General features: G+C 36.0%; 106 protein-coding genes and 1 tRNA gene (1 of these 107 running past the window's edge). 40 read left to right on the plus strand and 67 right to left on the minus strand.

Annotated features, from left to right (window positions below; all coding sequences use genetic code 11):
* Positions 1–305 precede the first annotated feature (305 nt).
* The 7 genes from DEU39_RS23605 to DEU39_RS23635 form a co-directional block, all read right to left on the minus strand.
* Positions 306–683 carry a VanZ family protein gene (locus DEU39_RS23605; protein WP_120233584.1) on the minus strand — a complete coding sequence of 126 codons (378 nt, stop codon included), beginning with the start codon at positions 681–683 and terminating at the stop codon, positions 306–308.
* The gene (gene gcvH / locus DEU39_RS23610; RefSeq protein ID WP_047098621.1) at positions 658–1,035 is read right to left on the minus strand and encodes a glycine cleavage system protein GcvH; all 378 of its coding nucleotides are present in this window, start codon (positions 1,033–1,035) and stop codon (positions 658–660) included. Before gcvH ends, DEU39_RS23605 begins: the two co-directional genes overlap by 26 nt.
* A 105-nt stretch (positions 1,036–1,140) precedes the next feature.
* A complete protein-coding gene (gene sprA, locus DEU39_RS23615; protein WP_120233585.1) occupies positions 1,141–8,172 on the minus strand; it encodes a cell surface protein SprA in 7,032 nt (2,343 codons plus the stop codon).
* A gap of 57 nt (positions 8,173–8,229) precedes the next feature.
* Positions 8,230–8,814: a Holliday junction branch migration protein RuvA gene (ruvA, locus tag DEU39_RS23620; RefSeq protein WP_120233586.1), complete on the minus strand. Its 585-nt coding sequence runs from the start codon at positions 8,812–8,814 to the stop codon at positions 8,230–8,232.
* A gap of 226 nt (positions 8,815–9,040) precedes the next feature.
* Positions 9,041–11,329 carry an NADP-dependent malic enzyme gene (locus DEU39_RS23625; protein WP_062672487.1) on the minus strand — a complete coding sequence of 763 codons (2,289 nt, stop codon included), beginning with the start codon at positions 11,327–11,329 and terminating at the stop codon, positions 9,041–9,043.
* 16 nt (positions 11,330–11,345) lie between these two features.
* The gene (locus DEU39_RS23630; protein WP_062672485.1) at positions 11,346–12,197 is read right to left on the minus strand and encodes an ATPase; all 852 of its coding nucleotides are present in this window, start codon (positions 12,195–12,197) and stop codon (positions 11,346–11,348) included.
* Between the two features lie 85 nt (positions 12,198–12,282).
* Positions 12,283–12,546, minus strand: a complete 264-nt coding sequence (locus DEU39_RS23635) for a hypothetical protein (protein ID WP_062672483.1) — start codon at positions 12,544–12,546, stop codon at positions 12,283–12,285.
* Positions 12,547–12,911: 365 nt separating this feature from the next.
* On the opposite strand from DEU39_RS23635, the gene DEU39_RS23640 reads away from it, so the two are divergent.
* Genes DEU39_RS23640 through DEU39_RS23655 form a run of 4 tightly spaced genes read left to right on the plus strand, consistent with a single transcriptional unit; the run spans position 12,912 to position 16,638 of the window.
* Positions 12,912–13,370 (plus strand): GtrA family protein, encoded by a 459-nt coding sequence (locus tag DEU39_RS23640; RefSeq protein ID WP_062672481.1) that lies wholly within the window; start codon positions 12,912–12,914, stop codon positions 13,368–13,370.
* Between the two features lie 3 nt (positions 13,371–13,373).
* Positions 13,374–14,111, plus strand: coding sequence for a lysophospholipid acyltransferase family protein (locus tag DEU39_RS23645; RefSeq protein WP_082798740.1), 738 nt, complete (start codon positions 13,374–13,376; stop codon positions 14,109–14,111).
* A 30-nt stretch (positions 14,112–14,141) separates the two neighbouring features.
* Positions 14,142–15,587, plus strand: coding sequence for an MFS transporter (locus DEU39_RS23650; protein ID WP_062672479.1), 1,446 nt, complete (start codon positions 14,142–14,144; stop codon positions 15,585–15,587).
* On the plus strand, positions 15,556–16,638 hold the full coding sequence (locus tag DEU39_RS23655) for a DUF3810 domain-containing protein (RefSeq protein ID WP_120233587.1): 1,083 nt from the start codon (positions 15,556–15,558) through the stop codon (positions 16,636–16,638). Before DEU39_RS23650 ends, DEU39_RS23655 begins: the two co-directional genes overlap by 32 nt.
* 443 nt (positions 16,639–17,081) lie before the next feature.
* On the opposite strand, the gene DEU39_RS23660 is transcribed toward DEU39_RS23655, so the two are convergent.
* A complete protein-coding gene (locus DEU39_RS23660; protein ID WP_120233588.1) occupies positions 17,082–19,343 on the minus strand; it encodes a CocE/NonD family hydrolase in 2,262 nt (753 codons plus the stop codon).
* A gap of 117 nt (positions 19,344–19,460) precedes the next feature.
* Positions 19,461–21,188: a helix-turn-helix domain-containing protein gene (locus tag DEU39_RS23665; RefSeq protein WP_120233589.1), complete on the minus strand. Its 1,728-nt coding sequence runs from the start codon at positions 21,186–21,188 to the stop codon at positions 19,461–19,463.
* Between the two features lie 527 nt (positions 21,189–21,715).
* Between DEU39_RS23665 and DEU39_RS23670 the strand changes: the two genes are divergently transcribed.
* The 3 genes from DEU39_RS23670 to DEU39_RS23680 all read left to right on the plus strand — a co-directional run bounded on the left by DEU39_RS23670 (position 21,716) and on the right by DEU39_RS23680 (position 27,219).
* Positions 21,716–23,230 carry a vitamin K epoxide reductase family protein gene (locus tag DEU39_RS23670; RefSeq protein ID WP_120233590.1) on the plus strand — a complete coding sequence of 505 codons (1,515 nt, stop codon included), beginning with the start codon at positions 21,716–21,718 and terminating at the stop codon, positions 23,228–23,230.
* Between the two features lie 190 nt (positions 23,231–23,420).
* On the plus strand, positions 23,421–25,616 hold the full coding sequence (locus DEU39_RS23675; protein WP_120233591.1) for a peptidase domain-containing ABC transporter: 2,196 nt from the start codon (positions 23,421–23,423) through the stop codon (positions 25,614–25,616).
* Between the two features lie 304 nt (positions 25,617–25,920).
* The gene (locus DEU39_RS23680) at positions 25,921–27,219 is read left to right on the plus strand and encodes an HlyD family secretion protein (protein ID WP_120233592.1); all 1,299 of its coding nucleotides are present in this window, start codon (positions 25,921–25,923) and stop codon (positions 27,217–27,219) included.
* A 419-nt stretch (positions 27,220–27,638) separates the two neighbouring features.
* On the opposite strand, the gene DEU39_RS23685 is transcribed toward DEU39_RS23680, so the two are convergent.
* The 7 genes from DEU39_RS23685 to greA form a co-directional block, all read right to left on the minus strand.
* A tRNA-Met gene (locus DEU39_RS23685) sits at positions 27,639–27,712 on the minus strand.
* A gap of 44 nt (positions 27,713–27,756) precedes the next feature.
* Entirely contained in the window at positions 27,757–29,049 is a 1,293-nt protein-coding gene (locus tag DEU39_RS23690) for a TlpA family protein disulfide reductase (protein WP_120233593.1), read from the minus strand.
* A gap of 61 nt (positions 29,050–29,110) precedes the next feature.
* Positions 29,111–29,323 (minus strand): hypothetical protein, encoded by a 213-nt coding sequence (locus tag DEU39_RS23695; RefSeq protein ID WP_062672466.1) that lies wholly within the window; start codon positions 29,321–29,323, stop codon positions 29,111–29,113.
* 5 nt (positions 29,324–29,328) lie between these two features.
* The gene (locus DEU39_RS23700) at positions 29,329–31,317 is read right to left on the minus strand and encodes a T9SS type A sorting domain-containing protein (protein ID WP_120233594.1); all 1,989 of its coding nucleotides are present in this window, start codon (positions 31,315–31,317) and stop codon (positions 29,329–29,331) included.
* A gap of 74 nt (positions 31,318–31,391) precedes the next feature.
* Positions 31,392–32,579 carry an ATP-dependent Clp protease ATP-binding subunit ClpX gene (clpX, locus tag DEU39_RS23705; protein ID WP_062672462.1) on the minus strand — a complete coding sequence of 396 codons (1,188 nt, stop codon included), beginning with the start codon at positions 32,577–32,579 and terminating at the stop codon, positions 31,392–31,394.
* A 66-nt stretch (positions 32,580–32,645) separates the two neighbouring features.
* Positions 32,646–33,035 (minus strand): HIT family protein, encoded by a 390-nt coding sequence (locus DEU39_RS23710; RefSeq protein ID WP_047429226.1) that lies wholly within the window; start codon positions 33,033–33,035, stop codon positions 32,646–32,648.
* 57 nt (positions 33,036–33,092) lie between these two features.
* Complete coding sequence (gene greA, locus DEU39_RS23715) at positions 33,093–33,563, minus strand: transcription elongation factor GreA (protein ID WP_034695856.1); 471 nt, start codon at positions 33,561–33,563, stop codon at positions 33,093–33,095.
* Positions 33,564–33,672: 109 nt separating this feature from the next.
* On the opposite strand from greA, the gene DEU39_RS23720 reads away from it, so the two are divergent.
* From DEU39_RS23720 to DEU39_RS23730, 3 genes are all read left to right on the plus strand, one after another.
* On the plus strand, positions 33,673–34,128 hold the full coding sequence (locus DEU39_RS23720) for a hypothetical protein (protein ID WP_062672459.1): 456 nt from the start codon (positions 33,673–33,675) through the stop codon (positions 34,126–34,128).
* 9 nt (positions 34,129–34,137) lie between these two features.
* Entirely contained in the window at positions 34,138–34,587 is a 450-nt protein-coding gene (gene dtd / locus DEU39_RS23725) for a D-aminoacyl-tRNA deacylase (RefSeq protein ID WP_120233595.1), read from the plus strand.
* Positions 34,588–34,854: 267 nt separating this feature from the next.
* A complete protein-coding gene (locus DEU39_RS23730; RefSeq protein WP_120233596.1) occupies positions 34,855–36,513 on the plus strand; it encodes a S8 family peptidase in 1,659 nt (552 codons plus the stop codon).
* Positions 36,514–36,600: 87 nt separating this feature from the next.
* On the opposite strand, the gene DEU39_RS23735 is transcribed toward DEU39_RS23730, so the two are convergent.
* From DEU39_RS23735 to DEU39_RS23800, 14 genes are all read right to left on the minus strand, one after another.
* Entirely contained in the window at positions 36,601–37,113 is a 513-nt protein-coding gene (locus DEU39_RS23735; protein ID WP_120233597.1) for a hypothetical protein, read from the minus strand.
* Positions 37,114–37,173: 60 nt separating this feature from the next.
* Positions 37,174–37,713 (minus strand): hypothetical protein, encoded by a 540-nt coding sequence (locus DEU39_RS23740; protein ID WP_062672156.1) that lies wholly within the window; start codon positions 37,711–37,713, stop codon positions 37,174–37,176.
* Positions 37,714–37,767: 54 nt separating this feature from the next.
* The gene (locus tag DEU39_RS23745; RefSeq protein ID WP_228436897.1) at positions 37,768–38,421 is read right to left on the minus strand and encodes a DUF1361 domain-containing protein; all 654 of its coding nucleotides are present in this window, start codon (positions 38,419–38,421) and stop codon (positions 37,768–37,770) included.
* A 57-nt stretch (positions 38,422–38,478) separates the two neighbouring features.
* Positions 38,479–39,849, minus strand: coding sequence for a DUF4153 domain-containing protein (locus DEU39_RS23750; protein ID WP_120233599.1), 1,371 nt, complete (start codon positions 39,847–39,849; stop codon positions 38,479–38,481).
* A 44-nt stretch (positions 39,850–39,893) separates the two neighbouring features.
* Positions 39,894–40,214: a hypothetical protein gene (locus DEU39_RS23755; protein WP_147367644.1), complete on the minus strand. Its 321-nt coding sequence runs from the start codon at positions 40,212–40,214 to the stop codon at positions 39,894–39,896.
* Positions 40,215–40,223: 9 nt separating this feature from the next.
* On the minus strand, positions 40,224–40,709 hold the full coding sequence (locus DEU39_RS23760) for a Coq4 family protein (protein ID WP_120233600.1): 486 nt from the start codon (positions 40,707–40,709) through the stop codon (positions 40,224–40,226).
* 38 nt (positions 40,710–40,747) lie between these two features.
* Entirely contained in the window at positions 40,748–41,044 is a 297-nt protein-coding gene (locus DEU39_RS23765) for a hypothetical protein (protein ID WP_120233601.1), read from the minus strand.
* 30 nt (positions 41,045–41,074) lie between these two features.
* Positions 41,075–41,365 carry a hypothetical protein gene (locus DEU39_RS23770; protein WP_120233602.1) on the minus strand — a complete coding sequence of 97 codons (291 nt, stop codon included), beginning with the start codon at positions 41,363–41,365 and terminating at the stop codon, positions 41,075–41,077.
* A gap of 64 nt (positions 41,366–41,429) precedes the next feature.
* The gene (locus DEU39_RS23775) at positions 41,430–41,720 is read right to left on the minus strand and encodes a winged helix-turn-helix domain-containing protein (protein ID WP_034695841.1); all 291 of its coding nucleotides are present in this window, start codon (positions 41,718–41,720) and stop codon (positions 41,430–41,432) included.
* 94 nt (positions 41,721–41,814) lie between these two features.
* On the minus strand, positions 41,815–42,435 hold the full coding sequence (locus tag DEU39_RS23780; RefSeq protein WP_120233603.1) for a hypothetical protein: 621 nt from the start codon (positions 42,433–42,435) through the stop codon (positions 41,815–41,817).
* A complete protein-coding gene (locus DEU39_RS23785) occupies positions 42,435–43,052 on the minus strand; it encodes a hypothetical protein (protein WP_120233604.1) in 618 nt (205 codons plus the stop codon). Before DEU39_RS23785 ends, DEU39_RS23780 begins: the two co-directional genes overlap by 1 nt.
* A gap of 167 nt (positions 43,053–43,219) precedes the next feature.
* Positions 43,220–44,722: a RagB/SusD family nutrient uptake outer membrane protein gene (locus DEU39_RS23790; protein ID WP_120233605.1), complete on the minus strand. Its 1,503-nt coding sequence runs from the start codon at positions 44,720–44,722 to the stop codon at positions 43,220–43,222.
* A gap of 11 nt (positions 44,723–44,733) precedes the next feature.
* Positions 44,734–47,703 carry a SusC/RagA family TonB-linked outer membrane protein gene (locus DEU39_RS23795; protein ID WP_228436899.1) on the minus strand — a complete coding sequence of 990 codons (2,970 nt, stop codon included), beginning with the start codon at positions 47,701–47,703 and terminating at the stop codon, positions 44,734–44,736.
* Between the two features lie 421 nt (positions 47,704–48,124).
* Entirely contained in the window at positions 48,125–48,889 is a 765-nt protein-coding gene (locus tag DEU39_RS23800) for an enoyl-CoA hydratase/isomerase family protein (protein WP_120233607.1), read from the minus strand.
* 261 nt (positions 48,890–49,150) lie between these two features.
* Between DEU39_RS23800 and DEU39_RS23805 the strand changes: the two genes are divergently transcribed.
* Positions 49,151–49,702 (plus strand): phage tail protein, encoded by a 552-nt coding sequence (locus DEU39_RS23805; protein WP_062672177.1) that lies wholly within the window; start codon positions 49,151–49,153, stop codon positions 49,700–49,702.
* Positions 49,703–49,738: 36 nt separating this feature from the next.
* Positions 49,739–50,560, plus strand: coding sequence for a T9SS type A sorting domain-containing protein (locus DEU39_RS23810; protein ID WP_062672179.1), 822 nt, complete (start codon positions 49,739–49,741; stop codon positions 50,558–50,560).
* A gap of 82 nt (positions 50,561–50,642) precedes the next feature.
* On the opposite strand, the gene DEU39_RS23815 is transcribed toward DEU39_RS23810, so the two are convergent.
* Both DEU39_RS23815 and DEU39_RS23820 read right to left on the minus strand, forming a co-directional pair.
* Positions 50,643–51,329, minus strand: a complete 687-nt coding sequence (locus DEU39_RS23815; RefSeq protein ID WP_120233608.1) for an SMUG2 DNA glycosylase family protein — start codon at positions 51,327–51,329, stop codon at positions 50,643–50,645.
* A 2-nt stretch (positions 51,330–51,331) separates the two neighbouring features.
* The gene (locus tag DEU39_RS23820; RefSeq protein WP_120233609.1) at positions 51,332–52,102 is read right to left on the minus strand and encodes a DUF4241 domain-containing protein; all 771 of its coding nucleotides are present in this window, start codon (positions 52,100–52,102) and stop codon (positions 51,332–51,334) included.
* A 230-nt stretch (positions 52,103–52,332) separates the two neighbouring features.
* Between DEU39_RS23820 and DEU39_RS23825 the strand changes: the two genes are divergently transcribed.
* Positions 52,333–53,010: a CPBP family intramembrane glutamic endopeptidase gene (locus tag DEU39_RS23825; protein ID WP_062672187.1), complete on the plus strand. Its 678-nt coding sequence runs from the start codon at positions 52,333–52,335 to the stop codon at positions 53,008–53,010.
* Positions 53,011–53,067: 57 nt separating this feature from the next.
* Here DEU39_RS23825 and DEU39_RS24600 read toward each other — a convergent pair whose 3' ends face one another.
* The 20 genes from DEU39_RS24600 to DEU39_RS23920 all read right to left on the minus strand — a co-directional run bounded on the left by DEU39_RS24600 (position 53,068) and on the right by DEU39_RS23920 (position 70,103).
* On the minus strand, positions 53,068–53,229 hold the full coding sequence (locus tag DEU39_RS24600; RefSeq protein WP_157885761.1) for a bacteriocin-like protein: 162 nt from the start codon (positions 53,227–53,229) through the stop codon (positions 53,068–53,070).
* 125 nt (positions 53,230–53,354) lie between these two features.
* Entirely contained in the window at positions 53,355–54,080 is a 726-nt protein-coding gene (locus DEU39_RS23830) for an XAC2610-related protein (protein WP_062672188.1), read from the minus strand.
* Between the two features lie 118 nt (positions 54,081–54,198).
* Positions 54,199–56,694 (minus strand): phenylacetic acid degradation bifunctional protein PaaZ, encoded by a 2,496-nt coding sequence (paaZ, locus tag DEU39_RS23835; RefSeq protein ID WP_120233610.1) that lies wholly within the window; start codon positions 56,692–56,694, stop codon positions 54,199–54,201.
* A gap of 8 nt (positions 56,695–56,702) precedes the next feature.
* Complete coding sequence (locus DEU39_RS23840) at positions 56,703–56,975, minus strand: hypothetical protein (RefSeq protein ID WP_120233611.1); 273 nt, start codon at positions 56,973–56,975, stop codon at positions 56,703–56,705.
* A gap of 14 nt (positions 56,976–56,989) precedes the next feature.
* Positions 56,990–57,817, minus strand: coding sequence for an alpha/beta hydrolase (locus DEU39_RS23845; RefSeq protein WP_120233612.1), 828 nt, complete (start codon positions 57,815–57,817; stop codon positions 56,990–56,992).
* Positions 57,818–57,835: 18 nt separating this feature from the next.
* Positions 57,836–58,429, minus strand: coding sequence for a transferase hexapeptide repeat family protein (locus DEU39_RS23850; RefSeq protein WP_047373921.1), 594 nt, complete (start codon positions 58,427–58,429; stop codon positions 57,836–57,838).
* A 96-nt stretch (positions 58,430–58,525) separates the two neighbouring features.
* Positions 58,526–59,731 (minus strand): 3-oxoadipyl-CoA thiolase, encoded by a 1,206-nt coding sequence (gene pcaF, locus DEU39_RS23855; protein WP_120233613.1) that lies wholly within the window; start codon positions 59,729–59,731, stop codon positions 58,526–58,528.
* A gap of 89 nt (positions 59,732–59,820) precedes the next feature.
* Complete coding sequence (locus tag DEU39_RS23860; protein WP_034695815.1) at positions 59,821–60,234, minus strand: PaaI family thioesterase; 414 nt, start codon at positions 60,232–60,234, stop codon at positions 59,821–59,823.
* 9 nt (positions 60,235–60,243) lie between these two features.
* Positions 60,244–60,552 carry a hypothetical protein gene (locus tag DEU39_RS23865; RefSeq protein ID WP_120233614.1) on the minus strand — a complete coding sequence of 103 codons (309 nt, stop codon included), beginning with the start codon at positions 60,550–60,552 and terminating at the stop codon, positions 60,244–60,246.
* 92 nt (positions 60,553–60,644) lie between these two features.
* Positions 60,645–61,778, minus strand: coding sequence for a 3-hydroxyacyl-CoA dehydrogenase NAD-binding domain-containing protein (locus DEU39_RS23870; RefSeq protein ID WP_120233615.1), 1,134 nt, complete (start codon positions 61,776–61,778; stop codon positions 60,645–60,647).
* A 106-nt stretch (positions 61,779–61,884) separates the two neighbouring features.
* The gene (locus DEU39_RS23875) at positions 61,885–62,685 is read right to left on the minus strand and encodes an enoyl-CoA hydratase/isomerase family protein (protein ID WP_120233616.1); all 801 of its coding nucleotides are present in this window, start codon (positions 62,683–62,685) and stop codon (positions 61,885–61,887) included.
* A gap of 142 nt (positions 62,686–62,827) precedes the next feature.
* Entirely contained in the window at positions 62,828–63,292 is a 465-nt protein-coding gene (paaD, locus tag DEU39_RS23880) for a 1,2-phenylacetyl-CoA epoxidase subunit PaaD (protein WP_120233617.1), read from the minus strand.
* A 3-nt stretch (positions 63,293–63,295) separates the two neighbouring features.
* Entirely contained in the window at positions 63,296–64,105 is an 810-nt protein-coding gene (locus DEU39_RS23885; protein ID WP_120233618.1) for an alpha/beta hydrolase, read from the minus strand.
* A 6-nt stretch (positions 64,106–64,111) separates the two neighbouring features.
* Positions 64,112–64,861: a 1,2-phenylacetyl-CoA epoxidase subunit PaaC gene (gene paaC / locus DEU39_RS23890; protein WP_120233619.1), complete on the minus strand. Its 750-nt coding sequence runs from the start codon at positions 64,859–64,861 to the stop codon at positions 64,112–64,114.
* A 90-nt stretch (positions 64,862–64,951) separates the two neighbouring features.
* Positions 64,952–65,233: a 1,2-phenylacetyl-CoA epoxidase subunit PaaB gene (paaB, locus tag DEU39_RS23895; protein ID WP_062672207.1), complete on the minus strand. Its 282-nt coding sequence runs from the start codon at positions 65,231–65,233 to the stop codon at positions 64,952–64,954.
* 17 nt (positions 65,234–65,250) lie between these two features.
* On the minus strand, positions 65,251–65,853 hold the full coding sequence (locus DEU39_RS23900) for a hypothetical protein (RefSeq protein WP_120233620.1): 603 nt from the start codon (positions 65,851–65,853) through the stop codon (positions 65,251–65,253).
* Between the two features lie 7 nt (positions 65,854–65,860).
* Positions 65,861–66,799 (minus strand): 1,2-phenylacetyl-CoA epoxidase subunit PaaA, encoded by a 939-nt coding sequence (gene paaA / locus DEU39_RS23905; RefSeq protein WP_062672210.1) that lies wholly within the window; start codon positions 66,797–66,799, stop codon positions 65,861–65,863.
* Between the two features lie 85 nt (positions 66,800–66,884).
* Positions 66,885–67,970, minus strand: a complete 1,086-nt coding sequence (locus tag DEU39_RS23910; protein ID WP_062672212.1) for a 2Fe-2S iron-sulfur cluster-binding protein — start codon at positions 67,968–67,970, stop codon at positions 66,885–66,887.
* Complete coding sequence (locus DEU39_RS23915) at positions 67,970–69,286, minus strand: phenylacetate--CoA ligase family protein (protein ID WP_062672214.1); 1,317 nt, start codon at positions 69,284–69,286, stop codon at positions 67,970–67,972. Before DEU39_RS23915 ends, DEU39_RS23910 begins: the two co-directional genes overlap by 1 nt.
* A 238-nt stretch (positions 69,287–69,524) precedes the next feature.
* Entirely contained in the window at positions 69,525–70,103 is a 579-nt protein-coding gene (locus DEU39_RS23920; RefSeq protein ID WP_062672216.1) for a TetR/AcrR family transcriptional regulator, read from the minus strand.
* Between the two features lie 372 nt (positions 70,104–70,475).
* Here DEU39_RS23920 and clpB point away from each other — a divergent pair, with 372 nt between their 5' ends.
* The 9 genes from clpB (at position 70,476) to DEU39_RS23960 (ending at position 80,347) form a co-directional block, all read left to right on the plus strand.
* Positions 70,476–73,070, plus strand: coding sequence for an ATP-dependent chaperone ClpB (gene clpB / locus DEU39_RS23925; protein ID WP_120233621.1), 2,595 nt, complete (start codon positions 70,476–70,478; stop codon positions 73,068–73,070).
* A 138-nt stretch (positions 73,071–73,208) separates the two neighbouring features.
* Complete coding sequence (locus tag DEU39_RS24605; RefSeq protein ID WP_157885762.1) at positions 73,209–73,361, plus strand: hypothetical protein; 153 nt, start codon at positions 73,209–73,211, stop codon at positions 73,359–73,361.
* 204 nt (positions 73,362–73,565) lie between these two features.
* Positions 73,566–74,108 (plus strand): hypothetical protein, encoded by a 543-nt coding sequence (locus DEU39_RS23930; RefSeq protein WP_120233622.1) that lies wholly within the window; start codon positions 73,566–73,568, stop codon positions 74,106–74,108.
* A 26-nt stretch (positions 74,109–74,134) separates the two neighbouring features.
* Positions 74,135–74,782 carry a hypothetical protein gene (locus DEU39_RS23935; RefSeq protein ID WP_120233623.1) on the plus strand — a complete coding sequence of 216 codons (648 nt, stop codon included), beginning with the start codon at positions 74,135–74,137 and terminating at the stop codon, positions 74,780–74,782.
* 32 nt (positions 74,783–74,814) lie between these two features.
* Positions 74,815–75,546 carry a sensor histidine kinase gene (locus DEU39_RS23940; RefSeq protein WP_228436906.1) on the plus strand — a complete coding sequence of 244 codons (732 nt, stop codon included), beginning with the start codon at positions 74,815–74,817 and terminating at the stop codon, positions 75,544–75,546.
* Complete coding sequence (locus DEU39_RS23945) at positions 75,543–76,184, plus strand: response regulator transcription factor (RefSeq protein ID WP_062672226.1); 642 nt, start codon at positions 75,543–75,545, stop codon at positions 76,182–76,184. Before DEU39_RS23940 ends, DEU39_RS23945 begins: the two co-directional genes overlap by 4 nt.
* A gap of 247 nt (positions 76,185–76,431) precedes the next feature.
* Positions 76,432–77,436, plus strand: coding sequence for a zinc metalloprotease (locus DEU39_RS23950; protein WP_062672228.1), 1,005 nt, complete (start codon positions 76,432–76,434; stop codon positions 77,434–77,436).
* A 376-nt stretch (positions 77,437–77,812) separates the two neighbouring features.
* Positions 77,813–78,826: a zinc metalloprotease gene (locus DEU39_RS23955; protein WP_062672230.1), complete on the plus strand. Its 1,014-nt coding sequence runs from the start codon at positions 77,813–77,815 to the stop codon at positions 78,824–78,826.
* 108 nt (positions 78,827–78,934) lie between these two features.
* Entirely contained in the window at positions 78,935–80,347 is a 1,413-nt protein-coding gene (locus DEU39_RS23960) for a phosphatase PAP2 family protein (protein WP_062672232.1), read from the plus strand.
* A gap of 35 nt (positions 80,348–80,382) precedes the next feature.
* Here DEU39_RS23960 and DEU39_RS23965 read toward each other — a convergent pair whose 3' ends face one another.
* On the minus strand, positions 80,383–82,248 hold the full coding sequence (locus DEU39_RS23965; protein WP_120233650.1) for a M1 family metallopeptidase: 1,866 nt from the start codon (positions 82,246–82,248) through the stop codon (positions 80,383–80,385).
* A gap of 106 nt (positions 82,249–82,354) precedes the next feature.
* A complete protein-coding gene (locus DEU39_RS23970) occupies positions 82,355–84,724 on the minus strand; it encodes an outer membrane beta-barrel family protein (protein WP_120233625.1) in 2,370 nt (789 codons plus the stop codon).
* A gap of 248 nt (positions 84,725–84,972) precedes the next feature.
* Here DEU39_RS23970 and DEU39_RS23975 point away from each other — a divergent pair, with 248 nt between their 5' ends.
* Both DEU39_RS23975 and DEU39_RS23980 read left to right on the plus strand, forming a co-directional pair.
* A complete protein-coding gene (locus tag DEU39_RS23975) occupies positions 84,973–86,295 on the plus strand; it encodes a sensor histidine kinase (RefSeq protein WP_120233626.1) in 1,323 nt (440 codons plus the stop codon).
* A complete protein-coding gene (locus DEU39_RS23980; protein ID WP_120233627.1) occupies positions 86,285–86,971 on the plus strand; it encodes a response regulator transcription factor in 687 nt (228 codons plus the stop codon). The genes DEU39_RS23975 and DEU39_RS23980 overlap by 11 nt, the downstream gene beginning before the upstream one ends.
* A gap of 3 nt (positions 86,972–86,974) precedes the next feature.
* Here DEU39_RS23980 and DEU39_RS23985 read toward each other — a convergent pair whose 3' ends face one another.
* From DEU39_RS23985 to DEU39_RS24025, 9 genes are all read right to left on the minus strand, one after another.
* On the minus strand, positions 86,975–87,802 hold the full coding sequence (locus DEU39_RS23985) for an endonuclease/exonuclease/phosphatase family protein (RefSeq protein ID WP_120233628.1): 828 nt from the start codon (positions 87,800–87,802) through the stop codon (positions 86,975–86,977).
* A gap of 66 nt (positions 87,803–87,868) precedes the next feature.
* The gene (locus DEU39_RS23990) at positions 87,869–88,072 is read right to left on the minus strand and encodes a hypothetical protein (RefSeq protein WP_120233629.1); all 204 of its coding nucleotides are present in this window, start codon (positions 88,070–88,072) and stop codon (positions 87,869–87,871) included.
* The gene (locus DEU39_RS23995) at positions 88,069–89,331 is read right to left on the minus strand and encodes a S8 family peptidase (protein WP_120233630.1); all 1,263 of its coding nucleotides are present in this window, start codon (positions 89,329–89,331) and stop codon (positions 88,069–88,071) included. The genes DEU39_RS23990 and DEU39_RS23995 overlap by 4 nt, the downstream gene beginning before the upstream one ends.
* An 11-nt stretch (positions 89,332–89,342) precedes the next feature.
* Positions 89,343–89,921 (minus strand): hypothetical protein, encoded by a 579-nt coding sequence (locus DEU39_RS24000; RefSeq protein WP_062672246.1) that lies wholly within the window; start codon positions 89,919–89,921, stop codon positions 89,343–89,345.
* Entirely contained in the window at positions 89,921–90,616 is a 696-nt protein-coding gene (locus tag DEU39_RS24005; protein WP_062672247.1) for a hypothetical protein, read from the minus strand. Before DEU39_RS24005 ends, DEU39_RS24000 begins: the two co-directional genes overlap by 1 nt.
* A 15-nt stretch (positions 90,617–90,631) precedes the next feature.
* Positions 90,632–91,519, minus strand: a complete 888-nt coding sequence (locus tag DEU39_RS24010) for a DUF2589 domain-containing protein (protein WP_228436901.1) — start codon at positions 91,517–91,519, stop codon at positions 90,632–90,634.
* A gap of 166 nt (positions 91,520–91,685) precedes the next feature.
* Complete coding sequence (locus DEU39_RS24015) at positions 91,686–93,626, minus strand: M1 family metallopeptidase (RefSeq protein WP_120233631.1); 1,941 nt, start codon at positions 93,624–93,626, stop codon at positions 91,686–91,688.
* Positions 93,627–93,710: 84 nt separating this feature from the next.
* Positions 93,711–94,592 (minus strand): SDR family oxidoreductase, encoded by an 882-nt coding sequence (locus DEU39_RS24020; RefSeq protein WP_062672250.1) that lies wholly within the window; start codon positions 94,590–94,592, stop codon positions 93,711–93,713.
* 176 nt (positions 94,593–94,768) lie between these two features.
* Positions 94,769–95,179: a DUF1573 domain-containing protein gene (locus DEU39_RS24025; protein WP_062672251.1), complete on the minus strand. Its 411-nt coding sequence runs from the start codon at positions 95,177–95,179 to the stop codon at positions 94,769–94,771.
* 159 nt (positions 95,180–95,338) lie between these two features.
* Here DEU39_RS24025 and DEU39_RS24030 point away from each other — a divergent pair, with 159 nt between their 5' ends.
* The 3 genes from DEU39_RS24030 (at position 95,339) to DEU39_RS24040 (ending at position 99,663) form a co-directional block, all read left to right on the plus strand.
* On the plus strand, positions 95,339–96,592 hold the full coding sequence (locus DEU39_RS24030) for a sensor histidine kinase (RefSeq protein WP_120233632.1): 1,254 nt from the start codon (positions 95,339–95,341) through the stop codon (positions 96,590–96,592).
* Positions 96,593–96,604: 12 nt separating this feature from the next.
* Positions 96,605–97,288, plus strand: coding sequence for a response regulator transcription factor (locus tag DEU39_RS24035; protein ID WP_120233633.1), 684 nt, complete (start codon positions 96,605–96,607; stop codon positions 97,286–97,288).
* Positions 97,289–97,365: 77 nt separating this feature from the next.
* On the plus strand, positions 97,366–99,663 hold the full coding sequence (locus DEU39_RS24040; RefSeq protein WP_120233634.1) for a GH92 family glycosyl hydrolase: 2,298 nt from the start codon (positions 97,366–97,368) through the stop codon (positions 99,661–99,663).
* A gap of 160 nt (positions 99,664–99,823) precedes the next feature.
* On the opposite strand, the gene DEU39_RS24045 is transcribed toward DEU39_RS24040, so the two are convergent.
* Positions 99,824–101,161, minus strand: coding sequence for a dihydroorotase (locus tag DEU39_RS24045; RefSeq protein WP_120233635.1), 1,338 nt, complete (start codon positions 101,159–101,161; stop codon positions 99,824–99,826).
* 100 nt (positions 101,162–101,261) lie between these two features.
* On the opposite strand from DEU39_RS24045, the gene DEU39_RS24050 reads away from it, so the two are divergent.
* The 8 genes from DEU39_RS24050 to ribA all read left to right on the plus strand — a co-directional run bounded on the left by DEU39_RS24050 (position 101,262) and on the right by ribA (position 108,317).
* Positions 101,262–102,689, plus strand: a complete 1,428-nt coding sequence (locus DEU39_RS24050; RefSeq protein WP_228432465.1) for an oligosaccharide flippase family protein — start codon at positions 101,262–101,264, stop codon at positions 102,687–102,689.
* A 153-nt stretch (positions 102,690–102,842) separates the two neighbouring features.
* The gene (locus tag DEU39_RS24055; RefSeq protein WP_062672261.1) at positions 102,843–103,859 is read left to right on the plus strand and encodes a sugar phosphate nucleotidyltransferase; all 1,017 of its coding nucleotides are present in this window, start codon (positions 102,843–102,845) and stop codon (positions 103,857–103,859) included.
* A gap of 103 nt (positions 103,860–103,962) precedes the next feature.
* Positions 103,963–104,808, plus strand: coding sequence for a DUF4292 domain-containing protein (locus DEU39_RS24060; RefSeq protein ID WP_120233637.1), 846 nt, complete (start codon positions 103,963–103,965; stop codon positions 104,806–104,808).
* The gene (locus DEU39_RS24065) at positions 104,805–106,367 is read left to right on the plus strand and encodes a peptidoglycan DD-metalloendopeptidase family protein (protein ID WP_120233638.1); all 1,563 of its coding nucleotides are present in this window, start codon (positions 104,805–104,807) and stop codon (positions 106,365–106,367) included. Before DEU39_RS24060 ends, DEU39_RS24065 begins: the two co-directional genes overlap by 4 nt.
* A gap of 31 nt (positions 106,368–106,398) precedes the next feature.
* Complete coding sequence (locus tag DEU39_RS24070) at positions 106,399–106,617, plus strand: twin-arginine translocase TatA/TatE family subunit (protein WP_062672268.1); 219 nt, start codon at positions 106,399–106,401, stop codon at positions 106,615–106,617.
* Between the two features lie 15 nt (positions 106,618–106,632).
* Positions 106,633–107,247 (plus strand): DUF4254 domain-containing protein, encoded by a 615-nt coding sequence (locus tag DEU39_RS24075; protein ID WP_062672269.1) that lies wholly within the window; start codon positions 106,633–106,635, stop codon positions 107,245–107,247.
* Positions 107,244–107,702: a hypothetical protein gene (locus DEU39_RS24080; RefSeq protein ID WP_079240316.1), complete on the plus strand. Its 459-nt coding sequence runs from the start codon at positions 107,244–107,246 to the stop codon at positions 107,700–107,702. Before DEU39_RS24075 ends, DEU39_RS24080 begins: the two co-directional genes overlap by 4 nt.
* 18 nt (positions 107,703–107,720) lie before the next feature.
* On the plus strand, positions 107,721–108,317 hold the full coding sequence (gene ribA / locus DEU39_RS24085) for a GTP cyclohydrolase II (protein ID WP_062672273.1): 597 nt from the start codon (positions 107,721–107,723) through the stop codon (positions 108,315–108,317).
* Positions 108,318–108,555: 238 nt separating this feature from the next.
* On the opposite strand, the gene DEU39_RS24090 is transcribed toward ribA, so the two are convergent.
* On the minus strand, positions 108,556–109,104 hold the full coding sequence (locus DEU39_RS24090; protein ID WP_120233639.1) for a hypothetical protein: 549 nt from the start codon (positions 109,102–109,104) through the stop codon (positions 108,556–108,558).
* Between the two features lie 116 nt (positions 109,105–109,220).
* On the opposite strand from DEU39_RS24090, the gene DEU39_RS24095 reads away from it, so the two are divergent.
* From DEU39_RS24095 to DEU39_RS24115, 5 genes are all read left to right on the plus strand, one after another.
* A complete protein-coding gene (locus DEU39_RS24095; protein ID WP_120233640.1) occupies positions 109,221–110,924 on the plus strand; it encodes a glycoside hydrolase family 3 protein in 1,704 nt (567 codons plus the stop codon).
* A gap of 26 nt (positions 110,925–110,950) precedes the next feature.
* Positions 110,951–112,099: an N-acetyl-alpha-D-glucosaminyl L-malate synthase BshA gene (bshA, locus tag DEU39_RS24100; RefSeq protein ID WP_034695707.1), complete on the plus strand. Its 1,149-nt coding sequence runs from the start codon at positions 110,951–110,953 to the stop codon at positions 112,097–112,099.
* Positions 112,100–112,126: 27 nt separating this feature from the next.
* A complete protein-coding gene (locus tag DEU39_RS24105; protein WP_120233641.1) occupies positions 112,127–113,383 on the plus strand; it encodes a DUF2851 family protein in 1,257 nt (418 codons plus the stop codon).
* A 92-nt stretch (positions 113,384–113,475) separates the two neighbouring features.
* Positions 113,476–113,697 (plus strand): PspC family transcriptional regulator, encoded by a 222-nt coding sequence (locus tag DEU39_RS24110; RefSeq protein WP_034695702.1) that lies wholly within the window; start codon positions 113,476–113,478, stop codon positions 113,695–113,697.
* Positions 113,698–113,700: 3 nt separating this feature from the next.
* Positions 113,701–114,213, plus strand: coding sequence for a GNAT family N-acetyltransferase (locus DEU39_RS24115; RefSeq protein ID WP_120233642.1), 513 nt, complete (start codon positions 113,701–113,703; stop codon positions 114,211–114,213).
* Between the two features lie 53 nt (positions 114,214–114,266).
* On the opposite strand, the gene DEU39_RS24120 is transcribed toward DEU39_RS24115, so the two are convergent.
* Together DEU39_RS24120 and DEU39_RS24125 are read right to left on the minus strand one after the other, a co-directional pair.
* Entirely contained in the window at positions 114,267–115,001 is a 735-nt protein-coding gene (locus tag DEU39_RS24120; protein ID WP_076596918.1) for an SIMPL domain-containing protein, read from the minus strand.
* 79 nt (positions 115,002–115,080) lie between these two features.
* Positions 115,081–115,343, minus strand: the end of a protein-coding gene (locus DEU39_RS24125; RefSeq protein WP_228436903.1) for a carboxypeptidase-like regulatory domain-containing protein. Its footprint extends 550 nt past the window's final position; 263 of the gene's 813 nt are visible here — the last part of the coding sequence; its start codon lies off the right edge, out of view — the gene reads right to left on this strand; the stop codon is at positions 115,081–115,083.

Below are 115,343 nucleotides of genomic sequence, written 5' to 3' on the forward strand. Positions count from 1 at the left end.
AAACTCAATAACCAGAACCTCATCATTCATCATTAACCACTTATCATTAACGACTCCTACCCTAGCCCTGATAGAAATGGTTACCCCGCAGCTTGCGTCGGAGGGTGGGTTTTTGGTGTGGGACCTTCGGCTTCGCTCAGGGTGACAGCGTTGGAGTGCACGGGCGCGAGGAGTAGGAATGGATAGCAGGAATTAACTCCTGAAAAAATTGGAGAGTTGGAGGGTTTGAGAGTGAAAAAGTTTAAATGTACTGGTGAAGAGGGAATAAAAAATAGATATAAAATCGTGATGATTTGAAAGGCGTGCTAAAAGAAACGCTTGATTAATAACTTATAGGTATAATATCCTAACAGACATCCGATCGTATCTGCTACGATATCTAAAGTTTCCATCGATCTTCCCAATCCCATTTCTTCCTGCAGGATTTCGGTGAGGAAAGCATAAATAAGGATGAGCTGGACAAAGTATGAGAATTTTATTTTGGGAAAAGCAGCAATGAAAGAGAAACCCAGTGCTGCAAATATGCTTACATGCAAAACCTTGTCGATACCGCTGAACATGAACCAATATTCATGGTTTTCTTCTCCCGGCTTGAGAAGCATATAAGTAAGAAATGCCCAATAAATGGGCAGTATCTTACTAAATATTTTTGAAATCTTATCCAATGATCGCTTTGTAATCATCTGCAGAAAGTAACTCTGACTGATCTGCTCCATCAGCAATTTCCAATTTGATGATCCATCCGTCTCCATAAGGATCTGTATTTAACAGTTCAGGCTGATCTTCTAATTCTGAATTAAACTCGATAACTTTTCCTGAAATAGGTAAGAATAGATCTGAAACAGTTTTTACTGCTTCTACACTTCCGAAAACATCTCCTCCATTAAGATCATCATCTACAGTATCTACATCAACGTAAACGATATCTCCAAGTTCTCCCTGTGCGAAGTCTGTAATACCGATTGTAGCAACGTTACCTTCGATCTTGATCCATTCGTGATCTTTCGTGTACTTTAATTCTGATGGTGTGTTCATTTTTAAATTTTTATTTTGTACAAATGTATTCAAAAATATAGTAGCTTCAAATATTGGATATAAAAAAAGTCCTTCAAATGAAGGACTTTTATGTTTGTATTATTTTTAGAATCCACCTCCGGAATCTCCGAATGTAAATGTGGCTGAGATACCTGCTCTGACCGTAGACAGCGGGAATGCTGTGGAGATCTTATATTTTGAGGTCATCTGTTCGTAGAATACTCTCAGATTCAGATTCTCGGAAACATTGTAATCTGCGGAAAGTTTAATGTTCATGAGTCTCTGTCCTCCTGTAACCTGGGCATCATTTAACAGAATATTCATAATAGATGTTTTACTGTCTCTTAATGAAATATCTCCTCTGATGTTAAGGTCACTTCCTTTTCCTCTTGTTCCTCGACCTCTGATATTAGCTGTTCCCAATCTGAAGTTTCGTACAATATAACCAAGTCTTACTACATATTCTGTATTGGCATCTTCGGTAAGCGTCTGGTTCACTAATCCCAGTACCATCATTCTGGTTCTGTTGTACTGTATTCCGAACTGCATATTGTTTCTCATGGTAACATCTACTCCGATAAGTGGTGAGAAAGATTCTACATATCCCACCTGTGCGAATGTATATGGGTTAATTTTATCACCACCATTTTTGTCTATATTACCAGCATTATCTACTGTCTGATAATATCCATTCGGATTACCATGATAATCCACATTGCTTTGAATACCTGTCGCTGTATAAGTGGCGGTATAGGCATGTAAGATATCAAACTTCGAGAACTGTCCGCTGATCATCGGGATATTCTTTAACCCGGAATAGGTAATTCTCCAGTTTGGTAACGGGAATCCTGATTTTTTAGGATTGCCCATAGGCGTCACTGATTTTCCTTCCATCGCTGCTCTAAAGGCAGGAATCAATACATAGGCATTTCCAATGCTGTAATGCTTAGCAAATCCGTTGTTATCCAATACGGCTCCCGGATCTCCCAGCTGTTGAGAAAGAGCTCTCGCATTTTCTCTGATCGCCTGATAAACTGCCTGCCCATCTTTAAATGATGTACCAAGAAGCGTTGTTGTATTGGAATAGGTTATCATTTCGCTGGCAAATGTAAAATCTGTATCAGGAACTCCACCATTGGTATAGTTGAATCCTGTATGGGAGAAGTTACTGTTAAAGGTATGCAACACATTAAGATCTACTCTTAAATCGTTCATTGGTATCACCTGTAGGTCGGCTCTCAATTCTTTGGTCGACATTCTTACATAAGGATCTGTCATGTATTTAGAATCACTAACCCATCCGTTTTCCATTACTGTTCTTCTGATATCTGCCTGTGATCCTAAAAGGAATCCCAGTGTCGGACCTCCCAATGTCTGTCCGTATCCATACCAGTTTGGAGCTGATATTAATCCCGGAAGTACTGTTCCATTCGTTTCGTTATAACTTACGTTTAGCTGTTTGAAAGAAGTTAAGAAGAATGCAGTGCTTTGAAGTGGAGTAAGCTTATTCTTAAATTTATATTTCTTATATCGGTATCTGTTTTTCTCCCATTGTTTCGAATATACATTATTCAGAGAGTCCATCTCCTGTCTGCGTTTCTGAAGTTTGGCATTAATATTTTTGAAATAATTAAACTGGCCAAAGAACTTCGGAAGATCCGCAGAAGCTGTTGCCTGAATCACATTGGTATTTTGCCCAATGGATCCTAAACTCGTTGTTTTATTATTGTTAGGATCTACAAATCCAAGCAATGAGGTAGATCTTGCAGCCCAGTTATAAGTAAATCCATATCCTACTTCCGCATCAATGAAATCCAGATAAGGCAAATATTGGAATGGTAGTTTATAGTTTAACTGTGCTCTGTGATTATACAATACCGGCCTTCCTGCTCTGAATATATTTCCGAAAATCGATTTGCTGTCCATCGAATTTACATCCAGATTGTCATTTAATGTTCTGGTTGCGGAATTGATTTCCAGTTTTAATGATTTTGTAAAATTGAATCCTAATCCATACTGCCATCCAAAGAAGAAGTTTCTGTTTCTGATGGCATCGAAATTACTGTTCATATCGCCATTAAGGATTGCTTCCACATTTCTGAACTCAAGCTCGTTGTAGTTTCTGTCGATTTCAGTTCTGAAAGAGATTCTTGTAGGAATTGGATTGATATTGAATTCTTTTACCCATCTCAGATACTTTGTCGATTTTGCCGTATCACTGATCATCTTGTTGAAAGGTTTCAGCACCCACGGTTTAAAGGTGTAGTTATAATCAATATACCCTCTCAGATACTGTCTGTAATTTCTCTTGGTATAGATATCTCTGAAATAGTCATCGTTATAAACAGCAGTTACTGATACGTTTTCAATATCATAAAACTTAGGCTTTTTATTTGGATTTACTCTTTCTTTATGCATGTTAACGAATCCTATACTTCTCTGTTGAGTATAGGTTCTCGCTACTTTTTTCAACTGATCTTTATTTGGTGCCTTATTAAATTCTACATCGGTATCCAGAGGATTGTACTTTGGATCTTCAATAGTCTGCGAGTAAGAATAGTTTAAAGGAATTTTCACCCCTGTTTTTTCCGGAAGGAATTTATCTACATTGATCGCCGTATTGATGCTGAATGCAGATTGAGTAGACTGTGTTCTTTCAGCAGGTTTTGAATCGATATTTCCGAAACCAACTGAGGTATAAGAGGCATTGGCATTCACTGTTGCCAGGTCTCCCATATTGAAGTTTAAGCTGGCATTTCCTGCATATCCACCATCATTCTCAATTTCAGAAAGACGGATTTCGTTAACCCAAAGAACTCTTGTTATGGTAGAGTTTGTTCTTGGATCTGCATTTCTTACCCCAATCATAATGGTGGTAATATTTCCTAAACTTGGTCTACCTTTGATATAAATATTTTTATAAGGTTCCTGATATCCTGTGTCAACGGTTCTATTTGTAATAGCAACACCAGATTTATCTCTTCTGATCTTTGCATCTACAAAGTTCTGAACATCAAAATCAACTTCGTTTTCCATTGGCCAGATCTCCATAGGAGCTGTTGCTGTTGTAGGAGTCATTCTTAAAGATGATTCATACTCGTAATAGTTATCAGTAGCATCGCTTCCGAAACGAATAAAGAATTTGGTATTCTCATCCAATCCAATCACTCTGTTCAATGGATCGTGAGCATGTACAAACAACTTCAGCTTTTTGTATCTTCTCATATCCAATGTTGTATTTTTGAATACTCCTCTTGCCTCAGTTTTAAGGTCTTTCACTTTCATGTAAAGTGATGCTTCATTCTGTCTCTGCGCTCCTGCATTTCCACTCAATACCTGTCTGTCAATTCCCGGAGGCAATACATATGGAGGTTGGTTCAATGCATTTTCTTCAATATTTACACTTCCTATTTCAAAGTTTGGATCTGTCACAGTTCCGGTTCCTTCGTCGAAATTAGGAACATTTACACTGGCAATTTTACTGGTATATTTTCTCCAGTCTGATCTTACAAGATCCATTGTTCCGAATCTCAGAGTAGAGGTCTGATCAAATCCTGCAAGCATTAATCTTGCAAATCTTACATTATTTAGTACTGCATCTTCGTGTGTTCCTTCTGCCGGATCATAATTCGCTACAGGAATTCTGAATAGGTACCATTTAACATCTGAACTCTGTCCGTTCTGGAATGTTGCTTTTACTGTTTTTACATCTACAATATTATTCGTGCCAAGTGACAAACTTGGCTGGTCAAGCTTTATAACATATTGGTTATAATTTTCAGTCTGATCCAGATTGTAATCTTTGTTGATATCTTCAGCATCCGGAGTTTGCGAAGCTACATTCAGAGAGTTTGCTTCTGAGTTTCCTTCAGGGTTTCTGAAATATTTATATCGTTCCACTACTGAAGCTGCCTGACTTCCTGTAAATTTATCAGAAAGATAGAATACGAAGTCATCCACTGCAGGGTCAGCAATATTGGTTACGGGGTTTACAAAAGTATTTCCGAATCTCATCGCTTCCTGATCAGAAGTAAGACCATCATATCCGGCATCCTGTGTTTTTCTTTCATCTCCTTCTGTAGAGAATGCATATAAAATTGGTGGCTGTTTTGGTTGTGTTCCCCAGTTTGAATTCGTTGTAGAAGAAGGATTACCTGGAGTTGGAAGTCCGTTTTCATACTGCATTTTTCCATCTTTCAATACATCTTCTGAAACGTTTCCTAAGTGAAGTAAAAGTTTTGGATCAGTACCCAGCGTTTTACCATCTGCATAAGGGTCCATCATCCAGAATTCAACATATTCAATGTTTGAAGTAACAAAGTTGGGAACACTGATCGATCTCATGATCCCCGCCCATCTGCTTTGTGGCTGTTCTGTTAACGGGTTTACGTTGTATGGTCCTTTTTCTTTAGGAAAATATGAAATATCGAAAGTATTCGTGAAGGTTTGTTCTCCTGCTACGAAATCTCTGTTATTATAAATCTCCGAATATTGTACTCTTCTGGAAGCGTGATTGGATACAGACTGTGGAGTAATTCCTGCCGGAGCTTTTCCTCCCACTCCCCAGAATCTAGGGTCAATATTATACCATGTTAATAATCCTCTTCCATATCCGCTTGTTAGATCATCATTGGCCGGTACAGTGTTAAATGGCGGCAATGTATTTTTTTCCGGTTTTGAAGCAAGGCTCCATGCTGCCGGCTCTTTTAATGATATTTTAGAAGTTGTTTGTTCAAAATCGTCAATGTAAGATTGATTATTTGTTCCTTTATTCAAGCCAGGTAACAAGTAGGCCGCTTCCATCTTGAAGTTTAAGTTGGATGGAGCTTCGGTTTTCACCATCGGAAGTTTGTTGGTAAGTCTTGTAAGATAAGGAGCCTGATTGTTATACATCAGGTTGATCCCTGCCATGGTATTGTTTACCGCTTCCTGGCCAAAGTTTACTTTCTGAGTCAATGGAGATTCAGAGTAATTGATTACTGTTCCTCCCAAGATAAAGTTTTCACTGAATCTTCTTTCTAAGTTTAATCCTAAGAATCTTTTCCTTTGGGTATTAAATGTCAACTGGTTTTCCAGTGAAATATTGATCGCCTGTCCGGACTGTTTTACATTTTCATTGATGATGGTAACCGTACCAAGCATATAATCTACGGTATAATCAACTCCTTCTGTAAGCTGTACCCCATTTGCAGCCACTTTTACTGATCCCTGAGGAACGTTTACAGCACCCAGAGAAATACCTTGTCCCTGAACACCTTTGTAGCGTCCTTCCATGGTATACCTCTGCGCAAGGTTACTGGAAATCGCCTGTTGTTTTTGTTTGGTATAAAGATCCTGAAAAACATATTGAGGATCACTTGTACCTAATTTTGATTCCAGATATTTACCGAAAGGCTGCACTTTGGTAAAGATGACTCTTCCTGTTTCCGGTCTGATGGTAATTCCATTCACAAAGTCGAAAATACCATCTCCCTTACTTCCGTCTTTATTGTTTTGAATATCGCCGTTCATATTGAGACGGTCCCAGTTAAATAACTTCAATAAGTTCTGATCTTTTACAGGAGTGTCCGGAAGATAATTTACCTTACCTCCAGTTTTTGGATCTCGGTAATAGACGTTAAGGATAAATCCATCCGGAGATACCTGTCCTGCATCTATAGAATAGATATTCTTCATCATCAGATCCCACATCGGAGACTGCGTATTCACCTTATTGTTTACTCTCAATACTTTGGTAATCAACACCGGGCTTTCTTCAGAAAATTCCCCTACTTTGTATACTTTATTGCTTCCATTAACGGTGTATGAGTAAGAAACGGCTAAAAGCTGCTGGTCATTAAGCTTCTGATTTAATGAAATATATCCCAACTGTGGCTGGAAAGTAAATTCATTACTGTTCAGCTTTCTGGCTTTTGTATTGTAAATGAATTGTTCTCCGTTATCGTAAGGAGCGGGATCTCCAGGAAGCACCTGCCCCTGGAAAATAGTTCCATAGTTCTTACCTGCTTCTCTGGTTCCTGCTACCGATGAAACAGCATCATAAAGACCGTTCAGCGAGTTATCCGGCAGCGTAACTCCTCCGGGTCCTTCTCCAAGGTCTCTGATCCCGATAATACTTTTCTGATATGCCAGATTACTGTTCCCCTGATCCAATACCCAGACTTCCATTCTGGTAATGTTGATGGTTGAGTTGATCTGCGGATAATTAAGTAAGGCATCATCATACTTATTCAGGAAATAATGTCCTATAAAGAAGTGTTGGTTTTCTTCGTAGTCAATGGCGTTGACTTTAAAATTGTTCATCACACCACCTCCCTGTACTACAATATTACGGGCTTCACCCTGCTGCTGGGAAAGAACTACGGTTCCAAATGTTTTTCCTAACTGGAATTCTGTTTTCACCCCGAACAGTGATTGTGAACCACGGATAAGGCTGGTTGAAAGCGGCATGTTTACATTACCAAATTCAACTCTTTTGATGATTTTATCTTCTCCTCCTTCATTAGGTTTATCTACATTTCCAAGCCCTTTGCTCTGAAGATCTTTCCAGCTTCCTTTTGCCTGCCATACAAGATTCATTCTGTTTTCAAAAGCAAAACCACTCTGGGTATCATAATTAGCCTTTAACTGAAGGTTTTCCCCTACTTTTCCCAATAATCCCAACTGAATTCTCTGATCAATATCAAAGGTAAAACTGGTCCTGTTCTGAGGCAGGATCATTGGGTTATCTATTTTCTGGTAAAGTCCTGCAAAATCCAGGGATGCATACCCTGAAGGGATGATTTCAATTTTATTACCTCCGAAAATGGTTTCGAAAAGCTTGTTATTGATCATTACAGAAGGAATAAGTCCTTTTCTCCTTGCATCTGATTTATCTTTTCTGAAAAGAAGATTGTACTTATCTGATTTTTCCTTATAGTAAGCTCTGGTCTGACTGGCAAGCATATATTCTTTATATTCTTCCGGAGACATGGCTGTAGGAGGACCTGTAATGGTATTTCCGATTTTTGGATATACATAGTACATCCCTGTTTTTATGTCGTAATAGGCTTCATACCTCGTAGGGTCGGCCACTTCATATTGTTTTCTTATGATCGCTGTATCTTTCTGTGCCTGCCCAAAAGCACTCACAGACATACACAGGAACGACAGGAACAAAAATATGTTAAGATGCTTAATATTCGCCACCAAATGTTAAATGTTTTTTAAGATTTGTTTAACCAATTCTTCTACCGAGATGGTTGGATTTTGTTTGATAATTTTATCCGCAATCTTCTCGCTTGTTCGTTTAGGAATGCCTAAAACTTCTAATGCAGATAACGATTCTTCCTTAATTTTATTATCCACCATCACAGAAATATTCGCGTTTGGATCGCTGTATTTCTGTACTTTATCTTTAAGATCCACAATAATTCTTTCGGCAGTTTTTGCACCAATTCCTTTTGCTTTTTGGATCAATGCACTGTTTCCGGAAAGTATAGCCGAAGCAATCTCATCAAGACTCAATGTTGACAACAGAATAAGGGCTGAAACAGCTCCTACTCCATTAACGCTTATTAACAGATTGAACATTTCTTTTTCTGAACGTGTGTTAAATCCAAAGAGAAGATGAGCATCTTCACGAATGATCTGCTGAATAAATAAAAAGGTCTGCTGATTCAAAACCAGCGTCTGTGAGGTCATCAAACTGATTCCCACATAGTAACCAACTCCCTGAACATTGATGACAGCGTAGGTAGGCGTAAGTTCTTGAACAGTGCCTTGTAAAGAAAATATCATTATTAATTTTTAAAACTCCCAAATATAGCAATTTAAACTAATTAATGTTTTCATTTGATGTACGAATGATTTTTAACTTAAATTTCAAATAAGAATTCAAGGAATTAACAGAAAAACAAAAGACTCCAAAATATGGAGTCTTTTTACTATCTGAACACGGTTTACAGTGTCATTTTTTAAATAAGAGAGATGGATTACTGTTTCCAGTTATACCGCTCATTCTATATTACGATTTCTTTTCTCTCCTTTGAGCATCAAGAACAGCAATGGTAGCAAGGTTTACGATCTCATCAACGCTCGAACGCATCTGAAGTACGTGTACCGGCTGCTTTAATCCCATTAAGATAGGTCCGATAACCTGTGCTACTTTCATTCCTCTCAGGATTTTGTAAGAAAGGTTTGCACTTTCCAGATTCGGGAAGATGAATGTGTTGGCAGGAGTAGTTCCTAATTTTGAGAATGGATAATCGCTCAAGTGATCTGCATTCATTGCAAAGTCTGGCTGAATTTCACCATCCACAACCATTTTCGGATATTTTTCATGAAGGATTCCTACTGCTTTCGCTACTTTCTTGGAAGTTTCAGAAATCGCAGCAAAGTTTTCAAATCCAAGCATTGCAATTCTTGGTTCAATGGCAAAAGATTTTACTGTAAATTCTGCCATTTTAGCAATATTCACAAGATCTTCTGCTGTAGGGTTTTGATTGATAGAAGTATCTGCGAAGAAAATAGGTTTCTTTTCAGACAGGATCATCATCATTGCCGCTACTTTATCTACTCCTTTATCTTTTTCAATAACTTCTAAAACAGGACGTAAAACGGAAGTATAGTTTTTAGAGAATCCTACAATAAGTCCATCCGTATCACCATGCTTCAGCATCAAAGGCCCGAAATAGTCTCTCTGGCGTACATATCTTTTCGCTTTGTACTCGTTCATTCCTTTTCTCTGGCGAAGTTTCCAAAGGGTTTCTCTGTATTTTTTTCTGTTTTCTTTCTGATCGTCATCACTTGGATCAATGATAGGAACATCCAGAGTAATTCCGTAACGTTCCATCTGCTCCTTGATGTATTTTTTGTCTCCTAAAAGACTTGGGTAAGCAATTCCTTCTTCATAAAGAATCTGAGCCGCTTTCAAAACATTGTATTCTTCTGCATTTCCAAGGGTAATTCTTTTCGGATTGGATTTCGCACGGCTCTGCATCATTCTTACCAATCTTTCATCTCTACCCATTCTGTCTAAAAGCTGGTGCTCGTATTCGTCAAAATCCGTAATGGTTTTTCTGGCAACACCACTTTCAATAGCTGCTTTTGCCACAGCACTTGATACTTTTGTGATCAGTCTGTTATCAAATGGTTTCGGAATGAAATATTCTCTTCCAAACTGAAGATTCTGAACATTGTATGCTAAAATTACAGCTTCCGGCACCGGTTCTTTGGCAAGATCAGCAATAGCGTGTACAGCAGCCAGTTTCATGGCTTCATTAATTCCTGTAGCCTGTACATCCAATGCTCCACGGAAGATATAAGGGAATCCCAATACGTTGTTTACCTGGTTAGGATAATCACTTCTTCCCGTTGCCATGATCACATCTTTACGGGTTTCCAGTGCAAGGTCATAAGCAATTTCCGGATCCGGGTTGGCAAGAGCAAATACAATAGGATTTTCATTCATGCTCTGCAACATCTCAGGAGTCATTACGTTTCCTTTTGACAATCCTACAAAAACATCAGATCCTTTTACAGCATCTTCTAATGTTTCGATATCTGTCTGAGCGATGAAATCCAGTTTTTCAGGAGTAAGGTTTTCTCTTTTATGATTGATTACTCCTTTACTGTCACACATCAGGACGTTTTCTTTTTTCAATCCTAATGAAATATAAAGTTTGGTACATGCAATAGCTGCAGCTCCAGCTCCATTCACTACCATTTTTACTTTATCAATATCTTTATTGGCAATCTGCAGAGAGTTGATCAATGCAGCCGCCGAGATAATGGCTGTTCCATGCTGGTCATCGTGCATCAAAGGAATATTCAATTCCTCTTTCAGTCTTTGTTCTATATAAAAAGCTTCAGGTGCCTTAATATCTTCAAGATTGATACCTCCAAAAGTAGGAGCAATCCCTTTTACAATTTCAATAAATTTATCCGGATCTTTCTCATCGATCTCAATATCAAAAACGTTGATATCTGCAAAGATCTTGAATAAAAGCCCTTTCCCTTCCATTACCGGTTTTGAAGCCTCAGCACCGATATCTCCCAGTCCAAGTACGGCAGTACCGTTAGAAATTACTGCTACCAGGTTTCCTTTTCCTGTATAATCATATACAGTTTCCGGCTTATCATGAATTTCCATACAAGGAACTGCTACTCCCGGAGAGTAAGCCAATGACAAATCTCTTTGAGAAGAGTGTGGCTTTGACGGGATCACTTCAATTTTTCCTTTGGGTTCTGCTTTATGATAATCTAGCGCTGCCTGGCTAAAGTTCTTTTCGTCACGATTGTTGTTACTTGACATAAAATTTTGTTTTTTGTTAAAGTATATATTTAATGTGGTAATCTACTAAGCTTTCAATTGGTTTCTGCACAACATGTCCCACATTTAAATTAAGTTCTGTAGCTACAGAACGTAATGTATTTTCATAATAATAAGCGATGGAACCGATAAAATTGATCTCGGCATCATGCGCTTCCTCATAAGGAAGAACCTGATATTCGAAGAAACTTTTCATTTCCTCAAAAACCATGTCTTTGAAATAAGGATGATCTTTTCTTTCGATTACAAATTTGGTAAAATTCGCCAGATAGGCGTTTGGCCTCGGAGTATGATACATATTTTTCAATGCATCTTCCACGGTAAGCTGATAATCTGCTTCAAATTCTTTATGAAGATCTGCAGGCAGTTTTTTCATAAAATATCTGCGCACCAATTGCTTTCCGATAGCACTTCCACTTCCTTCATCCCCAATCAGGAATCCTAGTGAAGGCAGTTCTATCTTTACATTTTCACCGTCAAAAAAACAGGAATTTGATCCTGTGCCAAGAATGCACACAATAGCAGGTTTCCCACTGTATGCCGCATAAGCTGCAGCCATCAGGTCTTCCTTCACAATAATCTCCGCTTTTCCAAAAACCTTTTTCAGCTCTTCCTCTATGGTCTCGCAGTTTTTCTTCACACCGCATCCGGAACCATAAAAAAAGACTTTGGTAATTGAATTTTTAACCGATATCAGATTGCTATTCTTCTGTATTTCAGGAGCGATAAGTTCTCTGTTGATAAAATTCGGATTGAAACCGATTGTTTCTGTTTTCAGAAAAACTTTCTTAAAGTCATCAAGTATTACCCAATCCGATTTAGTAGAACCACTATCTACAATAGCAACCATATTTTAGATTTTAATTTAAGGGTGCTAAATTATGAATTTATCTTCAATTAGCGTTTAAAAACAACCTGGAAGCTGTCTAAAATCATTAATGCTTGATTTGTGTTTTTTTTTCGTTGAATTGTATAAGCCAATCTTCTATTTCATCTTCCAGATAGGAAGTCTGTAATACCATTGCATTGATAAAATCATCAGGTACCGGTTCTCCGCTGGAGTTTTCAAGATTCCACAATTCGTCTGACATATTTTCATATTCTGAATACACTCTTTTGAAGCGGGAATTTTCTTTCTCAAGAGCCTCAATATTTTTCTGTTGAAGCTGGAATTTTCTGTATTTGTTTTGACGTTTCATACAAATATTATTAAAAAATGGGTCATAAAATGTTTGGAGTATATACGCTTAACCGCGTACTACAAGATAGAAAAAACCATCAACACAAGGAGTTGAAAATGAATTTATTATCAGGTCTTAATTACATCATTCTGAATATTAAAATTAGAAATAATTTTTATTAAAAAAAATATTTTAACAACTTTTTTCAGTGTTTAACATATAGTTATAAATTTGCATATTCATATTGTAAAGCCATGGGATTATTGAGATTTCAAAACCATTAGTATCAGAGGGAATTCGCTAAGGTGTTTATCTGCTGAGATATAAACCCGCCCGATATGCTATCCAATATGTACAAACATTTTTAGTTTTATAATCATTAAATGAAAGAAATACTCTTACGCCAGAAACAGGTTTTGTTCTTCATCATTGCAGGAGGACTGAGTGCCATTGTAGAAATAGGAAGCTTTAAGATTTTCAGCACCTATCTTCCGCACTTCTTTGTAAAGGAAACCAACTTTTATGGGGTACATTATCCTTTAAGTAACATTTTTTCCACAAGCTGCGGTATTATTACCAATTACTTTCTGAGCATCTGGTTTGTATTTGAAAGAGGAAAACATTCAAAGAGAAAAGAGTTTGCTTATTTTATGGTGGTCTCCTTTTTTTCAACATTACTTAGCTTAGGCTTTTTCCAAATATTCTATAGTTTCATATTTAAAGATAATATCAATTTATTTTTTTATACCTTGAGCCCGGAAATGATCAGCAAAATTGCAGCAATATTGCTGGTTTCTATTCTGAATTATTCGATAAAGAAGAAAGTAATTTTTAACGGTTAAGCTGTGACAAAAATTTTAAATTATCTCTGGAGATTCTGGTTGCTTCTGTTGGCATTTTTTCTGACAGTCAGCATTGGAATCCCCGTTTACATTTTATCCTTTAATAAAAAGCATTATAAATACGGTTATAAACTTGTCAGACTCTGGTGTTTTGGCATGTTTTACGGAATGGGCTTCAGGTATGATTTAATTAAACTTTCAGAACAGAAAAAAGACAAGAATATACCTTACGTATTTATCTCCAATCATACGTCCATTATGGATATTATGCTTGTATGCATTCTCTTCCCTGATCATCCAATTTGCTTTGTAGGAAAAAAAGAACTGGTAAAAATTCCGATTTTCGGAACCATATATAAAAGGATATGTGTAATGGTAGACAGAGCCAGTGCAAAAAGTCGTGCAGATGTATACCGCAGGTGTGCTGAGAAAATGGAAGAAGGCAACAGTATCGCGATTTTTCCTGAAGGCGGTGTGCCAGATGATACTTCAATTATCCTGGATGATTTTAAGGACGGTGCATTTATGCTGTCTTCAAAACATCATTCTCCTATAGCTGTTTATACCTTTGTGGGACTCAAGGAAATGTTCCCTTTTGAAAACTCAAAAGGCTTTCCCGGAAGAGTAAAGGTATATTTTAATGGAATCATTGAGCCTACAGATTCGCCAAAAGACTTAAAGGCAGAGGCTTATGAGAAAATAAAAAAAACCTTAATCAGGTATTCCGTTGAAAGGAAATAGTTATATTTGTTTGTGAAATCTATAATAAATATGTCAAATTATTCTAAACAAACCAATTGGGCCCAATTCATTCCGTTGGTTACTGTATTCTTCTTTTGGGGATTTGTAGCAGCCAGTAATGATATTCTGATCCCTGTTTTTCAAAAAGCCTTCAATCTATCCCAAACTGAAAGTATGCTTGTACAGATATGCTTTTATGTAGCGTATACTGTAGGCTCTTTAATTTATATGCTTGTATCAAAGAGCCTTAAACAGGATTTGATCAATAAAATCGGATATAAGAATGGTCTTATTGTGGGGCTTCTGATTTCCGCATTGGGAACCTTATTGTTCTACCCGGCTGCCAATATGCATTCTTTCCCTTTAATGATCTCAGGGTTATTTATTGTAGGTTTAGGATTCTCTCTTCAGCAGATTGTTGCTAATCCGCTTGCTATTGAAGTAGGTCCTACGGAAACGGGATCTCAGAGGCTAACAATGGCAGGAGGGATTAATAACTTAGGAACTACTATTGGACCTCTTATCGTTGCATTTGCTATTTTTGGTTCTGCAAGCGCAGCCAATACTGAAGCGAGTATAGAAAGTGTAAAAACACCTTATCTTATTTTAGGAGCAGCTTTTGCTCTGGTAGCTTTAATGCTTAAATTCTCTTCCCTTCCTGCAGTAACTCCAACAAACACTGAGGACACCGATGATACAACTCCGGGAGAACATAGAAAGTCAGCATTCCAGTATCCTCAGCTGGTGATGGGAATGATCGCTATTTTTGTCTATGTAGGCGTAGAAGTTTCCACAGCCAGTAACCTTCCGGCGTATATGGAAAAAAGCTTGGGATTTGAAACGAAAGAGGTAGCCCCTTACATCTCTTTATACTGGGCATCATTAATGATTGGCCGTTGGACAGGTGCTGTAGAAGCATTTGACGTCAATGCTGGATTCAAAAAGATCTTAAGATTCTTAGCTCCTTATCTTGCATTCGGTGTATTTTTATTGGTAAACGCTATTGCCGATCATGATCTTTCTCCGTTCTATGTATATGGGTTTATCATTATCGCAATGATTATCTGTGATATTTTAAGCAAAGGAAACCCGGCAAGAATGCTTCTGATCTTCTCTCTGGCAGGGATCACAGCTCTACTTATAGGGATGTTCACTACAGGAATGGTATCTGTATATGCGTTTACCAGTGTAGGTCTTTTCTGCTCTACTTTATGGCCTTGTATTTTCGCATTGGCTATCAACGGACTTGGAAAGCATACCAATCAGGGTTCAGGATACCTTATTATGATGATTATGGGTGGAGGTATTGTAAGCTTTATACAGGGTTATATTGCAGATATTACCAATATTCATTTCAGTTATATCGTAGGGGTGATTTGTTTTGCTTATCTTGCATTCTATGCGATCCGTGTAAGTGGGATTCTGAAAGCCCAGGGCATTGATCTTGATAAAATATCCAAAGGCAGTGGTCATTAATATAATAACAAATATATATAAAAAAAAGAGATTTTGGGCAGGTGTATTACTTGCCCAATTTCTTTTGTTTTATGGATTCTCAAAATCCAAAGTGATAATTTCTTTTTTTGAAAGTTTTTTTGAACTTCAGAAAGAGTTTCATCAGATGCTGTTCAGCTGGGTTCCGTTTTCTGTTGGAGATTTGATTTATATTCTATTGGGAATATTTCTTTTATACTATTTGATTACTTCATTCAGTAAACAGCGAAGAAATGATTCACTGATAAGGATTCTTCTTATTATAAATGTTTTTTATTTTATTTATCAAATCTTCTGGGGAATGCTGTATTTCCAGACTCCAATTATTAAAAAACTTTCCAGTCAGGAGGAACCCAATATGAATAAGGCAAAAAAATTAGCCCTTATCTATCTTGAAAAATGTAAGCAAACCAGACAGTATGTTCATGAGGATAAAAATGGTGTTTTTATCATCACCAACCTTACGGATATACAAAAGGAAATCCTGTACCAACAGACCAAACTGCCTTCTTATATTTCAGATAAAAAAGCTCCTCAACTTCTGGATATCAAGCCCAGTTTATTCAAAAAAGTAATGAACTTTACAGGAATTCTGGGATACTATAATCCTTTTACTGCTGAAGCTCAGTTTAACAGTGAATTACCTCATACATTCATTCCCTTTACAACAGCTCACGAAAGTTCGCATCAACTGGGTTTTGCCAGAGAGCAGGAAGCTAATTTCGTAGGGTATTTAATAGGCATTCATTCCGATAATCAGGAGTTGAGATACAGTACTGAATTTTTCACTTTAAAAAGTCTTTTAAGATTCATTGTGGAGGAAGACCCACACTTTGTAAAGAATATTCTTCATCAGTACTCTCCAGCTATGAAAAGAGACCGTGCTTATGAAAAAAGTTTTGTTTTTCAGCATCAGGGATGGTTGGATGACTTCTTTGGATTTACCAATAACCTGTTTCTGAAAAGTAATCAACAAGAAGGCTCAGTTACCTATTCTTACTTTATTGATCTGCTCTTAAATTATGAATCATAAATAAAAAAAGAATCGTATCAGGCGATACGATTCTAAAAACACAAATGATGAAAAAAAATTTATTACCTTGACTTGTTCCCTCATTCAAGGCGATGTAAAAGTACGACATATTTTATAAATACAAAAACATTTCCCTCCTTTTTTAAAACTTTATGAAAACTTTATGATTTTTTAAGTTTTTTTGAGTTCATTTCTGTTTATTACAAATTACATAGAATAGCGAAATTTAATAAACAAAACAAGGGCAAAACCCACTACAAGCTATAAAATAATAACAAAATAAAACATTTGTTTAAATAAAAAATATTATTTCTCAGCTTTATTTTCTATGCTTTAAAGTTGGAGTTATCCTCAGTATTTTATATGATATTTCTAAAAATCTGAACTTCAAAATCACAGGATATTCTGATATAAAAATCCATTCATTTTTATATCTATTCCGTTTATTGTCTCAAAATAGGAATTTCCACATAACTGTCATTATACCATTTGATCTCCAAAGGCTCTTTAGCATCAGCCATTGTTTCGAGGCTAACATCTTTTCCGGTTCCGTAATTCATCTGTTCGAAGGGAGATGTATTGACCCCCAAAACAATAATCAGCTTACTGCCCTTTTCTATTTTTTTACTGACGAAATAGGTATTATTAACAGGAATCTCAGATATTTTGCCCGGAACAAGCAACTGTCTTTTTTCCTTATTTTTTGCATAACTTGCCCGCCCTAAGTAGCTAGAAAGCTGAATATATTCCCCTTTAGAAGTTAGCTCATAGAGGATTATTTTAACATCAATATCTTTTTTATTGATGGTAACTTTCAGATTTCCGGTGAAACTGCCATTGATCTCCACAGGATCCTGCAATGCATCACTTTCAAAAACAAGTTTATCTTTTAAAACAGCGGGATCAATTGCCATATCCATTATTTTATACCTGTCGAAATTTTGCAACGTATCTTTCCTATTTGTGAAACTGATCGTCTGTAAGGTATTATCTAAAGCCGGTTTTACTTCCTGCAGTTTTGATCTGCTGAGAAACAGTTTTAATTTTTTATTACTTATTTCATCAATATTTGCAGCGCTTTTCCATTGATTGGTTCCCATCACCTGGTAATTTACTTTTCCTTTTAAGAACCCCGGCTTTTTCTTTCCTTTCAAAATATAATCAAACCATTCATAGGATAAGGTATTGTGATCAATATTGGCAGCCGGATCTATGGTATATCCTCTCAGGTTATTTTTAATAGACCCCTGCGCTCCGTAATGATCGTAAGGACCAATAACTAAATAATGATCAGCATTTTTGTTATACTTATAATGTTCATTGTAGTAATAAAAGGCACCCCTCTGGTCATCATCATAATATCCGGTAAATGTCAAAACCGGAATATTGACTTTTGCAAAGTCTCTTTTATAAGGTATTTTAGAAGTCCAGAATGTATCAAACGATGGATGCTGCACCCATTTCTGAAAAAAAACATTCTTATTTCCATTAAGACTATCCAGATCTTTAAATGCCGTACCATTTGTATACATCTTGTTAACAAGGCTCTGCCATTTTAATGTATCAGAATCATCATAATCTACATAACGGCTTCTGGAAACATACTCCAGCCATCTGACCATATAAGTATTAAAGACATTATTTTCCATCGGAAAATCTATTCCAAAACCTACGGATGCTGACGGAACAATTGTTTTCAAGGCTGGATGCATGTTTTTAACAGCAGCCCATTGACTGAATCCGTTATAGCTTCCTCCGGCCATTCCTACTTTTCCGTCACTCCATGATTGTTTAATAATCCAGTCTATGACTTCATTAACATCTTCCGTTTCAAATTCAAATGGTGCAAGATTGTCTTTACTTAAGTACACTCCCCTGCTGGTAGCATATACAATAACGTAGCCTTTCATGGCATTTAACTTTTCAGCGTAATCAATTTTTCTTCCTCTGTAAATACCAAAATTCAATATGGTAGGAACCTTGGCCTCAGATCCTTTATACCTGATCATCTGTAAAGAAATCTCATTCCCTTTATTGCTTTTAATGACAATACTATCTTTAATTTCAAACTGCTGCTGTTCTGTTTTTTTGATGAAAGGAATCACAACAGGATTTGTTTCTTTTACGACAAGGTACGAAGTATACAGCCTGCACAGTTTTACGGCATCAGCCAGAGAAATGCTGTCATTCTTTATGCTTTTTTTCAGGGCATTTATTACTTTGTCTTTTAGATCCTTTTCTGTAGACCTGAAGAAACTGCTAACATACATTTTCGTTTTCTCTGGCAGGGCATTAATTTTTTGTTCAAAAACTTTTCTGTATTTTTCATTATAAGGAGTTGGCCCCGGGACTGATTTTGACAATGCATACAGTTCAAATGAAAGTCCGATAATTTCTCTGTAGTCAAGATTGGCATAATCCGGATTATTTTTAATTTCATTTAAATAATAAATCCCTTTCTGATAATCTCCATCAAGGATATGCAGCCGGAATATGTTGTCGTTAAATATAGCTTTGTCTTTGTCCTTATAATCTCTTAAAACTTCTTTATTAAGTTTTTTGATCTCGTTATAAAAAAGACTTCCCTCTATATTTGGATTAGATTTAAAATAATACTGCTGAGAATGAAAACTCATTGAAAACAATACCAGACTCAACAACACTATCTTTGTTAAAAAAAGCTCTTTAGCCATGCGATTTCCCATACTGTGCACTTTAGATTATTATATATTTTAGTAGGCAAAACAAATACTTTTATACGATTTAAAGAAAACAGGTCTACCAAAATTGATCAATATCGTACACATTTTTCTGTAGACTACTTAATTTATTCTCTGTTTCTGTAATAGTTTTATATAATAGGAAGGCAGTGTTCCTGTAATTTTTCTAAATGCATTGGAAAACGATTCCGAATTATTATAACCTATACTATCAGCTATAGCTGCAATGGTATATTTTCGTATTTTCTCGTTATGATTGAGCTCTTCTACAATATAATTAATTCTCAATTCATTCAGATATTGTGAAAAGTTCTTTGCCTTAAGCTCATTCACTGACTTTGACAGATAATCTCTGTTTGAATTAAAATCTTTAGCCAGGCTGTCTACCGTTATATTCTTACGTAAAAAATCTTTATTTAGTTCAAATGCCTCCAGTTTCACTTTTATATCCTGCAGCTGTTTGTCCGGGAGAATATTTTTAGCCTTTTGCTCTTTTGTTTTCTCTGCGAGCTGATCAATCTTTACACCAGAAGCTTCCATTAATCTTGATTTTTCTAAAAGGTGGTCCGCCTGCTTTTTATAGTGTTCTGCATTTCGTCTGTTCCGGATAAGTAAAAAGAATAAAGCACCTAATACTAAAACACCACCACACAAAACAAAATAAAGGGTAGAGTTTTTATTGTTCAATTCATCAATAAGTCTTTCTTTTTCTTCCAGCAGAGCCGGTGTGTCATATTTTTTATAAATCTCTTTGGACAAATACTGCTTACTACTAGTAAGAAAGCTATCCGTCGCCACCAGTTTATTAATGAATTTCAGCTGATTTTCCTTATCTCCTTTTTTCTTGTAATAATCAATTAAAAACTCATATCCGTTTCTCATAAACGGATCAAACTTTTTAGACACTGAAAAGATAGAATCTGATTTTGTGAAATAACGCACTGCTTCAGTTTCCTTGTGAAGATCACCATTGATTTTACCTAGAAAATAATAAGTAATCCCAAGGTTCCAGTCATCATTGTTTTTTTTGAATTTTTGCTCAGCCAACAAATGATTATTATAAGATTCCTTATAGTTTTTCAAGTAATAATTAGCTATTCCTAAGGAAGAGATCAGATAAGGATAATGGGTATAGTCATTAAATTTTTTACATTCTTCAATTCCCAAATGGATGTAAGGCAAGGCATTATTATATTGCTTGTTTTTGTTATAGCTGTTTGCTACAGAAAAAATAGATCCGATATAGCTTTTTACATCTCTCTTATCAGTATGCATTTTTTCCTCCTCATACTGGTAATATTCCAGAAACAGAGGAAGAGCTTCTTGATCTTCACCCGTTGCCGATTTTAAAATACCAACCAGTTTTTTCACATAAAAAAACTGATCCGGGTTCTTTTTACCAGCTAATTTTTTTGCCTGAACATATTGATCTAAGGCCTCCCCGTATCTGGATTCATAATTGAACAGGATACCTTTAATAATATGAGCCTTCGCAGGGTAATCCCTGGTATTCACATACTGGGTAATCCTGATGAGCGTATCCGCGTAAGGATGTCCGTTTTCCGATTTTAAACCTTTACTGTGAGCCAGTTTGTAATAGCCGTCATAGATCAGATCATTATTTTTCTGCTTTTTACCTTTACTTAAAATAACATTGGCATAGAATTCTGCTTTATTATTATCGATACGAAAGGTCCTATCATAAGCCTTCTGTAATTGGTCAGCATTTTTATTTTGTAATGAATCCGGTATATGAAATCCACTAATGCTTTGAGAAAAGCAGAAATTCTCAGCAAACATCAACAGAAACATAAAAAAAGCCTTGCGCATATATTCTTTTAAAGGCACAATATTACACTTTTTTAGTTTTTAATACATTTTCATGACAGAAAATATAAAGTATTAAAAATCAAAACATTAATTTAATACTTTATTAAAAACCCGCTAATAAACATCCCAAAATTTATCAATTCCGACATCCCTTTCTTGCATTCCCAGCGTTATGAATGCATCTTTGCCTCAGGTAAAAACACGAAATACTTTGTTTTAAAAAGATCCTTTACTTCCCACAGGCAACATTTAATGTACACTTAACCATGAAAACTTTAGAATACCTGCGTGTGGGAAATGGATCTTACCTTCGTAAAATGTTACCGTTTAAAATACTAAAAACATCAACTACACAAAGAAATAATACAAAAGCCATATTACAAAATCTGCTTTCCATTTCCGGATTCAAGAAAATAAAATACTGAAGATCAAATAAAATCTACCAACATCCGTTTATATCTCACTAATAAAGGAGATTTTTTTTTGTATATTTAAAACATCTGTGTATTTTAGATAAAAATATTAATATGATTTTTGACAAACTAATTAACCATCTAAAACTCGATAAACAGGAATTTATTTTCCAGTTCAATTCCCATCCCAATTATCCATCTGCACTGGCATTTAGTGATACACTCAACTTTATGGGAGTAAAAAATGACGCTTACGAACTTGACAAAGAATATTGGGATGAACTTCCGGAAGAATTTATTGCGATTGTTGAGAATTCATTTTCCCTGGTAAAAAAGGCAGGAAACAATTATTCTGTATATTCAGAAAAAGCAAAAACCTTCGGTAAAGAAGAACTTTATAATAAATCAACAGATTTTGTACTGTTGTTTGAGAAAACAGAAAATGCAGAAAGTAAACTGGCTTTCAATTTCAAACCGGTTCTTTATATTATTTTTGCAACTGTTCTTGCCTATTCTTTTATTAGCCAAACCATTTACGAAGCTCTATTTAATGTACTTTCCTTAGCAGGAGTTTATATTTCCCTGGAAATTTTCAATCAGAAATTCGGGAATACCTCTACTGTCATTGGAAGTATATGTGGAGGCGGAGGTGCTGCAGCAAGTCAGACAGCCAACTCGTGTGATAAGATCATCAAACAGGATAAAACCAGTATTCTGGGCTTAAAATTTGCAGATTTTTCTCTGATTTATTTTGCAGGACTTGCCGTACTAGGTCTGTTCTTACCGGCAACAGCGTATATCGTAAAAGGTTTCACATTCGTTTCTGTAATTGCCATTGGATATTCTTTATACATCCAGGCATTTGTAGAAAAAACATTTTGTAGAGTATGTCTTTTGATTATTTCAATTCTGGTTGGACAAATTGTAATCAGCAGTTTATTTTTTGAGAATCTGTCTTTCAGTGTGGGAGCTCTTTTATTGACTGTTATTCTTTGGGCTCTTGTATTTTCTGCAGTTATCTATTTCAACACTCTTCTTGAACAAAAAGAAGCTCTTCAAAAATCGAATGCAAAAAATCTCAGATTCAAGAGAAACTATGAACTTTTCAAAAACCAGATGGAGCAAAATCCAAAAATAGAATTCCAGGATACTGAAACTTTTGCAGTTGGAAAAAAAGATGCCAAGCTTCGTATTTCTATCGTTTCCAACCCATATTGTGGTTTCTGTAAAGATGCACATAAGCTTGTGGAAGGACTTTTGGAAAAATATCCGGAGAATATTTCACTACAGATGAGATTCAATTACAGCCCAGACAGAGCTCCAGAAAAATACACTCAGCTTATTTCAGATTTAACTCATATCTATCATAACAAGCCCGAAAAAGAATTTCTACATGCTGTAGAAGAATGGTTTGAAACTAAGGATGAAAGCAAAATCAATCTGCTCTCCGGAGGAAAGGTAACATCAGAAAATCTGAATCCATTAGTAGAGATGTCCATAGAAAACAGTAACGCAGGATTAAGCTTCACTCCTATCTTTATCATCAATGGATATCAGTTTCCAGACAAGTATGATCGTGAAGATATTTTATTCTTTATTGATGAATTAATAGAGGATAATGAGATCTAGTAAATAAATCTCATTCATTTAAAAATTTCACTATCTTAGGAAAAACAAAATAACCATCTGAAAAGATGTAAAAGAGTAGAAAAACGGTGATCAATGGGACTATTTCCAGTTTACCATTTCATTGAATTATAATTGAATTAAAGCAAAAATGTCGTCATTTATTGACGGCATTTTATAATGAGTAGTAGTTTTGAAAAAAAAGTTTCCTTTTTATAAGCAACCAGATACCAAAGATTGTGGCCCTACATGCCTGAGAATCGTCAGTAAGTATTATGGTAAAAGTATATCTCTGCAGCAGATTCGTAACCTTTCCGAAACAACACGGGAAGGAAGCAGCCTTCTTGGGCTGAGCGATGCCGCGGAAAATCTTGGATTCCGTTCAATGGGTGTCCAGATCGATTTCAATACCCTAACAGAAGAAGTTCCTTTTCCATGTGTAGCACACTGGAATAAAAACCATTTTGTTGTTGTATATAAAATCGACAAAAATAACAAAGTATATATTTCGGATCCCAGCTATGGATTGATTACTTATACCAGAGAAGAATTCATCAAGTCCTGGATTGGAGAAAATGCCAACGAAAATACAGAAGAAGGAATTGTACTGATTCTTGAAACTACTCCTGCATTCTTTCAGACAGAGTTTGATGCTGAAGAGAGTAAGGCAAGCTTTACATTCTTGTCCAAATATCTTTTTAAGTATAAAACACTTGTTATACAATTGGCTATTGGACTTTTAGGTGGAAGTTTACTTTCCCTTATATTCCCGTTTCTTACCCAAAGTATTGTAGACGTCGGGATCCAGAATCAGGATATTAATTTTATCTATGTAGTTCTACTTGCCCAAATTATGCTATTCCTGGGAAGAATGGGAATTGAGACAATCCGAAGCTGGATTCTTCTTCACCTCTCAGCAAGGATCAATATTTCGATCATTTCCGATTTCTTTATCAAATTAATGAAACTTCCGATAAGTTTCTTTGATACCAGAATGACAGGAGATATCATGCAGAGAATTAATGACCACCACAGAATTGAGCAGCTTCTTACAAGCTCTTCGCTGAATACATTATTCTCATTGGTCAACCTTATTATTTTTAGTATTGTATTATTATTTTACGATTACAGACTTTTCATCGTTTATCTTGTAGGGGCCGTATTATATATTGGCTGGATCAGTTTTTTCCTCAAAAAGAGAAAAGAGCTTGATTATAAAAGATTCTCTCAGGTATCTCAGGAACAAAGTAAAGTAATTGAGCTTATCAACGGTATGCAGGAAATCAAAATGCATAATGCAGAGAAGCAAAAAAGATGGGACTGGGAATTTCTTCAGGTAAAACTGTTTAAGATCCGAATAAAATCTCTTTCATTAGAACAATGGCAGTCTGTTGGAGGAAACTTTATCAATCAGATGAAAGATATACTGGTGAGTTTCCTTTCTGCTAAACTTGTTTTAAGTGGAAATCTTACTTTGGGGATGATGCTTTCTGTTCAGTACATTATTGGACAGTTAAACAGCCCGCTTCTTCAGCTTATCGACTTTATTAAACAAACTCAGGATGCTAAAATTTCCCTTGAAAGATTAGGAGAAATCCATGATAAAGATGATGAAGAAGATAAAAATGAGCAGTACGTCACAGATGTTCCGAAGCAAGATATCGAAATAAAAGATATGTCATTCAGGTATATTGGTTCTGACGTTCCGGTTTTTGAAAACTTAAACCTTACGATTCCTTATCAACAGACCACAGCTATTGTGGGAGCCAGCGGAAGTGGAAAAACTACTTTATTGAAACTGTTGATGAAATTTTATGATCCGGACCAGGGTGAAATCAGAATCGGAAATACCAATATGAAAAATATTTCCCCAAGATACTGGAGAGATCATTGTGGAGTTGTAATGCAGGAAGGATATGTATTCAATGATACTATCGCCAATAATATTGCTGTAGGTGAAGATCATATAGATAAACAAAAACTTAGACGTGCCGTAGAGATAGCCAATATTAAAGATTTTATTGAAAGCCTTCCATTAAGTTATAATACAAAGATCGGAAATGAAGGAGTTGGTGTCAGTGGTGGTCAGAAGCAGAGACTTTTCATTGCAAGAGCTGTTTACAAATCTCCAGAATATATTTTATTTGATGAAGCTACCTCTGCATTAGATGCTAATAATGAGAAAGTGATTATGGAAAATCTTGAACAGTTCTTTAAGGGCAAAACAGCAGTGGTGATTGCCCACAGACTTTCAACGGTAAGACATGCTGATAAAATCATTGTACTGGATCAAGGAAAAGTAGTTGAAGAAGGAAGCCATGCCGATCTGGTAGATTTAAGGGGAGAATATTACAGACTTGTAAGAAATCAGCTTGAATTAGGCAATTAATCATAAAAACAATACAGCGGAATCCGAAAAGCTTATAGAGTAGGAAAAATAAAATTAATTAATCATGAAAAATCTTAAAAAACTTTCGAGAAGAGATTTGACATTAGTAAGTGGAGGAGTAATTATTCCGGACAACAACTGTTGTGGATCCTGGTGTCTTGGCAGCTGGGTACCATGCCGTATCAAGCATTTTGAATGCCCACCGGATGCAGACACTTCACCACCATCTTGGTATGATGGGAACTGCCCAATTATTTAAATTATATTCCCCCTGAAATATTGGGGGAACTTTTACCTCAAAACAATGAAAGAAGACGTTTTAGACAATATTGAACTTCGCTCAGAGAGCGTACAGGATATTCTGACCCAGCCACCACATTGGATGATCCGTTGGGGAAATACAGTGATATTTATTATCCTCCTGTTAATTCTCTTAATGAGCTACATTATAAAATATCCGGAATTTGTACCGGCTCCTATTATTGTAACTTCCCAGAATCCTCCTGAGAAAATAGAAGCACGAACCAGTTCCAAAATTGAGAAAATATTCATAAAAGATCATCAGGAAGTTAAAAAGAATGATGTTCTTATGGTGATGCAGTCTGCAGCTAACTACAAAGACATTTTAGAGCTTAAAAAACTGGTAGACTCTATCACACCTGATAAATTATATACCTTCCCTATCGCCCAGGCTTCAAGATTTAAGCTGGGTGAATTGCAGGGAGAATATAACAGTTTCGCAAAAGCATTTCAGGATGAAGCTCTTTTTACAAGACTACAGCCTTATGCACCAGAAAACCTGGCCGCCAATCAGAGCATTTCAGAATACAAAATAAGAATTGCTACCTTGAAACAGCAGAAGAACCTGGAATCTATAAAATATGATCTGACAAAGAAAAACTTCAACAGATCTCAGGAGCTATTCAACCAAGGGGTTATTTCAGCCATGGAACTTGAAAATGAAAAAATCAAATATCTTCAGGCTCAGCAAAACCTTGAGAATATTAAAATCTCCATATCCCAAATGGATGAAGGAATTTCCAATCTGAATAAGACCAAAAGCGGAACTGCCATTAATACAGAAAAAGACAGAATCACATACTCTTCACAAACTCTGCAGCTTCTTGAACAGCTGAGAAAATCTTTAAAACAGTGGGAACTGAATTATCTTGTGATTTCATCCACTGATGGGGTTGCCAGTTTCCAACAGTTCTTCGGAGAGAATCAGTTTGTAAAGGTAGGAGAACCCATCCTTTCTATTCTTCCTAAAAATAAAGAGCAGTTAGTGGGCAGAATGTCAGTCCCTACCACAAATTCAGGAAAAATAACTCCTGGTGAGAAAGTACTTATTAAACTGGACAATTACCGATTCCAGGAATACGGTATCATCGAAGGAAAGGTACAGAATATATCACTTATTCCTGATGACAAAGGAAATTATTATGTAGATGTAATTTTACCGAAAGGATTAAAAACCAGCTACAACAAAACACTTACATTCGATAAAGAGCTTAGAGGCAGTGCAGAAATTGTAACACAGGATCTGCGACTGATTGAAAGATTCTTCTATCAAATCAGAAAGTTACTTGGATATCAGGTTTAATGAACCTTTCACTAAAAAATTAACCCCGTTTTTCAAATTGTAAAACGGGGTTTTATTATGTATTTTTTAAATTTCCCAGTCGACTGATAATGTTTTGCAGAAGCTCAATCAATGTCATTCATTTAAACAGCCTATTCTAGCCACAATCTATCTAAGCAAAGGGGTTTTATCGCAAAAAACATAATCATTCAAAAAAAGACAAGAAAATAACGAATACAGGGAATATCATAATGTTACTTGATTATGAAAATTAGCCGAACATTATAATGAAGCTGAAAAAGTATAATTATTCCCTTAATATTCCATCAAAAGAATGAAACCGTGAAAAAATAAAATTCATGTGAAAGAATTATAAGATAAAAGAGTAATTCTTTTAAAAGTAAAAACCGCAATCATTGAATTATGATTGCGGTTTATTGTAGCGAAGACGGGAATTGAACCCGTGACCTCAGGGTTATGAATCCTGCGCTCTAACCAACTGAGCTACCTCGCCGTTTTGGTGGTGCAAATATAGAAAATATTTCTTTACCTCCAAAATTATTTTACCTTAAAATATTCTAAAACATCGCCAACATGATCTGGTTTGCTGATTATCTTATTGTTAGCATCCAAAATAAAATACGTCGGAGTTGCATGAATATTATATAAATCTGTGTAACTACTGTTCCATCCTCTCAATTCTGAATCATTCACCCAAGGAAATGCAGCAATTTTTTTGGTATATGAATTCTTATCCACATCTAAAGACAGTCCTACAATCTGAATATTTTTCGATTTCAGATCATTATATTTTTCCAAAAGTTTTGGAAGTTCACTTTCACAGTGTGAACATGTGGATGACCAGAATACCACCACCTTTTTATCGGCCTTTATATCGTGTAAAGATTTTGCAGTGGTATTAACAGGTGACTGGAACTTATAATTAGGGAAAATAGCCCCCATTTCAATGTTTGCATTCGATTTCAATGTAGAAGCAAGCCTGTCAGTAATGGTACATTTAAGATTTTTAGCTAGAGACAGATATTTGCTCTTGTATTCATCCATCTGATAGACATCAAAAATATCAATCAATTCTGACAATACAGTCTGCCCTCTTGGAGTTTCTACTTTTAAACGATCCAGCAATTTATCAACAGATGCTGTAACATTGGCATTTCCTCCCGAATTCAGATAAGCTACTAATACAGGTCTCAATAACGATGAGCTTTCAAGCATATCATTTGATTTGTCAAGAAAGTTGATTATTTCTTCCTGATCTACTTTCTTCGTTGAATCGGGTGAATTGGAAAGAAACTTGCTGTAATTCGTATTATAATAAGCAACAAACGGATGTTGTGCAGCATCAATAGAACCTGGAGCACCGGAAAGTCTGTCAATTTCTGTTTTCAGAGCTTTTCCAAAATCTGTATTGTCTTTGTAATATTCTTTGATTTGTGCTAAAGCCGGTAAAATAAGCTCTTTCTTTTGGGAGCCTTCCTGTTGTTTGCTCATCAGATTATTGGCATCATCCAGATAAATAACATCTTTTACTTTGCTATTCTGAATATCCAATTTAAAATTGACATTCTTATTTTCAGAAATAAAACTTACTGTATTATTAGAGCCAGGAAAATAGACTTTCATCATCCCCATATAATGACCCGGATATTTAAAAGTCCATGTACTATTCTTACTCTGTTCTTTAGTAACAATAATATCTTTTGATCCGTTAAGTGTATATAGAATAGCATCCTGGTCTTTAAAATCTGCCGGAGTCTGAATTGTAACAGTAAATTGAGCCTTTAAAGCAAATGCAGCCAAAACCGCTGATAGCGTATAAATCTTTTTCATAAAGTAAAAATAAAAAAACTCCCTGACTAATCAGAGAGTTTAATATTATTTTAATAAAATTTTATGCTTTTACGCTTTTGTACTTTTTTGTAAAGTAAACAATAAATCCTATTGCTACGATACCCAGTACATATACATACATATCAATTGGTGAGGCAGGTGATCCGGTACCATTTCCTCCATTTCCTCCTCCTCCTGGGATTGGTGGAGCGGCATTTGCTAAAGATACAGCAAATAGGAAAAATGCCAGGACTAGTTTATTAATAGTTCTCATGTGGTTTATTTTAAGATTTTAGTGTTAACAGTTTCTCCCTTATCAGAAACGATTTTTACAACATATGAATTTTTAACTGAGCCATCAAGCTCGATTACAAAATCTCTGGATGTTTCAACCGCTTTTTTAGAGATTACCAGTTTACCGCTCATATCATAAACTTGAATGTCTGCTTTTTTCCATTTTGGATCAAATCTAACAATGTAATTTGTAATAGATGGATCATAAACAACAAGTGTTCTGGAAACACTAGGAGTTGTTTTATTAGTAGCTAAAGTATTATTACTTGGCTCACCATAATACAAGTTAGCTTCTTCATTTGTTACAGCTACAACATCTCCCTGCTTAGCCTGTACTAAATTCCCATTTTCCGCTTTATAGTAGAAACCAATTCCTGAAGATAACTGGTGTGCACCAGCAGGAATAAGTTCTGCATTTTCTCTGATCTCGAATTTATAAGATTTAACCTGATCAAGTTTGTAGTTAACTAACTTAACATTTTTACCTTGGAAGTTACCCTCATTAGCTTCGTTAATATATAACCAATAGTTCGTATAATTATTATCATATCCGCCATTCAATGCTTCTTCGTAAGTACCTATAATTCTGGTACCTGCTGAAGCCTGAACTGTCGTGGCAGTAGAAACCTGGTGTCCTGTTGTAAATGATGGAGAAACCACGTAGTACGTTCTGGAAATCTCATTACCATTAGCATCAAGACCAATTACACCAAGCTGCTTCACTGTACTGTTTGTACCCTTACCAGCCATTTTAGCTGCATTTACACCATTTGGAGTACCTGCTGTTCTTGCGGTTGATTTGAATCTTCTCAGTGTATTAAAGTCTAAAGTCTGAGCTGTATTATCTCTTAACTTTATTTTAAACGACTGCATTGGTTTGATAACCATTTTATCCAGGTTCACATCTCCAACTGCAGGAGCGACCCCGTCACCTGTAGCCACATAAGTAACCACCTGAGCACCTGTAGCATAAGTAGAGCCTCCAGGAAGTGTCACAACAGTACCAGGGTTGTATTCAATACCCCAGATATTTTTTACTGCATTTCCATCTGATCCGGTAACACTTTCAGTATATCCAATATTAGATAAATCTAAATTGGTAAGGAAGGGGTTACCAAACTGATACCAGTTCTGACCAAATGTTCCAGCCCATGCGCTTGTAGTAAACTCAAAACTGTCATCTAAATAAGTGTTGTACTTTTCGTTGTAAGAATTCACAGCGTTACCACCAACCCCGAATACGACATTAGAAGGTCCCAAATTAGATTTCCCCGCATTCTGCAATGTTACAGTTCCAGCTAAGGGAGCATATGGTTTCCCGTTAATATTGAAAACAGTTGCTGCACCTGTAGGAGCACTTGGATTCCAGTCGTTATTGGTAACTTTCAGCATATAGTATCCTGAACCATCAGCAGTAGTAGATGCTAAATTTGTAAAATGCGCAGAAACGGCATTAGCGTTATCCCACTTTAGAATAGGGTTGCTGCCAGTTCCTGTTCTTTGGGTATTGAAAGTTTTCCCAAGTTCTGCAGATAATGAATTGAAAGCTTTACCCGAAAAAGGTAACGCAACTTGTTGAAAATAATTACCGGAACCATGACTTGTAGTTCGGTATTCTTTGGTTACAATACCTGTAATGTTGGACTGGGATAGTCCGTCGATGTACAACTGTCCATACGTGGAAGTAGCAAAAGAAGCAGGGGTATTAAGTCTTAAGATGATATTTCCGCCGTCAGTCTTATCAGAACCGGCAGCATCAATTGTCTTAAAAGCATCTGTACCAGATCCTACAACCATGATATTTCCATGCACGTCCAAAAGGCCATTACCCTTTGTTTGTACACCTCCACCGCTATAAACTAGGGTGCCTTCGCTCACATACATATTAGCATTAGTGTCAACATGACATAGTATCTGCGCCTGAACAGAATAACTAATTGCTAAAAGACCTATAGCAAATAAACTTTTTCTCATTGTATAAATTATTTGTGTGTTAATACAATCTTCACCCGCAAAGGTATTATTATTTTTCTTAAAAAAAAAATATTTTATCTATTAATCAAAACATTATCTTCATTTAAGATGATATCTTTCTCCTCTCCTATTGAAAACATATAGTCTTCTAGAACTTTTTCGGTGGTCCCTCTAAGCCCTCTTGCACCTAATCCTTTTTCAATAGTTTCCTCTACGATTTTTTCAATTGCTCCGTCTGTGATAACCAAATTTGTGCCATCCATTTTGAAAAGTTCCACAAATTGATTAACAATAGAGTTTTTAGGTTCCTTCATGATTCTTACCAACGTCTCTTTTGTGAGTTTATCGAGGTAAGTGATGATTGGAAATCTTCCTAAAAGTTCCGGAATTAATCCGAAAGTACGAAGGTCAATTGCATTAATATTTGTTAATATATATTCGTCTTCGTCTGTTTTATTGATTTTTTCAGAGCTGAAACCAATTGCCTGCTTGTTCATTCTTCTTTCGATGATCTCTTTGATCCCGTCAAAAGCTCCACCTGCAATAAATAAGATGTTTTGGGTATTTACCTGGATATATTTCTGATCTGGATGCTTTCTTCCTCCTTGTGGCGGAACATTCACAATACTACCTTCCAACAGTTTTAATAATCCCTGCTGCACGCCTTCTCCTGAAACGTCTCTTGTAATACTTGGATTGTCTGATTTTCTGGCAATCTTATCAATCTCATCAATGAAAACAATTCCTTTTTCAGCTTTTTCCACATCATAATCTGCTACCATCAAAAGTCTTGAAAGGATACTTTCAACATCTTCTCCTACATATCCGGCTTCTGTTAAAATAGTAGCATCTACGATACAGAAAGGAACATTCAGTTCTCTTGCAATAGTTTTTGCCAGAAGCGTTTTACCCGTTCCTGTCTCTCCTATCATGATAATGTTTGACTTTTCAAGCTCTACTTCTCTGTTTTCGTCCTGAGCGTGAAGCAATCTTTTATAATGGTTATACACAGCAATGGAAAGTTGCTTTTTTGCCTGATCTTGTCCGATCACATACTGGTCAAGAAATTCTTTGATCTCTTTTGGCTTTTTAAGCTCTTCCATACTATTAGCAGGTGAATATCCTGTTTTTGATGCACCATCTTTTACGATAGCATGTGCCTGCTCTATACAATTTTCACAAATAAAACCATTCTGCCCAGAAATCAGCATCTGTACTTCATTTCTTTTTCTGCCACAGAAAGAACATTGGTTGGAATTCATATGATATAATATATGTATATGTTAAAGAAAATCGTAAAAAATTACTTTTTTACGATTTTCTGGTTGTTAAGAATTAATAATTGAGTGTTGAATCTCTGTATATTCTTCGTTCGTTAATTTTAATCTTTCATTTCTGAAATTCATGTCTTCCATCTTATTTAAAGGAATCAGATGGATGTGTGCATGAGGAACTTCAAGTCCTACCACTGCTACTCCTACTCTTACACATGGAACTGCAGTTTTGATCTTCTTGGCTACCTCTTGGGCAAATCCCCAAAGGTTTTTGTATTCTTCACTTTCAAGATCAAAAATCAAATCCACTTCTTTTTTGGGTACTACTAAAGTGTGTCCCTTCACTAAAGGCATTGCGTCTAAGAATGCAATAAAGTTTTCATTTTCTGCAATCTTATAAGAGGGAATTTCGCCATTAATGATTTTTGTGAATATAGTGCTCATTTTATCAGAAGTTTAGGTTAGATATTTAGAAGTTCAGAAATAGAAAGGAGTATCAGACTATAAAGAGATGTCTAATACTTCGAAAGACAGTTTGTTTCCGTTAGGTAAAGTAATTTCAGCAATTTCGCCAATAGCTTTTCCTAACAATCCTTTTGCGATAGGTGTGTTCACAGAAATCTTTCCTGTCTTCAGGTCGCTTTCGTTATCCGGTACCAATGTAAATACCTGCTCTTGCTTGGTAGCATTGTTTTTAAGTTTCACTGTTGTTAAGATTGAAACTTTTGAAGTATCTAATTGGCTTTCGTCTATAATTTTAGAAGTAGAGATAACATCTTTCAGCTTGGAAATTCTCATTTCAAGCATCCCCTGAGCTTCTTTAGCTGCATCGTATTCTGCATTTTCTGATAAATCACCTTTATCTCTTGCTTCTGCGATCTGCTGAGTAATTTTGGGTCTCTCCACAGTTTCCAACTGTTCCAGCTCAGCTTTCATTTTCTCTAGGCCCTCCTTAGTAACATAGCTTGCCATAATTTTCAAAATTTAGTTTTAGTATAAAAAAATAATCCGACATTTGCCGGACAATGTTTTCGTGTTGTAATCGTTTAATTTTTACAAATATATAAAAATTTAAATTGAAATGAAAAAAACTTTTTCAATCTTATCCATTTTCATTTTATTGATTTCCAGTAATTTAACTATAAACTCATGTGGAAGCAGAGAAGATACCGTGAACTGTTTCCCCAATGTTCCTATTAATGTATCTCTTAATTTAAACCTGCCTGCTTATTACGCTTTAAATAATATCAACGGCTGGATTTATGTCAACGAGCAGCAGTCAGGAACAAGAGGGTTGATTATTGTCCGGACAGCAAACGGATTTAAAGTCTATGACAGGAATGCCCCACATCTATGCCCCGATAGCAATACAACCCTTGAGGTAAAAGATAATATTGCCATTATATGTCCACAGGATAATACAAGATGGATCTTAAGTACAGGACAGCCGGAGTCTGGAGCCCAAACGTCTCTTCCTCCCAAAACTTATCCTTACAATTACGACGCTGCAAGTAAAACTCTAAATGTTTATTATTAGAAATACAAGATGAAGATCGTTATACAAAGAGTCTCCGAAGCCAATGTAAAAGTGGACGGAAAAATTGTTGGAGAAATCGGGAAAGGGCTTATGCTGCTGGTAGGTATAGATGAAAATGATGAAAAGCCAGATGCGGACTGGCTTGTACAAAAGGTTTTAAACCTGAGAATCTTTGGAGATGAAGATGACAAGCTTAATCTTTCCGTGAAAGATATTTCAGGAGAAATTCTTTGTATCAGTCAGTTTACATTGATTGCAGATTATAAAAAAGGCAACAGACCTTCTTTCATAAAGGCTGCAAAACCGGATAAAGCGGTGCCACTTTTTGATTATTTTAAGGAAGAAATCACCAAATCCGGATTAAAAACAGAAAGCGGAGTTTTCGGAGCAGATATGAAGGTTTCCCTGATCAATGACGGACCCGTTACTATTGTTATGGATTCTATCACCAAAAACTAAGCAGGAAAAGACAAATGTGTAAAATACACCCGATACGCTTCAATTTATGAAGCGTATTTTTTTGATGAGTAAGTATCAAATATCTGCTCTTAAACCTCATAGGTTTTGAAAACCTTTGAGGTAATCACTCAAAAACAAAAAAATCCCTTATATAAAAGAAAAGAGTAAAAATTTAAAAAATAAAATCACAAAAAAGTGATTTGTTTTCATTTTATTATTATTTTTGATATAAATCAAAACTGATTTACAACCATTTAACAAAATTATATGAAAACAAAAATCAACCTTTTCGCATTATTTGCGTTCTGCTCTACTCTGTCTTTCGGACAGGACAGTCAGCCAAAAATGGCTAATGATCAAAATTCAATTATTTACGTCTGCTTTTCAAAAGGCATTAATTCAGAAAAAACGGCTTTCAGCAGAAACGCTGATCTGGAACGATTCTCAAGAGAAAATCACATCTCATTTAAGTATGATCTGGACTTTACAGACAGCAAACTTGATGAAATGGCCAGAAGCAGCAAAGCCATCGGTAATTCCGGAGAGTCTGTGGAAAAGCTGAAAAGAATCTATAAGGCTGATATTCCTCTTCAAAATAAAGAAGTTTCAGAAAAAATTATCCGTACTCTTGAGAGATTTCCTGAAATAGAATATGTATCTGTAATGAGTGCCGAGCCTATTGAACCTCCTTTGGTAAATGCTTTTGTGGCGACTCCTGATCTGGAAAGCCTGCAGACCTATCTGAATGACAATCCGGGAATCAATGCCAAATACGCATGGTCAAGAGGAATCACAGGGCAGAATATCCGTGTGCGCGATGTAGAATATGGTTTCTATAAAACTCACGAGATGCTGTCTAACCAAAATTCAATTCAACTTGAACCCGGCTACTCTCCTAATGCAGGATTGGCCAATAATAACTATCGTGACCATGGAACTGCTGTAGTAAGTATTTTAGGTTCTATAAAAGACAATATAGGACTTACCGGAGCTGCTTATAGTGCTTCTGAAATAAAAGGTTATATGGAATGGACTACGGCGGGATACAACCGAGCTTCTGCTGTAAGCAGATCTATCAATGCATCTCAGGCCGGAGATATTATATTATACGAAATGCAGACTGGTGGAAAAGACGGTCAGTATTGTCCTGCGGAATATGATAAAGTAATCTGGGATCTTACAAAAGCTGCTACTGATTCAGGAATTATTATCATTGCAGCAGCGGGTAATGGAAATCAGAATCTGGATGACCCGTTTTATGCCACCTATCTTGCGAGAGGAAACAGCGGTGCTATCATTGTAGGAGCAGGATCTCCTAATACTACCCATTCGAAATTAAGCTTCAGCACTTTTGGTAGCAGAGTGGATGTTCAGGGTTGGGGAAGCAGTGTGATGGCTGCAGGTTATGGATCTTATGCGAAATACGACAATGACAACAACAGAACTTATAATTATTTCAGTGGTACAAGTTCTGCAACACCGGTGGTTTCTTCTGCTGCTATTTTAATCCAGTCTTTCTATCGCCAGACTACAGGTCAATATTTAACACCTTCGGCGATGAAAAACCTTTTAATTTCAACAGGAATTCCTCAGGGAGGAACGGTGACAGGCCAAAAGATCGGACCTCTTCCTAATGTTAAAAATGCTATCCTTCAACTGGAAAGTAATTTTGCAGCACCTGTTAAGACTTTACCATCATTAGAGGTTAAAATTTATCCTAATCCATCCAGCAGTTCCATTGCTATTCAAAGCAGTGAAAATAAAAAACTGGATGTAGAGATTATTAATCTTCAGGGACGTAGAGTGATTAAAACTTCCGTTCTACCGAATGAAAAGATTGATATTTCGCAACTTCCTACGGGACAGTATATCATCAATATTAACGAAGGCCAGAGGAGAGTTGTTGAGAAATTAACCAAATTCTAGAATACAAGATTTTTTATACATTTATTTCACATCAAACCCTCTTTCAGAAAAATGAAAGAGGGTTTTTACTATCAATTTTTATTGATTTTATTTTGCCGGAACGCTGCTGAAATTAAGCGCTACTTTGATGTTCATATCTGAAGAAGTCTGATTCTTCAATTCATAAACGGTTCTTACCGTTAACCCTGAACTTTTTACAATTTCGTCCAGGAATCCTGTATCATTAAGATCAAGATTTAAGCTGGAAGAATTGGTGGAGATATTGGAACGTGAAGCTACTAATCTTTCTCCTGTTCCGTTAGAAGAAACGTATATTTTTACCGTTTTGAATGCACTCAGATTTCCTCCGGAAGGAGATGCCACAGAGATTTTCGCATCTGAAATTCTTACATCTTTAATTTTTGCATTATTATTTCCTCCGAACCAGGTCTGTACATTGGTAGCCGTTGCAGTGGAAGAAACTTCTTTATCCGCAGGAACTCCTGTAGACACTAAAACATTTGTTGTGTAGGGAAATGTATTCTGAACCAGCGACTGTACAGTTCCGCAACCTACAAGTACAGCTGAAGCGGCCATTGCTGTTAGAACTATATTTTTCATAATTTTAAATTTTAAACTTCAAAGTTTAGTTTGCAGAAATTGTACCAAATTGGTTGGGTCTTATTCCACAGTTACCGTAAAACTACCTTTGGTATTTCCCGAAGCCATGTTACTTTTTCCGATAATCAACCATACTTCACCTTGTCCGGGAGTATCATAAGTAATTTCTCTTCCAAAAGGTCCGTCGTAGTTCCCGTTTGGAAGTCTGATCTGATTGAAACGGATATTAAAATCTTTCTCTTTTGTTGAAATTTTCGCTTTGATATTGGGACGATCATAACGGGTCAGTTTTAAAATCAAATCCTGATCATCCTTTGTAAATTCTTCTCCAATTGTAAAAGGCAACTGGTTGGCATCTGCCGTTCTTATAATCTGGCCGTCTTTTTCATCTCTCATTACGCCTTTGCGCAATACTTCCTTAGTGACCGGAGCGTTGTTAATAATTGAATCTTTTTTCCTTGATGCTACAGAATCTTTTTTTACCACAGAATCAGGCATTTCTGTTACCACTGTAGAGTCCTTATCCGCGACATTTGTCACAGCAGGTTCTTTTTTACAGGCAACAATTATCAAAGGAATTAACAATAAGCTTTTTTTCATAATAATTAATTTTAAGAATGGATCAGCATATATTATGCTGAGCTCATTGAAATGCTAAAATTGTTCCAATCCGTTGAATGTTTTATTTTCCGTTTGTAATTCTTTTTCATCATTTGTTCCTGCCCATTTAAATGTAAAGTACATAAAGTTGAGCAATACTCCCATCAATAGAGTAACACCCCATGTTTTGGTATATTCCATAGGATAGATGAATCTCACCACAATATCCGAGAACAGGCCAAAGGGATTGTTGAGAACATCCCAGCTGTTCCATCTCAGAAAACGGCCAAGATAGACTCCAAAGCTGCTCATAAAAAGAAAAAGGACAACTAACCCGCTGATGATATTTCTATTCATATAATCAGAAAGCCTCTTTTCAATATCATGAAGACTTATAAAGCCACAGATCAGTCCTGTCCAGGCATAGGAAAGAATCACAATGAGGTCATACCAGATCGGTATCTCATTTCTTGCTCTGAGGTGAAAAAGATCTGTAAGAATGTAGGGAGAATTGGGAAAGAACAATATCCACACTATTACTATAAGGATCAATGAAGTTTTGCTTTTGATATTAAAGGCAAGAATAAAAGAACTTAGTAATAAAGGAATCCACGCAAGAAAAAGATTCCAGTTGAGAAACAAAAACACTTTTGTATCGCTGATATAATATCTGAAAGCTGAAAGGCTGAAACAGAATATGGTCATCATTATCAACAATAGTTTAATTTTAAATCTAGAGGATTCCACTAAGTTTTTCATGATATTTTATTTGATGGTATGATAATATATGATCTTTGAAAGGAATGTTTTGGATGTTTCATTTTTCACTTTATCCTGCAAGGTCTTTTTAAGTTTCTGATCATTTTTTTCATCCGCATATTTAAGAAGTGCTTTTTCACTAAAATTGATGGAGGTTACATGATAATTGACCGCAAAATCCTTTCGTTTCATATTCTGGGAAGTAATAAAACCACCCCAGTTGAAGTAACTGCACGTGAGAACAGTTCCATAAAAAAACCAAATCATTTTATTGATAAGGAAAATGTTTCTTTTCTGTTTTTGGATTTTAATATAAGTAAGGACCAGGCCAACTAACGATAACAACAGAAAAGCAAAAACCCCCAACCTTTTATAGGTGAATGCATAATTAACAATATACTCATAGTTTTTAAGGGCTGCGGAAACCACAAGAATAGCATTTAGGAATATCCAGATTTTGGCTAAGATTTTCAACAAACCTGCTTTTGGATCAAAATTAAATCCGGCTTTAAAATAAAACATGATCACCAAAATAGCCATGACAATAGACATGATTACTGCATTTACTCTTTCATGGGTTTCTTCTGAAAGCTGAACCGGTGTTTTTATGGCTTCATAAAACTGTTCATAATTGTAAGTAATAATAAAGAACACCAATAAAACATTCAACAAGACAAAAGAGATTACTCCACTCATTCGTTCTGCAGCAAGGTCAAGAAAAGAATAAGTAGCCTTTGGAACCCAGGAATCTTTGCGGAAATCATTATCCAGAACATGATTATTTTTGTAAATGAGTTTTTCCACCGCATAATTCCAATAATTAAAAGCAATAAAAAATCCTAAAACCGAAAGACAGAATACCTGCCAAATATTAAGATCCAACTCATAATCTGTGAAAAGGGCTGCAAAATGATTACTTCCTGCGGAATAAATTCCAAAGAAAACAGAAACAAGTACCAGCGGAATCAAAATGAAAGCCAATGTCTTTTGCCATAATCCGGGAACATTCTTTTTAGGCAGCCATTCATCAAAGCTGAAAAAACGGCAGAATGAAGTACAGCAGTTTATCATAAAAACCGGAATTAAGAATAAAATTTTCAATCTTCTGTTCTTCGATTTATAGCCAAGCAAAAGCAGTGAGCTTGCCACCGCAATAAAAGAGGTAAAATCTCCGAACCACGCAAATGCAACACCAGACAGAATACTTGTTGTAAAAAGGACATATAACGTTCTGGTTTTATTTTTTTCCGGTGTTCTAAACAGCGTTAGTACGGCATAGACAATTCCCAGAATTCCAAGGTTCAGCCCTATGTCCTGATCATAAAAAACGATGACAAAAAGAAGGGCTGTAAGAAATATATAATGATGTGTTTTCATGAGGTTTATTATTTAATATTTGAAAATTTAAAGGATTGAAAGATTTAAATTTTGAGAACCGCTTCCAACCAGGGAAACTGTGTCATTATATAGAGGTATAAGGTTGTAATCGGAATATTGACAAGCAGGAGAAGGACCGAATTACCAGAAGCTTTCTGTTCTGAAACATCAGTAAGATAAATAATCAACTCGTGCAGAAGGATAAACATATTAATCACGGCAGTTACCAATACATAATAAAAGCCAAGCTCAAGAAGAAATTCTGCTCTTATCAACCAAAATGCAAATAGCAGAAGGGTTCCCAGCAGAAAAGAAACAATGAATGATCTTTTCCCTAGCGGACTGAATTTTATTTTTCCCATCATCTTTAGTTTTTAATGAAAAACTACCGTTTCTTTTTGTTGAATAAAGTCTTTTACATGTTCAAAATTCTGCCATAGCAATTCTTCAAAGTCCCAATGATGGAAGGTTCTCATATTTTGTCCCTTTTTATAAGCTTTGATATAAATTTTTACATATTCCGGTAGGATAAGTGTTCCTAATACGATAGCTGCCAGAAGATGCGCATTGAGCTTACCGTTTCCCAGAAGCAGGTACTGCATGGCAATTTCATCTTCGAAGTTGGTTCCACAGCCCGTAATCAGGTGGTGAACATCATGGTTTTCCATCTTTGGAATCATTGAGAAGCCGTGTTTCCTGTAAAATTCTCCCAGTTTTCGGCCTAAGGAATCTTCCTGAAATTCCAGCAGTTGTTTTTCATTGAACTGCCATTGTCTTTTTTTCTTTTTGAAATATTTTCTGTATAACTTTTGAGTTTTATCGTACACAAAAAGCAGAAACTGAACACGTATTTTTTTCATACCGTATTATTTAAAAATTAGATATTGATGAATATTAATTATTGAAAAAAACTAAGACCTATCATGGCGTACAGAAATGCGATGGGAATATTAGCAGTCAAAATAAGTATGGCTATCATACATTCTATAAATTTTGATGTATTTAAAACACCATATATCAAAAGCCCCAATATGCATAATAAATTGACTGGCACTCCGAAAACGATCAGCAGATACCCTGCTAAGGCAAACCCGTCATTTTTTGTAATAAGAGCTCCTAAAAGACAAAGAGTTCCAATTGAAAAAAATACTCCGAATACTGTCTTGTCCAGATCTATTATTTCTGAATCTTTCATTATTATTTAGGATTAATCACAAACCAAATTTTAGCTTCCGGCAAACGGACTTCCGAAAATCCCTACTGCTAATTCAATCCATACCAATGCTATAGTCAGCACAATGAAAATACATATCATCACTTTCTGACTTTGTTTTTTAATTCTGCTTCTGATCAGATTGATGAGAAAAGCGGTTGTAAAAAGCAAAGCTCCTGCAATAAGAAAATCTGCTCCTGACCAGTTCACTTCCTTAGAAAATAGATTTCCAACCAAGGGAATACTGAGTAAAGCTAATGGAAGGGCATAAATTGTGAGTGTTTTTTGTTTTTGTGTCATCATTTTATTTAATTTTATTATGTAAAGTACTTTGTAATTCAAAGTTAATTTTTAAAAAAATATAGGACTATCGCCCCAATAATTTTTCCAGTGCATTCAAATGTTCCGTAAAAGCTTGCCTTCCACTTTGTGTAACACGATAAGAGGTTTTAGGCTTCTTACCTACAAATTCTTTTTTCACTTCTATATAACCAGCTTTCTCCAGTGCATTGCTGTGGCTTGCCAGATTCCCATCGGTTATTTCGAGCAGGTTTTTCATTTCGGAAAAATCAACCCAGTCGTTGACCATAAGAACGGACATAATGCCCAGTCTTACACGGCTTTCGAATTCTTTATTGAGCTGATTTATTTTGATCATTTTACTTTTTCTTATTTATTCTGAAATAGCCAAAATCTGACTATCCTTCATTTTCTTTACTTCTCTATTAATAATGTCTGGAGCAATTTTATAATTAAAAAAATAATATTAGCTTCCAGATGTACACCGCTCCAATACTAACAATAAGAGATAAAAACAGTATTAACGAAGGCCAATAGCCCATAATATTGCTTTTCCTTTCTGAATAAAATTCAGTTGTATCTACTAGATTGAGTTTTTTATTTACATGTAAAGCACTTAACTCTTTCTCTGTCTGAAAAGTTTTTACATCATTTGTTTTTAAATCAATGAAAAAATACTGGTTGTCAAATGTTTTTCCAAAAACCTGATTACCCAATTCTTCTATTTTAGCCACTTGTGAAACCAAAGTCAGCCCATTTCCAGTATTAATACTTGCCTGCTCAGGCAAATCAATAAATAATAGCTGATAGTTATTTTTTAAAGGAACATACCAGGCATCGCCTATTCCAATATCTACTTTTTTATTATCGGACACTAGGGATAAACCAATAATCCCTACAATATATAACGTATAAAATGCCACAAAAGGTGCTATAAATGCTAATATTACTCTATTCCTTCTTCTTTCTTTTCCGCCTATAAAATAAGTAAGTAAACAACTTACAACAGCACAGATAAAACTGAAAACTGAGATAGCAAAAAGGTGTATTAATATGACAAAACCAATTCCCATTATTTATACTTCTTATGCATGATCAATCCATAGACAATATGCAGAACACCGAAACCAATGGCCCAGAACAGCAATCCCCATCCTAAAAAGAACAAAGAAATAAGTCCTAAAATAATTTCAAGATATCCTAAATACTTTACATCTGTTAATGTATATCGTTCTGCAGCTACCAAAGCTAATCCATAAAAAATAAGAGTAGCCGGAGCAATGAAAACAAAAAGATGATGATAAAGCAGAGCGAGACAAAAGACACCGCCTGCTAACAAAGGTACTGCAAAGGTAATCAAAAGTCGCTTTGTCGTGGCATCCCAGATCTTCAAACCTTTTTTTTTGCTTTTGTGCGCAGTAAAAATATAACCACTAAGAACAGCTACAACCAAAATAGCAATCCCAATCAGAACAAGTTCTTTAACCAAGGCAGGTCTCAGAATATTTCTGTCCCCATCAAGATAATTGATCCCTTCTCTCTGAAAAACAAAATACACATATACGACTCCAATAATAGCCGTTAAACCCGCAACAACTCCGGATAAACCACTTAGCGAAATAAATCTGGAGGACCGTTCCATCATAGAACGGATATGGGATAAGTCTTCGTGATAGTTTTTTGAATCCATAAAAAGAACTTTGAATCACAAAGTTATAATTTATTTTGAATTTTCCTACTCTTTATTTTAAATTTTAAAATATTTTTTACTAAAAACCTCATCATTGCTAACAGAAGTAAAAAAAAGAGAACCCTACTAAAGCAGGATTCTCAATCATATATTAAAATCTGTACGTGTTATAATGGATTCTGAACAATCAATGGGTTAGCATTGATTTCAGTTCTTGGAATCAGGAATTCCCAACGCAAGTCTGTATTAGCTACTGTCATTACATTATTAGTCACTACTGAAGAATGATTAGCTCCTGTTCTGTCCAAACCTAAATTCAATCTCTTAAGATCTAAGAATCTGAAACCTTCACCCCAGAATTCAAGTCTTCTACTGTCAAGAATTTCTGTGATATAAGCAGCACCTGTTGTAGTAGCCCCAGGATATGATGGGTTTCTGTTTTTAGCAAATACGTTGAAAACGGCTTTAGAACCAGCTTCGTCTCCAGATCTTGCCAAAGCTTCTGCTTCAATAAGATACATTTCTGCAGATCTCATATAAGGAACATCTACCCTGCTGTCTGCCTGGCTTGCAGCAAGAAACTTCTGTCCTGTATAAGGGAATTTAGCATATGTTGAAGGTAAAGCAAGTGCTGTATGTGCACCCGTTGGATCAAAATTCTTAGTTCTTACATCTGTAGATGGGAATGAAACGAATAATTTAGTATTAATCGCTTTAGGAGCCTGACGAATATTGGTGGAGTTAAAGTTTCTTGACATATATGCTCCAAAATTCGAAAATGTATCACCTTGGTCTGCTAAAATTGTAGCACCCCACATCCACTCTCCATTAGATGCAAGGTTATTAAATCCAGAAAGATACACGCTATTACTCATCAAAGGAGAATCTGACCGTGCTGATTGAGCTGCAGTAATAGCTGCTGCATATTTCCCTTGTGTTAAAGCAACTCTAGCTCTCAATCCTAAAACTACTTTATCATTAAAATGTGATTTTGTAAGTCTTGAATTTCCAAGTCTGGCAGCAGCTTCATCAAGATCTTTATTGATCTGAGTATACACTTCTTCTACTGTATTTCTTGCCAAAGGTATTTCATTAGCAACTAGTCTAATAGGAACACCAAGCTGAGTATTATTTACACCCGGCACATATCTTTTACCATAAATCTGAACCAACATATAATAACAAAAAGCTCTGAACGCATAAGCCTCACCGATCGCTGTTTTAATAGTAGCAACATCAGCATCGTTGGGCGCAGGAACCGAAGGACCATTTGCAATAACCATGTTCGCATTTCTGATCAAAGCATAGTAAAACTGATATGGATAAAAATCATTAGCAGCATTATCATTTACCTGATCCTGCCATCTCACTGTTGAGATATACCAACCATTTCCTGTAGATGGGAAAACAAGATCTTCTCCCAAAGCATCCATCATGATCATAATTCCACCCTGTCCATTTTGTCCCTGATTATCATTTTGTCTGTAATACATATCTCTATGCATACCATTTACAATTGCCATAAGGTTGGATGCACTTGAGTAAGCTGCTTCTTCAGAAACAGCAGTAGTAGGATTAGTTTCAAGATAATCACTCTGACATGAAGTCATTCCTGTAAGAGCTGAAAGTACCACAGCCCATTTTATATATTTTTTTGCAATATTTTTCATATTTATTTTTTTTAAAATGATACATTAAAACCTATAGTAACAATTCTTGCTGGGGTATACCTATTTGATGCAGTACCATTGAATGCCTGAGACGGCTCTAATCCTTTTCTAGCCGTTTTACTCCATAAATTTTCTCCTGAAACAAGAATTCTTAATCCTGACACACCAAGCTGAGATAAGGTCTCTGGTGTAAAACTATAGCTTAAAGTAGCCTGTCTGAAGGTGATAAAATCTGAACTTACTAACCATCTTGATGAAGCTGCATTAGAACTTGTATATGTTGTGGAATTCAATGCCGGAATATCCGTAATCTGACCTGGAGTTGTCCATCGGTCAAGAATATCTGTACTTAAGGCTCCTCCTTGTGAGAAACTGGACATCAGAGCTGCATAGTTAGAATCATATGTTTTCCCTCCTAGTTGATAAGTAAACAAAGTGGATAATGACCATTGTTTATAAGTAATCGATGTTCCAAAACTTCCGAATAAATCAGGAATTGCTGTCCCGGAGTAATCATATTTCGCTTTATTAAAATTTGTTGTCACTTTAGTTCCATTTACGGTTCTGATATCTGTTGCTGTTGTATTTGCATAGTTATCAGCAACAAGAAACAAAGGAGAGCCGTCAGCCGGATCTACACCATACCATTGTCTCAACCAGTAATCATACACTGAGTGTCCTACAGAAATTTTCTTAGTTCCATTGATAATTTCCGTTATTCCATCGGACAATTCTGTGATTTGATTTTTAAGTGTTGACGCATTGGCATTAATATTCCATGTGAAATTTTGAGTTTTAATAACATCTGCATTAATACTGAATTCAAACCCACGATTATACATTGTTCCCACATTCCTGCTGATTGTATTGCCAGGAACACCAGAAGAAACCGGAAGAGGAACTGGGAATATGAGATCTTCAGTAACCCTGTTATAATACTCAACTGAACCTGTAATTCTATTATTTAAAAAGCCGAAATCAATTCCTACATCAGTTTGTTTATTAGTTTCCCAAGTTATAGTAGGATCTGCTAAAAATCCAAAAAGGATTCCAGGTTCCTGAGCATTATTATACCCTAGTGTATAGGTACTTTTGTACATATAATAACTATCTGTTCTATCATTACCTACTTCACCGTAAGAACCTCTCAATTTCAACTCACTGATAAGGTTAGAATTACTTAAAAATTCTTCTCCTTTTAATCTCCATCCTGCTCCGAGAGACCAGAATGAACTCCATCGTACATCTTTGGCAAATCTGGATGAAGCATCCCAACGGATAGATCCTGAAAGTAAATATTTTGATTTATAATCATAATTCAATCTTGAAAAAACTCCTTCTTTAGTATAAGTATCTGTATATGATGGAAGAGAACTAAGAGTTACGAAGTTTACTAATTCATCGTTCCCGTCTACAATCTGACCTTTTTTATACCCATAAAGATATTCATACATGAATTTATAGTTTTCATGCCCCAAAAGGAATTCAAAATTATGATCTCCGAATTTTCTTTTATAGTTCAGGAGCTGGTTCCAGGTAAAGGTTTGTTCCGTAAAACTATATTTTTCTGCTGAACCTCCAGGAGCAGCATCTCCAATAATTTTGTTTCCATAGGTACTTCTTCTGTTATTTCTGATATCGTATCCTACATTAGTAGATAAAGTAAGATAAGGATCTACTTTGATTTCTGCATAGGCTCTGGAAATTATGTAATAGTTTTTAGAAAGATCTTTATTTAAAAGTGTTTCCTGAATTACGTTTCTTCCTGCCGCAGCATCAGCCCCTCTGGCACTTCCCGCATCATACACTATGTTTCCGTCATTATCATAAAGGGTAGCAAATGTGTTAGGATCGTGAGCATATGGACTATAAATAGGCCCTATTGTTCTTGTCCATCTGTATGGATTGATATAAGCTGAATTATTATCAGCCCCATCCACAGAATTATTCCCGTTAGAAGATACCCCACTGATACTTGTTCCAAGTTTTAACCAGCTTTTAACCTGAGAATCTACTTTCAATCTCGCTGTAAATCTTTCAAAATCCGATTTGATAAGATATCCGGTTTCGTTGGTATATCCTACTGAGGAAAAATAGGTTGTTGTATTACTTCCTCCACTGTAATTCAATTCATAATTCTGTCTGAATCCGGTATTCATCAAAGGTTTCTGCCAGTCTAAATCTGTATATTTCAATTTAGCATTTGGATTTAATACTCCATCAATAACTAACTGATGAGGATCAACATCAAATACGTTTGTTTTTAGAACTCCACTTCCAAATGGAATGTTTCCTGTAACCAAAACTATAGAAGCATAATTATTAGCTGCAGCAAGCCCTAATCCAGGATTAGAAGTAAATCTTCCATTTCTGATAGCTTCCCATATTAGAGGGTAATACTGATACACATCTACCCTGTCATATTCCGGGATTGATCTTCCTACAGCTCCGGTACTCATGCTAAAGTTAAATGCATCTTTTCCTTTTCTACCGGATTTTGTAGTGATCAAAACAACACCATTAGCAGCAGCAGAACCATACAAAGAAGTAGAAGCAGCATCTTTCAGGATATTGAATGATGCAATATCATTGGGATTAATTGCCGCAAGAGATCCGGTATACACTGTACCATCAACTACATATAACGGAGCAGTTGTAATTCCATAAGAGCCTATCCCACGGATCTGGATACTTGGTGAACTTCCCGGCTGTCCTGTTCCGGTACTTACTTTTACACCAGCACTGGCTCCATCCAAAGCCTGCCCGATACTTGTTATCGGTCGATCGGCAAATTGTTTTGCTTTAATTTCTGTATTGGAACCAACCATTGTTTCTCTTTTCTGGCTTCCGTAAGCAACCACTACAATTTCATCAATCTTGGTATCCTGCGGTATGGTGTCGCGCTTAGCCTTTTGGGCTTCTACCATGTGTCCTCCTACAAAGAATAGCACGGCAGTACTTAATATTAACTTCACTTTCATATTTAACATATTTTAACAGTATAAATGCAAATATATGTAACAAAAATTAATAAAAAGGCAATAAAAAAGATAATTAAATAAATTAACCGCAAATGATTTATATTTTTAATCAATTAATCAATATTAATTAAAAATATAAGTTAAAATTGAGTTAATTTAGTTTTAAAAACATTAAACAATTATTTAAAATTAGTTAAAACAATGAGAATATTATACCAAAATTGTCATTTTATTGACACAGAAAAACAATTAGATAAAATAACATATGAATAACACAATATAAAAAATACAAAGAAAAATGCTAGATTTCTATTAAAAACATTAGAATCTAAGATTAAGATAAAACATAAAAAATCCGGAAAAACAAATGTTTCCCGGATCATATTTAGACAAAATACTTTTTTTTAAAACAATTAAAAAATTACTTCACTCTTAATCTTTCTTTAATAGACTCAATATTTTTCTTTGCAGAATCTTCAAGAATAAGACTGGCACTCATATGAATCCTTGCCGGCATCAGCTCATTGAAGTGGTCAGTTCCTTCCCATGAAACTTTTTTGATTAATGCTAGAGCATCGCTGCTTCTTGATGCTAGAGTATGTAAAAACTTCTCCAGCTTTTCATCCATTTCTTCAATAGTATCTGAAACAGAATGGTAAATATTATGTTGCTCAGCCCATTCTGCAGATCTGAAATCTGCATCAATGGCCATAGCGGAGAATTGTGACTTACCTATTTTTCTTTCAACATAAGGCCCAATTACAAAAGGTCCGATTCCAAGATTGATTTCAGTAAGTGCCAGCGCTGAATCTTTAGTAGCAAAACAATAATCTGCTCCGCAGGCAATTCCTACTCCTCCACCGGTAGTTTTCCCCTGTACTCTTACCACTACAATTTTTCCGCAGTTTCTCATTGCATTTAAAACTTTAGCAAAACCTCCGAAAAATTTTGTGGAAGCCTCCAGTTCCTCAATGGCTAAGAGCTCGTCAAAACTTGCTCCTGCACAAAACGCTTTCTCACCTGCACTTTTTACTAAAATAGCCTTCACTTCTTCTTTTGCTCCTTCTTCAAGGATGGTTTCTGCCAGCTTTTCTAAAATTGCCCCCGGAAGAGAGTTGCTTTTGAGTGTTCCGAAAGTAATTTCGGCAATATTATTTTTAATTTCTGATGCTACAAATTCGTTCATTTTTATTTTTATTGGATTCTTACAAAAATACGAAATACAGCTCGTTTAGAGAAACTTAAAGTATAAATTTTCTTTTTAAACCTGCATATTTCACAACAATCTATTACGTAGAAATACGGAGTTTTTAATTTGGTATTTTCTACTCTAGCACCACCCTACTATTAATCGTTCCTTTGAACTGAGAATACATAATAATCAAAAGGCGGATTCTGAAAAGCCTGCAAGAGAGTAAGAAATTTAAAAAACTAAAAACATTTTATCATGGACGAGTACATTGGAATTGTAAAATTATTTGCAGGAAATTTTGCACCTAGAGGCTGGATGTTTTGTGACGGAAGTCTGATAAGCATTTCAAGAAATTCTGCCTTATTCTCTATTTTAGGAACAACGTATGGTGGAGACGGTATTACTACTTTCGCTTTACCTAACTTAAAAGGGCGTATGGCTCTAGGAGCAGGAAATGTAAATGCCAACCAATTTTATCCTTTGGGAGTAGTGTCCGGAACTACACAAAATACACTTTTAGCATCCAACCTTCCAAGTGTGGGTGCAGGATTTCAGCTTAAGGTAGCTAATAAAAATGCTAATTCATCTACCCCTACAGCCACGTCAACAATTGCGATCTCAGGGACACAAGTGGGAAGAGATTTCAATGCAGTACCTAGTTTCGTGAATGATGCCAACCCTGATACGATTATTAATAATCAAAGTATTGCCTTCATAGGACAAAATCTGCCTGTGAACAATATGCCACCTTATCTAGGTTTAAATTATATCATCTGTGTTGAAGGTATTTATCCTCCAAGAGATTAATAGCTATACAATAACCTAACATTTAAAACAAAAATCATGAAAAGCACTACTTTTTTAGCAATCTGTAGTCTGCTCATTTCAATTTTCTCATTCGGGCAGACCAGTACGGAACAATTTGAGACAGAATCGAACGGGAGTACAAGCTTCACCGATAATGGAGTCATTTTCAATATCATTTCACATGTAAGTGTTTTTGATATTCAGGGGAATTTCCCGGGAACTGGCTGGAGTGGAACAGCTAATGATAACAGATACATTGATAATTCTAACAATACTCAATCTCCGCCATCATTCAGTATAAAAACCACTTCCAATTTGTTTAAAGTAAACAGATTCTGGATGTATCTTTCTGCATTGAACCTGGATCTTAATGTAGCAGGAACACTTACTGTAACCGGAAAACTAAGCGGTGTCACAAAATTTACGCAAACAAAAACTACCGGATTTGCAACCAGCTTAGGCAGCACAAATGGATACACCTTAATTGATCTTACCAACTTAAATGGTCAGAATTATTCAAACATTGTGATTGATGAGTTACAAATCACCGCGAACGGAGCTTTCCGATATGTAGGTTTGGATGCTTTCACTTGGGTGAAAGACAGTAATCTGGTACTGGGTACTTCGGAAACTAAAAGCATTAAAAAAGACCTGACTGTTTATCCTAATCCAACCAACGGACCTATTTCTATTACTACAGAAAAAGCCAGTGAAGCTAAAATCTATAGTCTGGATGGTAAAATGCTGAAAACTATACAAACTCAAAAAGGGAATAATGAAATCAATATTTCAGAGCTTCCAAAAGGAGTTTATATTATTAAAACAGCAACAGAATCTACGAAAGTTATTAAAAACTAATCGTAAGAAATTTCACAAGTTCCATATTCCCATAAAGATTCTAATTCATGAATGACAAATCCCTTTCGACGAAGGGATTTTGTCATTTCTGCAAAGCTAAAATGTACTTGTCTATATAAAGCTGTTTTTCTTTCAATTTGTACTGCTGGATATATCTTGGATGTTCCAACACCGTCATTGTATCAAACAATTTTGCTTCTTTATTTAATTTTGAAATAAAATCGGCATTCTTCTTACCAAGAACAAAAACTTCTGAAGTATCGAGATTAAGGCTGATATGATTATTCAGAGATTCTATCATAAAGTCTTTTACCGCTTCGAAAAGTTTTTTATCATCATAGTAATTGGCATTAAGCCATCCGTTTTTTGTTTTCCTTACGATAGCCAATGGAAATGGAGAGTTGATATAAATATCTTTGTAAAAAAGATCAGCTCCACCATAGCTATCCATCATGTCATACATAAATACGGAAGAAATTTCATGGGTATGGGCAGATTCCATTTTGATTCCGCAGACACTTTCCAATCTTTTGGTATCGGTAAACGGAACTCCTGTTACTCCAGCTCCATGACGGCTTGGATTGATTCCAATGATAAATTTTCTTCGAGATGAATCATTATAATATTTATGATAAAACTTCTGCATTACCATCAATGTTTCAGGATTTTCCAGATACGGATTCAGAACATCAAAACCTTCAGGTAGATTCCCGATATAGTTCAGATTTTCATTGAATGTAATAACATGGTCTGCAAAAGTTGTATTCATATTTAGTTTTTAGAAAAAATAAAATTTTCAGGCTGATCATCATCAATATCCTCATCTTCATCTTCTTCACTTAAAGCCAGTTCAATATCAATAAATTGAATATATAAACCACATATCTCTCCATTGCCATCATAAGCAAAATAAACAGGGTAGCTGCCGTCACCAAAGCCGCTGGCAAACATCGGAATCTGATAGTCGGTACCTGGAACCGTCCAGTTGATCCAGTCTCCTGCTTCTCTCTGATTGTTGGGATAATCTTTATAGCTCTGTGAGAAAAGCTCTGCAAAATAATCATCATAAACATTGTCGACATTTATTTCATCAACAAATTGATCTACAAAAGGAAGCACTTCTTTATCCGCAATACAACCTAAACCAGCATCCACCTCAAAACCAAAAAAATCTTCATCGGTTACCCCTTCCAATTCTTCAATCCCGACCAATGCTTCTCTATAAATAACAGGTTTTTCTTTGGTAAATTCAACTTTTATAACAGCATATCTATCTCCCCAATCTTCAGATTTTACTACAGCAATAGCTACAGGAAAATTCCCTTTCGGAGCCTGAATAAAATAAGGCGATTGATTGCCATTCAGGGATACCAGCGGATCTCTTACCACCACTTTTCCGGAAGGAAGAGAAACATTTCCAATTTTCATGGTCTCCATTTTCAGCCCCATAATTTCATCAGAAATAAAATAGGTTTCCAGATCTGTAGGACAAACCAGAATATTTTTTACTTCTTCCCATTTTTGCATCCATTTTTCGTTCATTGCTCTCGATTTTATGATTGAATTTTAAAATTAGTACTTTTTTACAAGAGAAAGAAGAAGCTGAAACTAAGAATATGTTAAAACTTAATCATTCACTTAAATAAATTATCGATCAAAAAGAAACTGAATTATCATATTTCATGATCCTCTTCCTAAGTTTTAATTCATATTATTTTTTTTATTAAATTCGTTTTCAATGAAATAGCGATTTCACCTAAAACTTTTAACCTATGATCGGAATTATCATTGAGCTTATCATTTCATGGCTTCTCCTTAAGTTTATAGCAAAAAAGGATCTTTCTGTTTTAGGATTTAAGCCTAATTCAACAAGGCTGGCTCATTGGAGCATTGGTCTTCTTTTGGCTGCTGCTATTTGCAGCCTTTATCATATCATGACAACTGCATTCATCAATAATGGCTGGATTCTGAATAAGCAACTTACATTATCCGCTGCATTAATGGGTATATGGTGGGTTCTGAAGTCTGTATTGTTTGAAGAATTACTTTTCAGAGGAGCTTTGCTTTATCTTGCTATAGAAAAATGGGGTACGACAAAAGCCTGCCTTTTATCTGCTGCGTGCTTCGGAATCTACCATTGGTTTTCTTATAATGCATTTGGAAATCCTTTTCAGATGGGAATTATTTTTGGAATGACTGCTATCTTTGGGTGGATGCTGGCTGTATCTTTTGCTAAAACTCAATCTCTATATCTTCCTATAGGTCTCCATCTGGGCTGGAATTTGTTTAATATTATTGTATTTTCAAATGGTCCGTTAGGCAAACAGCTTTTCATGAAAGCCAATATAAACCATTTGGAAGGAATCCCTTCATTGCTTGTTTTTTTGTTTCAGATATTCGCGTTACCCATTTTAATGTACGGATATTTTAAGTTTAAGAAAAAAATATAAAAAAACTGCCAATCACGAGGAGTAGCAGCTTTGTGTATTGTTTTAAGTTAAAAAAGTCTAAGAATCCGCACAGATATAACATGCTCTGGCAATATCAGGCCATCTTCCAGGAAGACAACAGCTTCCGGGAGGACAAGGATTAAGGGTGCAAGACCAGTTTGGCCCGGCTCCTTTAAGAGATCTCAACTCATGTCTTGAAAGTTTTTTTAAGTTTTTCATAGTGGTTTGTTTTGATGTTCTCTCCTACTCTATATGCTTTTCGGATTTCGCCTATTAAAGTTAGTAATTTTTCAAACAAAAAACCATAACTAACTGAAATAATGAATATTTCAATTTATACAAGACTAATATTCTAAAGGCTTATAATTTCTAAAAACCTTATAGAGATCCTTATCATTTCCTTTGAATACTTTTTCTTCAATAACCTTAAACTTGCCTGTAGAATCTTTTTCTTCCACCACTATTTTATCAGAAACATCCACTCTGGCAAATTCTTGAAGAGAGTCTTTTCTGATTGTAAGAAAGGATGTGATAGTAGAGCCAGTTAAAATCAGTGAATTAATACAATTTAATTTAGGATTATAAGTTAAGTTTGGATAAGATTCAGAATTTTTGATGTGGATGAAATCTTTATTCTCGGGATCATAAACAAATAATGTCATCACTATATTTCCTCCTCTTCCTGCGATTCCACTTTGATAAGTCACATCATTAAAGCCATCATTATTAAAATCACCAATTTGAACATCTAAACCCGTTACTCCATCTTTGATAAATTTAAAAGTATTTTTTAATTCCCAGGTATGAAACATAGATCCTTTACTTTCCACCCAAATATCTTTTAGATCATAAACATTCAAGGTAACAAATACATCACCATTCTTAATATGTCTAAATTTTTCAAACTCTACTTTAGTTTTACCTTTTCTTCCCACATTCAGACTGTCAACAAATTTTTCTTCAGAATAATAGCCGTCTTTATCTTGTTTTAGATTTCCTGAACAGGAAAAAAGAAATAAAATTGAGAAAGCGCAAAAGACAATGTTAAAAGAAGTTTTTAATGATTTCATGATTAAAAATTTTCAAATTTTATTACTTATGTTAAGGTTTCAAACCTTGGCAGGAGTTATTAAAAAGTCCCTTTCAGTTTAAACCGGAAGGGACTCTAAATTTATATTTTATTTTGAATTAAATCAATCCAAATTGTTGGAAGTGGTGTGTAAAATGCTTTTTGTGCATCAGTTCCCACATTTCTTTATTCAGCTTTCCGAAAACGTAATTCATGTGCTCTGCCTGCGGGTTTTCCTTATAGTAGATCACAAACTTCTTCAGGTTATCCATGAATGACAGTTTTGCTGCTTCCAGATTTTTATGTTTGGGTTCCGGAAGTGAACCGTCCTGCGGAAGGAATGGAGCTGTAAATTCTTTTGGCATTGCTCTGTGGTTGTAAAGAGAATCCTGCCATTTTTCAAGATTTTCTTCTGGAGTAAAGCATTTTTCTGCTTCAGGCTCTCCAAAGCTTACCAATACCGTCTGTTCAAGATGTTCTAACATCTGCTGAGGAGACATTTTTCCCCAAAGTGCAGGTGTACTTTCTGTTAATCCATTCAGTATTTTCTGAACATTTTTCAAATTCAGATCAATGAAAGGAGATTGTTTTGCTACCAGTGTTAAAATTGTTGCCACGCAAACTACCTCATCTCTTTGGTTTACAACTTCAACCAGCCATTTTACAACACCTGAAGGAATATTTCTTCCTTTTACTCCTCTGTTGATTTTCTCTTTTGCTGTCAGATAAACAGTGATCGTATCTCCGGCATATACAGGCTTGAAGAAACTACATTCTTCTAATCCGTAATTGGCAATAACAGGCCCTTTTTTACCTGAAACGAATAATCCCGCTGCTGCTGAAAGAATGAAATATCCGTGAGCAACAGTCTTATCGAAAATAGTACCTGTTAAACTTGTAGCATCTGTATGGGCATAGAAATGATCCCATGAAACATTGGAGAAATTAACGATATCTGCGTCAGTAACCGTTCTTCCTGCTGTTTCCAAAGAATCTCCTACTTCCACTTCTTCAAAATATTTCTGGAAAGGATGTTTATCTGAGAATTTTTTCTCTGCTCCCTGCTGGTAGATCTTAGTAATAGCTTTCAACACATCCGGTGATCCCTGGATTGCTGTTTTCTGTAAGAAGAAATGAAGACCGCTAAGTCCGCCCATTTCCTCACCGCCACCAGCTCTACCAGGACCTCCGTGCATTAATGTCGGAAGTGGAGAACCATGACCTGTGCTTTCTTTGGCGTTATCTCTGTTCAATACAAAGATTCTTCCGTGCTGGGAAGCCATTTTCCATGAAGTCTCTGCGATAAAGTTCTCATCGTGAGAAACAATAGATCCTACCAGACTTCCTTTTCCTCTTTTTGCCAGTGCAGCTGCTTCTTCAGCATCTTTATACGGCATCAATGTAGATACTGGTCCGAAAGCTTCTACATCATGAGAGATATTTTTTTCAAAAGGCCTGTCGTTCAGGAATAATTTCGGGCTCATAAATGCACCATTTTCATAGTTAGCATCTATCAGTTCGTGTTTACCGTCATAGACAAGTTCTGTTTCTGATTTTAATAGGTTTACTTTTCTCAGAACTTCTTCGTACTGCTGTCTTCCCACCAAAGATCCCATTTTGGTTTCTCTGCTTAATGGGTTTCCGATTTTTGTTTGATCTAAAGCTTTAGATAAAGCATTCTGAACATCACCGATTAAATGCTCGGGAACGATGATTCTTCTGATCGCAGTACACTTCTGCCCTGCTTTTGTCGTCATTTCGTTACGAACTTCTTTGATGAACAGATCGAATTCAGGAGTTCCCGGCTTTGCTTCCAATCCAAGAATTGAACAATTCAGGGAATCTGCTTCCATATTGAAACGAACCGCATTTCCTGCAATAGATGGCAGTGATTTTAATTTTCTTCCTGTATTGGCTGAACCTGTGAACAATACAGAATCTCCATCCTGTACATAATCTAAGATATTTCCTGGTTCTCCGCACACTAACTGAACAGCTCCTTCAGGTAATACTCCACTTTCAATCATATCCTGGAATACAGCATTGGTAAGGTAAGACCCGAAAGGAGATGGTTTTACAATAGAAGGCACACCCGCTAACAATGAAGTTGACAATTTTTCCAACATACCCCAAACCGGAAAGTTATAAGCATTGATCTGTACTGAGACTCCTTCACTAGGCGTTAAGATATGTGTTCCCAGGAAAGTTCCGTTAGCAGAAATCTTCTGGGTATCACCATCTACCCAAAATGAAGTATTCGGAAGCATTCTTTTTGCCAATCCGGAATAGGTAAAGAAAGTTCCGAAACCTCCTTCAATATCCACCCATGAATCTATGTGGGTAGCTCCCGTCTTGTATGATAAGTCGTAGTATTTTTTCTTTCTTTCCAGTAAGTAAAGTGCTACTTTTTTCAGCATTTCTCCACGATCGTAGAAAGTCATTGAAGAAAGGTTTTTGTACCCTACGGTTCTTCCGTAGTCAAGAGCCTGTTCAAAATTAAGGCCTTCTGTATCGGAAACAGCTACCTGTTCTCCTGTAACGGCGTTGTACAAAGGAACTCCGTTTCCGGTACCTTCTACCCATTGTCCGTAGATATAGTTTTTTAACTTTTCCATATAGTTTTTTACTTTTTGCTTAGATTAATCTTTTTGATAAGGTTTCTGATAACCAGGTAAGGAATAAAAAGTGCCAGCCACCCATCTAAAATGATAACAATTTCAATAAATAAATTATAGAAATAATCTTTACGCTCTAGCTTAGCTATTACCTCATCTGATTCAACATGTTCCAAAGCATCTGAAATTCCTATTGATTCTTCTACAAAGTGAAATCCTAAAGCATTCACAATGATTATGATGATCAGTATTATGATCCAATATTTTTTCAGACTGCTCATCAACTGGAAGTGATTTATTTCGGTTCCTGATAAGGAAACAATTTCACTAATCCTTCATACAAACTTCTGTGAAGAATGGTTGCATGATTGTCTGTTTCCATCATTTTATATTCTAATGTCCAGTTTTTCTTTCCTGCTTTTTTCAAAACATCATAGAAAACTTCTGCATCTTTTATCATTACCGGATGTTCACCTTTTCCTACAGAAACGTAGACAAACTTTTTAGTGTCCGGGGATTTTGAAAGCAGTTGTGGAGCTTGTTTTAAAAGGCTTTCATCATCCCACCACAAACTTGGACTGATAATAAAATAGTTATTGAACATTTCCGGCTTTTTTAAAAGGATTTCCGTTGCCAATAGTCCTCCCAAAGACTGACCGAAAAGGTATTTATCTGCAGTTTTAAACTGACTTTCCACGTAAGGCTTTAGTTCTTTTTCAACGAATGCAATAAACTTATCTGAATGTCCTGTTGTAGGATAGTCTTTTTGTAAGTCTTTCAAATCCGTATGAAAGGTAAAATCTCTTTTTCTGTCTACATTAGCAACTCCCACCACAATGGTTTCCGGCATGGAATACATCTGATTAAAGAATTGTACTAATCCTGTAACGTGAATAAAATCTTCGTTCATACTTCCATCTAATAAATAAATTACCGGGTATGATTTTGTTTTATCATATCCCTGTGGAAGATATATATTCAGCGTTCTGTCTTCATTTAAGGTTTTGGACTTAATGGTCCTCACTTCTCCTATTGTAAGCGGTTTTGTAGCAACAGTCTGTGCTGATAACGTACACCCCACCGCAAACATTATGCTGCATGCAAGCGCAATTTTTTTAATCATATTTAATTGTAATGGTTATTATTTTATATCATCCCAAATACTGTAATCCACAATTTTAGTTGGGATCTGCTGAACATATTCTGTAAACGGTTCGCAAGGTAGAATAGCTTCTTTTCCTTCTCTTGCCAGCTCCTGATATAATTTTGTTCCTTCTGTTTTCCAGTGAATCATTTCATCAGAAACATCACGGATCACTTTTGCAGGACTTCCTACCACCAGTTTTCTTGGTTCACATCTGAAATTGGCTGGTACAAAAGCTAATGCTCCAACAATACTTTCGTCGCCGATATAGGCTTTGTCCATTACCACAGAATTCATTCCAATCAGACAGTTTTTTCCAATGTGCCCGGAATGAATAATCGCGCCATGTCCGATGTGTGCAGATTCTTCCAGGATCGTTTCTATATTCGGGAAAACGTGAAGGGTACAGTTTTCCTGCACATTAGCTCCGTCTTTAATGATAATTTTTCCCCAGTCACCGCGAATGACCGCATTGGGACCAATATAGACTTCCTCACCTATTTCTACATTCCCGATAATGACTGCCTGCGGATGAATATAAGCAGAAGGTTTTATAATGGGACGTATCCCGTGGTATGAGTAGATGTTCATATTTTTTAATTTGAAAATCTGAGAATGGAATAATTTGAAAATTAATAATGGTTTTAAACGTTTTCAACTTCTCAAATTAACTCACTTTCAAATTCATTATACTTTTTCGATGACCATTGCATATCCTTGACCTACACCGATACAAAGGGTACACAATGCATATTTTTTATCCTGCTTCTGAAGTTCTATTGCTGCAGAACCTACGATTCTTGCTCCGGAAACTCCCAGTGGATGACCGATTGCAATTGCACCTCCGTTCGGGTTTATTCTTGCATCGTCATCTTTCAGCCCTAAACTTCTTGTTACAGCCAATGCCTGTGCTGCAAATGCTTCGTTTAGTTCAATAATGTCTATATCTTCAAGAGAAAGATTTAATCTCTTTAATAATTTCTGAGTAGCTTCTACCGGTCCGATTCCCATAATTCTTGGTTCAACACCTGCCACGGAAGATCCCAGAATTTTTGCTTTGGGTTTCAACCCATATTTTTTAACAGCTTCTTCACTTGCTAAAATCAAAGCAGCGGCTCCGTCATTCATTCCTGAGGCGTTTCCGGCAGTTACCGTTCCTTCTTTTCTGAAAGCGGGACGAAGTTTGGCCAACCCTTCCATCGATGAAGTTGGTTTAATGAATTCATCTTTTTCGAAAACGATCGGATCACCTTTTCTCTGAGGAATTTCAACTTTTACAATTTCTTCTGCCAGCCTTCCGCTTTCCTGAGCCTTAGTTGCTTTCTGCTGAGACCAAAGGGCAAATTTATCCTGATCTTCTCTGTTGATCTGGTGAATATCCGCTAAGTTTTCAGCTGTTTCTCCCATTCCATCAACGCCGTATAATTCTTTCATTTTTGGGTTGATGAAACGCCAACCGAAAGTAGTATCAAACATCTGGCTGTCTCTTCCGAAAGCTGCGCTTGGTTTTGACATCACGTAAGGTGAGCGGGTCATATGCTCTACTCCTCCTGCAATATAAATTTCTCCTTCTCCTGCAGCAATGGAACGGAATGCATTGGCTACCGCAGACATCCCTGAAGCACACAATCTGTTAACAGTCTCTCCTCCAATTTTATAAGGAAGACCAGCTAATAAAAGTCCCATTCTGGCAACATTTCTGTTATCCTCACCCGCCTGATTGGCACATCCGAAAATAACGTCTTCAATTTCCTCAACTGGAACTTCAGGGTTTCTTGCTACCACTTCTTTGATCACAATAGCAGCCAGGTCATCTGCTCTTACTTCTGATAATCCTCCCTGCAGTTTTGAAATGGGAGTTCTGACATAGTCTATGATGTATACGTTGTTCATTTTTATTTGATTTAGGCTTTAAGCTTTATGCAGTAGGCTCTGTCAGCTTCAAAAAAGCTTACTGCCTATTGCTTCAAGCTTACTGCTTATTATAATTCTGTTACTTTTTTCCCGATTTTGTAAACTGTTCCTACAAATTTTGCAATCAGCTCTTTATTTTGATTGGTAATCTGAATGTCATAAACAGCTGTTTTCCTCGTATCATTGACCAAAACACTTTCTGCTCTGAAAACATCACCTTCCTTTCCTGCTTTGGTAAAATTGATGATACAGTTCAATGCTACAGCTGCATCTCCGGTATTATTAGAGGAAAATGCCAGCGCAGAGTCTGCAAACGCAAAGGTAACTCCGCCATGAACTGTTTTAAGTCCGTTCAGCATATCCTTCTTGATTGGCATTTCTATTAAACAGTAATTTTCTTTTACTTCAATCATTTTAATATTCATCCACTGGGAAAAATAATCCTGATTGAACATATAATCTGCTACTTGTCTTGGATTCATTTCTGTTAATTATATGTTTATTATTTCTTCATACAGCTCATCTGATAATCTGTCGTAAACACTCATGGTTTTCCCAAGAATAATCTGCCCGTATGAAAGGTTTTCTGAGTCTGATGAATTTTCAGAGGGATAGGATTCGTTTAAATCAATTCCATTTTCGTTGGCCAATCTTTTGATCAGCTCTTTATATTTCTCATTAAATTTTCCTAAAAGCTCAAGTCTTTCCTGCTCATCAACGGAGGAAGCTTCCTGAGTTAAATACTGTTTCTCAATTAAAAGTCTGGTCTCCAGTTCAGCCCTGAATTCATCTATATTCATTATTTTTTTAAATGTAGCAATTTAACAATCTATCAGTTTAGCAATGTTTATAAAATGATTGTTCCATTGATAAACTGATACATTGGTATATTTTATAATTTACGAAGTAAAGGACTTTGTCTGTATCTTTCTTCCTGATATTCTTCATAAAGATTCTGAAGGGTTTCGGAGATTTTTGCATATCCGATTTCTTTACCCCAGCTTAATAATCCTTTTGGATAGTTAACGCCTTTTTGCATGGCCAACTCGATATCTTCATCATTGGCTACTCCTAATCTTTTCGCTTCAACAGCCTCATTGATCAACATGGAAATGATTCTTAAAAAGATTTGTTGGTATAAAGCATCGTCTTTCTGAGGAATAGGTTTTTCTGCACCTTCGCTGTAATCATAAAACCCTTTTCCTGTTTTTCTGCCGTGAAGTTTGGCTTCAGACATTCTTTGCTGTAATAAAGAAGGTTTGTATTTGGGATCGTAGAAATAATCTTTGTACACAGTAGTTGTTACTGCAAAATTGACATCTACTCCGATAAGATCCATCAATTCAAAAGGTCCCATTTTGAAGTTCCCAAATGTTTTCATAGCATCATCTACCTGTTCCGGTGTGGCGATGTTTTCTTCAACAATTCTCAAGCCTTCTCCGTAATAAGGTCTTGCAATTCTGTTGACGATGAATCCTGGAATATCTTTGGCAATAACAGGAGTTTTCCCCCATTCTTTCATGAGGTTGTAAATTTTTTCTGCTAATGTTTTTTCTGTTAATAAGGATGGAATAACTTCCACTAAAGGCATCAATGGAGCCGGATTAAAAAAGTGAATTCCGATGAAACGCTCCGGTTTTTTGAGTTCTGCACCCAGAGAGGTGATAGAAATAGATGAGGTATTGGAACTGAGAGCACAACTTTCAGAAACATAGTTTTCAAGTTCTGTAAACACTTTGGTTTTGATCTCTTTGTTTTCGATAATGGCTTCTATAATCAGCTCACAATCTTTGAAATCTTTCAATTCGGTAGCAATAGAAATATTAGCTAAAATTTCAGTCATTTTCTCTGCCGAAATTTTTTGTTTATCAACCAATTTGGTCAAGGTTTTTTCCAAACCTACCGTTGCCGTTTCTACTTGTTTTGCGTTGGCGTCATAAACCCATACTTTGCATCCGTTCGTTGCGGCTACTTGTGCAATGCCGATTCCCATGGTTCCGGCACCGATAATTCCTACATATTTCATAATGTAACAGTGTATCAATGTAACAATGTAACAATCATTGTCATGCTGAGCTTGTCGAAGCATCTCATTGATAAACTGCTACATTGGTACATTGTTATATTAGTTCTTATTTTCCTTTATAATTAGGTTTTCTTTTCTGTAAAAAGGCATTTACTCCTTCAATGAAGTCTTCTGTTTCTGCAGCTTCCTGCTGAAGATCACCTTCCAGTTCAAGCTGTTCTTTCAATGTGTTGTTATAAGAATTGGCAAATGCTTTTTTCGTAAGCTTGATGGCTGCTGTCGGCATGTTTGCCATTCTTTCAAGAATTTCCATAGATTTCGGAACAAATTCTTCTTCAGTGAACACTTCTGCTACAAGGCCATGTGCTTTAGATTCTTCTGCAGATAATTTTTTACCTGTAAATGCTAAATAATTGGCTAATTGTCTACCTAGAAGTTTCGGTAAGAAGTAAGTTCCTCCTGTATCAGGAATCAAACCGATATTTGAAAATGCCTGAGCAAAATATGCTTTCTCATTCGCTAAAACGAAGTCAGAGATTAACGCCAACATTGCTCCAGCTCCTACTGCAGGACCGTTTACTAAAGCAATAACCGGTTTTTTGCAACGGGTAACTTCCATTACTAATGGATTGTAATAGTCTACCACAATTTTTCTGATGATGTCATGATCATGGTGTTCTTTGCCTACTACAAAAGCTTCGTCCAGATTCTGACCTGAGCAGAATGCTCTTCCTCTTCCGGAAATGGCAACACATCTTACCGTTTCGTCTTCGCTGCACTCTTTAACAAAGTCTCTAAGATCTGATAAAGCCGGTTTTGTAAGGGCGTTCATCGTGTCCGGTTGGTTAAGATATGCGATTTTCAGCTTTCCGTCAAAATGCGTTTCAATATCAAGTTGTGTATACATAGTTTTTATTAATTTATTATTTAACAACGCACTAATTTAACAATATAAATCAATGTAACGGTCTAATAATTTAACATTCTAACAATTCCTTCGTTATGCTTTGCATAGCCGTAAAATTTGTTGTGTATGGGTTGATTATTCATCAATGACATTTAAAATAATCAAATGGCTCCAGGCAGTCTAAGCATTGATAAGAGGCCTTACACAAAGTAGACCCAAATCTGCTGATCTGTTTGGTATGCTCGGAACCACAGCGCGGACATTTTTTCGGTTTTCCGATGTGGTGTTCGTCTGCTCCTTTTTCGGGAGGAGTGATTCCGTAAGCACGAAGTTTTTCTCTCGCTTCATCAGTAATCCAGTCTGTTGTCCAGATCGGAAACATCTTGGTGACTACTTTTGCATCCCATCCGTTTTCTTTCATCATTTTGATAATATCCTCCTCAATGGTAAACATGGCAGGACAAGCGGAATAAGTAGGTGTAATGATCACTTCACAGGTATTTTCACCTGTAATCTGTGCATCTCTTACAATTCCTAATTCCACAATATCAATGACCGGAATTTCCGGATCGGGAATGGTTTTTAATAAATCTAAAAGCTGATTCATATTTTATTTTTTATCAGAATCAAGGATTATTTTCATTGCTTTCTGATAATCTAAATTATCTGTTATGCCGTTGTGATACTGATCTTTTAATACAATCAGACAATCACCTTTTTTAAAGTTATTTTTAAGTTTTAAAGAGGCTTTATAGTTAATAACCTCATCTTTATCACCGTGAAAAATAACGACTGGTGACTTAACGGTTTTTAAATATTCACAAGTCTCAAAATTATATTTCAGTAAAAACTTCGGAAGGAATGAAAATTTCTGATTCATTTCATCTTCCATACTGTAATATGGTGCCTGTAAAATCAATAATCCTGCATTATGCATGGATGCTAATTTTGCAGCTAATCCTGTTCCTACAGAATATCCCAAAATAATAATTCTATTCTCAGGATATCGTTTTAAAAGCTCTTTGTAAGCATTCTCAACATCCGAAAAAAGCTGGTCTTTACTGTTAATTTTATCTTCGCTTTTTCCATATCCTCTGTAATCAAGTATAAACGTATCATAGTTCATACTCCGATATAATGGAGCTACTTCTCCCCAACCTTTTATCGATCCTCCGTTTCCATGAAGATAAAAGATGACTCCTTTTAGGTTTTGTGCTTTGAATAAAACAGAGCTCAAATGCTTTCCATCCTGCATTTTAATGGGTGCTTCTTCAAAGTCACCATCAAATGTAAACTTGTAATTTTCGGGTAACTTTTCAGGATAAAAAATAATTTTCTCCTGATAGAAATAGATTCCAACACATAGTATCACATAGGCTGCAAGAAAAAAAGCCAATATCCCAAGAAGCAACTTCTTCATAATTTACTACCACGTACAGCCAGGATACGCTCTCTGCATATACTGAAGCTCACAAAGAATATATCCGAAATATTCTGTATGGTATCCTGTTCTTGATTTTGGCTGCATGAAAGCATTTTCAGGATATTCTAACCCAAAATCTGCAAAATCTTTCTTGGTAATTGCAAGAAATTCTTCGTAAAGCGCATCTGAGTTGGGAGCAATATTTAAAACAACAAGGTCATCTTCTCCTTCAGTTTTAGCAAAAAGACCTTTCGTATATTCCCAGATATTTTCAATGGCTTTTACCAAACGGCCACGACTTTCTTCCGTTCCCTGAGCAAAGATTTTCATCCAGGATGCAGCGTGTGTATAGTGATATCTTACTTCCTTCAATGATTTTTGAGCAATGGCAGCCAATTCTTCATTAACAGAGTTTGATAATGCTTCATACATCAGTTTCTGATAGACAGACAATACGTATACTTTAAGAATAGTCTGTGCATAATCTTCATTAGGAAGTTCTACCCAATGGGCATTCACATATTCATGCTCATATCTTAAAAATGCGATATCATCTTCACTTTTTCCGTTGTCAATCACTCTTGAAGCGTAAACGTAAAAGTTATTCGCCTGACCTAGTTCATCCAACGCAATATTTGTCAATGCAATATCTTCCTCTAAGTAAGGACCTTCACCGCACCACGCAGACAAACGCTGTCCCATAATGAAACTGTCGTCTGCAAGTTTTAATAAATAATTATATAATGGGTTCATTGTTTAATAGATTTCAGATTTCAGATGCTAGATTTCAGATTGACAAAAAAGTCTAGTATCTGAGATCTCACATCTTGAAGTCTTTATTAATTACATATTTTTTACGTCGTTAGGAATCTCGTAGAACGTTGGGTGACGGTAAAGTTTATCATCAGCCGGATCAAAGAATGCTTCTTTATCTACTCCTTCCGAAGTCACAATATATTTACTTGGAACAACCCAAACAGAGGTTCCTTCTTTTCTTCTTGTATAAACGTCTCTTGCGTTCTGCAAAGCCATTTCTGCTGTTGGTGCCTGTACAATTCCAACGTGTTTGTGAGATAATCCCGGTTTAGTCTGAATAAACACTTCCCACATATCTAATTGACTCATTATCTATTTTTATTTTTTTAATTTAATTTGATATTGAAGCTATCTTCAACATATTTTAAAATTTTCATGAAACTTTCATATTCATCAATCCCTGGGTACTTATCTAAATAGACTTGGGGATTAAGATAATGAAACTCATTCTGTGTATTATAAGACTTATATTTCACTAAGAAATCTGCCCCATCTAAGACACTCATCTCCTGCGACATTAAAACATAATCTTTTTCATCTTCATCAAAAATAACTTCTCGTTTTGATTTTTTATAATTAAAAAATGTTTCTTTCGGAAGATCTCCAATATTTAATGCTTCAAGATTTAAAAAGACTTCTTTTAATGGAATCTTTGATCTTGGCTTTGTTACAATAGGAGGAATTGATTGAAATTCATCTTCACTTATCTTTTTTGGAAAAAACCATTGTACTAATTCGACATTCCATTTTTTATTTTCGTTAAGATAAATTCTAAAAACTTTTCCACTGTTTGTAATTCCATTACCAACGTAAATTCTTACTTCATTTTCTCTATCAAGTTTTAAGGGTATGTTTGCAAGTATATCAACACTTTGACCTTTAAAAAAAGAAATAGCCAATAATAAAAATATCTGAAGTAAGGTTTTCACTGATTTTCTAGTTTACTTTTTCGTTCTGTTTTTCTGCAAAAGCCGCCGCAGCTTCTTTTACCCAAGCATTCTCTCTTTGAGCTTTTCTCTTCGTTTCGATACGCTTTTTGTTGCAAGGACCGTTTCCTTTTAAGATTTCCATGAATTCATCCCAGGGAAGTTCTCCGAAATCGTAATGCTGTCTTTCCTCATTCCATTTCAGATCTTTATCCGGAATGGTTAATCCTAAGAATTCAGCCTGAGAAACGGTAACATCGATAAATCTCTGACGAAGACTGTCATTACTTTCTCTTTTTACTCTGTAATTCATAGAGATTTTAGAGTTGGGTGAGCTGTCATCATTAGGTCCGAACATCATCAGAGCCGGCCACCAGAAACGGTTTAATGAAGCCTGAGCCATTTCTTTCTGTTGTTTTGTTCCACGGCACAATGCCATAAGAATTTCATACCCTTGTCTTTGATGGAAAGATTCTTCCTTACAGATTTTCACCATCGCTCTTGAATAAGGACCGTAAGAGTTCCCCATCAGCATTACCTGGTTCATAATAGCAGCACCGTCTACTAACCAACCGATGGCACCGATATCAGCCCAGCTTAGGGTAGGATAGTTGAAAATACTTGAATATTTAGCTTTTCCTTCCAGCATATCATCATAAGTAGCATCTCTGTCTGCTCGGATGCTTCCGTCTCCTAATGTTTCGGTAGCAGAATAAAGATATAAGCCGTGGCCTGCCTCATCCTGAACTTTGGCTAAAAGAGCCATTTTTCTTCTCAATGAAGGCGCTCTGGAGATCCAGTTGGCTTCCGGCAACATTCCTACAATTTCAGAATGCGCGTGCTGTGAAATCTGACGAACCAGTAGCTTTCTGTAATCATCTGGCATTACATCTTTTGGTTCTACTTTATTTTCTTCGTGAACGTATTGAACAAATTTTTCTAAGTCCATAATTTTTTCAATTTAACAATGTATTAGTCTAGCAATGTACCAATGATTGTTATATTGATACATTGTTATATTGTTACATTAATTTTTAAACATCATAATTAAGCATCACCACATTCGTTGTCGGGTGACATTGGCAGGTAAGAACATAGCCTCTGGCTACTTCTTCTTCGGTAAGCGCATAGTTTTTCTCCATGAAAACCTCTCCTTCCAGAACTTGTGCTTTACACGTACAACAAACACCTCCTTTACATGCAAAAGGTACAGGAAGGTTGTCTTTCAATGCTTTATCTAAGATACTCTCTTTTTTAGAATTAAGGTGGAACGAATATTCATCATCATCAATGATAACCGTTACCATACTTTCAATATTGGCAATGGCTTTGAATTCATCGCTCATTTCCTCCGTATTTTCTTCATCCGGAGCGGTGAAATATTCAAATAAAACCTGAATAGCAGGTACTTTTTTATCTTTTTTCAGATAGTCTGCAATCCCTTTAATCATTTCTGAAGGTCCGCAAATAAAATAAGTAGCTTCTTTTACATCAATATCTGTATATCTTTCAAACAGCTGCTCTAATTTTTCTGACGAAATTCTTCCTTCAAAAACAGGGTCCTCGTGTTTCTCACGGCTTACCAGGTAAATCACTTTAAGTCTTCCGTTGAAGTGCTCTACAAGTTTATCAATCTCTGCCTTTCTTAAAACATGATTCATGCTTCTGTTACTGTAAAACAGATAAGCGTTACTGTTAGGTTCCTGATAAAGGCTTTCTTTAATATTGGATAATACAGGCGTAATTCCGCTTCCTGCAGCCAGGCCAACGTAAGTTTTTACATTGCTTGGGTGATATGAAGTATTGAAACCACCCATCGGAGGCATTACTTCCAGCACTTCATCCATGTGAAGGTGTTCATTGAAATACCCTGACACCTTTCCGCCTTCCAGCAATTTCACCAATACTTCCAGCGTGTTGCCTTTTTCACTTGGAGCATTACAGATAGAGTAAGAACGTCTTTCTTCATTTCCGTTGATCATCATTCGGAAATTCAGATATTGTCCCTGCTTGAACCTGAACTTATCTTTCAGTTCTTCAGGAATTTCTACCGCCACATTCACTGCTTCGGAAGTATCTTTCTGAACTTTAACTGTTTTAAGTTTATAAAATGAATTCATTATTTTTTAAGTATTCTATTAATTTTTCCACCTTCGCACTTTGGCAGGCTGTCCTGAGCATGAACTTTTACTTTCGTAGTGATTCCTACTCTCTTTTTTATTTCGTTTTCTATATTTTTCCCAAAGTTGCCGACAAAATTAAAATAATCATCGGTATTTGATTCTATTTTTTGAGATTTTACCAATTCATCATCGATTTCAACATCAATATCCAAAGCAATACACATATGTTCTTTCTCTACAGGCGTAAGATAGTAGTTTGGAACCACTCCTTTTACATAAGAAAAAGCATCTTCAATCTGACTTGGATAAACATTGACTCCTCTTACGATCAGCATATCATCTGCTCTCCCGACAATGGGTTTCATTTTTACCATGGTTCTTTTGGCATTTTCATCGTAGTAAAGGCTTGTGATATCATTTGTCCAGTAACGTAAAAGCGGCATTGCTTTTTTGGTTAAAGTGGTAATCACCAATACTCCTTCATCTCCGAAAGGAACCGGCTGTTTGGTCACCGGATCTAAAATTTCCGGATAAAAATGATCTTCCCAGATATAAGCGCCTCCCTTCTCTTCAAAATCCTCCATGGAAACTCCTGGACCGATAATTTCACTTAATCCATAGATATTGGTTGCATGAACGCCTAATTTTTCTTCAATATGGCCTCTGATAATTTCCGTCCATGGCTCTGAGCCTAACACAGCATATTTGAGACTGATCTCTTCTGCAGTAATTCCTCTTCTGGCAAATTCATCCGCAATCGTTAAAGCGTATGACGGTGAACAACAGATCACTTCAGGTTTGAAATCTATAATCAGGTCTACCTGTCTTGCCGTCATCCCTCCGGAAATAGGAAGAACACTCATCCCCAACATCTCGGCTCCGTAATGAAGGCCTAAACCTCCTGTAAAAATTCCGTAGCCATAAGCATTGTGCAATTGCATTCCCGGTCTTGCTCCAGCAGCATGTAAAGATCTTGCCACCACTTCACTGAAAATATCTACATCTTCTTTGGTATACCCTACCACAGTCGGTTTTCCTGTTGTTCCACTTGAGCAGTGTATACGCTGAAGCTCATTTTTAGGAACGGCAAATAGTCCGAACGGATAGTTATCTCTTAAATCCTGTTTGTAAGTAATAGGAAGTTTAGCGATATCCTCAATCGACCTTATATCCTGTGGAGATATTTGCAATTCATCAAATTTCTTTTTATAAAATTCCGACTTCTCTCCCAAATAGCTGATCAGGCTGATCAACCGGCCGGATTGAAGCTGTCTCAACTGACCCAGCTCCAGATATTCAACTGAAAAATCCATAAAACTAACTAACATTTGTTAGGTGTAAATTTAAAAAGATTTCGGAAGCTGGCAAAATTTTTATGACTTTTGTCATATTTTGAATGATTCTAAATAAGAAAGACGGTTAAAATTATGTCCAATGGTCATTCTGAGCGGAACGAAGTGTAACGAAGAATCTTTAATCTGATCATTTGGTACGAAATGCATCCTTCGTCAGAAATCGAAGATTCGACGTAGTCAATGACAAACGGAGTGCTTATTTTTTCTGGTTTCCAAGCAGGCCGAAAAGAATTTTCTCTCTGATTTCTTCGGTAATTTCATCCGTAGAATCGCTGCTTCTTTTGAACCAGAAATAGGAATTATTTAAAGTATGAAGGATAAATCTGGTGGTAAATGATGGTGATTTCAGTTCCCAGTTTTCTGCTTTGTAGATCTCAGAAATCAATTCTTCTACTTCCTGCTGGTAGTTTTTCCTTAATTCTACAAATTCGGGAAGCCTTTCTTCAAGATGTTTCCATTCATTGGAATAGATATGGGTAACATCACGATTTTTAAGAACAACAGATAAGTGTTTATCCAATAAGAGATTCAGTTTTTCTCTGGGAGCGATATTGGTATTTTTTACTTCCTGAAGTTCATCGAAAAACTCCTGGGCAATACCGAAACAAATCCATTCCAGAATTTCTTCCTTTGAACGGATATGTGCATACAGTGATGCTGCTTTGATATTAAGTTTCGTAGCCAGGTCTCTTACTGAGCTCCCCATATACCCTTTCTCTTTGAAAAGTTCTACGGCTACTTCCAATATTTTTCTCTGTTTTTCTTTTAGTTCCATCTGGTAAAATGCAAAAGTAATTATTCTGAATTAAACTGTTTATTTTTTGAGCATAAAAAGAAAAAAGACCCATCGCCTAGATTCTCAATCTTTAGTTATTTTCTGTTACTATGACTTTTTGTTCATGGATTTCCAAGAAATAATTACGAAATCGGAAATTCTGTCAAGTTAAATTTCCGTTAAAAATACAATATCCGGAAAATTTGTCCTATTTTTTTGTAAATTTAATAATTGAATAGTTTTTGCGATACAGTAATCGAATAAATGATTAAATAATTGATGGCATTAAGAAACTAAGCCTCAGAATTTGGTTTCTTGATGTTTTTAAAAAACTAAACTTTAAACAAACCATTACCAAAAATATATAAAAATATGAACTTAAACCAATATACCGTAAAATCACAGGAAGCCATCCAGGCAGCACAACAGGTTGCTATGGAACTGGGCAATCAAAGTATCGAACCTCAACATCTTCTTGAAGGAATCTTCCAGGTAGATGAAAATATATCACCTTTCTTATTAAAAAAATCTGAAGCAGATGCTAATTTAGTAAGAGAGCGCAACCGTGAAAATTTAGAAAAACTTCCAAAAGTACAAGGAGGAAACATTTATCTATCACAATCTGCCAACAAAGTATTGCTGGATGCACCCAACATCGCTAAGAAAATGGGTGATGAATATGTAACGATTGAACATTTATGGTTATCCCTTTTGGAAACCACTTCTGAAGTATCAAAAATGCTGAAAGATATGGGTGTGACCAAAAATCTTTTGGAAGGTGCTATCAAAGAATTAAGAAAAGGAAGCAAAGCAACTTCTGCCAGTTCAGAGGAAACTTATCAATCCTTAAATAAGTATGCTAAAAACTTCAACGAGTTGGCAGCAGAGGGCAAACTGGATCCGGTGATCGGGCGTGATGAAGAGATCAGAAGGGTTTTACAAATCCTTTCCAGAAGAACCAAAAACAACCCCATCCTTATTGGAGAACCGGGTGTGGGTAAAACAGCGATCGCGGAAGGAATTGCCCATAGAATTATCAGTGGTGACGTTCCTGAAAACCTGATGGATAAAACTTTATTCTCGTTGGATATGGGAGCTTTGATCGCCGGAGCAAAATATAAAGGTGAATTTGAAGAGCGTTTAAAATCCGTTGTGAATGAGGTAATTAAGTCTGATGGACAGATTATTCTTTTCATTGATGAGATCCACACTTTGGTAGGAGCCGGAGGTGGTGAAGGAGCAATGGATGCAGCCAACATTCTGAAACCTGCTCTGGCAAGAGGAGAATTAAGAGCGATTGGTGCCACTACATTGAATGAATACCAAAAGTATTTTGAAAAAGATAAAGCGTTGGAAAGACGTTTCCAGAAGGTAATGGTGGAAGAACCGGATACTGAATCTGCAATTTCTATCCTTCGTGGTATTAAAGATAAATACGAAGCTCACCACAAAGTAAGAATTAAAGACGAGGCAATTATTGCTGCGGTGGAAATGTCTCAAAGATATATTTCAGACCGTTTTTTACCGGATAAAGCCATTGACCTTATTGACGAGGCTTCTGCAAAGCTGAGAATGGAAATCAATTCCAAACCGGAAGAACTGGACGTTCTGGACAGAAAACTCATGCAGATGGAAATTGAGCTTGCTGCTATTTCAAGAGAAGGCAACCAGACCAAGATTGATCACCTTAAGGAAGATATTGCAAAAATATCCGAACAGAGAAATGAGATCAATGCCAAATGGCTGAAAGAAAAACAGAAAAGTGAAGATCTTACCCAGATCAAAAAAGATATAGAATCTCTGAAACACGAAGCAGAAAGAGCTTCCAGAGCCGGAGATTATGCAAAAGTAGCGGAGATCCAATACGGAAAACTTCGTGAAAAGGAAGAAGAGCTTGCCAAGGTTGAACTCGAAATGCAGAATCATCAGAATGAACTGATCAAAGAAGAAGTGACTGCTGAAAACATCTCTGAAGTGATTGCTAAATGGACAGGTATTCCTGTAACTAAATTGCTGCAATCAGAAAGAGATAAGTTATTGAATCTTGAGGCCGAACTGCATCATAGAGTTGTGGGACAGGATGAAGCGATTCAGGCAGTAGCAGATGCCATCAGAAGAAACAGAGCCGGATTGAGTGATGATAAAAAGCCTATCGGATCCTTCTTATTCCTGGGAACTACCGGAGTAGGTAAAACGGAGCTGGCAAAAGCACTGGCGGAGTTCTTATTTGATGATGAGAACAATATGACCAGAATTGATATGAGTGAATATCAGGAACGTCACAGTGTTTCCAGATTAGTAGGAGCGCCTCCTGGATATGTGGGATATGATGAAGGCGGACAATTGACTGAAGCGGTTAGAAGAAGACCTTACTCCGTAGTGCTTTTAGACGAGATTGAAAAAGCACATCCTGATGTCTTCAATACATTACTTCAGGTTTTGGATGACGGACGTCTGACGGATAATAAAGGCCGTGTAGTGAATTTCAAGAATTCCATCATCATCATGACTTCTAATTTAGGTTCACACCTGATTCAGGAGAATTTTGAAAACCTTACAGAGGAAAACCAGGATGAAATTGTGGATAAAACAAAAGATGAAGTTTTTGATCTTTTAAAACAGACCCTGCGTCCGGAATTCCTGAACAGAATTGATGAAATTGTACTCTTCCAGCCTTTAAGAAAAAAAGAAATCGGAAAAATTGTTCAGTATCAGCTGAGAGGGTTTAATGAAATGTTGTCTAAACGAAACATCATTATGACTTTCACTCAGGATGCGGTAGATTATCTGATGGATAAAGGTTATGATCCTGCTTTCGGAGCAAGACCATTGAAAAGAGTAATCCAACAGGAAGTTCTAAACAAATTATCTAAAGAAATTCTTGCCGGAAATGTGAATGATGGAGACAGAATTACGCTTGATTATTTTGTAGAAACAGGATTAGTTTTCCGACCTACCGAAAAATAAAATAGTTTTTTTCATATACATTATTTTTGTGAATAAGTGCTGCAGAGTATTCTGCAGCACTTATTTTTTACACTTTTTATCCTAATTAAGTGAAATAAACCTATCTTTACTATACTAATAACTAAAAACAGAATCAGTATGAAAAAGCTAAAAAGAAATGATTTGAAGAAAATTGATGGCGGTCTTATCACTCCTATCATTATGTGTGATGAAAATATGAATTGTCCGGTCAATTTATGTTGTACATCAGGATACATTTGCAGGGACTGGAGAAAGTATCCATGCATTTAAAGAATAAGCGGAGAAAGATATTTTCTCCGTTTTTTTTTGTAACATCCATACAGATTTCAATCGCATGAAAGCTGTATTCTTTACATACAATCCGTAAAAACACGGTAAAAATAACAGTGTAATTCCCAATTAGCAAATACATTTTCTATAATATTTTTTACGAGATTTGCATATTAATTGAGTTTTACCGTAAACCACTAAGCTATGAATACAGAATCAAACAACCCATTACAGCCTGGTACTATGTCAAACAGTCTTATCCAGACTCTGATCGACAATTATCGTCAAAATCATTTAAGTGCTATTAATAACACTTTAGGAATACAAGATGCTCATTCTATTTGGTTTGACCTTCCCAAATTAAAAAATTTTATTGCAAAAATTGAAGAAGAAGCTGCAAAAGTGGATCCAGCTACCTCTGAGGGAGATTTGGGAATAAGATTTTATTACGCTTCTTATCCAAAACAGGAAAACTGGTCTATTATGGACTCCCACCCTGTTCCTGAAGAATATGCAGAAAAACACACACTGGTAATGATCCCAACATTGAAAAAAGCGGACGAAGCAGGCGAACTCATTGATTATGATTTCAATCCTTTCCAAAGCTCTGAAGGGAAATCAATGGCATTAAATGCCCGTTCTGTCAAAGCTATAGGAGGAGGAGAAGATGATGATGATGATAAAGGTCTGGGAGAAAATAGCGGAACACTTATTCCACCATCACCTCCGTTGGGTATATCTTATTAATTATCATTCATATCTTTAAACACAGTATGACTGAGATTCAAAAATTTTTTTCTTCATTTATGTATTGGGGAGAAGCATTTGCTGCCATCACCTCCCTTGTTTATTACAATCGTGTAAAAAAACTGCATTGGAAATATCTGGCCATTTATCTGATTGTTATTTTTTTATGTGAATCAGCTGTAAAATGGGGAGAAAAGCCGCTTAAAATAGACAGAATAAATTTTCATAACTATTTTGTGATTCCATTGCAGTTTATATTCTTTTATTGGCTGTATGCAAAAGAATCTCTGAAGAGAACAAAACTATTCTATATCTTAACAGGAACATATCTTTTAACATATATCCTCAGAGCACTTTTTTTTCCGGAAAAGAAAGTAATCTTTTCTTTCAATTACAATATAGGATGTCTGCTCTTAATGGCTCTTGTCATTATGGAGTATTATAAACAGGTTAATTCATCTGAGATTCTTAATTTCAGTAAAAACAAAATGTTTTATATCAATCTGGGGGTAACGCTTTTTTACATCGCTAACCTACCATTTATGACATTTAACTCTCTTCTTTGGAAATATATTGATATCTGGGATATTTATTTTATATATTTCCAGGTTTCAGGTGCTGTTATGTATATTTTATTTGCAAGTTCATTCATATGGGGAAAACAGAACTCTTAATAACTCTTATTTCATTCAACATCTTTTTTTTGATGTTTGTAATAGCCGTATTTATCTATATCCGGAATTACAGACAACGGAAAAAAGAGTACTTAAATGAAATTGAAAGAAAAAATGAACTTCATCAGAGAGAACTTCTGTCTACCCAACTGGAAATACAACAAGCCACCATGCAGCAGATTGGTCGGGAACTGCATGACAATATCGGCCAGAAACTTACCCTCGTAAGTCTGTATGTACAACAGATGCTTTATGAAAACAAAGTTTCTGAAGCAAGTGAAAGAATTGATCAGGTTTCACAGATTATTAATCAATCTCTGCAGGATCTTAGAAGCTTGTCAAAAACATTGACAGATGATAATATCAACCAGAAGGAAATTGTAACTTTGATACAGGAAGAAGTGGATAACACCAATTCCTTCAAAAAATGTCATGTGAGTTTTGAACACAATTTCAAACAACTGGATCTGGGCTTTGTTCATAAAAATGTTTTACTAAGGATTACTCAGGAATTTATTCAAAACAGTATAAAACATTCCCATTGTAAAAATATTTTTATAAACCTGAATACTTCAGAAGATACTCTTTGGGAGCTTGACATTCGTGATGATGGAATCGGGTTTGACACCTCACAGATCAAGTCCAACGGAATAGGACTCACGAATATGAAAAACAGAGCTGAAATCATAGGAGCAAGTTTCTGTATGGAAAGCCAGGAAAATGCAGGAACACAAATCAATATTATTTTAAAAAAACAGTCATGAAAAAATCTATTGTCATTGTTGACGACCATATACTTATTGCAAAAGCTCTGGAAGGAATTATTGGTAACTTCAGTGAATTTGAAGTAATCTATGTAAGTGAAAACGGGAAAGATCTTATCCAGAAATTCGAAGAGGGCAATACCATTCCTGATATTATTCTTTTGGATATCAGCATGCCTATTATGGACGGTTTTGAAACCGCAGCCTGGCTTAGCAAAAATCATCCTGATATTAAAATCATGGCTCTCAGTATGCAGGGAGATGACAATAGTGTGATTAAGATGATTAGGAGCGGTGCCAAAGGTTATCTGCTAAAAAACACCCATCCAAGAGATCTTGAAACTGCACTTACCCGTCTCAATAGTGATGGCTTTTTTTATCCGGACTGGGCTTCAAAGATCATATTCTCCAATCTTAACAAGGAGACAGAATCTGAGATCGCAATAAGAATTTCGGACAGAGAAAAAGAATTCCTGAAATATACAGTCACTGAACTCAGTTACAAAGAAATTGCAGATAGAATGTGCTGCAGCCCAAGAACAGTAGAAAGTTATCGTGATCAGCTATGTGAAAAGCTGGATCTTAAAACCCGTGTAGGGCTTGCCGTTTTTGCCATTAAAAATGGTTTCGCAAATTAGACTCTACCATAAAAAAATTCTTTCAAAAGCAAATTTAAACGTAAAGTATTCGTATAAAATAATTAAAACCAAGATCACATTAGTACACTATTTCAAATTAATTAAAATTTAACACATTTTAAAAAACATTAAATTAAAACCAATAACATTCAATAATATTTAACAAAATCACAAATAAAAAAGAAAATCATTTGCATATTAATTTTAAATAATATAATTTCACATTCTCAACCTAAATGATTTTGATATGAAAAAACTATTATTTGGAGCTTTTATGCTCACTGTAATGGCTGCATGTAACAATGACAGTATTACCAATCAAAATGAAAACAAAACCGACGAAGCTGCAACTCTTGCAGGTTTAGCTCAAAGAGGCTGTGCTTCTGAGGAGATCAGACAGGAAGCATTGAAAAAAAGCCCTGAACTTCAACAAAGATTTGCGGCATTAGAAAGCAATACAGAAAAATTCGCCAATGATGTGAAATTCGGAAAAGTTCTTGCTGATGGTACTGTAGAAATCCCTGTTGTCGTAAATGTTATCTACAAAACTACAGCTGAAAACGTTTCTGATGCAAGAATTGCAGAGCAAATTGCAGTACTGAACGCAGACTATGCGGGTACGAACAGTGATATTAATAAAATTCCAACCGAATTCCAACCCGTAAGTTCTGGTGATACAAAAGTAAAATTCAGACTGGTAAACACCGTTAGAAAATCCACTTCAAAAACAAGCTGGGCAACTAATGATGATATGAAAAAAGCCTCTAAAGGAGGCATTGATGCTACTAACCCTACCAATTATTTAAACTTATGGGTTGTGGGCAAAATGACCAGCCAGGGACGCACTATTCTCGGATATGCCACTTTCCCTGAATCTGCAGGTTTATGGAATGATGGTGTTGTAATAGCCGCTCCATATTTTGGAAAAACCGGAGCTTCTTCTCCTTTCAACCTGGGAAGAACTGCAACACATGAAGTAGGTCACTATCTGAACTTAAGACATATCTGGGGTGATGCCAATTGTGGAAACGACCAGGTAAGTGATACACCTACACAAACTACTGCTAATTATGGAAAACCTTCTTACCCGCTATACAATACCTGTAGCGGTGTACAAAGATCTGTAATGTTTATGAACTACATGGATTATGTGGATGACGCAGCTATGTTTATGTTCTCTGCAGGACAAAAAACAAGAATGCAATCTGTAGTAGCTTCTTCTGGAGCAAGATCCGGCTTAAGAGTGTATTAAAAATAAAATCTTTTTGCATATTTAAAATCTGTCTCAAGTTTGAGACAGATTTTTTTTCTATCCGTCCTCAAATGAAAAATACTAAAATCAATGGTTTCTTGTTTTTAAAACCTGTATCAGTCGGATTTATTATAAAAAACATTCTACAAAAAACATAAAAACGATAAAATTATTTACCATTAAAATACACTTGAATGTGAAATATAAAATAAATAATAGATTTTAACTAAAATTCAATACATTAATAATTCAATTGATTTTAATTCAAATAAATCAATCAAATATTGTTTATTTGTTAAATATTTATGAAAATAATTTGCATATTAATTTCAAATGATATAATTTCACGCCCTCAACCAAATTATATTATAACGATATGAAAAAATTCTTATTTGGAGCCCTGATTCTGGGCCTTATGTCGGCATGCAACAACGACAGCTTAACCAACCAAAATGAGACTTCTCCGGATCAGGAAAACATTGTTCCGAGTGCTCTTAAAAGAGGTTGTCCATCAGAAGAAATCAGACAGGCAATGCTTCTGAAAAACCCTGCATTAAAACAAAAAATGGCTGATATTGAATTCAGTACTGAAAAATTTGCAGAAAATCTTAAAGTGGGAAAAGTTCTTGCAGACGGAACTGTTGAGATCCCTGTTGTTTTTAACGTAATTTACAACACTTCTGCTCAAAATGTTTCCGATGCAAGAATTGCAGAACAAATTGCAGTCCTTAATGCCGATTATGGTGCTACTAATTCTGATATCACGAAAATCCCTTCTGCATTCCAACCTTCAGCAGCAGGTGATGTAAAAATCCGTTTCAAATTAGTAGCTACCAACCGTAAGCAGAGCACGAAGACAGGTTGGAGATCTGATCTGGAACAAATGAAAAAAGCCAGCACTGGAGGTATTGATGCTACTGATGTAAATAAAAACATGAATATTTGGGTTGTTAATTCAATTCTTGACGAAAACAACCAACCTGGAACTCTAGGCTACGCTTATTATCCTGAAAATGCCGGGCAATGGTATGATGGTCTTGTAATTGGATATCAGTATATCGGAAAAACAGGTGCATCTGCGCCATTCAATTTAGGAAGAACAGTAACGCATGAAGTAGGACACTATCTAAATCTTCCTCACCTTTGGGGATCATCCGATGCGGGTTGTCAGACAGATTACTCTAATGACACTCCTACCTCTCCTGGTCCTAACTATGGAAATCCGACCTATCCTCTAAACAGAGTTTGCGGAGGGGTAAGCCGTTCTCAGATGTTCATGAACTATATGGATTATGTGGATGACAAATCTATGTATATGTTCTCTGCGAATCAAAAAACAAGAATGCAGGCTGTAGTATCCGCATCAGGGCCAAGAGCTGGATTAAGATAACCAACAACCTCGATTAGAAAATTATAAAAATATTAAAATAGTCTATCTCAATTTTTGGGATAGATTTTTTTTATATTTTTATGCGATTTAAATTTCAACACCACTAAGATGAAAAAAATAGCATTAGCATCAGGAATACTATTGCATTTATACTTTATTAAAGCTCAGGATACGATCAAAATTAAAACACTGCTGGATACCATCCCATCCAGAAATCTCAAAGAAGATCTGGCAATTATCAATTCAGGATATTCTATTCAGGAGAAAACTCCTTTTTTTCAAAAAGAATGGGTAAAAAAATCTGTAGCTCCAGCTATTCTTTTTACTGCTGCTGCTGCAACATGGGGAGAAAAAGAAAATATACGTGAAGTAAGAAACCGCTATCTTCCCAACTTCAAAGTGAAATATGATGATTATCTGCAATATGCTCCTGCTGTAGCTGTTTACGGGTTGAAACTAGCAGGTATAAAGGGGCGTAACAATATAGGAAGAGCAACTTTATCTTATGGTACAAGTTTAGCCATCATGGCCATTTTAGTTAATTCCATTAAATACACAACAAAAGTAGAACGTCCGGATGGATCCAAAAACAACTCTTTTCCATCAGGACATGCGGCAATGGCTTTTACCAATGCCAGTTTTCTGCATAAAGAATATGGTTTGGTAAATCCAGCCTACAGTATTGCGGGCTATGGTTCTGCAACTCTTACAGGACTTGGACGAAATTTAAATAACAGACACTGGGTTCCGGATATTCTGGCTGGTGCGGGTATCGGGATTATATCAACAGAACTGGGATATTTCTTTATTGATAAAATTTATAAGAACAAAGGAGATAATTTAAGCATCTTATCAAGAATACAGGGAAATGATTACCCGTCTTTTCTTGCACTGAAAATGGGAACTGCTTTAGGAACCACCAATTTCCTGAAGGAATCTGAACTGGATGATAAAAAACAAATTGGTTTCGAGGGAGGACTGGAAGGTGCTTACTTCTTTTCAAAAAAATGGGGTGTGGGTGCCGATGTATCCTTCAGCAGCTTCCCTATTAAATCCCAAAGAATAACATTTGATGACGAACAGGATTTTGGCAATCACGAAATCAAAACACAATCTATGGGATTTCTTTCTGCAGGCATCGGACCTTATTTTTCTCATGAACTATCAAAAAAATGGCAGCTTACTTTAAAGGTAACCGGAGGATATGCTGCAACAGCAAGTGGAAAAGTATTTTTAAAAGGAAACGATATTGATGCTCCCAACAACGAACTTCAGATCGCCAGATACAAACCCAGACCGGCTTTCCGCTGGAATACAGGAGCTTCCATGACCTACAAGTTCAATCCGGGACTAGGCCTTACTTTCTATACAGATTATAATAAGATCAACTCCACAATTCAATATTCCTTCAGCGATGAGATCAAGGAAAGTGAAGAACTGGATCAGGAACTGAACAACCTGATTGCTAAAGAAAAAATCAGTTATATTACATTAGGCTTAAGATTAACTGCCTATTTCTAAAAACAAAAAAAGCCTTCGTATTCTGAAGGCTTTTTTTATAACTTTTTACGATTATCATCCGGAGTATAATCCATAAAGATATCTCCATCCAGCTGTACAGATTTTACTTTCTTTTTAATAGGAATCACCAGATCAGTCAGTTTCTGATCTTTTTCCCAAACTGAAGGAGAAAAATGAATTTTCTCCGTAGTTCCATCATCATAAGACAATATAGCATCAAACGGAATGGCAAAACCTCCTACATTTGCAACGTTTATGGTAAGCATGTCATTCATCTGTGATGCTCCTGTTACTTTTAAGTCAATATAATTATTGGTATAAAACCAATTCTGGAAGAACCAGTTCAGATTTTTTCCTGATCCTGTATTCATAGAATTAAAATAATCCCATGGAACAGGATGTTTTCCCTTCCAGTTGTCCATATAATGGTGCAATGCTTTTTTGAAGAGTTCATCTCCCAAATAATCTTTCAAAGCCAGATAAGACAATGATGATTTTACATAAGAGTTGTTTCCGTATCCGGCGCCACTTACCTGCGTACTCATCGTGATCACTGGTTGATCCTGCTCAGCAGAAGGATCATTGATCCATTTTTTAACACGGAAGTTTTTATAAAATTCTTTAGCTGCAGCCTCACCTTTTTCATCAATTCCTATAAGATATTCCAGCGTGGTTGCCCAGCCTTCATCCATAAATGCATATCTTGTTTCATTGATTCCCATATAGAAAGGGAAATAAGTATGGGCAATTTCATGATCTGCCGTCAACCTGGCATCATTAAGATCATCAGGAATACTGGTATCATTAATCATCATAGGATATTCCATATCTGCATATCCCTGAATAGCCGTCATTACATTGTAAGGATATTCTACACCCGGCCAGTTTTTTGAAAACCAATCCAGATTATAGCGCATCCAGTCTACATAATGTTCAAAATCTTTCGCTCCGTTTTTATATCCTGCCTGAACGCTGGCTCTTTTTGTTTTTAACTCAACACTGGCAGCATCCCACACATAATGGTTACTCATCGCAAAACAGAAATCTGTAATATGATTTGCTTTAAATTTCCAGATATTCCACTTGTTCTGCTTGGTTACTTTTCCGGACTTCATTTCCTGCTCTGTGGCAATATGCATCAGCTTATCACTTTTCAGGGAAGCTTTATACCTTTTTAAATATTCCGGCTGAAGAACAGCTTCCGGATTCAGAAAATCTCCGGTTGCCCAAACTACATAATTTTTTGGTGCAGTGATGGCAAAACTGTAATCATTGAAATCATTGTAAAATTCCTGTCTGTCTGAGTGCTGAAGCATATCCCATCCATTGTAATCATCATACACGGAAATTCTTGGAAAAGAGTATGCCACATAGAATGTTTCAGGATCAATCTGCCCTTCTCTTCCACTCTGAACTGACAATGGATATTCCCACTCTATTTTAACCTCAGCTTTTGATTTAGATTTTAAAGCAGATTTTAATTGTACTTTTTCAACAGTACTCCAGTCATCACTGTTGATCTCATATTTTATGTTGTTTACAGTAAAGGATTTAATTTTCAGTCCGGATGAAAGGAAATCTTTGGATACAAATCCTGATCTTGGCGACTGTGGTTTGTGAAGGTTATTCACAAATCGTATAGCCAGTTCATTCAGATTATCCGGGCTGTTGTTGGTATAAACAATAGTTTCTTTTCCGGAAACTATTTTTGTAGCAGCATCTACTTTCACCTCTACATTATAAACTCCTTTATTCTGCCAGTAGTTTTTTCCTGGCGCTCCGGAGATATCACGTGTTCCTCTCTCGTACGCTTTTTTGATATTCCTCGGCATATACAATTCCTGAGCTGACAATTGCAGTAAACAAACTGCAATCAGCATTCCGGAAAAAATTTTCTTCATAGCAATCTTTTTAAAGATAAGCATCAAAAATAGCGAAAATGTACCATCAGACGATTATTCTTTCGCCATAATATTTCACTGTAATAAACTTTTACATTAAAATATTCTACAATCGATCCTGTTCAGCGGTCTTCTTAATTGTTTTTGCATTTTTAACCGATTGATTTCCAAAGTTGAATTTCAATGAAAATGTTACTCCCTGAGTATCGGTATAATCAAGAAAATAATTATCCTGATTTGCATATTTTGTACTGACTCTCTGCTCTGTAGATCTGAAAATATCGCTAAAAATAAGGCTGGCTTCCAGTTTTTTACTAAAGAATTTTCTATTCATTACAAAATAGGCTGACCACAAAGAAGATATTCTGAAAGTTCCCTGTATGCCTGGAGAATAGTAACGGTGTCCCATTTCCATTTTCCAGTCGCTGCTTTTATCCAGCGTAAAGCTTGTTGAGATATTGGATACCCAGTTCCAGACTTTATTTTTATATAACATTCCATCAATTCCTTTGAAATAATTTTCATTATGCTCAAGATTTTCAGAAAGGATAATATTCCACCAGGATTTCACCTGGAAATTTTTGTACAAGCTTACTCCAAAAGCTTCTCCTTTCTCAATATTGGTAAAATAATAAATCAAACTGTTGGTACTTGGTTCCTGATAGGAGATTTCCATGGAAGGATATATTTCTTTTCTGTAATACAAATCCAGATTCCAGTCTTTCCAGGAATAAGTAAGATTGAGATTATGAATAATTGTAGCTTTTAATTTTGGATCTCCCTGATAATAGGAAAAAAGATTATAATAAGATTTTGCAGGATTCAACCATGAATAGGAAGGTCTGCTGATTCTTTTCCCATAGGAGAACCCAAATTCCTGTTTGTTTTCTGTGGTATATTGTGCATAAAAAGTGGGAAAGAATTTCCAATAGTTACTTTTATTCAATTCATGAGGTTCTGAAACCACCCCTTCAAGATTTGTCATTTCCGCACGAAGTCCACCTTTGAAGCTCCATTTCCCGACATTGTAGGCTAACGAAGAATATAGGGCAAAATTGTGTTCTTTATAATCAAAAACACTGCTTTTTTCCGGCCTGTATTGTAATGCTCCGTTCTCATTATCTGAGAAATCAAGCTGACTGCTTGTCTTTACAAAACTATATTTTGTACCGGATTCAAGTTCAAGCCTATCATCTTTCCACTGATAATCGAATTGGGTAGAATACAGCTGAACATCCGCTTTATTCTCAGTGAGGAAATTATCTTCTTTCGGTGGCTGTCCTGCAAAGTTTAAGTATGTAATTACATTTTGGTATTTATCCACATTATTTCCGGTAAAATAATTGATCCATGAAAGACTGCTTTTCTTATTCAGCTTGCGATCTATCTGAAAACTTACCGAGTTATTGATGGAACGGGAACGATGATCATTGATTGTTGTATAATCAGATTCCACTATATCCTGCTGGTTATAGATCAATGTAGGAACATTATAAGTTCCGAAGGACTTTGGAGAAAAATACCCTGAGTAGTTGAGGCTTAGATTGGTTAAACTGTCCAGTTCATATTCCGCATTAAAATTCAGGGTATTCTGGTTATTGTTTTTATCCTTCCTGTTCATCGTACTTACCCATCGGGTTTGGCTTTCCGGATAGTTTACATAATCTGTTCCTTCCCGGTAGTACGTTCCCAGCCCTTTATAATAGCTTCCCATTAAGGAAAGTTTATCTTTTTTATAATATTGAGAGAGACCAAATACACCCTTCGCATATTGTGTCTGCACATATTTGGATGAAAGAATACCACGGTAGCCTTCAATTTTATTCTTTTTCAGAACGATATTCAGTACTGCGCTTCCTGAAGCTTCATATTTGGCAGGCGGATTGGCAATCACTTCTACAGATTTCACTTCATCTCCCTGTGTATTTTCCAGAAGATTTTTAAGCTCATCCCCTGTCAGCATTACTTTTTTATCATTAATCGTCACCAGAATTCCGGTACTTCCCTTTACACTCAATACACTGTTGTTAATGGTAACACTGGGTGTATTTTTTAGAATTTCCCAGGCATTGAGTGAGGAAATATTACTGTTTTCCACATTAAATTCAAGACGGTCTACCTTTCTTTTCACCAAAGGTTTACGTTTCGTCATGACTACTCCTTCTATTTCCTGAGATTCTTTTTTAAGAACAATGTTCAGAGGTTCAGACTCTGTTAAATCCACTTTTTTCTCAAATAAAGAATATCCCTGATTTTTAATGACCAGCTTTATATATTCCTCTGCAATATCCTCCAGTACAAATTTCCCATTGTCATCCGTTTCTAATTCTTTAATTAATTTATCCTGAGTATTATACACTTTCACTTTTACAGATGAGAGCTTTTCGTTTTCAGTATTCACCACTGTTCCTCCAGCTTTTTGTTTCTGGGCAAGAATCAAAATGGGAAAACACAAAAGAAAAAGAATTTTATACATGGTTATTTTTTTATCCTTTCCAACAAAAACTGCTGTTCTGTTCTATGGGGACAAAATTCCATATTGACTGGAAAAAATACGGTTAACAGAAGGTTAATGATGGGTTAATGTCTTTTCTGGTTTCAAAACATCCAGATTCAGACAGAAGGATAAATCTTTATTTTGGAAGATTCAAAACTATGGTTAATGGAAGGTTAATAATAAAATAATCATTTCCTGAAAATGACTAAAGTTTTATCTTTGTTTTAATGATAGCCAAGAGTAAAATTCTCATCCCGGTTTTTGCCGCTCTATTCCTGCTTTTACTGGGAATTCAGGTTTATTTTATGTATAAAACCTATCAGGTAAAAGAGAGGGACATCTACAGATCTGTGAATGATGGGCTTACCAATTACACAGATAATCTTGAGGACATTCAGGAGGCTAAAGAAAGAAATGATGATTCTCTTCAGGAAATCATTATACAGTATCATAATAAGGAGATCAACAAAAAAGATTTTCTCCGCTATTTCATAGAAAACAGAAAATCTGCCAGAGAAAGGCTGATTCATTATATCGACAGCCGCTACCAAAAAGACGGTTACGAAATCTCTGCAAGAATACGGTATCTTTCCATTGTTCATCTACCGGACAGCTCAAAAGTGATTACCGAACCTATTGTTATTTTTGAAACGCAGGATAAACTAAAAAATCCACGCATTGCCAGTAACGGAAGCTGGGAAACCTCAACCACCAAAAGAGATGATACGGAAACAGGGCAAGTTGAAAAAAAGAATACTTTTCTTGTAAAAACCCAGACCGATTTTGAAATCAGAAATATAAAAAGCATTGTTTTCAAAGAGCTTACCTTATTGATTATTTGTTGCATTATTCTTCTTTCAGGAGTTCTTCTGCTTTATATTTTCACGATAAGAAATCTTATTCAGCAGCAGAAGCAGGTGGAAGTTCTCCACAACATTGTGGATAACATTTCACATGAGTTTAAAACGCCTATCGCTACTTTAAAAATAGCTTCGAAAGCATTAAAAAAAGAATGGAATCCTGAAACGCTTCCTCTTATTGACAGACAGATTTCACGTCTTGAAAGCCTGATGTTTCAGCTTCATAAAGATGAAATTCCTGATGATATGACCGCCATACAACCTGAAGACTGGAACTTTTTTATTCAGGATCTTTCCGTTACCTATCCAACTACAGATTTTAAGCTTGAAAATACAGTTTCACAAGAACTTCCTTTTGATAAAAACTTAATGGAAACGGTCATTAAAAACCTTTGTGAAAACAGTGTAAAATATGGAGCATCGGTTATTACAATACATGTGCGAAACGGTTCTCAACAATTAGAATTTGAAGTTTCCGACAACGGTCAGGGCATGGAAACAAAAGAGCTGAATAATATTTTCGAAAAATTTTACAGAATACAGAATAACAATATTCACAATAGCAAAGGTCTTGGTCTGGGCCTCTATTTCGTAAAAAAAATCATTACAAACTATGGTGGAAAAATAGAAGTTTCCAGCCATCTTCATACAGGCAGTACTTTTAAAATATTAATTCCTTATGAAAACTAAAATCCTTCTGGCAGAAGATGATCCGGATTTCGGAATGATTCTTAAGCAGTATCTTGAATTGGAAGATTTTGAAGTCAGCTGGTTTCAGAATCCGGAAGATATCGTACCATTCGTTCAGTCTGATTTTCCCTTTCAGATAGGAATTCTGGATGTGATGATGCCCAATATCGATGGCTTCTCACTGGCGAAAATGATCATTAAGGAAAGAAGTAATTTCCCTTTATTATTTTTAACGGCTAAAAATCAAAAAATAGACCGATTGACCGGATTGAAAATAGGTGCCGACGATTATATTTCCAAGCCTTGCGACCCTGAAGAACTTGTTTTACGAATTAAAAATATTCTGAAAAGAACACTTCCCGCCGTGATAGAAAGTCAGATAAAAATCGGAGAGTTTTCACTGGACACCACCAAACTTCTGTTGTCACATCCTAACGGAAATAATCGGCTGACTATACGGGAACAGGAACTTTTATTATATCTTCTGAAGCATAACCGGACGATCATCACCAGAGATAATATCCTGGATAATCTCTGGGAAACCAATGATTATTTTACCGGAAGAAGCCTGGATGTGTTTATCAGCAGACTTCGTAAATATTTCATCCATGATCCCCAAATAAAAATCCAATCCCTGAGAGGAATTGGATTTGAAATTGATTTTCCAACCAATTGATTTTTATAGAGAAAGATTCACAATCACCGGAAAATGGTCTGAAGGATACAAAAGATTTTCTCTTCTGTCATTGATGTGTCGGTGAGATCTTATTTTAAAGCCTTGTGTAAAAATATAATCTATTCTGTCTTTTGGAACTTCATTCACATTGAAGCCTGTGAAAGTTCCTACCGGGCCGTAATGCTTCGTCTCTGAATGATAGAAAGTATCTTTCATATTCTGGGAAAGAATTTTAATCGGTTCTGAATCATCTGTAAGGTTAAAATCTCCGCTCAGCGTTACCGGAAGATTTTTTGGATTCAGTTCTTTGATCTTTTTCAGAATCAGTTCCGAAGATTTTACTCTTGCCACATTTCCTACATGATCAAAATGAAGATTCATGGCCAGGAATTCTTTTTTCGATTTTTTATCTTTAAATATGGCGTAAGTACAGATCCTGTTCAGTGCCGCATCCCAGCCTTTTGACGGTTTTTCCGGAGTTTCAGATAACCAGAAAGTCCCGGATTTTACAATTTCCAGTTTGTTTGTGTCATAAAAGATGGCAGAAAACTCTCCTTTCTCTTTGCCGTCATCTCTTCCTACTCCGATATAATCATAGTTCTTTAAACTTGCTTTAATATCTTTCATCTGCTCCGGAAGCGCTTCCTGTACTCCGAAATAATCAGGATGATAATACGTCAGTAAATCGGCAACATCCTGCTTTCTTTTTGGCCAGGCATTGTCTTTATCCGACTCTACATTCAGTCTGATATTAAAACTCATTACGGTAAGGTCCTGTGAAAATCCCAATGCAAAAAACATCAGAAACACCATTGAAAATCTGAAATTCATATGTTATTTTATCATTAAGAGACAAAAATAAAACTTCTCTGTGACAGAAAAGCCTTATTGATGTGATTATATTGTTAAATTATCTTTTTCTTCTTCTATAGATATAAAATACTCCTGAAATTCAGACTCCAAAATGGAAATGTTACTTTCTAGCTTTACAACACCAATGGTTTTGTAGTGAGCAGCCAGTTTTATGCCTTTATTTTTGAGGAAAACTTCAAGCTTTTTTAAATTTATTTCTTTCTTTAAAACTGCGAGATAAGTGATCATAAGTATATCTGTATTAAACCGTTTCCAATATCTCTGTATTTTATACCTTCAATAGGTCTTGCTTTGTTTTCAATCAGTTCCCAGATCTCTTTTGCTGATTTGTTAGGAAACTGTTCCATATACAAAGCGGCAAGTCCGGAAACATGTGGTGCAGCCATACTTGTACCGCTCATGCTGTAGTACAAATTACTTTTATTTTTTGCATTTTTAGGATACGAACTGATAATATCGACTCCGGGAGCACAGACATTGATACTTCCTCCTGTAGACGGGTTGAGGCCTGCATTTGAAAATCTTGCAATCTTCATCTGAGCGTCAATAGCTCCTACGGCCATAATTGATTTTGAATTGGCCGGCATTGAAACAGGTTGTGGAATCTGCGGTCTGTTGCTGTCATTTCCAGCCGCTGCGATAATAAGGCAGTTATTTTCCAGTGCTCTTTCTCCAATGGTTTCAAAAAGAACAGACGGCTGATCATCAAACTTCACAGGAGAAGCTAGTGAAAGAGACAATATTCTGAATTTCTTCGAAATGGCCCAGTCTATCGCATCAATGACACTGCTGGTAGTTCCTCTTCCATTATCTGCGAGTACTTTTGCTATTTTCAGGTTGCAATCCTTAGCTATTCCGTAACGTCTTCCGGTATCACTTCTTGTATTTCCTGTAGCTACTCCTGCGCAGTGTGTACCGTGACCATTCGGATCTCTGTTCCAGTCTTCACCATCTATGAAAGATTTTCCTTCAATTTCTTCAGCGGAAAAATCGGGATGGGACGTTTCAAGGCCGGTATCAAGAATACAGACATCAATTCCTTTTCCTGTATAATTTGCATTTTCCAGTCCGATTGCTTTTAATCCCCATTCCATTTCAATGAATGATTTTTGAGGCAAAGGTTTATTCGTGATATATTTTTCAAGTTCTGAAATTTTTTCTGCAAGCCCGGCCGACTGCTTTTTAAGCTCATTAATCAATTGCAATTCATCTGCAGGAAAAAACTCTCTTTCTTTTTCGTAGTATACAATAGAATTGGATTCATCTTTCACAGCATTTTTCAATTGATCTTCATCCATATTTTCCACCACCAAAACCCCAAGATTTTTGTAAAGTACGCCATTGTCCTTATTAATGATTTCAAAAGAACGGTTTTCTTTAGACAGCAATTCTGAAGAGGTGATACTCACTTCCAGCTCTTTTTCAATTTTTTTAAGTGCATTTTTCTGCTGGTTCTGCAACAGAACAATATATCTTCCGGTTTCCATAATGATCTTTTTTAAATTAATTTCAGAAATATCTTTTCGAGAATAAGAAAAATATCCTCCGGAATAATGGTCAGTCTAAGTTTCTTATTAATCCCGGATATCGCTGTATTCTGTTCAGCCAGTGAAGTCCAGAAACGTTCAATTTTAGGAACGGAATTCATATCTTTCAGCTTTTCATCATCCAGAATGCCATTTTGATATAATGAGACAATGATTCCTGAAATAAGTTCTTCCGCATCCTCAAGTTTTTTGTTTTCCCTGGCATATATTTCCATCAGAATATCATAAATACTTTCCATTCCGTTAAATGAGAATCCTGCAAGCATTTCTCTTCTTCCCGTTATTATTTTTTCCATTTTAATAGGATTAAAGCCTCTTTTAACGGTAGAAATCATATTCATTACCTTCAGCACTTCAGATTCATGACTGGTGTTTCCTTTGGTACGGAAATACTCCAGAACCTCGTTGAGAAACGCATCGAACCGGGCATCAAAGTCAAATGATTTTGACAGGTATAAAGCCTGAACTTCATTGAACTGTTCCAGCAGTTCTTTGATTTTCTGTACCGTAAAGTGAATAAGTTCCTGCATTACTCAAAAGTTATCTGTTCTATTTCGTTGCCGTCTTTATCTTTGTAAGACACAATCCTGATTCCTTCCTCCTCCATTTCCACATGAAGATTGATGAATAGTTTATCTTTATCTTCTGCTGCGCTTGTATTGGGATCAATATAAATGCTGTTCAACTTTGCATTCACCAGCGTATATTTATTCAGCAGAACTTTTGAAAAAATTTCTTTCAGTTCATCAGTTTCTTCTTCTGTTCCTTCCTGAGGTCTAAATATTCCGGAATTAAGAAGCTGCATTTTATTTCTGAGATCCAGTTTGAGCACTTCATTGGCTGGGAGCTGCCCGAATTTCTGATCATTTTTTTCCAGTTTACTGAACAGGGTTTTAAACTCTTCAGTTTGAATCTGTCTTTTATTTATTTCAGGAATATTAAATTTCTTCTCCTTATTCACCAGACGGATTCTTTCATTTATTTCTGTTACAAACTGATCTTCATTCAGTTTAAAATTATATTTGGAATCCGAATCGATATCAGTGATTTTAATCGGAATATCCATCTTTACACTAGGCAGAGCATAGCGCGGAACCTTAAAATACTTAAGATATTCATGGCGGGCATATTCTTTGGCAATAAGAACCGCATTTTCGTCTGCTTTTTTACGAGCCTGAATTATCTCGTTGTTGAGATAATCCAGGTAATCTGATAGTTTTATCATCTTTCGTAAAATCTTTTATTGTGAAAGAAGTCCAAGCACTTTTTCAAGCCCTGCAGGCATTTCGTCATTGGTGGCACGCACTTTTACCCCAAGAGAATATTCTTTTTCCACTTTGATTCCTGTACTGGAAGTTCTCTTATAGGATACGTCCACTTTGAATTTCACAGGTCCCCATCCACCGGATACTCCGGCATTGATCCCGAATTCATCACTTACGTCTTTTGTGTATGTAGAATTAAGTTTAACATTAAAGTCTACTTCACAGGTCTCAATTCTGAAGCTCGGAACATTCAGCAATGCAATAAAAGGTACTGAAATTTCCACGTCGTTCGGAATCGTTTTTGGGTTACTAGCACTTACCGGCTCATCTTCTTTAAAATCGGGATTCGGAATATTTTTTTTGTACTTGAATTCTGCCATTCTCAGTTTTTTAGTACTGGCAGCATTGGCCGGATCTGTAAGCTCGAACCCGACTTCGTTGATGAAATTAACGGTGGCAATAGAGGCATTGGACTGCGCTTTTACACAAGCATCCAAAGGTCCGCCAATAATAGTCGCAAAGTCGATGCTTCCCAATTCTGCTGCAAAATCTGCATTGGCAGCATCTGAAGTTCTGAAGATCTCTTCATCGGCAGACATTCTACCGGCAATCAGTTTCATGATCTCAGAAGAGGCACCGGAAAAAGATTTTTCCCACTTTTCATCATAATTCTTTTTGAACTCGTCTACGATGGCTAATAATTCTTTATTCGTCAATGAACTCAGTTCTGAGGTTTCAATTCCTGACACTTTTTCATAGACTGCCGGAGTCAGTACTTTTTCTACTCCCGATAAAAGGTCGATTAACTCATTTTTAGTTTTTTTGGCGTGGCTTGCTTCAAGCACCGATTTTAATGTTTCCATGTTTTTTGTTTTGATTAATATTGTGGGACAAAATTATATCACTGACTACCAAAACATTGTAGGGAAACCCCTCTACTTATCCCGGAAAAACACCCTAAAAATAAAAAGCCTGAACTTACTGTTGTAAGTTCAGGCTTTTATACTGCACAATTTTATCTTATATGAACTATGCAGGTCTTCTACTATTATTTTCCAGATTGACATCCGGAACAACAGAATTCGGATCCAGTTTCACCTCATCAATTTCCTTGCTGGATTCTACCTTGAATGTCCATTCAGTATTTCTTTTCCAAACTTCAACAGGAATTTTTACCATCTGTGTTGTTCCGTCTTTGAATTTGATTTGTACGGTTGTAGGCATTGGCAGCTGGCCAATATTTTCAACCGTAATCTGAACGCCGTTTTTAAAGTTTCCGTTTACATATTGTACGTTCTTAACCGCCTGATCAATTTTCCATTTATTAAAGAACCATCCTCTCCAGAACCAGTTCAGTTCTTCTCCGGAAACGTTTTCCATCGTATGGAAGAAATCCCATGGCGTCGGATGTTTGAATGCCCAACGGTCAATATAGGTTCTGAATGCTTTGTCAAATTTTTCAGGACCCAAAATTGTTTCTCTTAAAACTTCCAATCCTGTTCCCGGCTTATAGTAAGCCAATGCTCCGATACTTCTTTCTTTCATATTATCCGGACCTACCATTACAGGCTCCAGGCTGTCGGTTAGCAGATACGTTCCTGATCTTGCTAGATTCGGTTTACGGTAATATTCTCCTTTATTGAAAGCTTCCGTTGAAAGCCCGTTAATGAATGTATTGAACCCTTCATCCATCCATGCAAAAAGTCTTTCATTAGATCCAACGATCATAGGAAACCAGTTGTGTCCGAACTCATGGTCTGTAACCCCCCAAAGATCTTCTCCTTTGGAATCCATATGGCAGAAAACAATTCCCGGATATTCCATTCCACCTTCATTTCCAGCTACATTGGTGGCAGCCGGATAGGTATATTCATACCATTTTTTTGAATAATGTTCTATAGCTGCTTTAGTATACTCTGTAGATCTTCCCCACGCTTTATCACCAGCACTCTCCGCAGGATAAGCTGAAATAGCCAAAGATTTCTTTCCACTGGGTAAATTTATTTTTGCAGCATCTAAAATAAATCCGGCAGATGATGCCCATGCAAAATCTCTTGTCTGATTAATTTTAAATTTCCAGGTCTTTGTTCCTGAAGTTTTATTTTTACCGATTTCAGACTCAGGGCGGATCATTACTGTTTTATCACTGTTTCTCGCCTCGTTCCATCTGCTGATCTCTTCTTTGCTATAAACCTCTTTTTCATTCAGAAGTTCTCCGGATGCTACGACATAATGACTGGCAGGAACAGTAATATTGGCTGTGATATTTCCATATTCTAAATAAAACTCCGAAGCACCAAGGTAAGGAAGCGTATTCCATCCCATGACATCATCATATACGCACATTCTCGGATACCACTGTGCGATGGTAAATATTTTACCGTTTTTAGTATCCTGAACTCCCATTCTGTCTGAACCATACTCAGGAGAAATAAAAGAATATTCTATTTCTATCTTTGCCACACCTCCATTGGCTTTCAGCTCTTTGGGAAGATCAATCTGCATCCTTGTATCGGTAATGGTGTATTTTACATCTTTCTTACCATCCAGTTTAACTGATTTAATGGTATATCCACCGTTAAATTCTTCACCATGAGCTCCGTTTCTGCTCCCGGATAGCGGCACTACACCATTTCCTCTGGAATCTTTTGCAAACAGATTCTGATCCAGCTGCAGCCAGAGAAAACCTAATTTATCAGGACTGTTGTTGGTATAGGTAATCTGCGCTGTACCGGTAATTTCTTTTTTATCTTCATTCAGGCTGACGTTCAAATGATAATCTGCTGAATTCTGCCAGTAAGCATGTCCCGGCTGTCCGCTTGCAGAACGGGTAGCTGTACCTGTCTGCGGATAAAAGAACGGCTTAAATGCTTCTACATAATCATATTTCGGAGTCTGCTGTGCATATGCAGATCCTGAAAAGAGGACAACTGCAAGCGTCGAAACAAGGGTTGGAAGTTTAAATTTCATTTGAAAAAGTATTATTTAGTGTATAGGTAAAAAAAAATCCCGGATTTGTTACATATCCGGGAACTTTTTTAATATAAGTTTAATTTAATTTGACTTTTTTGCTTTAATCATGGCTTCCAAAGCATCCCACATTTCACGAGGAATCGCCTCAAGCATATTAAATTCTCCAGCTCCCTGAAGCCATTCTCCACCATCAATGGTTACCACTTCCCCATTCATATACGCTGAATAATCGGAAACCAGATAAGCCGCAAGGTTGGCAAGCTCCTGATGTTCCCCCACTCTTCTCAACGGAACTTTTTTCTTCATATCAAATTTCTCCTGCAGATCTCCCGGAAGAAGTCTGTCCCAAGCTCCTTTGGTTGGGAAAGGTCCTGGTGCAATGGCATTGAAACGGATTCCATATTTTGCCCATTCTACAGCCAGTGATCTGGTCATCGCCAGAACTCCTGCTTTTGCACAGGCTGATGGCACTACATAGGCAGAACCTGTCCATGCATAAGTGGTTACGATATTCAGTACTGTTCCCGGAGTTTTAGAATCGATCCAGTGTTTTCCTACTGAAAGGGTACAGTTTTTTGTTCCTTTTAAAACAATATCAAGGATAGAGTCAAACGCAGAGTGAGTCAGTTTTTCTGTGGGAGAGATAAAGTTTCCCGCAGCATTATTCAATAAAATATCAATCTTTCCGAATTCTTTCAGAGTTGCTTCTTTCATGGCTTCCACCTCATCCCAGTTTCTTACATCACAAGCTACACAAAGCACTTTCCCTCCTGTTTCCTCTTCCAGTTCCTTGGCTGTTCCCTGTAATTTTTCCAGGTTTCTGGAAGTAATCACTACTTTGGCACCCAGTTCAAGAAAGTATTTGGTCATTGCTTTTCCAAGGCCGCTTCCGCCTCCTGTTACAATCGCTACTTTATCTTTTAGTGCACCTTCGCGCAGCATAGGTTGTGTATATAGACTCATAAAATATTTTTTCTTAAAAATACTAAATATTGAAATGCAATCCTTTAAAATGGGTTGATAAATAATGCTACAAATAATTGTTCCTTATATTATTCTTAAATATAGATCAACTATTTAAAAAGAAAATAGCCTGATAATAATTACCCGGCTATTTTTTCATTTGTTAAAACAATATATTAAGAAGCTACCACTCCTTTGAAAGAAAGTGTCTTAGGAGTTTTGCTGTCACTAGTAGTAACGTTTACAGTCTTCATAAATGGTCCTACCGCTGCTGCGTTATAGCTGGCTTCTACAAATCCTTTTTTCCCTGGCTGGATAGGTGTTTTTGTATAATCTGCAGTGGTACATCCGCAAGAAGGAGCTACATTCTGGATAATGATTGGTTTTGAACTTGTATTCGTAAATTCAAATCTGATCAATTTCGGTTTTCCCTGAGGAATATTTCCTACATCGATAGATTCTGATTTCCATTTAATAGCATCTGCTACCATTTTCACAATGGATGGAGCGTCTGCAGTAAGTACATTAGCATAAAAAGGAGAGAATGCCAACACTGCCAAAAGAGCTGTAATTTTTAGTTTTTTCATGAGTATAAATTTTAATATTTGAAACTGATTATTTTCTTTCGATATAGCAAATGTAAAGCAGACTGTGATTACAACTTGTTAACCGCTATCTAACATTTGTTAACGAGTTGTTAATAATAAAAGATAAATAGATATTTTTGGATAATATTGTTTCAGGAAATGAAAATAAAAAGACTCAATATTATTATAACGCTGGGATTCATTGCTATTATCGGAATTTTAATAGCACAGCTGATGTGGACCCGGCAGGCTTATAATCTTGAAGACAAAAAATTTAACCAGAAAGTCAATATTGCTTTAATGGAGGTCGCAGAAAAACTTTCCGGAGGAAAGACATCCTATACTGAAAATCCCGTACAGAATATTGCCAATGATTATTATGTGGTTAATATCAACAATGAATTTCACCCCGTAGTTCTTGAATATTATCTGAAAACAGAGTTTACCCGCTTCCAGATCAACACAGATTATGTGTATGCATTATACAATTGCCACAGCGATAAAATGATCTATGGAAAATACATGACCTCTCATCAGGAAAGTCCCGGCAGCAAGGTGATCAATTTTCCGAAGCATAAAAATCTGATCTATTACTTTTCCATACGCTTCCCGGACAAAACTACTTACCTGATCAGTTCATTACGGTTCTGGTATCTGCTTACATTTGCTCTTATTATCATACTTCTGGTATATGTGTATTCTATCTATACCATTATTCAGCAGAAAAAGTTCTCGGAACTGCAGCGTGATTTTATCAATAATATGACTCATGAGTTTAAAACACCTTTATCCTCCATCCTGTTAGCATCAGAAGCGCTTAATAAACAGGAACTGGTACAGGATAATTCCAAACTGCAGACCTATACATCCATTATCATCAATCAAAGCCACAAGCTCAATAGCCACATTGAGAAAATTTTGAATATTGCGAAGAACGATGCAGCCGGACTATCATTAAAACCTCAAAAAATCCTGTTACAACCTTTTATTCAAGAGATTGCAGATAATATACAGCACAAAAATAAAGATCTCAGCATCGAAATCAATATTGAAAACAGTACTTCGGTAATGGCAGATGAATTTCACTTTACCAACATCATTTATAACCTGTTGGATAACTCCATTAAGTATTGTGAAATAAAACCTGTCATTAAAATTTCAGCTCACAAAGATTCAAAAGGATTATATTTAAAGTTTAAAGACAACGGAATGGGAATTCCCGCTAAAAATATTCCTCATATTTTTGAAAAATTTTATCGGGTACATACCAAAAGAAGTGAAGAAGTGAATGGTTTTGGTCTTGGATTATTTTATGTAAAAAAAGTAGTTCAGCAGCATCACTGGAAAATTTTTGTAGAAAATAATGAAGATAAAGGAATTACTACAACGCTCTTCTTCCCGTTTTCAAATTAATCTTGTGTAAGTATGGAGAAATCTAAAATTTTATATGCCGAAGATGACAAAACAATAGCTTTTCTGGTGGAAGACAGTTTGGAAAGTTATTATGATATCAGCTGTTATTCTGATGGAGAATCTGCGTTGGAAGCATTTAACAGCCAGGATTTTGATATCTGCCTTCTGGATATTATGATGCCTGGCATGAACGGATTTGAGGTGGCACAGCGAATCCGCAGTAAAAATGCTGAGGTTCCGATTATTTTTATCTCTGCAAAAGCATTAAAAGAGGACAGAATCAAAGGGCTTAAAATTGGAGCTGATGATTATCTGGTAAAACCATTCAGTATTGAAGAACTGATGTTGAAAATCGAGGTCTTCCTTAAACGTACTAAGAAAACAGATACTACTCCCTTACAATATAAGGTGGGAAAATATAATTTTGATCCTAAAAACTATACCCTTAAAGGGCTAGAGAACAGCATTACTCTTACCCAGAGAGAATCAGATCTCCTCTTATATTTTATCCGCCATAAAAATCTGGTGGTTAAAAGACAGGAAATTCTGAAGGCCATCTGGGGAGATGATGATTATTTTATGGGACGAAGCCTTGATGTATTTATTTCCCGATTAAGAAAAGTACTGGCTGAAGAGCAAAATGTTTTAATAGAAAACCTCCACGGAATAGGTTTCCGATTTTCTGAAAAAGAATAAATAGCCCTTAACTACTTTAAAAACACAACAGAAAATGATGATTTTAATTAATTTTAAACTTTGAAAAATTGTCATTAATGAAAAATCACAAGTCTATTGTTTTTCTTTCTCTAGCATTTTTAAGTGCAAACTTTCATGCCCAAAAATTTGAAAAATTAATACAATATGTCAATCCTCTGATCGGAAGTGAAAAGATGGGACATACTTATCCGGGAGCCACCGTTCCTTTTGGTGCCATACAGTTAAGCCCTGAAACAGACACCATTTCCTATGAACTCAACGGAAAGTATAATGGCGAGGTGTATAAATACTGTGCCGGCTACCGATATGAAGATAAAACCATTGTAGGTTTCAGTTCTACCCATTTCAGCGGAACAGGACATTCTGATCTGGGAGATTTTCTGGTGATGCCTACCATAGGAAAACTTCAGTTGAATCCGGGAACAGCTTCCCATCCGGAAAGTGGCTACAGAAGCAGATTTTCACACCAGAACGAAACAGCAGAAGCCGGATATTATAAAGTAAAACTGGATGATCACAATATCCTTGCAGAACTGACTGCCACACCAAGAGTAGGAATTCATCGCTATACTTTCCCGAAATCTGACCAGGCTCATATTATTCTTGATCTGATGGCTGGTATTTATAATTATGACGGGAAAAATGTATGGACATACGTTCGGGTAGAAAAAGGAAATACCATCACAGGTTATCGGCAGACCAATGGCTGGGCAAGGACCAGAACCGTTTATTTCGCCATGAAGTTTTCAAAACCTTTTAAAGCTTACGGTCAGCAAAACTATGATGAAAAGCAGGTTTACAGAGGATTCTGGAGAAAATTCGACCAAAATCAGAATTTCCCGGAGATTGCAGGAAAGAACCTGAAAATGTATTTTGATTTTGATACCAATGAAAATGAAGCGATTGAAGTAAAACTGGCCATTTCTCCTGTAAGCCAGATCAATGCTTTGGAAAACCTCGAAAAAGAAGCCGGAAATATAACCTTCGATCAGGCTAAAACTCAAGCCCAGGACAATTGGAATAAGGAATTAAATAAAATTGTCATCAAAGGTTCTGATACGGAAAAAACCAACTTCTATACAGCAATGTATCATACCTTCATTAATCCTACCACTTATATGGACGTCAATGGAGAATATAAAGGGCTGGATCAGAATGTTCATAAAGCAGATGGCTTTACCAATTATACAACCTTCTCTCTGTGGGATACCTACCGCACACTACATCCATTCTTTAATATCATCCAGCCTAAACGGAATGGTGACATGGTAAAATCTATGATGGCTCATTATAGTCAGTTTTCAATGAAAATGCTGCCCATCTGGTCACATTATGCAAACGACAACTGGTGTATGAGCGGATACCACAGTGTAAGTGTAGTAGCTGATGCCATTATTAAAGGAAATTATAAAGGTGATCCTGAAGAAGCATTGAAAGCTTGCATAGAAACTGCTAATAAAAGAAATTATGAAGGCATCGGACAATACATTGATCTTGGATATATTCCTGCTGAAAAGAACGGAACTTCAGTTTCCAATACATTAGAATATGCCTATGACGACTGGGCGATTGCTCAACTGGCAAAGTATTTAAACAAAACAGAAATTTATAATCAGTTTATCAAACGATCTGAAAACTGGAAAAATAATTTTGACAAAACCATCGGGTTTATGCGTCCACGTCTGGCAGATGGAAGCTTTAAGAAAGATTTTGATGTGCTAAGTACTCATGGGCAAGGTTTTATTGAAGGTAACTCGTGGAACTACAGTTTCTTTGTCCCGCAAAATCCCGATGAACTGATTACGATGATGGGTGGAAAGAAGAAATTTGCATCCAAACTGGACGAACTGTTCACCATGCATTTACCTGATGAATTCTTTGCAGACACTGAAGATATTACAAGGGAAGGAATTATCGGTGGATATGTTCACGGAAACGAACCTGCTCACCATGTTGCCTATTTTTATAACTGGGCCGGACAGCCATGGAAAGCACAGGCACAGATCCGCAGTATTCTGGAAATGCAGTACAAAGCAACACCGGATGGCCTGGGTGGAAATGATGACGCCGGGCAAATGAGTGCATGGTATATTTTAAGTTCATTAGGTTTTTATCCTGTAGCTCCTGGATCAGAGAACTATTCTATCGGAAGCCCGGCGATTGATCACGCTGTACTGAATCTGGAAAATGGAAAAACCTTTGAAATTGAAGCAATCAACCAAAGTCCGGAAAATGTGTATGTTCAGAAAGTTCTTTTGAATGGAAAAGAGATTAAAAACTTTACATTAAAACATTCTGAGATTATGAATGGAGGAAAACTTACTTTTTACATGGGGAATAAAGCGAAAAGGTAAGATATTCTCGAAGATTGCGCGGATGAGCGGGTTTAAAAATCTGCGTAATCTCCTACATCTATGAGAATTAAGAATAGGTTTTGGCTGAAGCCAATGTGGGAGATCTAAAATAAAAAGAGCGGGCTAAAGCCCGCTCCTATTGAATTATAATACTTACTGATTAATCTCTAGGTTCAAAAAGCAATCGCTCTCCAAATTTCTCTTCTGCAATTGTACCATTGTCATACACCAAATGACCATTGACAAAAGTATGGGTAACTTTAGAGTGAAAATTCATCCCTTCTAATGGACTCCAGCCACATTTGTACAGTAAATTGTCTTTGGAAACCGTCCAGTCCTGGTTTAAATCTACTAAAACAAGATCCGCTTTATACCCTTCTCTCACAAAACCTCTTTTTTCAACTTTGAAAAGGATTGCCGGATTATGAGCCATCTTTTCAACAATTTTCTCAAGAGATATTTTACCGTTTTTATAGTTTTCAAGCATTACAATCAATGAATGCTGTACCAAAGGTGCACCAGAAGGACATTTTGTGTATACGTTATTCTTCTCTTCTGCCGTATGCGGAGCGTGATCTGTAGCAATCACGTCTATTCTGTCGTCCAGTAATGCTTCCCAAAGAGCATCTTTATCTTTCTGGGTTTTTACAGCAGGATTCCATTTGATGAGGCCACCTCTTGTTTCATAATCCTCGTTGGTAAATGTAAGATGGTGAACACATACCTCAGCAGTAATTTTTTTATCTTTTAAAGGAATATCATTTCGGAAAAGCTCCATTTCCTTTGCTGTTGAAAGATGGAAAACATGAAGTCTCGCTCCTGTTTTTTTTGCAAGCTCAATGGCTTTGGATGAAGACTTATAACACGCTTCTTCACTTCTGATCAAATGATGGAATTTTACAGGAATATCATCCCCATACTCATCCATATATTTCTGTGTATTGGCTTTGATGGTAGCTTCATCTTCACAGTGCACAGCAATCAGCATTTTAGTATTACTGAAAATATTTTCCAGCGTTTCCGGATTATCCACAAGCATATTTCCTGTAGACGAACCTAAAAACAACTTGATTCCCGGAACATTTCTAGGGTTTGTTTTCAAAACTTCCTCCAGATTATCATTCGTTCCACCCATCATAAAACCGTAATTGGCATATGCTTTTTGGGAAGCGATCTCATACTTGTCTGCTAATAATTCATGGGTTACTGCATTGGGAACAGTATTTGGCTGATCGATAAAACTCGTTATTCCTCCAGCTATGGCAGACCTTGATTCGCTTTCAATGTCTCCTTTATGAGTAAGTCCCGGCTCACGGAAATGCACCTGATCATCTATTACTCCGGGAAGAAGATACTTTCCTGAGCCATCAATAATCTGATCTGCATCTTCAGAAATGCCGGCAGCTATTTTAGCAATCAAATCATTTTCTATCAGGATATCACTTTCAAAGACTTTTCCTTCGTTAACGATATTTACGTTTTTTATAAGAACTTTCATTTCAATTTATTTCGCTGTAAAATTAAGATTTTAAGTTTTAATTCACCCCAAAATCGCAAAACGAATGCTTAAAGTTTTACATTTGCAAAAAAATTCGGCTTTGTACAAGAAACTATTAGGACAGACCATCATCTACGGAGTAGGAGCAATAGCGCCAAGAATCATTCTATTCATCCTTAATCCACTTTTGATCTATAAGATTCCCAATGAAGGTTTTGCGATTTTCACTCAACTTTATGCGTGGATTTCATTTGTTAATATTATCCTTTCTTTTGGTTTTGAAACAGCCTATTTCAGATTTTCAGCAGAAGAGGATAACGAGAAAAAAACGTTCAACACTTCGTTTTGGTTTTTATTTTCAACCTCTACCATTTTCCTGGTATTGTGTTATTTATTCAATCAGCCTATTGCAGATTATGCGGGATACCACGATAACCCTGAATACATCAGATGGTTTGCTATGATTGCCTTTTTTGACAATTTATTGGTGATCCCTTTTGCATGGCTTCGTTTCCACAATAAACCCATCAAATATTCTGCAGTAAGAGTTGTTCAGGCTATATTTCAAGCTGTTTTTACAGCCGCATTATTCTTCTGGATTCCGGAAAACATATCAAGAAGTATGGGGCTGGATCAAAATGTAGATTATCCGTTCTTCAGTAATCTGGCTGGAAGTGCCTTAGGCTTTTTATTATTACTTCCCATTATATTAAAGGTAAGATTTCAGTTTGTCACTTCATTGTTCGGGCGTATGATCAAATACTCCTTCCCACTGATGCTGGCAGGCCTTGCTTTTATGGTAAATGAAAATTTTGATAAATCCATACAGAGAAATCATATTTCAGACGAAGAAGCAGGCGCTTATGGAGGATGCTATAAACTTGCTGTACTGATGACATTATTTGTTACCGCATACAGAATGGGTATTGAGCCATTCTTTTTTAAACAGATGGATAAAGGTGATGCTAAAAAGACTTATGCCAACGTAGCAGAATACTTTGCCTTTTTTGCATGTGCCGTTGCTTTAGGGATCATTGCCAATATATCCTGGCTGAAAGCCGTTTTTATTCCTAATAAATCCTATTGGATCGCGATAGATATCATTCCGATTATCGTCATTGCCAATCTTTGCTTCGGAATCTATTATAACTTTTCAACCTGGTATAAAGTAACGGACAGAACCAGTATGGGAACTGTTATTTCATGGCTTGGGGCAGGGATCAATATAGGACTTAATCTTCTTGCTTTAAATTACTATCACAGCATGATGGGTTCCGCATGGGCTACTTTTGGAGCTTATATAATTATGATGATTGTTTCTTACCTTTTAGGTCAAAAATATTATCCTATTCCTTACAGAATGAAGAAAATGTCTTTCTTTATGATACTGCTTGGGGTTTTTAGTTTCATCATTGTAAAATATCTCAACTATAATATTCTAGCGAGTAATCTCCTCTTTTTCATCTTTACCGGAATTTTGATTTATTCTGAGAAAAACCTGATTTTATCGAGAATCAGAAAGAATTAAACTTTGGTCTTTATTTTGCTTGTACACCAACCTATTGTTAATTTAAACAATTATTTAAAAAGATATAAATCATACTTCGTTAAAGGTTTTAATTATTATCTTTAACCTAAATATTAAAAACAACTAATAAAACATCTTTTATACATATAATTTATGAAAATTATTGTCCCTATGGCTGGACGTGGTTCCAGATTACGTCCACATACACTGACAGTTCCAAAACCTCTTATACCTATTGCTGGAAAACCTATTGTACAGAGATTGGTAGAAGATATTGCTAAAGTTGCAGGAGAAAATATTGAAGAGGTAGCTTTTATCATCGGAGATTTTGGTCCTGAGATCGAAAGATCCCTTATTCAGATTGCTGAAAAGCTGGGAGCAAAGGGAAGCATTTATTATCAGAACGATCCTCTTGGTACAGCTCATGCGATCAAGTGTGCTGAGCAGTCTATGCAGGGAGATATCGTTATTGCTTTTGCAGATACTCTTTTCCGTGCAGACTTCCAACTGGATAAAAATTCTGATGGTGTAATCTGGGTGAAAAGTGTTGAAGACCCATCTGCTTTCGGAGTAGTAAAATTGGATAACTACGGCTTTATTACCGACTTTGTAGAAAAACCTAAGACTTACGTTTCTGATCTTGCTATCATTGGTATTTATTATTTCAACAGCGCTGAAAAGCTAATGGAAGAAATCAATTATATCATGGATAATGATATTAAAAATGGTGGTGAATATCAATTGACAACTGCTCTTGAAAACCTTAGAGCTAAAGGCGCTAAGTTTACCCTTGGAAAAGTAAATGACTGGATGGATTGTGGTAACAAAAATGCTACCGTAGAAACCAACAGCAAAATTCTTGAATATGAAAGAGAGGAAATGACACATTTTCCTGCTTCTGCTGTGATTGAAAACTCCCTGATCATTCAACCATGCTTTATTGGAGAAAATGTAAAAATATCCAATTCAAAAGTAGGACCTGGTGTTTCATTAGGAAACAATACCATCATTGTCAATTCAAATATTGAAAATTCCCTGATCCAGGAAAATACAAGAATCAACCATGGAAATCTATCCAATTCTATGATCGGTAATTCTGCACAATATTTCGGGGTTTCCAGAGAAATTTCTTTAGGTGATTATTCTGTTTTAGATTTTCTATCTAAATAAGAATAAAAATATTTAACTTAAACAACACATCATCAAGCCACACAAAACATTTTGTGTGGTTTGGCGTTAATATTGCAACGTATTTTTAATTAAAGATAAATACATGAAAAATTGGATCCCTTTTCTTTTATTCCTTCTTACCTTATCATCATGTAAGACCCGTAATGCTGCTCAAAGCGATACTGATCATACACGGGACAGCATCAATACTACAAAAGATAATGGAGATCCAAAAGACGTAAATGAACCGGTAAGCGACAAATTTACTTTCTATGAACATGTATTAATTCCACCAAAATTCGAGCAGATCAAAATAGACAGTAAAATAAAGGTAGAAACAGGAAGCTATGTCCCTACCCTCGATGCAACCATCTATATTGAAAATGATAAAAAGGTATGGATGAATCTCAGAGCCTTGTTCATTAATGCAGCCAGAGGTATTGCAACTCCGGAAGGGATAAAAGGACAGGACAAGATCAATAAAACCTTTATAGATTCTGATTTTGATTATCTTAATAATCTGCTGAATGTTAACTTCATTGATTATAAATCTCTGGAAAAAATCTTAATGGGAAGAACTTTTGTAAAAATAAATGACAAACATTTTACGCTGACCCAAAATGCACAAGGATTCAAAATGGTTTCTAACGTCAATCAGAAAATTGTGACGGATGAAAAAAACAGAGAATATAAAATAGCCCTTCAGTACGATACCAATTATGATTTATTGAATGTCAATTTAAAAGATATTCTGTCTTCGGACGAGCTCGATATTTCTTACAGCGACTGGAATGAATACGAAGGCGTCCGTCTTCCGAAAAATGTTAAAATAATTATAAAAGGCTCAAAATCTAGTCAGATTTTAATGGAAAATACGAAATTTGACTTTTCGAGGATGGAAACACCTTATTCTGTACCATCCAGTTATAAGAAAATTGAGATTAAATGATTAAAAAATTTAGCTTTTTAATAGGTGTTTTGATGTTCGGACTGCACCAGGGACAGCAGACCAAAGAACAGCTGCAAAAGCAGAATGCCGAACTTAAAAAACAAATTGCACAAATAAATACCGATTTAGCCAAAACCAGAAGTGAATCTAAACTTTCCGTAGCCTACCTTTCCAATGTCAACCAAAAATTGGTTTTAAGAGAAAAGGTTTATAACAACACGCAGAAAGAAAAAAGGTTTATTGAAGATGACATCTATTTACGTCAGCTGGAAATTAACCGTCAGAATAAAGAACTGGCTGTTTTAAGAAAAAACTATGCTGAAGTTTTGGTGAATGCTTATAAAAACAAAGGTGTACAGAACAAAGTAACGTTTATACTTTCTGCTAAAAATTTAGGAGAAGCTATACGAAGAGTTCAATATCTGAAACAATACTCAGACTATCAGGATAAAAAAGCAGCTGAAATTACAGATGCCGCTAATCTCATCAAAAAAACCATCGCTCAGAAACAAAACTCTGTAAAAGCGAAGGAAAATCTATTGATAAACCAACAAAAAGACCTGGCAACCATCAATGCTGAAAGAGCTCAAAAAGAACAATTAGTAGCCGAATTCAAGAAAAATGAATCCAAATTAACAGCTGAACTGAAGCAAAAACAAGTTCAGTCTAAAGCATTGGAAGGACAGATCAGAGCTATTATTGCAGAAGAGATCAGAATTGCCAAAGCGGAAGAAGAAGCCAGGAAAAAAGCGGAAGCCGAAAAAATACGTTTAGCAAAACTAGCTGCTGAAAGAGAAAAAGCAAGAATCGAAGCCGAAGCTAAAGCAAGAGCTGAAGCCCTTGAAAGAGAAAGAAGACTGGCAGAAGCAGAAGCTAAGAGAGCCGCAGAACTTGCAGCAAAAAGAGCTGAAGAAGAGAGGAAACGTAATGAAGAAGCAGCAAAGGCAGAAGCCAATGCAAGAGATGAAGCCAGAAGAGTAGCTGCTAAAAAGGCCTCTGATGAAGCCAATGCAAGAGCTAAAGAAGCTGCTGATAAATTGACCGCAGCAAGAGCAGCAGAAGCAGCTCTTACGAAAAGAAAAGAAGAAGAGAAAAAAGCAGCTGAGACTAAAGCTATGACAAGCTACGGAGTTTCCACCGCTACTGGGAACAGTTTTGCAGATAGCAGAGGAAGACTTGGTTATCCTGCAGACAGAGCCGGACAAATTACCCACCGTTTCGGAAGACAGCCACACCCGGTTTTCAAAAATATTACTGAAGAAAATAACGGGATTAAAATTTCCGTTCCTTCAGGTACACGTGCAAAATCAGTGTTCCCGGGATCGGTATCTTCGGTTCTTGCCAATAATGACGGAACAAAGACTGTAATCATTAAACACGGTAGTTATTTTACCATTTATTCCAACTTAGGAAATGTAAGTGTTTCCAAAGGACAGCAGGTTTCCTCAGGAACTCCGGTAGGTACAATAGCTCAGGATTTTGATGGTGCTTATACCCTTGATTTCCAAGTATGGAACGGAAGTACACCAGTTGATCCATTAGGTTGGATTTCATATTAAAAAAAGTGTAACTTTGCAAAAATTTTAAGAGATGAATACACTAACAATACTTGCCTTATCTTGGCAGCACATCCTTATCGTAGCAATACTTTTGGTATTACTTTTTGGAGGAAAGAAAATCCCGGAATTAATGAGAGGAGTAGGTTCTGGGATCAAGGAATTTAAAGATGCAGTGAAAGAAGAAGACAAGCCAGGTGCTGAAAATAAATCTTCTTCAAACAACAACAATAATAATTCTTCAAGCAACTAAAATTCCTTAGAATTAATGAAATTTACTGAGACTGCATGGAAAGTCTTCAATCAAGCTATTGAAGACTATCACGTGTCTGATGACGTTAACACTCTAATTAATAACCCGTTCGAAAAAGATAGTTTGGAACGGATTTTGTATGCAAAGAACTGGATTGATACCGTTCAATGGCATTTGGAAGATATAATTAGAGATGAAAATATTGATCCGGCAGAAGCTCTTCAACTGAAGAGAACAATAGACGCCTCCAATCAGAAAAGAACTGATCTGGTAGAATATATTGACGGCTGGTTTCTTAATAAGTTTGAAAATATAACTCCTAAACCTGAAGCAAAAATAAATACGGAAACTCCCGCTTGGGCAGTAGACAGGCTATCAATTCTTGCATTAAAGGTTTATCATATGTCGTTAGAAGCTAATAGAGAATCCGCTTCTGAGGAACACAGAAATAACTGCCAGGCTAAACTGGACGTTCTGCTTACTCAGAAAGAAGACCTATCAACTTCTATAGATCAGTTGCTTACTGATATTGAAAACGGTGACGTTAAGATGAAAGTGTACAAACAAATGAAAATGTACAACGATGAAAGTCTTAACCCAATCCTTTATCAAAAAGGGCAACAAAAATGAAACGACTATTTTTCTTTGGAGTACTTATCATATTAACATCTTCCTGCGCAACGGAAAAGCTTAATCTTTCTCCGTTGTCAAATAATTTTTATAGTGATGCTAAAGGGTCTGATTCAGACAGAAGCTCAAAGAAGAATTTTAATATCAATATCAAACAGAATGTCAATGCTTCTGAAATTTCAAACATGATCTCTACTTTTCCCAAGTTTAAAAACAACGGATTAAATGATGAGATTACCAGCTTGAAATATAGTCTTCAGAATTATTTATACGCTATTGATGCCAGCAATTCTGCAGGAAAGAGCAGGGCCCTTAAAAGCTTCGAAAAGTCATACAAAAAAATTCAAAAGCTAAGGCAAAATCTTGACAGAGACGACGATGAAGTGCTTAATAGATATCTGGTTCGTTTAAAAACCAACATTTCTGTTATTGAAGATACTTTGCCAGGAAGTTAAAAACTAATTGAACTATCAATGATTAAAATTCAGGCGGAAGCCAATGTTCCCACAGAGCACGGCACTTTCCGAATGATAGCTTTCTCCGAAAACGAAAACGACTGGATGCCTCATATGGCCATTGTTGCTGAAAATACAGATTTTTCAAAACCGGTCAATGTTCGTTTCCATTCAGAATGTATTACCGGAGAAGTTTTCCATTCAAAAAAATGTGAATGCGGCCAACAATTGGATGCTGCAATGAAATATATCCATGAAAACGGTGGAATTATCGTTTACCTTCGTCAGGAAGGAAGAAACATCGGGATCATCAACAAGCTTAAGGCTTACTCACTACAGGAAAAAGGATTGGACACCGTACAGGCCAATCTGGAGTTGGGACTTCCTGCAGATGACAGAAACTTTGGTGTAGCCATTGAAATTCTGAATCTATTGGATGTAAAAGATATCAATCTTCTGACCAATAATCCTGAAAAGGTAAAGTATGTGGTAGACAGCAATATTCACCTTAATTCAAGAGTACCGCTACAGATTCCTGCCAATGAAATAAGCAAAGGATACCTGCAGACAAAAAAAGATTTCTTTGGACATCTTCTGGATGACAATGATAATTAGATAAAATAATAAAAGCCTCGGAAATTTCTGAGGCTTTTTATTAACCTTTTCCGGCTCATACAAGCCCAAAATTACCTTCTGAATATCTGGCGGAAAGATTATATTAAGTAAAAAAAAAACTTATATTAAAAGCTTAATTAGTCAATATCTTCCTTACCTATAATAATAAATCAAAAGCCCCGGAAGATATTCTTCCGGGACTTTTTTAATTATAAAAAACTGAAAAGATATTTCTAAATTATTTAGTCTTAATTTTAGACTCGTCGATATTATAATATTTGATTACACTCTTATAATCATTATAATCTACAGCAGTACCTTTAGCCATTTTTGCACCACCAGTTCCTGTTCCGTTTGCAGGAAGAATAAGAACTCTGAATTTTTTATTCTGATAGTATGATGGATTAGCTGTTAAGCTAAACGTATTGCTAGAATTAATATTTATAGTAGCAGCATACTTACTGAATTCATAAATATAATCTACAGCGTCATTATTGGCATTCCCTACATAATAAGTATATGGTAAAAGTTTCCATACAGGAGAATCTCCATCCATTCCAATCTGCATATAGATAAGTACCATATCGGATTGTATTAATGGCTTATTAAAATCATCACTCCATCTGTAAAGATTATCGTTAACTCTTGTAAAAGTAGGAGATATATCAAATGATTGGTTTATGGTATCATAATCTGTTCCTTGTACTACAGTATCATCACTATTATCACAGCTATACGCAGTAAAACCTACAGCTCCTAGGAATAAGAAAAGAAGTATTTTTTTCATTTTTAGTAAAGTTTAGTTATTATTTATATTGCGTATTCAAATCATATACCAAAAATCTCAAAAACTTTGTTTTCCTCACTTTTTTAATTGTATTTTTGCTCTTATTCAAAAAAGTTATGAAGAAATTATTGTATACTTCACTCTTTATTGCCGCATTGATAAGCCCTAAAGTGAAAGCTCAGTATCAGCCAAAAAATGCTTCCAAGGAAGATGTAAAAAAAGCACAGCAATGGGTTGATAAAACATATAAAAATCTTTCTCAGGATGAAAAACTAGGACAGCTTTTTATTGTGGCATTGTATACCAACAGAGGGGAAGAGTATATCAGCCAGGTAAGAAATATTGTTACGAATGATAAAATAGGCGGTCTGATCTTAATGCAGGATGATGCCGCAAGAGAAATCAATCTCGTCAATGAATTTCAGCAAAAGTCTAAAGTTCCTTTGATGATTGGTATGGATGCTGAATGGGGAATCTACCAGAGAATTGCTACCGCTCACAAATTTCCATGGGCCATGACATTAGGCGCTATTCAGGATAAAAATCTGGTGTATCAGATGGCGGCTAAAATTGCAGAAGATTGCCACAGAATAGGTATCAACTGGGATTTTGCACCTGTGGTAGATGTTAATACTAATCCTAATAATCCGATTATAGGGAACAGAAGCTTTGGCTCTGAAGTGAATAATGTAATCAGCTCTGCCCTATCCTATTCCAACGGTCTTCAGGATCATAATATCTTAGCTGCAATTAAACACTTCCCAGGACATGGAGATACCAGCACAGACTCCCACCTTGATCTGCCTGTAGTTTCTCACACTACCGAAAGGCTTGACGCCGTGGAATTGGCACCTTTCAAAGCATTGATGAATAAAGGAATCGGCGGCGTAATGGTGGCTCATTTATATGTTCCAAGCTTAGAATCAGGAAAAGGAATTCCTGCTTCTGTTTCTAAAAATATTATTACGGGATTATTGAAAGAAAAGCTGGGTTATAAAGGTTTAATCATTACTGATGCCTTAAACATGGCCGCTGTAGCTAATAAATACCAACCGGGCGAACTGGATGCTATGGCCTTTAAAGCAGGAAATGACATTATGCTTTTCTCACAAGGTGTTTCTGAAGGTAAAAAACTGATCCAGAAAGCTATTGATAAAGGAGAAATTTCACAATCCAGAGTAGAGGAAAGTGTGAAAAAAATCCTTTTAACCAAATATTTCCTCGGTCTTACACAATATACTCCTAAAAACCCTGAAAATATCAATAAGGATTTAAATAATGATTCTCATATCCAATTGGTACAAAATCTTTACTCCAATGCATTGACTTTACTAAAGGATGAAAAGAAATTACTGCCTCTCACGGGAAAACAGACTTATTATGTTCCTCTTGAAGAAGCTCCTTATCAGACTTTTGCCAACAGATTGGGTAACAATGTTATCATTAAAAAAGCAGGAGAAATTAATACAATTCCAGCTGGTTCTACAGTTATCGTAGGTTTCCATAAGGATAATTCAACAGCTTATAAGCCATATAAAATCTCAGCAGAATCTAAAAAAGTACTTTCTGATCTTACCAAAAATCAAAATGTTATATTGAATGTTTTCGGAAGTGCTTATGCATTAAAAGATATTGACATCTCAAAAGTTTCAACCGTTCTTGTTTCTTATGAAAACAATGATGATTCTATGAATGCAACTGCGGATGCTCTTAATGGAAAAACAAAAATATGGGGAAAACTTCCCGTACTGGTTAATGATCAGTTGAAGCCAGGAATGGGTATAGATCTTAATGTGACAACCTCAACAAAAACCAAATAATACAAAATTAAAACAACAATAATCTAATGAAAATAGGCATACTTTGCTATCCCACCTATGGAGGAAGCGGAATTGTAGCAACAGAATTAGGAATGTCTTTGGCCAACAAAGGCTATGAAGTACATTTCATCAGTTCTGCACTTCCTGCAAGATTAGATATCACCAACCCGAATATTTTCTTTCACAGGGTAAATGTTCAGACGTATCCCCTTTTCCAGTATCAGCCTTATGATATTGCGTTAAGCTCTATGATTTACAGGGTTGTCAATCTTTACAAACTGGATCTTCTTCATGCACATTATGCCATTCCTTATGCATATGCTGCTTTTACGGCAAAACAAATGCTCAAGGAAGACAATAATGATATTCCGTTGGTCACTACATTACACGGTACAGATATTACCCTTGTAGGGCAGCACCCAAGTTATAAACACGCAGTAGAATTTTCGATCAATCAGTCTGATGCTATTACTTCAGTTTCTGAAAGTCTGAAAAAAGATACCCTTCAGTTTTTCAATATCAAAAAAGAGATTCAGGTGATTACCAATTTTATTGATAATTCCGAATTTGATGACTGCTCTGAGTGCCAGAGAACCCAGTTTGCCAATCCGGATGAAAAAATCCTGATCCACGTGTCCAACCTTCGTCCTGTAAAACGTGTAGACGAAGTGTTGCAGATCTTTAAGAATGTGGAAAGAAAAGTGAAATCCAAGCTGATTATCATTGGTGAAGGCCCCGATATGGAAAAAGTAAATCAGTTTCTGGAAGAAAATCCCGATCTTATTTCCAAAATCCGCCTTTTAGGAAAGGTAAACGATCTATATAAAATCTTACAGCTTTCGGATGTATTTCTTCTGCCTTCCGAGCAGGAAAGTTTCGGTCTTGCAGCATTGGAAGCCATGGCAGCATATACTCCAGTTATAAGTTCCAATGCAGGTGGAATTCCTGAGGTGAATATTCAGGGGGAAACCGGATATCTTGCTGAAATCGGAAATGTAGAAGCTATGAGCAACTACACGATCAAGCTGTTGAGCAATGATGAACTTTTAGCCAAAATGAAGCAAAATGCGAAAGATCAGGCAATAAAATTCGATTTGAAAAACATTCTTCCTATCTATGAGAAAATGTATAGAACAACCATAGAAAATTTTAATAAGGAGCTGACGAAAGTATAATATTTCTATTATATTTACGTCACACTTATGACGGAAAAATTACTTCAATATCTTTGGAACTATAAGGTTTTCAAAAATTTTAACTTCAAGGATATTGAAGGAAATTCCGTTGAGATCATCCATTTCGGAAAATGGAATAAAAATGCTGGCCCTGATTTTCTTGATGCTAAAATCAAAATTAACGGCTTACTTCTCGCAGGAAATATAGAACTGCATGTACGCTCTTCAGACTGGATTTTCCACAATCATTCCCAGGATCCCAATTACCGGAATATTATTCTTCATGTGGTATTCCAGCACGACATAGAAATTCGTGAACTTACAGAAAAGCAAGTTCCAACATTGGAATTGCATAGTTACATTGATGAAAATATCATTTCGAAATATGAAAAACTGGTTGATGGAGAGGAATTTATTGCCTGTGAAAAGATTTTTGATCCGAAAAAATTACCCGTCAATTTTCATGAAGAAAATATCCTGAAAAAACTGGATGAAAAATCTTCAGAGCTTGAACAGAGTTTAGATCTATACAAAAATAATTTTGAGGCTGTGTTATTTCACAGTTTTGCCTATTCATTCGGTTTAAAAGTAAATGCTCCCATTTTCCGGCAGATTGCAGAAAGTATAGATTACAGGATTGTCAATAAAATACGTCAGAATCCTCTGCAGCTTGAAGCCTTGTTATTTGGAATTTCGGGATGGCTTGAGAAACCACAGGACGGACAAATGAAAATATGGAAAAGAGAATTTGATTTCATTAAAGCCAAATTTTCCATTCCTGATTTAAAATTTCATCCCAAGTTTTTAAGACTGAGACCACCGAATTTTCCAACAATCCGGTTATCACAATTGGCTGACCTGTACAGGCAGCAGAATTTATTTTCAAAAATCATGGAAGCAAGAAGTGCAGAACAACTCTACACTATTTTCAAATCTATAAAAGCCTCTGAGTACTGGGATTTTCATTTTAATTTCGGAAGTATTTCTAAAGTACAGTCTAAAACATTGAGTAAAGATTTTGTAGATCTTCTCATTGTAAACACAGTAATTCCTTTACAATATGCTTATTACAGATATCATCAGGAAGATATTGCAGACGAAATCATTGAGCTTTATAAGACAATTGATAGCGAGAAAAATACCGTCATTAATGGCTGGAAAAAACTTGGATTACAGGTCACCAACGCTCTGGAAAGTCAAAGTCTTATTTATCATCATAAAACCTTTTGTGAACCAAAAAACTGTTTATCCTGCGCTATCGGATTCAAACTTTTAAAAGAATAACAGGATCTGAACCGGATATATCATTAAAAAACTTTGTAAAAAAAATTCCTTAACTTTGAGTATTAGATTAACTCTTAAATAACAATCTGGAAATGCTGAGTAATATCCGTCATAAAATGGAAAGAGAATGGTTTGGTGTACTGACAAGAACAGGTGCCAAGCTGGGAATTCCTGTTTCTAAATTGAGAATTTTCTTCATCTACTCTACTTTTGCAACCGCTGGGTTTTTCTTTCTGATCTATTTAGGATTAGCATTTACCCTCTGGATTAAAGATATTTTCATCACCAGAAGACCTAGTGTCTTTGATTTATAAATTATGGAATTTTTACCGATTACTTCTTCAGAAGATCCTAGAGTTCAGGAAATCTATACTTCTTACTCGACGACTTTTCCTGTAGACGAACAAAGAGATAAAGATCAGTTTGACAGCTTATTCTCAAATCCTTATGTAGAATTTACGTCTGTTATCCACGAATCGGAAGCTATCGGCTACCTCATCCTGTGGAAGCTGAGTTCTTTTGTTTTTGTAGAGCATTTTGAAGTGTTTGAAGCATTCAGAAGTAAAAAATTAGGTTCTCATATCATGAATCATTTATCGGACAATTATCCGCAGATTATCCTCGAAATTGAGCCTGCAGAGTTGAGTGAAGATGCTTCAAGACGTTATTCTTTTTATCAGAGAAATAATTTCAGCCTGATTGATACCAATCATGTACAGCCTAGCTATGGCGAAGGAAAAAAATCCTTGAATTTATGGCTGCTTGCTAACTACACTCCTGAAAATGTGGAGGAAGCTAAAAAAGAAATTCATAAAATTATTTATGCTTAAAATATAAAACGCCGGAAAGCTATTCCGGCGTTTTTCTTTTACTGAAATTTATGTTAATTTACTTCATACTCCAGTTTGATGGTAATACTGGCTTCTTTTTCTTTGGATGAAGTATTGAAAGTTCCACCGTAAGAGTAATCCTCATTGGAATTGGGTGCCGTAATCTGAATTACACCCATGGTTGCCTTTTTCAGATTTCCCAGACTGCTTCCCGAGTTTTCCGCAATTTTTTCAGCACGTTCTTTTGCATCTTTTGTAGCACTGGCAATCATTTCCTGTTTCACTGTAGCCAGTTTGGTGTAGAAATAAGCTGGTGAAGAAGAAGTGAATTCAATGCCACGGTTGATAATTTCGGTAATATTTCTGGACAGGTTTTCTATTTTTCCCACTTCTTTACTTTCAATAGAAACCTTTTGGGTAAGATTATATCCGGAGAATTCTCCCTGAACATAGTTTCCGTTTGAATCATTATAACTTCTGAACTGTTTCTGAATATCTACCGAAGAAAATACGATCTCCTTCTGTTGTATTCCTTTTGAAAGCAGATAGTCATTGATTACTTTTCGATCCATTGCCAGCTCATCATAGGCTGATTTCAGGTCCACATTATTTTTGGAAAAACTTCCGGACCAGGTGATCAGATCCGATGTAAACTGCTTGGTTCCTAATCCTGTTACGGAAATGGTGTTTTCAGATTTATTTCTGTTTTTAATAGCATTTCCTAAAAACCCGAGACCAATGACAAATCCTAGTGCTGCAATAGCTACTGCAAAAATGTTTTTATTCATAAAATTTAAGAATTTGGATTGTTATTTCATACTGTATCAATTTCTATTCCAATATTTTAAGAATTTATTAACATTCAAATTACTTTTGATTTTGCTGCAACCTCTCTATAAAAAGTGGAGCTGTCTCTTCCAACCTCAGCATAACGCCGGAAAGATTTCTTGCTTTTACATAGGTTCGTACCTGAGGTTTTGCTAAAAATGAAAATTGAATAAATTCAGAGATTCTGTCACCAGGAATTCCTGCTTTGATAAAATATTCATCCTCTATTCTGTCCCGAACCCATGCAATATGTTCCTGAAGATCGTCATATCTGTATTGTCTCTTCTGCCTTCGGGCTTTCC

This window comes from Chryseobacterium sp. AG363, from assembly GCF_003610675.1.
GTDB lineage: Bacteria > Bacteroidota > Bacteroidia > Flavobacteriales > Weeksellaceae > Chryseobacterium > Chryseobacterium cucumeris.

Coding starts and splice junctions, on each gene's coding strand:
- DEU39_RS23605 (WP_120233584.1), bottom strand. CDS start 683: ATGATTACAAAGCGATCATTGGATAAGATTTCAAAAATATTTAGTAAG.
- gcvH (WP_047098621.1), bottom strand. CDS start 1,035: ATGAACACACCATCAGAATTAAAGTACACGAAAGATCACGAATGGATC.
- sprA (WP_120233585.1), bottom strand. CDS start 8,172: ATGTCTGTGAGTGCTTTTGGGCAGGCACAGAAAGATACAGCGATCATA.
- ruvA (WP_120233586.1), bottom strand. CDS start 8,814: ATGATATTTTCTTTACAAGGCACTGTTCAAGAACTTACGCCTACCTAC.
- DEU39_RS23625 (WP_062672487.1), bottom strand. CDS start 11,329: ATGTCAAGTAACAACAATCGTGACGAAAAGAACTTTAGCCAGGCAGCG.
- DEU39_RS23630 (WP_062672485.1), bottom strand. CDS start 12,197: ATGGTTGCTATTGTAGATAGTGGTTCTACTAAATCGGATTGGGTAATA.
- DEU39_RS23635 (WP_062672483.1), bottom strand. CDS start 12,546: ATGAAACGTCAAAACAAATACAGAAAATTCCAGCTTCAACAGAAAAAT.
- DEU39_RS23640 (WP_062672481.1), top strand. CDS start 12,912: ATGAAAGAAATACTCTTACGCCAGAAACAGGTTTTGTTCTTCATCATT.
- DEU39_RS23650 (WP_062672479.1), top strand. CDS start 14,142: ATGTCAAATTATTCTAAACAAACCAATTGGGCCCAATTCATTCCGTTG.
- DEU39_RS23660 (WP_120233588.1), bottom strand. CDS start 19,343: ATGGGAAATCGCATGGCTAAAGAGCTTTTTTTAACAAAGATAGTGTTG.
- DEU39_RS23665 (WP_120233589.1), bottom strand. CDS start 21,188: ATGCGCAAGGCTTTTTTTATGTTTCTGTTGATGTTTGCTGAGAATTTC.
- DEU39_RS23670 (WP_120233590.1), top strand. CDS start 21,716: ATGATTTTTGACAAACTAATTAACCATCTAAAACTCGATAAACAGGAA.
- DEU39_RS23680 (WP_120233592.1), top strand. CDS start 25,921: ATGAAAGAAGACGTTTTAGACAATATTGAACTTCGCTCAGAGAGCGTA.
- DEU39_RS23690 (WP_120233593.1), bottom strand. CDS start 29,049: ATGAAAAAGATTTATACGCTATCAGCGGTTTTGGCTGCATTTGCTTTA.
- DEU39_RS23695 (WP_062672466.1), bottom strand. CDS start 29,323: ATGAGAACTATTAATAAACTAGTCCTGGCATTTTTCCTATTTGCTGTA.
- DEU39_RS23700 (WP_120233594.1), bottom strand. CDS start 31,317: ATGAGAAAAAGTTTATTTGCTATAGGTCTTTTAGCAATTAGTTATTCT.
- clpX (WP_062672462.1), bottom strand. CDS start 32,579: ATGAATTCCAACCAATGTTCTTTCTGTGGCAGAAAAAGAAATGAAGTA.
- DEU39_RS23710 (WP_047429226.1), bottom strand. CDS start 33,035: ATGAGCACTATATTCACAAAAATCATTAATGGCGAAATTCCCTCTTAT.
- greA (WP_034695856.1), bottom strand. CDS start 33,563: ATGGCAAGCTATGTTACTAAGGAGGGCCTAGAGAAAATGAAAGCTGAG.
- DEU39_RS23720 (WP_062672459.1), top strand. CDS start 33,673: ATGAAAAAAACTTTTTCAATCTTATCCATTTTCATTTTATTGATTTCC.
- dtd (WP_120233595.1), top strand. CDS start 34,138: ATGAAGATCGTTATACAAAGAGTCTCCGAAGCCAATGTAAAAGTGGAC.
- DEU39_RS23730 (WP_120233596.1), top strand. CDS start 34,855: ATGAAAACAAAAATCAACCTTTTCGCATTATTTGCGTTCTGCTCTACT.
- DEU39_RS23735 (WP_120233597.1), bottom strand. CDS start 37,113: ATGAAAAATATAGTTCTAACAGCAATGGCCGCTTCAGCTGTACTTGTA.
- DEU39_RS23740 (WP_062672156.1), bottom strand. CDS start 37,713: ATGAAAAAAAGCTTATTGTTAATTCCTTTGATAATTGTTGCCTGTAAA.
- DEU39_RS23745 (WP_228436897.1), bottom strand. CDS start 38,421: ATGATGACCATATTCTGTTTCAGCCTTTCAGCTTTCAGATATTATATC.
- DEU39_RS23750 (WP_120233599.1), bottom strand. CDS start 39,849: ATGAAAACACATCATTATATATTTCTTACAGCCCTTCTTTTTGTCATC.
- DEU39_RS23755 (WP_147367644.1), bottom strand. CDS start 40,214: ATGATGGGAAAAATAAAATTCAGTCCGCTAGGGAAAAGATCATTCATT.
- DEU39_RS23760 (WP_120233600.1), bottom strand. CDS start 40,709: ATGAAAAAAATACGTGTTCAGTTTCTGCTTTTTGTGTACGATAAAACT.
- DEU39_RS23765 (WP_120233601.1), bottom strand. CDS start 41,044: ATGAAAGATTCAGAAATAATAGATCTGGACAAGACAGTATTCGGAGTA.
- DEU39_RS23770 (WP_120233602.1), bottom strand. CDS start 41,365: ATGATGACACAAAAACAAAAAACACTCACAATTTATGCCCTTCCATTA.
- DEU39_RS23775 (WP_034695841.1), bottom strand. CDS start 41,720: ATGATCAAAATAAATCAGCTCAATAAAGAATTCGAAAGCCGTGTAAGA.
- DEU39_RS23780 (WP_120233603.1), bottom strand. CDS start 42,435: ATGGGAATTGGTTTTGTCATATTAATACACCTTTTTGCTATCTCAGTT.
- DEU39_RS23785 (WP_120233604.1), bottom strand. CDS start 43,052: ATGGATTCAAAAAACTATCACGAAGACTTATCCCATATCCGTTCTATG.
- DEU39_RS23790 (WP_120233605.1), bottom strand. CDS start 44,722: ATGAAAAATATTGCAAAAAAATATATAAAATGGGCTGTGGTACTTTCA.
- DEU39_RS23795 (WP_228436899.1), bottom strand. CDS start 47,703: ATGAAAGTGAAGTTAATATTAAGTACTGCCGTGCTATTCTTTGTAGGA.
- DEU39_RS23800 (WP_120233607.1), bottom strand. CDS start 48,889: ATGAACGAATTTGTAGCATCAGAAATTAAAAATAATATTGCCGAAATT.
- DEU39_RS23805 (WP_062672177.1), top strand. CDS start 49,151: ATGGACGAGTACATTGGAATTGTAAAATTATTTGCAGGAAATTTTGCA.
- DEU39_RS23810 (WP_062672179.1), top strand. CDS start 49,739: ATGAAAAGCACTACTTTTTTAGCAATCTGTAGTCTGCTCATTTCAATT.
- DEU39_RS23815 (WP_120233608.1), bottom strand. CDS start 51,329: ATGAATACAACTTTTGCAGACCATGTTATTACATTCAATGAAAATCTG.
- DEU39_RS23820 (WP_120233609.1), bottom strand. CDS start 52,102: ATGAACGAAAAATGGATGCAAAAATGGGAAGAAGTAAAAAATATTCTG.
- DEU39_RS23825 (WP_062672187.1), top strand. CDS start 52,333: ATGATCGGAATTATCATTGAGCTTATCATTTCATGGCTTCTCCTTAAG.
- DEU39_RS24600 (WP_157885761.1), bottom strand. CDS start 53,229: ATGAAAAACTTAAAAAAACTTTCAAGACATGAGTTGAGATCTCTTAAA.
- DEU39_RS23830 (WP_062672188.1), bottom strand. CDS start 54,080: ATGAAATCATTAAAAACTTCTTTTAACATTGTCTTTTGCGCTTTCTCA.
- paaZ (WP_120233610.1), bottom strand. CDS start 56,694: ATGGAAAAGTTAAAAAACTATATCTACGGACAATGGGTAGAAGGTACC.
- DEU39_RS23840 (WP_120233611.1), bottom strand. CDS start 56,975: ATGAGCAGTCTGAAAAAATATTGGATCATAATACTGATCATCATAATC.
- DEU39_RS23845 (WP_120233612.1), bottom strand. CDS start 57,817: ATGATTAAAAAAATTGCGCTTGCATGCAGCATAATGTTTGCGGTGGGG.
- DEU39_RS23850 (WP_047373921.1), bottom strand. CDS start 58,429: ATGAACATCTACTCATACCACGGGATACGTCCCATTATAAAACCTTCT.
- pcaF (WP_120233613.1), bottom strand. CDS start 59,731: ATGAACAACGTATACATCATAGACTATGTCAGAACTCCCATTTCAAAA.
- DEU39_RS23860 (WP_034695815.1), bottom strand. CDS start 60,234: ATGAATCCAAGACAAGTAGCAGATTATATGTTCAATCAGGATTATTTT.
- DEU39_RS23865 (WP_120233614.1), bottom strand. CDS start 60,552: ATGAATATAGATGAATTCAGGGCTGAACTGGAGACCAGACTTTTAATT.
- DEU39_RS23870 (WP_120233615.1), bottom strand. CDS start 61,778: ATGAAATATGTAGGAATTATCGGTGCCGGAACCATGGGAATCGGCATT.
- DEU39_RS23875 (WP_120233616.1), bottom strand. CDS start 62,685: ATGTATACACAACTTGATATTGAAACGCATTTTGACGGAAAGCTGAAA.
- paaD (WP_120233617.1), bottom strand. CDS start 63,292: ATGAATCAGCTTTTAGATTTATTAAAAACCATTCCCGATCCGGAAATT.
- DEU39_RS23885 (WP_120233618.1), bottom strand. CDS start 64,105: ATGAAGAAGTTGCTTCTTGGGATATTGGCTTTTTTTCTTGCAGCCTAT.
- paaC (WP_120233619.1), bottom strand. CDS start 64,861: ATGAACCCATTATATAATTATTTATTAAAACTTGCAGACGACAGTTTC.
- paaB (WP_062672207.1), bottom strand. CDS start 65,233: ATGAGTCAATTAGATATGTGGGAAGTGTTTATTCAGACTAAACCGGGA.
- paaA (WP_062672210.1), bottom strand. CDS start 66,799: ATGGACTTAGAAAAATTTGTTCAATACGTTCACGAAGAAAATAAAGTA.
- DEU39_RS23910 (WP_062672212.1), bottom strand. CDS start 67,970: ATGAATTCATTTTATAAACTTAAAACAGTTAAAGTTCAGAAAGATACT.
- DEU39_RS23915 (WP_062672214.1), bottom strand. CDS start 69,286: ATGGATTTTTCAGTTGAATATCTGGAGCTGGGTCAGTTGAGACAGCTT.
- DEU39_RS23920 (WP_062672216.1), bottom strand. CDS start 70,103: ATGGAACTAAAAGAAAAACAGAGAAAAATATTGGAAGTAGCCGTAGAA.
- clpB (WP_120233621.1), top strand. CDS start 70,476: ATGAACTTAAACCAATATACCGTAAAATCACAGGAAGCCATCCAGGCA.
- DEU39_RS24605 (WP_157885762.1), top strand. CDS start 73,209: ATGAAAAAGCTAAAAAGAAATGATTTGAAGAAAATTGATGGCGGTCTT.
- DEU39_RS23930 (WP_120233622.1), top strand. CDS start 73,566: ATGAATACAGAATCAAACAACCCATTACAGCCTGGTACTATGTCAAAC.
- DEU39_RS23935 (WP_120233623.1), top strand. CDS start 74,135: ATGACTGAGATTCAAAAATTTTTTTCTTCATTTATGTATTGGGGAGAA.
- DEU39_RS23940 (WP_228436906.1), top strand. CDS start 74,815: ATGTTTGTAATAGCCGTATTTATCTATATCCGGAATTACAGACAACGG.
- DEU39_RS23945 (WP_062672226.1), top strand. CDS start 75,543: ATGAAAAAATCTATTGTCATTGTTGACGACCATATACTTATTGCAAAA.
- DEU39_RS23950 (WP_062672228.1), top strand. CDS start 76,432: ATGAAAAAACTATTATTTGGAGCTTTTATGCTCACTGTAATGGCTGCA.
- DEU39_RS23955 (WP_062672230.1), top strand. CDS start 77,813: ATGAAAAAATTCTTATTTGGAGCCCTGATTCTGGGCCTTATGTCGGCA.
- DEU39_RS23960 (WP_062672232.1), top strand. CDS start 78,935: ATGAAAAAAATAGCATTAGCATCAGGAATACTATTGCATTTATACTTT.
- DEU39_RS23965 (WP_120233650.1), bottom strand. CDS start 82,248: ATGAAGAAAATTTTTTCCGGAATGCTGATTGCAGTTTGTTTACTGCAA.
- DEU39_RS23970 (WP_120233625.1), bottom strand. CDS start 84,724: ATGTATAAAATTCTTTTTCTTTTGTGTTTTCCCATTTTGATTCTTGCC.
- DEU39_RS23975 (WP_120233626.1), top strand. CDS start 84,973: ATGATAGCCAAGAGTAAAATTCTCATCCCGGTTTTTGCCGCTCTATTC.
- DEU39_RS23980 (WP_120233627.1), top strand. CDS start 86,285: ATGAAAACTAAAATCCTTCTGGCAGAAGATGATCCGGATTTCGGAATG.
- DEU39_RS23985 (WP_120233628.1), bottom strand. CDS start 87,802: ATGAATTTCAGATTTTCAATGGTGTTTCTGATGTTTTTTGCATTGGGA.
- DEU39_RS23990 (WP_120233629.1), bottom strand. CDS start 88,072: ATGATCACTTATCTCGCAGTTTTAAAGAAAGAAATAAATTTAAAAAAG.
- DEU39_RS23995 (WP_120233630.1), bottom strand. CDS start 89,331: ATGGAAACCGGAAGATATATTGTTCTGTTGCAGAACCAGCAGAAAAAT.
- DEU39_RS24000 (WP_062672246.1), bottom strand. CDS start 89,921: ATGCAGGAACTTATTCACTTTACGGTACAGAAAATCAAAGAACTGCTG.
- DEU39_RS24005 (WP_062672247.1), bottom strand. CDS start 90,616: ATGATAAAACTATCAGATTACCTGGATTATCTCAACAACGAGATAATT.
- DEU39_RS24010 (WP_228436901.1), bottom strand. CDS start 91,519: ATGGAAACATTAAAATCGGTGCTTGAAGCAAGCCACGCCAAAAAAACT.
- DEU39_RS24015 (WP_120233631.1), bottom strand. CDS start 93,626: ATGAAATTTAAACTTCCAACCCTTGTTTCGACGCTTGCAGTTGTCCTC.
- DEU39_RS24020 (WP_062672250.1), bottom strand. CDS start 94,592: ATGAGTCTATATACACAACCTATGCTGCGCGAAGGTGCACTAAAAGAT.
- DEU39_RS24025 (WP_062672251.1), bottom strand. CDS start 95,179: ATGAAAAAACTAAAAATTACAGCTCTTTTGGCAGTGTTGGCATTCTCT.
- DEU39_RS24030 (WP_120233632.1), top strand. CDS start 95,339: ATGAAAATAAAAAGACTCAATATTATTATAACGCTGGGATTCATTGCT.
- DEU39_RS24035 (WP_120233633.1), top strand. CDS start 96,605: ATGGAGAAATCTAAAATTTTATATGCCGAAGATGACAAAACAATAGCT.
- DEU39_RS24040 (WP_120233634.1), top strand. CDS start 97,366: ATGAAAAATCACAAGTCTATTGTTTTTCTTTCTCTAGCATTTTTAAGT.
- DEU39_RS24045 (WP_120233635.1), bottom strand. CDS start 101,161: ATGAAAGTTCTTATAAAAAACGTAAATATCGTTAACGAAGGAAAAGTC.
- DEU39_RS24055 (WP_062672261.1), top strand. CDS start 102,843: ATGAAAATTATTGTCCCTATGGCTGGACGTGGTTCCAGATTACGTCCA.
- DEU39_RS24060 (WP_120233637.1), top strand. CDS start 103,963: ATGAAAAATTGGATCCCTTTTCTTTTATTCCTTCTTACCTTATCATCA.
- DEU39_RS24065 (WP_120233638.1), top strand. CDS start 104,805: ATGATTAAAAAATTTAGCTTTTTAATAGGTGTTTTGATGTTCGGACTG.
- DEU39_RS24070 (WP_062672268.1), top strand. CDS start 106,399: ATGAATACACTAACAATACTTGCCTTATCTTGGCAGCACATCCTTATC.
- DEU39_RS24075 (WP_062672269.1), top strand. CDS start 106,633: ATGAAATTTACTGAGACTGCATGGAAAGTCTTCAATCAAGCTATTGAA.
- DEU39_RS24080 (WP_079240316.1), top strand. CDS start 107,244: ATGAAACGACTATTTTTCTTTGGAGTACTTATCATATTAACATCTTCC.
- ribA (WP_062672273.1), top strand. CDS start 107,721: ATGATTAAAATTCAGGCGGAAGCCAATGTTCCCACAGAGCACGGCACT.
- DEU39_RS24090 (WP_120233639.1), bottom strand. CDS start 109,104: ATGAAAAAAATACTTCTTTTCTTATTCCTAGGAGCTGTAGGTTTTACT.
- DEU39_RS24095 (WP_120233640.1), top strand. CDS start 109,221: ATGAAGAAATTATTGTATACTTCACTCTTTATTGCCGCATTGATAAGC.
- bshA (WP_034695707.1), top strand. CDS start 110,951: ATGAAAATAGGCATACTTTGCTATCCCACCTATGGAGGAAGCGGAATT.
- DEU39_RS24105 (WP_120233641.1), top strand. CDS start 112,127: ATGACGGAAAAATTACTTCAATATCTTTGGAACTATAAGGTTTTCAAA.
- DEU39_RS24110 (WP_034695702.1), top strand. CDS start 113,476: ATGCTGAGTAATATCCGTCATAAAATGGAAAGAGAATGGTTTGGTGTA.
- DEU39_RS24115 (WP_120233642.1), top strand. CDS start 113,701: ATGGAATTTTTACCGATTACTTCTTCAGAAGATCCTAGAGTTCAGGAA.
- DEU39_RS24120 (WP_076596918.1), bottom strand. CDS start 115,001: ATGAATAAAAACATTTTTGCAGTAGCTATTGCAGCACTAGGATTTGTC.